The 89,126-nt window shown below is 67.4% G+C and carries 81 protein-coding genes, 1 pseudogene and 1 other annotated feature; of the genes and pseudogenes, 41 read left to right on the forward strand and 41 right to left on the reverse strand.

The annotated features are described in order from the left end of the window. The 7 genes and pseudogenes from purU to Q8S30_RS16450 form a co-directional block, all read right to left on the reverse strand. A pseudogene (gene purU / locus Q8S30_RS16420) lies at positions 1–447 on the reverse strand (formyltetrahydrofolate deformylase); the annotation flags it as partial. Between the two features lie 76 nt (positions 448–523). Further along, complete coding sequence (gene glnT / locus Q8S30_RS16425; RefSeq protein ID WP_305667107.1) at positions 524–1,828, reverse strand: type III glutamate--ammonia ligase; 1,305 nt, start codon at positions 1,826–1,828, stop codon at positions 524–526. Positions 1,829–1,899: 71 nt separating this feature from the next. Beyond that, entirely contained in the window at positions 1,900–3,228 is a 1,329-nt protein-coding gene (locus tag Q8S30_RS16430) for an FMN-binding glutamate synthase family protein (protein ID WP_305667108.1), read from the reverse strand. Between the two features lie 15 nt (positions 3,229–3,243). Continuing rightward, entirely contained in the window at positions 3,244–3,933 is a 690-nt protein-coding gene (locus Q8S30_RS16435) for a GXGXG domain-containing protein (protein ID WP_305667109.1), read from the reverse strand. 2 nt (positions 3,934–3,935) lie between these two features. Continuing rightward, positions 3,936–4,829, reverse strand: a complete 894-nt coding sequence (locus Q8S30_RS16440) for a glutamine amidotransferase family protein (RefSeq protein ID WP_305667110.1) — start codon at positions 4,827–4,829, stop codon at positions 3,936–3,938. A gap of 92 nt (positions 4,830–4,921) precedes the next feature. Continuing rightward, a complete protein-coding gene (locus Q8S30_RS16445; RefSeq protein WP_305667111.1) occupies positions 4,922–5,575 on the reverse strand; it encodes an XRE family transcriptional regulator in 654 nt (217 codons plus the stop codon). Between the two features lie 311 nt (positions 5,576–5,886). Further along, a complete protein-coding gene (locus Q8S30_RS16450; RefSeq protein WP_305667112.1) occupies positions 5,887–6,888 on the reverse strand; it encodes a GlxA family transcriptional regulator in 1,002 nt (333 codons plus the stop codon). Positions 6,889–6,979: 91 nt separating this feature from the next. Here Q8S30_RS16450 and Q8S30_RS16455 point away from each other — a divergent pair, with 91 nt between their 5' ends. From Q8S30_RS16455 to Q8S30_RS16470, 4 genes are all read left to right on the forward strand, one after another. Then, complete coding sequence (locus tag Q8S30_RS16455) at positions 6,980–8,227, forward strand: sarcosine oxidase subunit beta family protein (protein WP_305667113.1); 1,248 nt, start codon at positions 6,980–6,982, stop codon at positions 8,225–8,227. A gap of 81 nt (positions 8,228–8,308) precedes the next feature. Beyond that, positions 8,309–8,572, forward strand: coding sequence for a sarcosine oxidase subunit delta (locus Q8S30_RS16460; RefSeq protein WP_305667114.1), 264 nt, complete (start codon positions 8,309–8,311; stop codon positions 8,570–8,572). Continuing rightward, positions 8,569–11,481: a sarcosine oxidase subunit alpha family protein gene (locus Q8S30_RS16465; protein WP_305667115.1), complete on the forward strand. Its 2,913-nt coding sequence runs from the start codon at positions 8,569–8,571 to the stop codon at positions 11,479–11,481. Before Q8S30_RS16460 ends, Q8S30_RS16465 begins: the two co-directional genes overlap by 4 nt. Beyond that, positions 11,474–12,010: a sarcosine oxidase subunit gamma family protein gene (locus tag Q8S30_RS16470; protein ID WP_305667116.1), complete on the forward strand. Its 537-nt coding sequence runs from the start codon at positions 11,474–11,476 to the stop codon at positions 12,008–12,010. Before Q8S30_RS16465 ends, Q8S30_RS16470 begins: the two co-directional genes overlap by 8 nt. Here Q8S30_RS16470 and Q8S30_RS16475 read toward each other — a convergent pair. The 10 genes from Q8S30_RS16475 to Q8S30_RS16520 all read right to left on the reverse strand — a co-directional run bounded on the left by Q8S30_RS16475 (position 12,007) and on the right by Q8S30_RS16520 (position 23,793). Continuing rightward, on the reverse strand, positions 12,007–14,379 hold the full coding sequence (locus tag Q8S30_RS16475; RefSeq protein ID WP_305667117.1) for a DUF1989 domain-containing protein: 2,373 nt from the start codon (positions 14,377–14,379) through the stop codon (positions 12,007–12,009). The two genes, Q8S30_RS16470 and Q8S30_RS16475, sit on opposite strands and share 4 nt — an antisense overlap. A 203-nt stretch (positions 14,380–14,582) precedes the next feature. Continuing rightward, complete coding sequence (locus Q8S30_RS16480; RefSeq protein WP_305667118.1) at positions 14,583–14,750, reverse strand: hypothetical protein; 168 nt, start codon at positions 14,748–14,750, stop codon at positions 14,583–14,585. Positions 14,751–14,777: 27 nt separating this feature from the next. Next, positions 14,778–16,115: an ammonium transporter gene (locus tag Q8S30_RS16485; protein ID WP_305667119.1), complete on the reverse strand. Its 1,338-nt coding sequence runs from the start codon at positions 16,113–16,115 to the stop codon at positions 14,778–14,780. Between the two features lie 244 nt (positions 16,116–16,359). Next, on the reverse strand, positions 16,360–17,313 hold the full coding sequence (locus tag Q8S30_RS16490) for a LysR family transcriptional regulator (protein ID WP_305667120.1): 954 nt from the start codon (positions 17,311–17,313) through the stop codon (positions 16,360–16,362). A gap of 37 nt (positions 17,314–17,350) precedes the next feature. Next, positions 17,351–18,022, reverse strand: a complete 672-nt coding sequence (locus tag Q8S30_RS16495) for a DUF1028 domain-containing protein (RefSeq protein WP_305667121.1) — start codon at positions 18,020–18,022, stop codon at positions 17,351–17,353. 213 nt (positions 18,023–18,235) lie between these two features. Then, positions 18,236–18,649: a RidA family protein gene (locus Q8S30_RS16500; protein ID WP_305667122.1), complete on the reverse strand. Its 414-nt coding sequence runs from the start codon at positions 18,647–18,649 to the stop codon at positions 18,236–18,238. Between the two features lie 20 nt (positions 18,650–18,669). Further along, on the reverse strand, positions 18,670–19,179 hold the full coding sequence (locus tag Q8S30_RS16505) for a flavin reductase family protein (RefSeq protein WP_305667123.1): 510 nt from the start codon (positions 19,177–19,179) through the stop codon (positions 18,670–18,672). Further along, a complete protein-coding gene (locus tag Q8S30_RS16510; protein ID WP_305667124.1) occupies positions 19,176–20,333 on the reverse strand; it encodes an aromatic ring-hydroxylating dioxygenase subunit alpha in 1,158 nt (385 codons plus the stop codon). Before Q8S30_RS16510 ends, Q8S30_RS16505 begins: the two co-directional genes overlap by 4 nt. 39 nt (positions 20,334–20,372) lie before the next feature. Continuing rightward, on the reverse strand, positions 20,373–21,905 hold the full coding sequence (locus tag Q8S30_RS16515) for a 4-hydroxyphenylacetate 3-hydroxylase family protein (protein ID WP_305667125.1): 1,533 nt from the start codon (positions 21,903–21,905) through the stop codon (positions 20,373–20,375). A 511-nt stretch (positions 21,906–22,416) separates the two neighbouring features. Then, positions 22,417–23,793, reverse strand: coding sequence for an aspartate aminotransferase family protein (locus Q8S30_RS16520; RefSeq protein ID WP_305667126.1), 1,377 nt, complete (start codon positions 23,791–23,793; stop codon positions 22,417–22,419). Between the two features lie 176 nt (positions 23,794–23,969). Between Q8S30_RS16520 and Q8S30_RS16525 the strand changes: the two genes are divergently transcribed. Next, positions 23,970–25,037, forward strand: a complete 1,068-nt coding sequence (locus Q8S30_RS16525; RefSeq protein ID WP_305667127.1) for an aldose epimerase family protein — start codon at positions 23,970–23,972, stop codon at positions 25,035–25,037. Positions 25,038–25,163: 126 nt separating this feature from the next. Here Q8S30_RS16525 and Q8S30_RS16530 read toward each other — a convergent pair whose 3' ends face one another. The 10 genes from Q8S30_RS16530 to chvE all read right to left on the reverse strand — a co-directional run bounded on the left by Q8S30_RS16530 (position 25,164) and on the right by chvE (position 36,518). Continuing rightward, a complete protein-coding gene (locus tag Q8S30_RS16530; RefSeq protein ID WP_305667128.1) occupies positions 25,164–26,021 on the reverse strand; it encodes an SMP-30/gluconolactonase/LRE family protein in 858 nt (285 codons plus the stop codon). Then, complete coding sequence (locus tag Q8S30_RS16535; protein WP_305667129.1) at positions 26,018–26,623, reverse strand: 2-dehydro-3-deoxy-6-phosphogalactonate aldolase; 606 nt, start codon at positions 26,621–26,623, stop codon at positions 26,018–26,020. The genes Q8S30_RS16530 and Q8S30_RS16535 overlap by 4 nt, the downstream gene beginning before the upstream one ends. Further along, positions 26,620–27,513 (reverse strand): 2-dehydro-3-deoxygalactonokinase, encoded by an 894-nt coding sequence (locus Q8S30_RS16540; protein WP_305667186.1) that lies wholly within the window; start codon positions 27,511–27,513, stop codon positions 26,620–26,622. Before Q8S30_RS16540 ends, Q8S30_RS16535 begins: the two co-directional genes overlap by 4 nt. A gap of 14 nt (positions 27,514–27,527) precedes the next feature. Beyond that, entirely contained in the window at positions 27,528–29,048 is a 1,521-nt protein-coding gene (locus tag Q8S30_RS16545) for an aldehyde dehydrogenase (NADP(+)) (protein ID WP_305667130.1), read from the reverse strand. Positions 29,049–29,102: 54 nt separating this feature from the next. Next, positions 29,103–30,848, reverse strand: coding sequence for an L-arabinonate dehydratase (araD, locus tag Q8S30_RS16550; RefSeq protein WP_305667131.1), 1,746 nt, complete (start codon positions 30,846–30,848; stop codon positions 29,103–29,105). Next, complete coding sequence (locus tag Q8S30_RS16555; protein ID WP_305667132.1) at positions 30,845–31,621, reverse strand: SDR family NAD(P)-dependent oxidoreductase; 777 nt, start codon at positions 31,619–31,621, stop codon at positions 30,845–30,847. The genes araD and Q8S30_RS16555 overlap by 4 nt, the downstream gene beginning before the upstream one ends. Continuing rightward, positions 31,618–32,601: an AraD1 family protein gene (araD1, locus tag Q8S30_RS16560; RefSeq protein ID WP_305667133.1), complete on the reverse strand. Its 984-nt coding sequence runs from the start codon at positions 32,599–32,601 to the stop codon at positions 31,618–31,620. Before araD1 ends, Q8S30_RS16555 begins: the two co-directional genes overlap by 4 nt. Before the next feature lie 3 nt (positions 32,602–32,604). Further along, entirely contained in the window at positions 32,605–33,795 is a 1,191-nt protein-coding gene (gene mmsB, locus Q8S30_RS16565) for a multiple monosaccharide ABC transporter permease (protein WP_305667134.1), read from the reverse strand. 15 nt (positions 33,796–33,810) lie between these two features. Further along, the gene (mmsA, locus tag Q8S30_RS16570) at positions 33,811–35,331 is read right to left on the reverse strand and encodes a multiple monosaccharide ABC transporter ATP-binding protein (protein ID WP_305667135.1); all 1,521 of its coding nucleotides are present in this window, start codon (positions 35,329–35,331) and stop codon (positions 33,811–33,813) included. A gap of 122 nt (positions 35,332–35,453) precedes the next feature. After that, positions 35,454–36,518, reverse strand: a complete 1,065-nt coding sequence (chvE, locus tag Q8S30_RS16575; RefSeq protein WP_305667136.1) for a multiple monosaccharide ABC transporter substrate-binding protein — start codon at positions 36,516–36,518, stop codon at positions 35,454–35,456. 152 nt (positions 36,519–36,670) lie between these two features. Here chvE and Q8S30_RS16580 point away from each other — a divergent pair, with 152 nt between their 5' ends. Then, positions 36,671–37,606 carry a LysR substrate-binding domain-containing protein gene (locus Q8S30_RS16580; protein ID WP_305667137.1) on the forward strand — a complete coding sequence of 312 codons (936 nt, stop codon included), beginning with the start codon at positions 36,671–36,673 and terminating at the stop codon, positions 37,604–37,606. Positions 37,607–37,609: 3 nt separating this feature from the next. Here the strand turns inward: Q8S30_RS16580 and cbbR are convergent, their stop codons facing one another. Then, the gene (cbbR, locus tag Q8S30_RS16585; protein ID WP_305667138.1) at positions 37,610–38,545 is read right to left on the reverse strand and encodes a LysR family regulator CbbR; all 936 of its coding nucleotides are present in this window, start codon (positions 38,543–38,545) and stop codon (positions 37,610–37,612) included. An 82-nt stretch (positions 38,546–38,627) separates the two neighbouring features. On the opposite strand from cbbR, the gene Q8S30_RS16590 reads away from it, so the two are divergent. The 14 genes from Q8S30_RS16590 (at position 38,628) to Q8S30_RS16655 (ending at position 52,417) form a co-directional block, all read left to right on the forward strand. Further along, on the forward strand, positions 38,628–39,680 hold the full coding sequence (locus Q8S30_RS16590) for a class 1 fructose-bisphosphatase (protein WP_305667139.1): 1,053 nt from the start codon (positions 38,628–38,630) through the stop codon (positions 39,678–39,680). A 4-nt stretch (positions 39,681–39,684) separates the two neighbouring features. Beyond that, entirely contained in the window at positions 39,685–40,557 is an 873-nt protein-coding gene (locus Q8S30_RS16595; protein ID WP_305667140.1) for a phosphoribulokinase, read from the forward strand. A gap of 11 nt (positions 40,558–40,568) precedes the next feature. Then, positions 40,569–42,548, forward strand: coding sequence for a transketolase (gene tkt / locus Q8S30_RS16600; RefSeq protein WP_305667141.1), 1,980 nt, complete (start codon positions 40,569–40,571; stop codon positions 42,546–42,548). Between the two features lie 86 nt (positions 42,549–42,634). Next, positions 42,635–43,714, forward strand: coding sequence for a class II fructose-bisphosphate aldolase (fba, locus tag Q8S30_RS16605; RefSeq protein ID WP_305667142.1), 1,080 nt, complete (start codon positions 42,635–42,637; stop codon positions 43,712–43,714). A gap of 14 nt (positions 43,715–43,728) precedes the next feature. Next, the gene (locus Q8S30_RS16610; RefSeq protein WP_305667143.1) at positions 43,729–45,186 is read left to right on the forward strand and encodes a form I ribulose bisphosphate carboxylase large subunit; all 1,458 of its coding nucleotides are present in this window, start codon (positions 43,729–43,731) and stop codon (positions 45,184–45,186) included. A 12-nt stretch (positions 45,187–45,198) separates the two neighbouring features. Further along, on the forward strand, positions 45,199–45,585 hold the full coding sequence (locus tag Q8S30_RS16615; RefSeq protein ID WP_305667144.1) for a ribulose bisphosphate carboxylase small subunit: 387 nt from the start codon (positions 45,199–45,201) through the stop codon (positions 45,583–45,585). Positions 45,586–45,641: 56 nt separating this feature from the next. Continuing rightward, on the forward strand, positions 45,642–46,568 hold the full coding sequence (gene cbbX, locus Q8S30_RS16620; protein ID WP_305667145.1) for a CbbX protein: 927 nt from the start codon (positions 45,642–45,644) through the stop codon (positions 46,566–46,568). Continuing rightward, positions 46,565–47,254, forward strand: a complete 690-nt coding sequence (rpe, locus tag Q8S30_RS16625; RefSeq protein ID WP_305667146.1) for a ribulose-phosphate 3-epimerase — start codon at positions 46,565–46,567, stop codon at positions 47,252–47,254. Before cbbX ends, rpe begins: the two co-directional genes overlap by 4 nt. Beyond that, positions 47,251–47,946: an HAD-IA family hydrolase gene (locus Q8S30_RS16630; RefSeq protein ID WP_305667147.1), complete on the forward strand. Its 696-nt coding sequence runs from the start codon at positions 47,251–47,253 to the stop codon at positions 47,944–47,946. Before rpe ends, Q8S30_RS16630 begins: the two co-directional genes overlap by 4 nt. 8 nt (positions 47,947–47,954) lie before the next feature. After that, positions 47,955–48,617 (forward strand): phosphoglycolate phosphatase, encoded by a 663-nt coding sequence (gene gph / locus Q8S30_RS16635; protein WP_305667148.1) that lies wholly within the window; start codon positions 47,955–47,957, stop codon positions 48,615–48,617. Positions 48,618–48,787: 170 nt separating this feature from the next. Continuing rightward, entirely contained in the window at positions 48,788–50,905 is a 2,118-nt protein-coding gene (locus tag Q8S30_RS16640; RefSeq protein ID WP_305667149.1) for a catalase, read from the forward strand. A 158-nt stretch (positions 50,906–51,063) separates the two neighbouring features. Beyond that, positions 51,064–51,231, forward strand: coding sequence for a hypothetical protein (locus Q8S30_RS16645; protein WP_305667150.1), 168 nt, complete (start codon positions 51,064–51,066; stop codon positions 51,229–51,231). Positions 51,232–51,240: 9 nt separating this feature from the next. Next, complete coding sequence (locus Q8S30_RS16650; RefSeq protein ID WP_305667151.1) at positions 51,241–51,471, forward strand: hypothetical protein; 231 nt, start codon at positions 51,241–51,243, stop codon at positions 51,469–51,471. Between the two features lie 79 nt (positions 51,472–51,550). After that, entirely contained in the window at positions 51,551–52,417 is an 867-nt protein-coding gene (locus Q8S30_RS16655) for a DUF1989 domain-containing protein (protein WP_305667152.1), read from the forward strand. A 4-nt stretch (positions 52,418–52,421) separates the two neighbouring features. Here Q8S30_RS16655 and Q8S30_RS16660 read toward each other — a convergent pair whose 3' ends face one another. After that, on the reverse strand, positions 52,422–53,402 hold the full coding sequence (locus tag Q8S30_RS16660; protein WP_305667153.1) for an aldo/keto reductase: 981 nt from the start codon (positions 53,400–53,402) through the stop codon (positions 52,422–52,424). 321 nt (positions 53,403–53,723) lie between these two features. Continuing rightward, a complete protein-coding gene (gene glyA, locus Q8S30_RS16665; RefSeq protein ID WP_305667154.1) occupies positions 53,724–55,052 on the reverse strand; it encodes a serine hydroxymethyltransferase in 1,329 nt (442 codons plus the stop codon). A gap of 106 nt (positions 55,053–55,158) precedes the next feature. Between glyA and Q8S30_RS16670 the strand changes: the two genes are divergently transcribed. Then, positions 55,159–56,055 (forward strand): LysR family transcriptional regulator, encoded by an 897-nt coding sequence (locus Q8S30_RS16670; RefSeq protein ID WP_305667155.1) that lies wholly within the window; start codon positions 55,159–55,161, stop codon positions 56,053–56,055. A 72-nt stretch (positions 56,056–56,127) separates the two neighbouring features. Here Q8S30_RS16670 and Q8S30_RS16675 read toward each other — a convergent pair whose 3' ends face one another. The 5 genes from Q8S30_RS16675 to Q8S30_RS16695 all read right to left on the reverse strand — a co-directional run bounded on the left by Q8S30_RS16675 (position 56,128) and on the right by Q8S30_RS16695 (position 62,245). Then, a complete protein-coding gene (locus Q8S30_RS16675; protein ID WP_305667156.1) occupies positions 56,128–56,982 on the reverse strand; it encodes a universal stress protein in 855 nt (284 codons plus the stop codon). Between the two features lie 13 nt (positions 56,983–56,995). Further along, positions 56,996–58,486 carry a SulP family inorganic anion transporter gene (locus Q8S30_RS16680; RefSeq protein WP_305667157.1) on the reverse strand — a complete coding sequence of 497 codons (1,491 nt, stop codon included), beginning with the start codon at positions 58,484–58,486 and terminating at the stop codon, positions 56,996–56,998. Between the two features lie 65 nt (positions 58,487–58,551). Continuing rightward, positions 58,552–58,607, reverse strand: a sequence feature (sul1 is cis-regulatory element that is thought to sense ions involved in sulfur or methionine metabolism; They are found in Alphaproteobacteria). Between the two features lie 151 nt (positions 58,608–58,758). Beyond that, positions 58,759–60,132 (reverse strand): aspartate aminotransferase family protein, encoded by a 1,374-nt coding sequence (locus Q8S30_RS16685; RefSeq protein ID WP_305667158.1) that lies wholly within the window; start codon positions 60,130–60,132, stop codon positions 58,759–58,761. Positions 60,133–60,150: 18 nt separating this feature from the next. Next, the gene (locus tag Q8S30_RS16690) at positions 60,151–61,647 is read right to left on the reverse strand and encodes an NAD-dependent succinate-semialdehyde dehydrogenase (RefSeq protein ID WP_305667159.1); all 1,497 of its coding nucleotides are present in this window, start codon (positions 61,645–61,647) and stop codon (positions 60,151–60,153) included. A 121-nt stretch (positions 61,648–61,768) separates the two neighbouring features. Next, positions 61,769–62,245: an Lrp/AsnC family transcriptional regulator gene (locus tag Q8S30_RS16695; RefSeq protein WP_305667187.1), complete on the reverse strand. Its 477-nt coding sequence runs from the start codon at positions 62,243–62,245 to the stop codon at positions 61,769–61,771. 86 nt (positions 62,246–62,331) lie between these two features. Here Q8S30_RS16695 and Q8S30_RS16700 point away from each other — a divergent pair, with 86 nt between their 5' ends. From Q8S30_RS16700 to Q8S30_RS16750, 11 genes are all read left to right on the forward strand, one after another. Continuing rightward, complete coding sequence (locus Q8S30_RS16700; protein WP_305667160.1) at positions 62,332–63,717, forward strand: PLP-dependent aminotransferase family protein; 1,386 nt, start codon at positions 62,332–62,334, stop codon at positions 63,715–63,717. 153 nt (positions 63,718–63,870) lie between these two features. Then, the gene (ehuA, locus tag Q8S30_RS16705) at positions 63,871–64,656 is read left to right on the forward strand and encodes an ectoine/hydroxyectoine ABC transporter ATP-binding protein EhuA (protein ID WP_305667161.1); all 786 of its coding nucleotides are present in this window, start codon (positions 63,871–63,873) and stop codon (positions 64,654–64,656) included. 62 nt (positions 64,657–64,718) lie between these two features. After that, positions 64,719–65,552: an ectoine/hydroxyectoine ABC transporter substrate-binding protein EhuB gene (gene ehuB, locus Q8S30_RS16710; RefSeq protein ID WP_305667162.1), complete on the forward strand. Its 834-nt coding sequence runs from the start codon at positions 64,719–64,721 to the stop codon at positions 65,550–65,552. Positions 65,553–65,623: 71 nt separating this feature from the next. Then, positions 65,624–66,283, forward strand: coding sequence for an ectoine/hydroxyectoine ABC transporter permease subunit EhuC (gene ehuC / locus Q8S30_RS16715; RefSeq protein ID WP_305667163.1), 660 nt, complete (start codon positions 65,624–65,626; stop codon positions 66,281–66,283). Then, a complete protein-coding gene (gene ehuD / locus Q8S30_RS16720; RefSeq protein ID WP_305667164.1) occupies positions 66,280–66,942 on the forward strand; it encodes an ectoine/hydroxyectoine ABC transporter permease subunit EhuD in 663 nt (220 codons plus the stop codon). Before ehuC ends, ehuD begins: the two co-directional genes overlap by 4 nt. Beyond that, entirely contained in the window at positions 66,939–67,703 is a 765-nt protein-coding gene (gene eutA, locus Q8S30_RS16725; protein ID WP_305667165.1) for an ectoine utilization protein EutA, read from the forward strand. The genes ehuD and eutA overlap by 4 nt, the downstream gene beginning before the upstream one ends. Then, positions 67,700–68,707, forward strand: coding sequence for a hydroxyectoine utilization dehydratase EutB (gene eutB, locus Q8S30_RS16730; protein ID WP_305667166.1), 1,008 nt, complete (start codon positions 67,700–67,702; stop codon positions 68,705–68,707). The genes eutA and eutB overlap by 4 nt, the downstream gene beginning before the upstream one ends. After that, on the forward strand, positions 68,704–69,690 hold the full coding sequence (eutC, locus tag Q8S30_RS16735; RefSeq protein WP_305667167.1) for an ectoine utilization protein EutC: 987 nt from the start codon (positions 68,704–68,706) through the stop codon (positions 69,688–69,690). The genes eutB and eutC overlap by 4 nt, the downstream gene beginning before the upstream one ends. A gap of 43 nt (positions 69,691–69,733) precedes the next feature. Continuing rightward, a complete protein-coding gene (doeA, locus tag Q8S30_RS16740) occupies positions 69,734–70,915 on the forward strand; it encodes an ectoine hydrolase DoeA (protein WP_305667168.1) in 1,182 nt (393 codons plus the stop codon). 4 nt (positions 70,916–70,919) lie between these two features. Beyond that, on the forward strand, positions 70,920–71,933 hold the full coding sequence (doeB, locus tag Q8S30_RS16745; protein ID WP_305667169.1) for a N(2)-acetyl-L-2,4-diaminobutanoate deacetylase DoeB: 1,014 nt from the start codon (positions 70,920–70,922) through the stop codon (positions 71,931–71,933). Then, positions 71,930–72,808, forward strand: a complete 879-nt coding sequence (locus Q8S30_RS16750; RefSeq protein ID WP_305667170.1) for a DMT family transporter — start codon at positions 71,930–71,932, stop codon at positions 72,806–72,808. Before doeB ends, Q8S30_RS16750 begins: the two co-directional genes overlap by 4 nt. 1 nt (position 72,809) lies before the next feature. On the opposite strand, the gene Q8S30_RS16755 is transcribed toward Q8S30_RS16750, so the two are convergent. Both Q8S30_RS16755 and Q8S30_RS16760 read right to left on the reverse strand, forming a co-directional pair. Continuing rightward, the gene (locus Q8S30_RS16755; RefSeq protein ID WP_305667171.1) at positions 72,810–74,384 is read right to left on the reverse strand and encodes a GTPase; all 1,575 of its coding nucleotides are present in this window, start codon (positions 74,382–74,384) and stop codon (positions 72,810–72,812) included. Next, a complete protein-coding gene (locus Q8S30_RS16760) occupies positions 74,371–75,468 on the reverse strand; it encodes a GTPase domain-containing protein (protein ID WP_305667172.1) in 1,098 nt (365 codons plus the stop codon). Before Q8S30_RS16760 ends, Q8S30_RS16755 begins: the two co-directional genes overlap by 14 nt. A 430-nt stretch (positions 75,469–75,898) precedes the next feature. Between Q8S30_RS16760 and Q8S30_RS16765 the strand changes: the two genes are divergently transcribed. The 5 genes from Q8S30_RS16765 to Q8S30_RS16785 all read left to right on the forward strand — a co-directional run bounded on the left by Q8S30_RS16765 (position 75,899) and on the right by Q8S30_RS16785 (position 80,465). Beyond that, positions 75,899–76,714, forward strand: coding sequence for a cyclase family protein (locus Q8S30_RS16765; protein ID WP_305667173.1), 816 nt, complete (start codon positions 75,899–75,901; stop codon positions 76,712–76,714). Between the two features lie 67 nt (positions 76,715–76,781). Further along, a complete protein-coding gene (locus Q8S30_RS16770) occupies positions 76,782–78,017 on the forward strand; it encodes a putative DNA modification/repair radical SAM protein (RefSeq protein WP_305667174.1) in 1,236 nt (411 codons plus the stop codon). Next, positions 78,017–79,432, forward strand: a complete 1,416-nt coding sequence (locus tag Q8S30_RS16775; protein WP_305667175.1) for a UdgX family uracil-DNA binding protein — start codon at positions 78,017–78,019, stop codon at positions 79,430–79,432. Before Q8S30_RS16770 ends, Q8S30_RS16775 begins: the two co-directional genes overlap by 1 nt. A gap of 158 nt (positions 79,433–79,590) precedes the next feature. Next, the gene (locus Q8S30_RS16780; RefSeq protein ID WP_305667176.1) at positions 79,591–79,899 is read left to right on the forward strand and encodes a hypothetical protein; all 309 of its coding nucleotides are present in this window, start codon (positions 79,591–79,593) and stop codon (positions 79,897–79,899) included. A 122-nt stretch (positions 79,900–80,021) separates the two neighbouring features. Next, complete coding sequence (locus Q8S30_RS16785) at positions 80,022–80,465, forward strand: hypothetical protein (protein ID WP_305667177.1); 444 nt, start codon at positions 80,022–80,024, stop codon at positions 80,463–80,465. 3 nt (positions 80,466–80,468) lie between these two features. On the opposite strand, the gene Q8S30_RS16790 is transcribed toward Q8S30_RS16785, so the two are convergent. Next, positions 80,469–81,137, reverse strand: a complete 669-nt coding sequence (locus tag Q8S30_RS16790) for a DUF1523 family protein (RefSeq protein ID WP_305667178.1) — start codon at positions 81,135–81,137, stop codon at positions 80,469–80,471. A gap of 11 nt (positions 81,138–81,148) precedes the next feature. Continuing rightward, complete coding sequence (locus Q8S30_RS16795) at positions 81,149–81,427, reverse strand: hypothetical protein (RefSeq protein ID WP_305667179.1); 279 nt, start codon at positions 81,425–81,427, stop codon at positions 81,149–81,151. A gap of 112 nt (positions 81,428–81,539) precedes the next feature. On the opposite strand from Q8S30_RS16795, the gene Q8S30_RS16800 reads away from it, so the two are divergent. From Q8S30_RS16800 to Q8S30_RS16815, 4 genes are all read left to right on the forward strand, one after another. Next, positions 81,540–82,817, forward strand: a complete 1,278-nt coding sequence (locus Q8S30_RS16800; RefSeq protein WP_305667180.1) for an acetylornithine deacetylase/succinyl-diaminopimelate desuccinylase family protein — start codon at positions 81,540–81,542, stop codon at positions 82,815–82,817. Positions 82,818–83,013: 196 nt separating this feature from the next. Continuing rightward, positions 83,014–83,589: a hypothetical protein gene (locus Q8S30_RS16805; protein WP_305667181.1), complete on the forward strand. Its 576-nt coding sequence runs from the start codon at positions 83,014–83,016 to the stop codon at positions 83,587–83,589. Between the two features lie 162 nt (positions 83,590–83,751). Continuing rightward, positions 83,752–85,224 (forward strand): ABC transporter substrate-binding protein, encoded by a 1,473-nt coding sequence (locus tag Q8S30_RS16810; RefSeq protein ID WP_305667182.1) that lies wholly within the window; start codon positions 83,752–83,754, stop codon positions 85,222–85,224. Between the two features lie 106 nt (positions 85,225–85,330). Beyond that, the gene (locus Q8S30_RS16815) at positions 85,331–85,672 is read left to right on the forward strand and encodes a cupin domain-containing protein (protein WP_305667183.1); all 342 of its coding nucleotides are present in this window, start codon (positions 85,331–85,333) and stop codon (positions 85,670–85,672) included. 78 nt (positions 85,673–85,750) lie between these two features. Here the strand turns inward: Q8S30_RS16815 and Q8S30_RS16820 are convergent, their stop codons facing one another. Together Q8S30_RS16820 and Q8S30_RS16825 are read right to left on the reverse strand one after the other, a co-directional pair. Continuing rightward, positions 85,751–86,623: a L,D-transpeptidase gene (locus Q8S30_RS16820; protein ID WP_305667184.1), complete on the reverse strand. Its 873-nt coding sequence runs from the start codon at positions 86,621–86,623 to the stop codon at positions 85,751–85,753. A 180-nt stretch (positions 86,624–86,803) separates the two neighbouring features. Continuing rightward, a complete protein-coding gene (locus tag Q8S30_RS16825; protein ID WP_305667185.1) occupies positions 86,804–88,972 on the reverse strand; it encodes an esterase-like activity of phytase family protein in 2,169 nt (722 codons plus the stop codon). Positions 88,973–89,126: the final 154 nt, after the last annotated feature.

Raw genomic sequence — 89,126 nt, forward strand, 5'->3', positions numbered from 1 at the left:
GGCCTCGGGCTTGTTCTCCTTCGTCACCTTGATCAGGTGGAAGGGGATGTCGTGGTTCACGACCACCTTCTGATAGGTCAGATGGTTCGACACCACGCCCACGATCTCGATCGGCAGCGCGCCGATGCGCCAGCGGTAGAGGAGGTCATTCAGGCAATGGCCGAAGTTGGAGACCATCAGCAGCACCTTCACCCGGTGGGCGGCGTCGTGGATCGCCCAGTCCATCCCGAAGGGCTCGGCGATGGCGGCGAAGGCGTCCGTCAAAGAGACAAGCGACGCCCCCGTTTCCGGCGCGAAGGTCACGCGCATGAAGAACTGCCCGGTGCCCATGTCGTCGAACTGGGCGGAATCGGTGATGTTGCAGCCCTGATCGGCGAGGAAGCCCGAGATCGCCGCGACGATCCCGCGGGTGGAGAGGCAAGTGACGGTCAGAACGTAATGCGGCACGCGCATCCTCCATGAACATGGGAAACGGGGCGGCGGCCCCAAGGCCACCGCGAGAGCCGGGCTGATCCGGCGCGGCCTAGATATCCAGCGTGGTGTCGTGTTCCCAAGGCGTGAACTGCGCCGTGTAGGTGTTCCACTCGGCGTGCTTCAGCTTCAGGTAGGCCGCCGAGAACTCCGTCCCCAAGGCCGCCTGCAGCTCCGGATCCTCCTCATAGGCGCGCAGCGCGTCCAAGAGGTTCAGCGGCAGCTTCGGCGCATCGGTGACGGTATGCCCCTCGCGGTACATGTCGATGTCATGGTGCCGCCCCGGATCGGCCTTGCTGCGCATCCCGCCAAGCCCCGCCGCCAGGATGATCGCCTGCAGCAGATACGGGTTCACCGCGCCATCGGGCAGGCGCAACTCGAACCGCCCCGGCCCCGGCACGCGCACCATATGGGTGCGGTTGTTGCCGGTCCAGGTCACCGTGTTCGGCGCCCAGGTCGCCCCCGAAACCGTCCGCGGCGCGTTGATGCGCTTGTAGCTGTTCACCGTCGGGTTGGTGATCGCCGCCAGTGCCGAGGCGTGCTTCATGATCCCGCCGAGAAACGTCCGCCCCTCGGCCGAGAGCCCAAACGGCATCTCCTTGTCGGCAAAGGCATTGCGCCCGTCCGTGTCCCAGACAGAGATATGGGCGTGGCAGCCATTCCCGGTCAGCCCCTTGAACGGCTTGGGCATGAAGGTCGCCCGCAGCCCGTGCTTTTCGGCCACCGACTTCACCATGAACTTGAAGAAGCTGTGCCGGTCCGCCGTCACCAGCACATCATCGTATTCCCAGTTCATCTCGAACTGGCCATTCGCGTCCTCATGGTCGTTCTGGTACGGCTTCCAGCCCAGATCGAGCATGTAGCCGCAGATTTCCGCGATCACGTCATAGCGGCGCATCAGCGATTGCTGGTCGTAGCAGGGCTTTTCCGCGGTATCCATGCCGTCGGAAATCTCCTTCCCGTCCGGCGAGATGAGGAAGAACTCGGGCTCGATCCCGGTCTTGACGCTCAGCCCCATCTCGGCCGCCTCGGCCACCAGCCGTTTGAGCACATTGCGCGGTGCCTGCGCGACCGGCGCCCCCTCCATATAGAGGTCGGCGGCGACCCAGGCGACCTCGGGCTTCCAGGGCAGCTGCGTGGCCGAGGCGGGATCGGGCATCGCGAACAGGTCGGGATGCGCGGGGGTCAGGTCCAGCCAGGTCGCAAACCCGGCAAAGCCCGCGCCATCGGCCTGCATGTCGGCAATCGCCGGCGTCGGCACCAGTTTCGCCCGCTGCCCACCGAAGAGGTCGGTGTAAGAGATCATGAAATACTTGACGCCGCGTTCCGCGGCCCATGTGGCCAGATCGGTTGTCATCGCTGTTCCCTGTCGTTTTTTTGTTTGTCAAAGAAGAACGGCCGCGCCGGTTGGGGGCGCGGCCGTTGCCGTCAGAAGCCAGTCTTGCCGGGGATCCAGCTGGTCCCTGCCAGCGGCACCCCGGCCATGGCCGAGGCTTCGATGGTCAGCGCCACCAGATCCTCGGGCTCGAGGTTGTGGACATGGCTCTTGCCGCAGGCCCGCGCGATGGTCTGCGCCTCCAGCGTCATCACCTTGAGGTAATTGGCCAGCCGCCGCCCGGCCAGAACCGGGTCCAGCCGGCTTGCCAGCTCGGGGTCCTGCGTGGTGATGCCGGCGGGGTCGCGCCCCTCGTGCCAGTCGTCATAAGATCCGGCGGTGGTGCCCAGCGCCTGATACTCCGCCTCCCATTTCGGATCGTTGTCGCCCAGCGCCACCAGCGCCGCGGTGCCGATCGACACGGCGTCCGCGCCCAGCGCCAGCGCCTTGGCGACATCGGCGCCATTGCGGATACCGCCCGACACCACAAGCTGCACCTTCCGGTGCATCCCCAGGTCCTGCAGCGCCTGCACGGCGGGGCGGATGCAGGCCAGCGTCGGCATCCCCACATGTTCGATGAACACTTCTTGCGTGGCGGCGGTGCCGCCCTGCATCCCGTCCAGCACCACCACATCAGCCCCGGCCTTCACCGCCAGCGCCGTGTCGTAATAGGGCCGCGCGCCGCCGACCTTGATGTAGATCGGCTTCTCCCACCCGGTGATCTCGCGCAGCTCCAGGATCTTGATCTCAAGATCATCGGGACCGGTCCAGTCCGGGTGCCGGCAGGCCGACCGCTGGTCGATGCCCTTGGGCAGGGTGCGCATCTCTGCCACGCGGTCGGAAATCTTCTGCCCCAGCAGCATCCCGCCACCGCCCGGCTTGGCACCCTGCCCGATCACGATCTCGATGGCATCGGCCCGGCGCAGGTCGCGCGGGTTCATCCCGTAACGGCTGGGAAGATACTGATAGACCAGCGTTTCCGAATGGCCGCGCTCCTCCTCCGTCATCCCGCCATCGCCGGTGGTGGTCGAGGTGCCGGCCAGCGTCGCCCCGCGCCCCAGCGCCTCTTTCGCCGGGCCAGAGAGGGAGCCAAAGGACATCCCCGCAATGGTGATCGGGATCTTCAGCGTGATCGGCTTCTTGGCAAAGCGCGTGCCCAGCACCACCTCGGTGCTGCACTTCTCGCGGTAGCCCTCCAGCGGATAGCGGCTCATCGAGGCGCCAAGGAACAGAAGGTCGTCGAAATGCGGCACCTTGCGCTTGGTGCCGCCGCCGCGGATGTCATAGATCCCCGTGGCCGCCGCGCGGCGGATCTCCGACATCGTGTAATCATCGAAGGTCGCCGATTTGCGCGGGGTCGTCGGATGGTTGTTCTGGCTCATCTGGTGGCTCCCCGCTCAATACGCGTCGGCATTGTCGATGTTGAAATTGTAGAGCGTGCGGGCAGAGCCATAGCGGGTGAACTCCTCGGGGCGCGCGTCGGTGATCCCGGCTTCGGCCAGCAGCCCCTCCAGCAGCTCCAGATGCTCCGGCCGCATCTCCTTGGCGATGCAATCGGCGCCGAGGCTCTTCACCGCGCCGCGCACGAACAGCCGCGCCTCGTAGAGCGAATCGCCCAGTGCCTCGCCCGCGTCCCCCAGCACCACAAGGTTGCCCGACTGCGCCATGAAGGCCGACATATGGCCGATATTGCCGCGCACCACGATGTTGATGCCCTTCATCGAGATGCCGCAGCGAGAGGCCGCATTGCCCTCGATCACCAGAAGCCCGCCGCGCCCGGTGGCGCCCGCATATTGGCTGGCATCGCCCTTGATGACGACGGTCCCGCTCATCATGTTCTCGGCGACCCCGGGCCCGGCAGAGCCATGGACGGTGATGCTGGCCTGCTCGTTCATGCCGCCGCAGTAATAGCCGACCGATCCCTTCACCTCGACCGTCACCGGGGCAGACACGCCCACCGCAACGGCATGGGCACCCTTGGGGTTGATCACCTCGAACTCGGTATCGTTATGGCCGGGGGCGGCGGCATCGTGCAGCGCCTGATTGAGCTCGCGCAGCGGGGTTGTGGCAAGGTCGATGACCGGCATTCTCAATGCTCCCAGAAATAGACGGTTGCAGGCTCGGGCTCCCAGACGCGGGCGGTCTCGATCCCGGGCAGGTTGGCCAGCGCGCGGTATTCGCTGCCGAAGGCGACATATTGGTCGGTCTCGGCCATCACCGCGGGCTTGCAGGCAATGGGATCGCGCAGCACGCCAAAGCCGGATTTGGTGCCGACAACGAAGGTGAAGAAGCCGTCGAGATCATCGAGCGCGCCGTCCAGCGCCTCGCCCAGATTCTTGCCCTCGGCCATCTCGGCGGTCAGGTAGGCGGCGGCGACCTCGGTGTCATTCTCGGTCTCGAAAGTCATGCCCTTCTGCCGCAGCACCCGGCGGAGGCCGTTATGGTTGGACAGCGAGCCATTGTGCACAAGGCACTGGTCCGCCCCGGTGGAAAACGGATGCGCGCCCATCGTGGTGACGGCGCTTTCGGTGGCCATGCGGGTATGGCCGATGCCGTGGCTGCCGGTCATCTTGGCAATCTCGAACCGGGCGATCACGTCCTTGGGCAGGCCGACCTCCTTGAAGATCTCCACCGCCTCGCCGACGCCCATCACCCGGATGCCGGACATGCCCGCCAGCGCCGCGCGCACAGCAGGCACCTTGCCGGCATCGAGCGTGATCACCGCATGGGTGCTCTTCACCGCCACCGCCGCGCTGCCGCCCGAAGCCTCGGCCAGCGCCGCTTCCAGCCCCGGGAACACCGCCTCCGGCTCGGGTGATTGCACGGTGATCTTGGCCTTGCCCTCGGCCGGGGTGCCGTAGATCGCGATCCCCGCGCTGTCCGGCCCGCGGTCGGTCATGGTGACCAGCATCCCGGACAGAAGCGCGCCCAGCTGCGGCTCCAGATCCCTGTCCTTCAGAAACAGCCCGACAATCCCGCACATGGCATGACCCTCCTTCGCGTGGTGAGTCCAGCCGTAGCATGCCGCAACCGCAGCATCAATCCTGAAGAATAAATATTTCTCTTAAGGCAACCTCAGCGCCGCTCCGTCGCCTGCGGATAGCTGATGATCGACAGGTAGCGCGCCGGCAGGCTCACCAGCTCTTCGGGCCCATGCGGGGCATCGGCGTCGAAGAACAGGCTGTCCCCCGGCTGCATGTGAAACAGCTTGTCGCCATGCCGGTAAACCACCTCACCCTCGAGCATGTAGAGGAACTCCATCCCCTCATGCTGGAAGGTCGGGAACACATCGGCATCGTCCGAGAGGGTAATCAAATACGGCTCCACCACCACGCCTGACGAGTTGTTGTCGATATGCCCCAGCAGGTTGTACTGGTGCCCGGCGCGCGTGCCGCGCCGCTCCAGCTCCACCCCTTCCCCCGCCTTCACGAACATCGCGTTGCGCGGCTCCTCGAAGCCGCGGAAGAAGGCGGTCATCGGCACGCCCAGCCCCTTCGACAGCGCCTGCAGGGTGCTGAGGGAGGGCGAGATATTGCCGTTCTCGATCTTCGACAGCATCCCCAGCGACAGGCCGGTGGCGCTGGCAAGGTCGGTCACGGTGATGCCCAGCTTCTTGCGGAAGGTCCGCACCTCATGCCCGATCGCCAGCTCCAGCCGGTTCTCGCGCGGCTCGCGCAGCGCATGGGGGTCCTGGTTCAGCGGCGCGGCGCGCTTGGGGTCCATGTCCATGCTGGCATCCTCTGCGATGCGCCGGTGTGGCGCCATCCCCCATGAGTAAAGGAAACGCCCCTCTAAGGAAAGATACGCGCGCGCGAACTCTATTACCCCCTCCAACTCCCATCAAATTGGCGAAGGCCATCGCCTTCGCCACGCGCTGCCCTCGCCTCTTGCACCGGACGGGCCCCCAGAGGGCCCGGCCAGCGCCCGCCAGGTCGGGCGCTGCCCTCACACGGTCTCTAGCGGCCAGCGGCTCCGGTCGACATGCCCCGCACGGGCGGGGTCGAGGCAGTGCCTCGCCCTTTCCCGCCCGAGCCACCGGCTCACACCCCCCGCACCTCCGCCCGCATCTCCCCCAGCCCGCGCACCTCCGCCCGCATCGCCCCCGGCGTCCGCCCGAACCGCCCCCGCCACGCCCTTGAAAAATGGCTCGCGCTCGAAAACCCCGTCGCAAAGGCAATCTCGGCCAGCGACATCGGGCTCTGCACCAGCAACCGCTGCGCATGGTCCAGCCGCATCCGCAGATACTGCGCCCGAAAGCTCACCCCCAGTTGCGCGGCGAACAGCCGGTCCAGATGCCGCGGGCTCACCCCCGCCAGCCGCGCCAGCGCCTCGCGCCCCAAGGGCTGCTCGGTCGCCGCTTCCATCTGCCCCAGCACCGCCAGCAGCCCCGGATGATGCGTGCCATACCGCTGTGCCAACGCGCCCCGCTGCGGCCCCGCCCCGCCCGCCACCTCGGCATGCAGGAACCAGTCGCTCACCCGCCGCGCAAACCCCGCGCCCATCCGCTCGGCGATCAGCGCATGCATCATGTCCAAGGGCGCCACCCCGCCGCCACAGGTGATCCGCGGCCCGTCCAACACAAAGCGCGCCTGCTCGGGCCGCAGATGCGGCATCGCCTCGACCAGCGCCGGCGCGTGCTCCCAATGGATCGTGAACGCCTGCCGCTCCAGCAGCCCCGCCGCCGCCAGCAACCAGGCCCCGCCCGAGATGCCCCCCAGCCGCACCCCGGCCCGGCCCAGCATCCGCAGACAGGCCGCCACCTCGGGCCAGTCCCACTCCGCCGGCCCACCCCCGGCGCAAACGAACACCGTATGCAGCCCCGCCGCCCGCTCCGGCAAAGCCTCCGCCGGGATCTCGGCCCCCGACGAGGCCACCCCCCGCCCCCCCGGCGCAAAGGCCCGCACCCGGTAGATCTCGCGCCCCGCCAACTGGTTCGCCGCGCGCAAGGGCTCGGTGGCCGAGGCATAGGACATCAGCGCAAAGCCCGGGATCAGCACGAAGCCGATCTCCTGCACCCCGCTCTGGTCCCGATCCTTGCTCATGTCCCATGGATGACACAACAAGTCCCATTTCTGCAATCCCGCGCCGCAGCTGCAGCGCAAACAGGACGCATCCGCAGCGAAGGACCGCCCTATGCGCTATTCCGCCCTGTCCGTGCTTCTGAACGGCCTCACCGGCAAGGCACCCGCCCCCGCCTGGCGCAGCCCCGCGCCCAAAGCCGAGTATGACGTGGTCATCGTCGGGGGGGGCGGTCACGGCCTCGCCACCGCCTATTACCTCGCCAAGGAGTTCGGCATCACCAATGTCGCGGTGCTGGAAAAGGGCTATGTCGGCTCGGGCAATATCGGCCGCAACACCACCATCATCCGATCCAACTACCTGCTGCCCGGCAACAACCCGTTCTACGAGCTGTCGATGAAGCTGTGGGAGGGGCTGGAGCAGGATTTCAACTTCAACGCCATGGTCAGCCAGCGCGGCGTCGTCAACCTCATCCATTCCGACGCGCAGCGCGATGCCTATCGCCGCCGCGGCAACGCCATGCGCCTGCACGGCGTCGATGCCGAGATTCTGGACCGCGAGGCGGTGCGCAAGATCCTGCCCTTCCTCGATTTCGACAATGCCCGCTTCCCGATCAAGGGCGCAATCCGCCAACGCCGCGGCGGCACCGTGCGCCATGATGCCGTCGCCTGGGGCTATGCCCGCGGCGCGAGCGCGCGCGGCGTGGACATCATCCCGCATTGCGAGGTCACCGCGATCCGGCAGCACAACGGCAGCGTGACCGAGGTCGAAACCTCCCGCGGCACCATCCGCTGCAAGCGTCTGGCGCTGGCCACCGCCGGCCATTCCGGCATCACCGCCGCCATGGTCGGCATCACCCTGCCGATCGAGACCCATGCGCTGCAGGCCTATGTGTCGGAGGGGCTCAAGCCCTTCATCGACACCGTCGTCACCTTCGGCGCGGGGCATTTCTACCTCTCGCAATCCGACAAGGGCGGCCTCGTCTTCGGCGGCGATATCGAGGGCTACAACAGCTACGCCCAGCGCGGCAACCTCGCCAATATCGAGCATGTGGCCGAGGCGGGGGTGGCGATGATCCCCGCGCTGTCCCGCGTGCGGGTGCTGCGAGCCTGGGCCGGGGTGATGGACATGTCGATGGACGGCTCGCCGATCATCGACAAGACCCACCTGCCCAACCTCTACCTCAATGCCGGCTGGTGCTATGGCGGCTTCAAGGCCACCCCCGCCTCGGGCCTGTGCTTCGCGCATCTGATTGCCAAGGATGCCCCGCATGAGGTGGCGCGGGCCTTCCGGCTGGACCGCTTCGCGCGGGGCTATCTGATTGATGAGAAGGGTCAAGGGGCCCAACCCAACCTGCACTGACCAAGCCCCTGCCCCTAAAAGTCATATGTATGGTTTCTGTATAGGTTCCATACGGTTTCTGTATCCCGATCCGAGGACGAAATGGCCAGCCTGATCCCCTGCCCGCATTGCGGCCCGCGCCCCAAGGAAGAGTTCACAGTCCGCGGCGCCGCCCTGCCCCGTCCGGCGCCCAATGCGCCCGTGGCGGAGTGGCAAGCCCATGTTTATCTTCGGGAAAATCCGCGCGGAGACTATGCCGAGCACTGGCACCACTCCGGCGGCTGCCGCCGCTGGCTGGTGGTGAACCGCAACACCGCCACCCATGCCGTGCATTCGGTGACCGACGCGGCCGGAGAACGCCCATGACCAGCCACCGCCTCCCCACCGGCGGCCGCCTCGACCGCTCGCGCCGCGTCGAATTTTCTTTTGATGGCAAGCAGTTGGCCGGCCACCCCGGCGACACGCTCGCCTCGGCCCTGCTCGCAAACGGCCAGCGCCTCATGGCCCGCAGCTTCAAATACCACCGCCCCCGCGGGGTTGTGACGGCAGGTTCCGCCGAACCCAACGCCCTGATGACCATCGGCCGCGAAGGCCGCACCGAACCCAACACCCGCGCGACGATGGTGGAGCTTTATCAAGGGCTTGAGGCACACAGCCAGAACCGCTGGCCCAGCCTCGACCACGATATCGGCGCACTGAACGGCCTCCTCTCCCGCTTCCTCGGTGCCGGTTTCTACTACAAGACCTTCATGTGGCCCGCCTCCTTCTGGGAGAAAGTCTACGAGCCGATCATCCGCCGCGCCGCCGGCCTCGGCCGCGCCACCACCCTGCAAGACCCTGATAGATATGAGAAAACCTGGGCGCATTGCGACCTTCTGGTCATCGGCGCCGGCGCCGCAGGCCTCGCCGCCGCGCTGACCGCCGCCCGCGCGGGGGCCTCGGTGGTGCTGGCCGATGAGGGGATGGAGCTTGGCGGCGGGCTGCTGTCCGATCCCGCGGCGTGGCCGCAACTCACGGAAATCCTTGCAGAACTTGCCACGCTCAACGTGCGCCTGCTGCCGCGCACCACCGTCTTCGGCTGGTATGACGGCAACGTCTTCGGCGCGGTGGAGCGGGTGCAGAAGCACCTCGCCGCCCCCTCCCCCGACGCCCCCGTCGAACGCCTCTGGCGCATCGCCGCGCGGCAGGCGGTGCTGGCGACCGGCGCCGAGGAACGCCCGCAGGTCTTCGCCGGCAACGATATCCCGGGCATCATGACCGCCTCCGCCACCGCCAGCTACCTGCACCGCCAGGCCGTCGCCCCCGGCCAGCGCACCACGATCCTGACCCAGGGCCCCGCTGGCTTCGCGCTCGCCGCGCAGATGGAGGCACTTGGGCTAGAGGTTGCGGCGCTGGTCAGCCTCGGCGATGGCCCAAGCTGGCAAGGAAAAGCCCCGCTGATCCGCGGCATTCCGGGCAAGGCCATCGGCGGCAAGTCCTTGAAAGCCCTGCAGATCGAGGGCGGCGCGCGGATCGAGGCCGATGCCATCGCCATGTCCGGCGGCTTCAGCCCGGTGATCCACCTCGCCTGCCACCGCGGCACCCGGCCGGTCTGGTCCGATGCGCGGCAAGCCTTCCTTGCGCCCGTCGAACAGGAGGGCCTGCTCATCGCCGGTGCCGCCGCGGGCCTGTCGGGCCACGCCGCCTGCCTCGGTGACGGTGCCGCCCGCGCCACGGCGGCCCTTGCCCGGATCGGCCTACGCGCGACCCCAGCCTTCGGCCCCGCGCCGGAAGACACGATCGCGCAGCCCCCGCTTGGCGCGCTCGGCAAGACCAAGGGCAAGAAGTTCGTGGATTATCAGAACGATGTCCACGCCAGGGACCTGATCCTCGCCGCTGCCGAGGGCTATGCCGATGCCGAGCTTGCCAAGCGCTACACCACCAGCGGCATGGCGACCGATCAGGGCAAGCTCGGCAACATCAACGCCGCCGCCATCCTCGCCAAGGCCCGCGGCACCACCATTGCCGAGGTCGGCCTGACCACGTTCCGCCCCTTCTACACCCCCGTCAGCTTCGGCGCCCTCGCCGGCACCTCACGCGGGCATGACTTCCAGCCCGTCCGCCGCTCGCCCCTGCATGGCTGGGCCGAGAGCCTTGGGGCAGAGTTCGTGGAAACCGGGCTCTGGTATCGCTCCGCCTGGTTCCCGCGGGCAGGCGAGACCGGCTGGCGGCAATCGGTGGACCGCGAGGTGCTGACCGTCCGCCGCGCCGCCGGGCTCTGCGATGTCTCCACCTTGGGCAAGATCGAGATCTTCGGGGCCGATGCCGCGGAGTTCCTTAATCGCATATATTCCAATGGCTTCGCCAAGCTGCCGGTGGGCCGCGCCCGCTATGGGCTGATGCTGCGCGAGGACGGGTTCATCTATGACGATGGCACCACCAGCCGTCTGGGAGAGGACCATTTCTACATGACCACCACCACCGCGCTGGCTGCGGGGGTGATGACGCATCTGGAATTCTGCGCGCAGGCGCTTTGGCCGGATCTAGATGTGCGGCTGGCCTCGGCCACCGACCAATGGGCGCAGATGGCCGTGGCGGGGCCGATGGCGCGGCAGATCCTGCAGCGGATCGTGGATACCGACCTGTCGAACGAAGCCTTCCCCTTCATGGCCGCGCGCGAGGTGCCGCTGAAGTGCGGAATCACCGGGCGGCTGTTCCGCATCTCGTTCTCGGGCGAGCTGGCCTATGAGCTGGCGGTGCCGGCCGGGTATGGCGAGGCGGTGGCCGCGGCGATCATGACGGCCGGCGCGCCCGAAGGCATCTGCGCCTACGGCTCCGAGGCGCTGGCGGTGCTGCGGATCGAGAAGGGTCATGTGACCCATGCCGAGATCAACGGCACGGTGGTGCCCGCCGATCTGGGGATGGGCAAGATGGTCTCCACCGTGAAGCCCGACTTCATCGGCAAGCATCTGCTGGACCGCGAGGGGCTGACCGATCCCGCCCGCCCCCAACTCGTAGGCGTAGTGCCACTGGACCCTGCAATGCCGCTGCGCACCGGCTCGCATGTGCTGGCGAAGGGGGCGGAGGCAACGCTGGAAAACGATCAGGGCTACCTCACCTCGTCCGCCCATTCGCCGCATCTGGGCCATTCCATCGCCCTCGCGCTGGTCGCGGGCGGCAGCCAGCGGCATGGCGAGGAGGTGGTGGTCTGGGACGGGCTGAACGACGCCGCCATCCCCGCGCGCCTGACCTCTCCGGTCTTCATCGACCCAAAGAACGAGAAGCTTCATGCCTGACACCGTGCTGATCGCCCGCCCCGCCCTTGCCTCTGCTGCCACCGGCCATTTCGGCGCGCCGGGCACGGGGGTGACCCTCGCCGCCCTGCCGGAGGACCGGCTGTGGCAGGCCCTCGCCCGCCCCGGCACCGATCCGGCGCCGATGCTGGCCTATGGCGCTGGCCGCTGCCCGCTGCGCAGCATCGGCCCCGGACAGTGGCTGATCGTGGGTGTGGGCACCGGCACGCTGGCCGAGGCTCAGGCGGCGCTAGCCCCGACCTTCGCGCTGTCGGACCAGACGCACGGCCGGATGCGGGTGTCGCTGTCCGGTCCCCGTGCGGCGGACCTGCTGGCCAAGGGCACGGCGGTGAACCTTGCGCTGCTGCCGGAGGGCGGCGCGGCGCAGACGCTGTTCGGGCATATCGGCATCACCCTTGCGCGCACCGGTCCCGAGGCGTTCGAGCTGGCGGTGCTGCGTGGTTTCGCGCTGTCGCTGTGGGACGAGCTGATCCTGCTGGGGCGCGAATACGGGATCGAGGCGCGGGCCTAAGCCAGCCCCCGCGGCCGCAGCTTGCCGGGGTCGTAATGCGACAGCGTCACCACCTCGGCCGGGATGCGCTTCATCTGGCCATCCAGCTTGCCGACCTCCAGCGCCGTGCCCGGCGCGGCGTGCAAAGGCTCGATCCGCGCCAGCGCGATCTGCTTGCCAAGCACGGGCGAGAAGGTGGCCGAGGTCACCACCCCCACCTGCGCCCGGCGGAGGAACACGCCGTCGCCATGCGCCACCGCATCGCGCCCGCCGATGTCGAGCCCCGCCAGCAGATGCCGCGGATGCGCCTTGCGCTCCACCAGCACCTCACGCCCGACAAAGGCGTCAGGCTTGCCCTTCAGCGGCACGGTGAAACCTATACCAGCCTCGAACGGGTCGGTCTGGTCGGTGAATTCGTGATGGGCGAAGATCAGCCCCGCCTCGATCCGCACCATATCGAGCGCAGCGAGGCCCATCGGGATCAGGCCATGCGGCGCCCCCGCCTCCATCACCGCCGCCAGCACCGCACCGGCATCGCGCGGATGGCAGAAAACCTCATACCCCAGCTCGCCGGTATAGCCGGTGCGCGACACCACCAGCGGAATCCCCTCGAACCCGCCGATGCGGCCGACGGTGAAGCGGAACCAGTCGAGATCGGCCACCGGGGTGCGGGTCGGCCCGGTCCAGACCAGATCCTTCAGCACCTCGCGGGCGGCAGGCCCCTGCACGGCGATGTTGTGCAACTGGTCGGTGGAGGAGCGGACCCAGGCGCGATAGCCCATCTTCTGCGCCTGCTCGCGCAGCCAGATCCCGCTGGCATCGTCGCCGCCGATCCAGCGGAAGGCCATGTCGCCCATGCGGAACAGGGTGCCATCATCGACCATGCCGCCATGGTCATAGCACATGGCGGAATAGACCACCTGCCCCACCGCCAGCTTGCGCACATCGCGGGTCAGGCACCATTGCAGCAACGCCTCGGCATCGGGGCCCGTCACCTCGAACTTGCGCAGGGGGGAGAGGTCCATGACCACCGCCTTTTCGCGGCAGGCCCAGTATTCGGCCAGCTTGCCCGCCCGCGTCTCATTCGGCAGCCAGTAGCCGCGATATTCGACATGCTCCTTCACATGCGGGGCAAGGCCCGCGTGAAAGCCGGTTTCTTTGGTCAGCTCGGGCACTGCATCGGGGGTCATTCTGGTGGCTACCGCTCTGCTGAAGCTCTCACGCCCCGAAAAGGTGCGGATGTGGATGTCGGTCAGATCCCAGCCATTCGCCGGGTCGATGTCGTCGGGGCAGGAGGAGGAGACGCAGACAAGATCGGTCAGCGCCCGCATCAGCACATAGTCGCCGGGGCGCGACCAGGGCTCGTCGAAATAGAGCTGGTTCAGGTGATCGACGCCGGTGTTGTAGAAGAAGTTCAGCGCCTCCCACCCCTTGCGGGGGGCCACGCCGAACGGGTCCAGCACCCGGTTGAAATTGTCGGTGCAATTGGCATGGCCGGGGTAGCCGGCATCGTCGTAATAGCGCGAATTGCAGGCGGTGGCGAAGGCGTCGTGGCGGCCGACCGTGTCACGCACCACCTCGACCAGCGGCTGGAAGTCGCGGTCGAAGGCCTTGGCGGGCAGGCCGGGGGTCGGGTAGCTGCGGCCGAGCAGCGTGCGGGTGATGGTCGCGTCCAGCGCATGTTCGATGCCGCGGTCGAGCTTGCGGGCGTCGAAGGCCTGAAAGTCGGTGCATTGGCGGCCATCGACGTCGATCACCTGGATCCAGTCGCCGGCCTTCACCTCATAGGCGACGGCGGTGGCGGCGCGGATGCGGATATCCGTCAGCGGGTCGGCCAGCGGGTCCGGCAGGCGCTGCGCGTAGCGCAGGCGGGCGGAGCCGCGGCGGATCTGCAAGTGGATGGGGGTCGATGTCTCCTGCGCCTCGGGCAGCATCGCAGCTCCGGGGGCGACAGCGATCAGCGTGCCTTCCAGCGTGGCGGTGAAGCTGGCCTGCGCGCCGGCGGCGCCGCCTTGGCCGAAGAGGCGCAGCGCACGGGCGCGGCCCGGGTCCACCCCCAGCCGCAGGAGAGCCGCCAGCGCACGGCGGGCGCTGTTCTCGAGCCCCGCCTGCCCGGCTGCGAGGATGCCGCGGAGGCCGGGGGCGTCGCAGTCACAGCTGGCGCCAAGGCCAGCGGCTTCGAACCGGCCCGCAGCATCCACGAAGGACAGCTCGCAAGGCTGGCCGCCCTCGGCATCCGTTACCGTGATCTGGTCGCCAGCCGCCACGCGCAGCAGCACCGACCCGCCGCCGGGCACGCGGTAGCGCTCTGTCCCCGGCGGCAGGGCCGGGGTGCCACGGTTGAACACGCGGCTTGGGGCAGGCGCCAGAAGGGAGGGCGATGAGGTCATGGCAAGGCTCTGGTGGGCGTGACCGCGGGGCGGGCCAGCATGAGCCGAGCAGACATCAATCGGCCTGCTAAGTAAAGGGCGAGACGCATTACCAAGAAACTAATTTTCCTATGGATGCGCAGCGCACCCCAACGAAAAGGCCGCGCCCATTGCGGGGCGCGGCCGGTGCGGCTGGTCCGGGGGAAGATCGGACAGGACGCGTCTTAGCCGTGGCGCTTGGCAGCGTGGGTCTCGTGCCAGGCCATCCGGTAGATGGTGAAGGCGCAGACCGCGACGCCGACCACGATCAGCAGGCCGATGACCGCGGGCTTGTCGGCGAAGGTGTAGTATACCTCCGCGCCTTCCCAGCCGTCGATGGGTGCAGTGTTCATGTCATCACTCCAATGCTTGAGAAGGGATCACTCGGCCGGGGAAACCGGCGAGAGTTCGAAGGCAGGCACAGCGGCTTCGGGATAGGCCTTGGCCGGGATCTCGACCCGGTCGAGACCGGCAAGCTCCACGCCCTGACCGACCCGCAGCAGGCCGAACATCTTGAGCAGGTAAGACAGCCCGAAGCCCGGCACGAAGCCCAGAACCACGAAGACCGCGGCGCTCATGATCTGGCCCATCAGGTTGATCTGCGGGCCTTCGATATTGGCGTAACCCGAGGCGAAGATGCCGGCCATGATCAGGCCATAGACGCCTGTAACCCCGTGGACCGCAACCGCGCCCACCGCATCGTCGATCTTCAGCTTCATCACCAGATAGTCGTTGACCTTCGGCGCGATGATGCCGCCAAGGAACGAGATCAGGAAGGCGAGGCCCGGGTAGTAGACGTCCAGCGCGGGGGCAGAGGAGATGACCCCGACCAGCGCGCCCGACATCATCCAGAACGGATCGCGCGTCATCAGGTAAGCGCCGATCATGCCACCCGCCACGCCCATCAGCGTGTTGAAGGCAAAGGCCGACAGCGTCACCGGGGTGTTGTAGATCGTCAGCCAGCCATCGGCGGTGTAGATGATGCAGCCGCCCAGGAAGCCGAAGAAGCCCATGACGATCAGCATCAGCCCGATCAGCGACATCGGCATGTTGTGGCCCGGGATCTCATTCAGGCTGCCATCGGCATTGTAGCGGCCCATGCGCGGCCCGAGGTTGATGAGAACCCCCAGCGTGAAGAAGCCGGCGACGGTATGCACGCAGCCCGCGGCGCCCACGTCATGCAGGCCCCAGGTGGTGGTCAGCCAGCCCGACGGATGCCAGCCCCAGGATGCGCCGAGGATCCACACCACGCTGCCAAGGCAGACGGCCAGGATCGTGAACCCCGACATGCGGATCCGCTCGATCACCGAGCCCGACATGATCGAGGCGGTGGTGGCAGCGAAGAGGGTGAAGGCGGCGTAGAAGATGCCCGAGGCCTGGTCGGTCAGGTTCGGCCCCATATTCGCCGACCAGGGCAGGCCAGCAGAGCTGCCTTCGGCAATGGTCAGACCGGCCGGGAAAGCGAGGTAGATCCACCAGCCGACATAGTAGAAGGTCGGCACGATGAACGCGAAAGCGAGCAGGTTCTTGATGCCCGAGGCCAGCGCGTTCTTGGAGCGCGAGGCCCCCATCTCATAGGCGAGGAAGCCTGCGTGGATCGCAAGCATCAGGGCGGTGCACCACCAGTAGAAGATTTCCGAGTTCATCGTGTTGACGGTGCCGAGGGCCGCTTCCAGCGCGGCGATCTTGGCCTCTATGTCCGGCGTGGTTTCATTCATCTGTCAGCGCTTTCCCTGTTGGAGAGATGGACCCGACTTCGCGGTTATTGTGAGAGGAACTTTCCTCACAGTAATAATGTCTGCCAACAGGGAATTTTGGCGACGCAGCATTTTAGCCCCGCCGCATCTCGGTTTCGGCGCGGGCTTGGACAGTGAGGCCAATTTTCGCGCAGGTTTTGGGCGGTTCACGTTTGGCGACCCAGCGGCGCGCCCCAGCATTCGGGATCCCGAATCTGTCGCCCGGTCAGACGTCGCGGCGGATTCTGTCGAGCGCGAGGTTCAGCCCCGGCGTCGCGCCCGGCGTCACATGCTGGCGGGCATGGTCGACGAAGGTGCGCACCGTCAGCGCCGCCCCGGCCCCGCCCACAAGGATCAGCCCCAGCCGCATCGGCCGCGCCGGCCCGGTCAGCGGCACATAGCGCAGGCGGCGGCCGTCAGGGGCACGGTCGGAGATCGGACGGATATTGGCCAGCGAATAGCCAAAGCCATTGCCGACAAGGCTGCGCATCACCGCAATATCGCGCGTACGCTCGGCAATCACCGGCTGCAGGCCAAGCGCAGTGAAGAAGGACAAGAAGTAATCGCTGCTGAAGGGCAGATCCAGCAGCACCATCGGATGGGGCGCCAGCTCTGCCGCCGAGACCGCCTCCAGATGCGCCAGCGGATGCGTCTCGGCCATCACCGCATAGGGCGGCAGGCGGACCAACTCCACAAACTCCAGATCCGGCGGGATCTGCAGGTCATAACTGAGCGCCACATCCAGCGCGCCGCGGCGCAGCCCGTCATAGATCGCGGCCTGATCCTGCTCGAACTGCCGGAACTCCACCGCCGGAAAGCGCTCGACGAAGCTGCGGCGCAGCTGCGGCAGCACGATCTGGGCGAAGGTGACGAGGCAACCGACCGAGAGCGGGCCGCCGACAGTCCCGGTGATCTCACGCGCAAGGTCGGCCATCCGCGCCGCCTCGGCCAGCACCGCTTGTGCCTGCGCCATGAAGCGCCGCCCGCCCGGGGTCAGCGACAGGCCCTGCGCGTGGCGGCGCACGAAAAGCGGCAGGCCGAACTCCGCCTCCAGCTGCGCGATGGCGGCAGATATCGAGGGGGAGGAGACGTTGATACGCTCGGCCGCCAGCGCGATCGACCCGGCCTCGCCGACCGCGACGAGATATTCCAGCTGGCGAAGGGTGAAGCGCAGGGGCATGGCCCGAGGCTAGGCGCGAGGGCGCATGCAGGCCAGCCTATTCATCGCCCGGCACGCCGTAGGAGGGCGCGGCCGAGGGGTTCTCGGCGCGGGCGACATAGGCGTCCATCTGCGGGCGATAGACCTGCCAGGCCTCGGCCAGCGCCGCGATGGGGCAGGTTTCGGTCCAGTCTACCCGCAGATCCACCAGCGGCCAGGACAGGCGGTCCGCGATCTTCAGCCCCGCCGAATGCACCGGCCCCGCCTCGCCCCCCGCCGCGAGCCCGGCCAGCAGGGCGGCCATCAGCCGGTCGCCGAGGGGGCCGTCTGCGGCAAGGAAGGCATCGACCAGCACCTGCGGCACCAAGGCATCCGCCAGCAGATTGCCGCCCGCCGCGACGCCCGGCCCAGTAGCATGGCCCCAGAGGCCAAGCGCGCGCGGCCCGGAATGCACCGCTGCCCGGCCGGACGGATCGACTGCGAGCAACTGGCGATAGTCGAGGAAGGGGGTGCCCTGCAGCGCCACGAGTGCCTCCGGCGCGCTGTGCCCCGCTGCCATCAGGTCCAGCAGTTTCGGGCCAAGCGCCGGGTCGGTGACGTTCTGGCTGGCGACCGCGCCCACCCCGGCCCGCACATGCGCACAGCGGGCGGCCACGGCGGGGGAGGAGGAGGAGATGGCGATGCCGAACTGGCCGGTACGCTCGCAGCGGGCGACGAGGGAGAAGGTCATACGAGGCTTTCCAGGTCTGGCTCTGTGGGTCTGGCGGCCGGGGGCGCTGCCCCCGGACCCCCGGGATATTTAGGCAAAGAAGAGGGGGAAAGTTCAGAGATTTCAACTGCGGCCGGGTCAGGCCGGCGCTGCGGTACAGGCTGGGAAGCCGATGACCGCCAAAGGAGAGGGCACCCCGTGGCCGGAGAGATCCGCGGCGGGGTGCCGGACCCTTCAATCCGGGATCATCGCGGTCGCGTCGATCTCGACCAGCCAGCCGGGGCGGGCAAGGGCCGTGACGACGACGCCGGTGGAGACCGGATGCACGCCGAGGATGTATTCGCCCATCGTGCGATAGACCGCCTCACGGTGGCGCACATCGGTGAGATAGACCACGACCTTGCACAGATGCTCCATCTGCCCCCCCGCCTCCTCGATCAGCTGGCGGATGTTCTGCATCACCTTGTGGGTCTGCTCCACCGGGTCATGGCTGCCGATATCGGCGGCGCTGTCGAGATCCTGCGGGCATTGGCCGCGCAGGAAGATCATCGTGCCGCGTGCCACCACCGCCTGGCAGAGGTCATTGTCGAGCTTCTGTTCGGGATAGGTCTCGCGGGTGTTGAACTTGCGGATGCGGGTATGGGCCATGATGCTCTCGGGCTGGGGGGTCAGGCGGCGTCGAGCCGCATCGGGGCGCCATAGGCGCGCCCGGAATAGAGGAGCGGCAGGCCGGTGCCCGCCAGCGCGACCGTCTCGGCGGCGCCGAGCAGCACGTGATGGCTGCCGACGCGGGTGGCGGTGATCAGCCGGCAGTCGAAGGCGGCCAACGCGCCCTGCAGGCGGGGCGCGCCGGAGGGCATCGCCGACCAGTCGGCACAGGCGAAGCGGTCGCCATCCGCGCGGGGCAGGCGACCGGCGAAGGTGTCGGCCACCGCCTGCTGATCGGCCGCCAGCAGGTTCACCGCGAAGCAGCCATTGCCGAATATCGCGGTGGCGGCGGGCGAGAGGTGATGGACGCAGACCAGCAGCGTCGGCGCCTGCCCCTCGGCCGAAACGGAGGACATGGCAGAGACGGTGACGCCCGCGCGCCCGGCGGCGCCGGCCGTGGTGACGACGGTCACGGTGGCGGCGGCGCGGGACATCGCCTCGAGGAAGGTCTCGCGCAGCGGGGTGGTCATGGGGCACCTGCAGGGGTGGTTTCGGGGGCGATGCGACTGGCAATGTATTGCGCGAACTCGAAATTCGGCCGCTCCAGATGCGAGAGGTGCCCCGGCGCGCCCATTGCCGAGCAGATGCCGCGATAGACCTTTTCGACGCAGCCCTTGTCCTCGACATTCACCTCATCCAGCAGGGTCTTCAGCCGCGCGAAATGCTCTTCCGCCTTGGGATCCGCGCCGAACTCGGGGGCAAGCCCGCCGCCGAACAGCACGTTCACATGGCCGGGCCCGTCGGGCGTCAGGCACAGGTACCAGAAATAGCCGGGCGAGAGGGTGATCAGCAGCGAGGGGTAGATCGAGATCAACCAGGTGGTGCGGCGGTCATCCCCTTCCAGCGTCGTGTTGGTCGGGTGGGCCAGCGTCAGGTCCAGCGCGTCATTCTTGATGATGAAATGGTAGTTGAAGGCCGGGTCGCCCTCGGGGCAGGTCATCTTCAGCAGGTCGACGGTATGGCCGATGGTGTCGGCATGGCAGACCGGCAGGTGGTAGCTTTCCATGAAATTCTCGGCCAGCACCTTCCAGTTGGTCGCCCAACGGAACTCCTCGCGGAACGCCTCGATGTAGTTCTCCATGTGGAACTTGCCGACGAGGGCCTCGACGCCCTGAAGCCGTTCGGCGGGCTCGGGGGCACCCGGGTTCAGCGTCACCATGATCCAGCCCAGCCAGTCCTCGCAGCGGACCTGGGGCAGGCGGACATCGGATTTGCAGAACCCCTCGTTCAGCGCCATCGCCGGGGCGCCGCGCAGGGTGCCGTCGAGGTTGTAGGTCCAGGCATGATAGGGGCAGACGATGGCGCGGGTGGTGCCGCGCCCCTCCAGCAGCGTCGACATCCGGTGGCGGCAGACGTTGGACATGGCGCGCAGCACGCCGTCACGGTCACGCAGCACGATGATCGGCTCGCCGGCGATCTGCATCGTCAGGTAATCGCCCGGATTGGGCAATGCATCGGCGCGGCCAGCGCAGAGCCAGTCGGCGGCGAAGATCTGGCGCATCTCCTGCGCCAGAAACTCGGGCGAGGTATAGACCGATTTGGGCATGGCGCGCGCGGCCCCGAACGGGACCGAGACATTGGCGTGCAGCTCTTGCGCGGGGGTCAGGGTTTCGTGCCGCGTCATGCCTATGCTCCTACTCTGCAGCCTTGCGACCGGATACCATCATTCTGCGGCCCTGCGGCCGCTGGTCCGCTCCAGTTCCATCGAGAACCACTTGGACACGGTGCTGTCGCCGCGCGTCAGGGTTTTTTCGCCCATCACCCGGTCCGACAGGCCGGCTGCCTCTTTCACGAACGCCAGCGGGCCGTCCCAGTCGAAATTGCGATAAACTGCGGCAAGATGTGCAAAGGGCGGCGATTGGGCAAACAGCTGAAAGGTCAGGCGGTGGCCGGCGTAATCCGAGTTCAGCATGTCGCGGGCGAAGGCGAGAAGCTTGCGGCGGTCATCGGCGACCCATTCGTCATTGATGGTGTAGTACTTGTCCATCCAGGGTTTGGTTTCCGGGTGGCGGAAGCTGGCGGCATCGGGCGTGACGCAGATCTGGCCGCCACACAGTTCCCTTGCGATATGCATCATCTCGTGCAGCTGCGAGCAGGCGAGGACGCGGCCGGTGTAAAGCAGCGACTGGTTCGGCATCATCAGCCCGGCCGGGGATCGTTCGCCAAGGGCGATGGCGGCGGTCAGGTGGGCGTTGATCCCTTCCCGGTAAACCGCCAGCTGGCTTAGCTTTTCCTGAACCGCCTGCTGCTTGTCGAGCCCGGTCTGGCGGGCGTTGAACAGGGCGGCGCCGATCATCATGTCGGCCAGTTTCAGGTTGCGCTGCACGAAGGCGAAGGCGGAATAGCGGTGCAGGGTGGCGCGGATGAACATCGCCGCCTTGGTGTGGCGGTAGAAGAGCACATTCTCCCAGGGGATCAGCACATCGTCGAAGATGACGATGGTATCGACCTCGTCGAAGCGGTTCGAGAGCGGATAATCCTCGGTCGGGGCGCGGCCGGCAAAGCCGGTGCGGCAGATGAACTTCAGCCCCGGGCTGCCAAGATCGCAAATGAATCCAACGGCATAGTCCGACAGCGTGTCATTGCCCCAATTGGCGATGGTCGGCTTGGTGAAGGCCTGGTTGGCATAGGCGGCGGCGGTTTCGTACTTGGCGCCGCGCACCACGATGCCGGCATCGGTTTCGCGCACCACATGCAGCAGCATGTCGGGGTCCTGATCCTGCGGCGCCTTGGACCTGTCGCCCTTGGGATCGGTATTGGCGGACACGTGAAACGGGTCTGTTTTCAAGACCTTGCCGATATGGGTTTCAATGTTGCGCGCAAATTGCGGATCGATCTCGGCCAGCACGTCCTGCCCGTCGAACAGCGACCACATCTCGCCCACCGTCTCATCGCCGACGCGGGTGACGATGCCGCCCACGTCTTCCAGCACGGCATCGGTGGCGCGGCGCTTGGCCCACCAATCGGCTTGCGTATAGGGAAGCGCATTGCCTATCGCATTGATTTCGCCGTCTTTCGTGACAGTCATCACCTCGCGCGTGGCCGGGTCATGGGCCATGTCATAGATGCGGGCGCGGATATCGACCAGCGGCTTGAACATCGGATGCAAGGCCACATCGGCGACCTTCTCGCCGTTCACGTAGACAAGGCGGCCATCGCGGATCGAGTCAATGTACTCTGCGCCGGTGCGGATCATGCGGGGGCTCCTTGAGGGGATTCATCGGAGCCAGACTGCGGCAGCGCGGCGTAGGCGCAAAGCAGTCATTTCCGCAGCACGGGTTAGGCTGAGCCTAATCAGGGGCGGTGTGGCGGGATATGGAAACCATACAGAACCCATATGTATGTCATACATACGATTTGCCGCATGGTTCGGGCAGGTTCGGGCGGGATCAGGCGAGGCACGGCCTCGCCCCGCCCGTGCGGAACCGTTCCCCCAGAGCCGCTGGCATCATGAGACCGAATGAGGCCAGCGCCCGACCTGGCGGGCGAGAAGCGTCCGCCGAGGGGTGATGAGCGAACAGAAATCCTCCAGTGGAGGATTTCCGCGAAGAACGCCCGGCCCGTGGCCGGGCCGGGAGGGCGGGCGCTGGCCGGGGGCTTTGGGCCCCCGTCCGGTGCAAGATGAGTTGGCGGTGAGTGGCGAAGGCGATGGCCTTCGCCAAGGAGACGGGGGCAAGCAGGCGGGCAAGCGCCCTCCCCCAAGGGACTCACCCCTGCGCGGCCAGCCATTCGGCGGTGCGGTCCAGCGCGCGGCCCATCTTCTCGACGATCTGGTCGATATCCGCCTCGGTCACGATCAGCGGCGGGCACAGCGCCAGCGTGTCGCCGACGGCGCGGAAGATCAGCCCTTCGGCATGGCCGAAGACTGCCGCCTGCGCGCCGACGCGGCCGATGGGGGTGAAGGGGGCCTTGGTCGCCTTGTCGGCCACCAGTTCGATCCCGGCGATGAGGCCGGCGCCGCGCACCTCGCCCACCAGCGGGTGATCCGCATATTGGCGCAGCCCCGCCTGCAGGCGGGGGCCAAGACGGTTCGCGGCGTTCATCAGATCCCGCTCTTCCAGGATCGCGATATTCTCCAGCGCCACGGCGGCGGCGACCGGGTGGCCCGAGGCGGTGTAGCCATGGCCGAAGGTGCCAATCTTGTGGCTGTTATCGGCGATGGCGTTGTAGATCTCCTCGGTGAACAGCACCGCCGCCAGCGGCATGTAGCTGGAGGTGATCTGCTTCGACACAGTCATGATGTCGGGCGTGAACCCATAGGTCTCGCACCCGAAACGCTCCCCAGTGCGGCCGAAACCGTTGATGACCTCATCCGAGACCATCAGGATATCATGCTTGCGGCAGATCGCCTCCACTCCCGGCCAGTAACCCTCGGGCGGCACCATGACCCCGCCCGCGCCCATCAGCGGCTCACCGATGAAGGCGGCGATGGTGTCGGCGCCCTCGCGCTCGATCACCGCTTCCAGCTCGGCCAGCAGGCGGGCGGTGAACTCGGCTTCCGTCTCGCCCTCCAGCCCGAAGCGGTAGAAATGCGGGCAGGTCAGATGCACGACCGGGATTGCCGGCAGGTCGAAATCGCGGTGGTTGTTGGGCAGGCCGGTCAGGCTGCCCGAGGCGATGGTGATGCCGTGATACCCCTTGGTGCGGGCCAGGAACTTCTTCTTGGCGGGCCGGCCAAGGGCGTTGTTCATGTACCAGACCAGCTTGACCACGGTGTCATTCGCCTCGGACCCCGAATTGGTGTAGAACACCCGGGTCAGCGGTTCCGGCGAGATCTCCACCAGCTTCTCGGCCAGCCGGATCGAGGGCTCATGCGCCTTGGCGGCGAAGATGTGGTAATAGGGCAGAAGGTTCATCTGCTTGTAGGCCGCATCGGCAAGGCGCTTTTCGCCAAAGCCCACGGCCACCGACCACAGCCCCGCCAGCCCTTCGATATACTTGTTGCCAGCCGTGTCCCAGACATGGATCCCCTCGCCGCGGGCGATGATGATCGGGCCGTTCTCCTCCAATGCGCGGGCATCGGTATAGGGGTGAAGGCTGGTGGCGATATCGGCGGCGGCAAGCGAGTTCGAGAGCTGGGTCATGTGGCGCGTCCTTGTGTCCTGCGGGGATCCGTCTTGGATAGCAGGGCAAATGCCCCGGGCGCCATGCCGTTTTGCGACACCAGGCCGAAGGAATGCGCACTTTTGTGCCCCGGTGGTTGACGGCGCCGCGCGGCGCGGCTCTGGTCTGGGGCGATTGCGGGCGAAGGGCAGGGCAGATGACAGCAGTGACGAACCGGATTTTCGGGCATCTGGACGGCGCCCCGGTGCCCGAGGTGGTGCTGGCGGCAGGGCCTTTGCGCGCCCGGCTGATCGGTTTTGGCGCGCGGCTGGTGGCGCTGGAGGTGCCGGACCGGGAGGGCGCGCTGGCCGATGTGGTGCTGGGGTTCGACGGGCTGGAGGGGTATCTCGCCTCCGACGCCTATCTGGGCGCCACCTGCGGGCGGGTGGCCAACCGCATCGCCGGGGGCCGGTTCCGGCTGAACGGCACCGAGCATCAGGTCGATTGCAACGAGCGGGGCAATCACCTGCATGGCGGCAGCGAAGGGTTCGACCGCAAGCTGTGGCAGATCGAGGATCAGACGGCCACGTCCGTCACCTTCACCGCCGAGTCGGCCGATGGCGAGATGGGCTATCCCGGGCGCTGCATGATGCGCACGACCTACCGGCTGAGCGCCACCGCGCTGTCGGTGGTGATGGAGGCGCAGAGCGACCGGCCGACGGTGATGAACATGGCGCATCATTCCTACTTCAACATGGCCGGCATTGGCATAAGTGAAGGTACGGGCACGGTGCTTGACCAGCGCCTGACGGTCCCCGCCGCCTTCTACACTCCGGTCGGCCCCGGGCTGCTGACGACGGGAGAGATCCTGTCGGTCGAGGGCACCCCGTTCGACCTGCGCCACGGCCCCCGCATTGGCGAGGTGGTAGCGGCGATGGCCGAGGCCGGGGTGGCCCCGCATGGCCCCGATCACAACTACTGCCTTCCGCAAGGCGGCGGGCGTGGCAGCGGCGGGTTGCATCTGGCGGCGGTGATGGAAGATCCCGCCTCGGGCCGGCGGATGGAGGTGGCGACGACCGAGCCGGGCCTGCAGGTCTATGTCGGTGGGATGCTGCCCGATGGCACCCCCGCCAAGGGCGGCACCACGCTCGCGCGCCATGCCGGCATCGCGCTGGAATCGCAGGCCTTCCCGGGCGCCGCCAGCCACGCGCATTTCCCGAACTGCCGCCTGATGCCCGGCGAGACCTACCGCCACGAAACCCGCTTCACCTTCTCGGCAAGCTGATCCGCCCCTCGCAAAGGGCGCGGCTCCTTTCCCTTTGCCTTGGAGAAATATCCTCGGGGGGCGCGGGGGGCAGAAGGCCCCCCGCTTCTTTTAGCAAATGGGGCGGGGCAGAAGGCCCCGGCGGCGTCAATCCAGCACCACCGCCGGCTCCGCCCGCCCTGTCGCCACATCCGGCTCGGACAGCACCATCCCCGAATGCGGAAAAGCCTCCCGCCGCGGGGCATCGAGCCCTTCCAGCGCCGAGGTCACGAACAGCGTGCGCAGGCCCGCCCCGCCGAAGGCTGGGCAGGTATTGTGCGGCGCGCCGGTGTCCACCGCGCGCAGGAAGGTGCCATCGGGCGCATAGGCCGCGACCTTGCCCGCGCCCCAGAGCGCGACCCAGAGGGTGCCGTCGGCGTCGATCACCGCGCCATCTGGGTTCAGCCCCTCAGGTTCGAGGTCCAGGAACAGCTCCGGCTCCGCCTCCGGCCAGCCGTCACCGTCCAGCGCCACGCGGTAGATCTTGCTCTCGTCGGTATCGGCGTAATGCGCGAAGTCCCTCCCGAAGCAGATCGCATTGGGGATGGTCAGGCCGTCGAAGAGCTGGCGCAGCTCGCCCTCATAGTAACGGTAGATCGCCCCCTGCCCCTTTTCGGCCTCCAGCCCCATGGTCGAGGCCCAGAACCCACCCCAGGGATCGGCGCGACCGTCATTGGAGCGGGTTTCGGGATTGTCCGCCTCCATCGCCACCAGATCGGTGCGCTCGCCGGTGGGCAGGTCGAAGCGGAAGAGGGCGGTTTCCGAGGCGATCAGCAGCGTGTCGTGGTCCACCCATCCCGCGGCCGAACACCGCTCTGTCATCTGCCAGGCCAGCGCGCCATTGGCGTCCTGACTCAGCAACCGGCGGCCGAGGATGTCGAACCAGAACAGCTGGCCGCGTTCGGGGTGCCACAGCGCGCCCTCGCCCAGTTCGCAGGGACGCGAGTCATAGACCAGCGAGCTCATGCCAGGCCCGCGTCATAGGCGGCGACCAGATCGGCGGCGCGGGCGGCGATGTCGGCGGCGCTGCGGCCGGGGGCATAGAGCGCGGTGCCGATGCCGAAGCCGCTGGCCCCGGCGCGGCGCCAGTCGGCAAAGTTCTGCGGGCCGACGCCGCCCACCGCGAAGACCTCGGTCCCGGCGGGCAGCACGGCGCGGATCGCGGCCAGCCCCTCGGTGCCCATCAGGAAGGACGGGAAGATCTTCAGCCCGTCCGCCCCCGCCGCCAGCGCGGCAAAGCATTCGGTGGGGGTCAGCACGCCCGGCCAGCTTTGCATCCCGGCGCGCTTGGTGGCGGCGATCACCGCCGCATCGGCATTGGGCGAGACGATCAACTCGCCGCCCGCCGCCTTCACCGCGTGGACGTCTGCCGGCGTCAACACGGTGCCCGCGCCAATCAGCGCCTCGGCCCCGAAGGCCTGCGCCATTGCGGCGATGGACTGCAGCGGGTCCGGCGAGTTCAGCGGCACCTCGATCCGGGTGATGCCGGCGGCGATCAGCGCCTCGGTCACCGGCAGCGCCTCGGCGGGGGTAATCCCGCGCAGGATGGCGATCAGCTTGCGGCTCATGGTGTCTCTCCGGCTTGCGCCAGCGTCAGGCCGGCAAGGGTCATCTGTTCGGCGGGCAGGAGTTCGGCCTGCACGCCTTGGGCAGCCAAAGCAGCGGCATAGGCATGGGCGATGCCATCGGCGGCGACGATCACCACCCGCTGGCCCAGCCAGTAGGGCCGCGCGGCGGCAAGCTCGGCCCCGATCAGCAGGCCCGACAGCCGGGCGCGCGCGGTTTCGGGCGCAAGGTCCGCCAGCAGCGCCTCGGCCCGCAGGCCGAAAAGCCGCGCCGAAACCCGGGCGGGCGAGGTGATGGCATCGGCCACCGCCTCGGCAAAGGCGGCATCGTCCCAGCCGGACGCGCCGACCGAATGGCGCAGCACCGACTGGCCGGCCAGCAGCGCGAACATCTCGCCGGTCAGGAAGGTCTGGAAGCTGACCACCTCACCCGCGCTCAGATGCGCCCATTTGGTATGGGTGCCGGGCAGGCAGACGATGCCGTCGAAATCCGGCAACGTCGCCAGCACCCCGGCGATCTGGGTCTCCTCGCCGCGCATCACATCGGCGGCGGGTTTGCGCTGCGACAGGCCGGGCACGAAGCGCAGGGCCAGCCGCGGATCGGCGGCAACCGGCATCAGCGCGCCGGGGGCGACGGGCGCGCAGGGCACCGGACGATAGGGCGCCTCGGCCCACCCCTGCCGCGCCCCGACCATGCCGCAGGCGATGACCGGCATCGGCCCGGTCGTCAGCCAGGGCTCGATCAGCCGCAGCAGGGCCGGCTGAAACCCCTCGGGGCTCAGCCGGCCCATGCCGTCTTCGGAACTGGCGGCGGCGAGCACGCGGCCCCCCGCCATGGCCCAGACCCGCAGTTGCGAGGTGCCCCAGTCGACAGCGATCCAGTCAGGCGTCACGGTCATGGCCGCCCTTACCCCCGCAAATCTTCCGGCAGCAGGGCTTCGGGCAGGTTCTGGAAGCAGACCGGGCGCATGAAGCGGCGGATGGACATTGTGCCGACGCTGGTGGCGCCGAAGTTGGTGCTGGCGGGGTACGGGCCGCCATGGACCATCGAGTCGGCCACTTCCACGCCGGTCGGGAAGCCGTTGACCAGCACGCGGCCGGCCTTTTGCTCCAGCACCGGCAGCAGGCGGCGGGCGAGGTCGATATCGCCGTCCTCCATGTGGATCGTGGCGGTCAGCTGGCCTTCGAAGCCCTTGGCCAAGGTCTCCATCTCTTCCGCGCCAGAGACGCGGACGACGAGGCCGAGGGGGCCGAAGACCTCCTCACCAAGCGCATGGTCCTGCAGGTAGCTGGCGGCATCGGTCTCGTAGAGGTTCGGGGCGGCGGTGCGGCCCTCGCTGGTGGTCGCCAGCACCGGCTGCACGGCGTTGCGGGTATCGAAGCGCGCCTTGCCGTCCTGATAGGCCTTGGCGATGCCGTCCGTCAGCATCACTTGAGGAGCCACCTTTTCCAGCGCCTCGGCGGCGGCCTTGACGAAGGCATCCCCGGCGGGGCCGGCTTCCACGACCGCAATGCCGGGATTGGTGCAGAACTGCCCCGCGCCCATGGTCAGCGATCCGGCCCAGCCAGCGCCGATGGCGGCGCCGCGGGCGGCGGCGGCTTCGGGCAGGATGAACATCGGGTTGACGCTGCCAAGCTCGCCGAAGAACGGGATCGGCTCGGGCCGCTGCGCGCAGAGATCGAACAGTGCGCGCCCGCCGCCGAGGCTGCCGGTGAATCCGACGGCGCGGATCTGCGGGTGTTGCACCAGCGAGGTGCCGACATCGCGCTTGCCGCCCTGGATCAGGCTGAAGACGCCATTGGGCATGCCGCAGGACTCGATGGCGGCCAGCACCGCCTCGGCCACGATCTCGCCCGTGCCGGGATGCGCCGAATGGCCCTTCACGACAACCGGGCAGCCGGCGGCGAGCGCGGCGGCGGTGTCGCCCCCGGCGGTGGAGAAGGCGAGCGGGAAGTTGGAGGCGCCGAAGACCGCGACCGGGCCGATGGGCAGCTGCATCATCCGCAACTCGGGCCGCGGCGGGGTGCGGTCGGGCAGGGCCTTGTCATGGCGGCGGTCGAGATAGTCGCCCTTCAGGATATGCTCGGCGAAGAGCCGCAGCTGGCCGGTGGTCCGCCCGCGCTCGCCGTTCAGGCGCGCCTCGGGCAGGCCGGTCTCCTGCGTGCCGATCTGGGTGATGGCGGCGGCGCGCGCCTCGATCTCATCGGCGATGGCGTTGAGGAACTTGGCGCGGTCGGCGCGGGAGGTCGCGGCATAGGCCGGGAAGGCCGCAGCCGCCGCCTCGCAGGCCTGATCGACCAGATCCGGCGTGCCGATGGCAAACTCATGCGCCGGGCCAGAGGCCGGCTCCGACCGGAAGGTCGCCGCGCCGGCGACCCACTCGCCAGCGATCAGGTGCTTGCCGTGGGGGGTGAAGTCCTGTGTCATCGGGCATTCCTTCTTGGTTTTCAGAAAATCGCCGCAGGGGAGGTGCGGCGGGTCTTAATGGCTGTCGCGGCCCACCGGGGCGCCGCGGCACCCTTTCAGGAAATCGAGGTCGGCGCCAGTATCGGCGCCCTCGACATGGGCATCATGCAGCCAGGCATAGCCGCTTGCGGGCGGCGCGGTGCGCGGGGACCAACCCGCCAGACGCGCGGCAAGTTCCGCATCGGAAATGTCGAGATGCAGGCGCCGGTTCGGCACGTCGAGCTCGATCATGTCGCCATCCTGCACCACCGCAAGCGGGCCACCGGCTGCCGCCTCGGGCGAGGTGTGCAGCACGACGGTGCCGTAGGCGGTGCCCGACATCCGCGCATCAGAGATGCGGACCATATCGGTGATGCCCTTGCGCAGCACCTTGGGCGGCAGGCCCATATTGCCGACCTCGGCCATGCCGGGATAACCCTTGGGGCCGCAGTTCTTCAGCACCATCACGCAGGTCTCGTCGATATCCAGCGCCTCATCCTCGATGCGGGCCTTGTAGTCGTCGATGTCCTCGAACACAACCGCGCGGCCCCGGTGGGTCAGCAGAGCGGGGGTTGCCGCCGAGGGTTTGAGGACCGCACCCTTGGGGGCAAGGTTGCCGCGCACCACCACCACGCCGCCCGACTGGGTCAGCGCCTTGTCGGTCGGCAGGATCACATCCTCGTTGTGGTTGATGACGTCCTTGACCTGATCCCACATCGTCTCGCCGCTGACGGTGAGGGCGTCCTTGTGCAGCAGGCCCGCCTCTCCCAGCCGCTTGATGACGACGGGCAGGCCGCCGGCATAGAAGAACTCTTCCATCAGGTATTTGCCCGAGGGCATCAGGTTCACGATGGTTGGCACATCGCGGCCGCAGCGGTCCCAGTCGTCCAGCGTCAGGTCGATGCCGACGCGGCCGGCGATGGCGAGCATGTGGATCACGGCGTTGGTCGAGCCACCGATGGCGCCATTGGTACGGATCGCGTTCTCGAACGCCTCTTTCTTGAGGATGTCCGAAGGCTTCAGGTCATCCTTGACCATCTGCACGATGCGCCGCCCGGTCAGCTGCGCCATCACGCGGCGACGGCTGTCCACGGCGGGGATCGCGGCATTGCCCGACAGCGCCATGCCAAGCGCCTCGGCCATGGAGGCCATGGTGCTGGCGGTGCCCATGGTGTTGCAGGACCCCGGGCTGCGGCTCATCGAGGCCTCGGCCTCGAGGAAGTCGGCCTGGCTCATCTCGCCGGCCTTTACGGCTTCGGAGAATTTCCAAAGGTGGGTGCCGGACCCGACGCGTTCCCCGCGGAAATAGCCGTTCAGCATCGGCCCGCCGGTGACGACGATAGAGGGCAGGTCGGTCGAGGCGGCGGCCATCAGCAGCGAGGGTGTGGTCTTGTCGCAACCCACCATCAGCACGCAACCATCCATCGGCTGGCCGCGCATCGCCTCTTCCACCGCCATGGCCGCAAGGTTGCGGAACATCATCGCGGTGGGGCGGAAGCCGCTTTCGCTGGCCGAAAAGACCGGCACTTCGACCGGGAAGCCGCCAGCCTCGTAGATGCCGTGCTTCACCCGTTCGGCCAGATCGCGCAGATGGGCGTTGCAGGGGGTCAGTTCCGACCAGGTGTTGAGGATGCCGATCACCGGGCGCCCGTCGAACAGGTCATGGGGCAGGCCCTGGTTCTTCATCCAGCCGCGGTGATAGATCTGGTCGCGGCCGGTGCCGCCGAACCATTCCTGCGAGCGCAGCTTGCGCGGCCAAGGCGCGGGAGTGAACTTGGTCATACCCAACCTCCGTCAACGATGAAGTTCTGTGCCGAGCACATGGCCGAGGCATCGGATGCCAGGAAAAGGGCCATCTGCGCGATATGCTCCGGCAGCACCGGGCCGGCGAGGCATTGGCTGCGGGCGATCAGTTCCTTGGCGGCGTCATCGACCCAGAGCCGAAGCTGCTTGTCGGTCATCACCCAGCCGGGGACGAGGGTGTTGACGCGGATGCCGTCGCGGCCAAGGTCGCGGGCGAGGCCGCGGGTCATGCCGTGAACGGCCGCCTTGCTGGCCGCATAGACCGGGTAGCCGCCCGTCGCCATCATCCAGCCGACCGATCCGAAGTTGACGATGGACCCGCCGCCGGCGCCGCGCATCATCGGGGCCACGGCCTGCGCGGCAAACATCTGGTGGCGCAGGTTGACGGCGATATGGCTGTCGAAGCCTTCCTCGGTCAGCCCTTCGAGCGAGTGGCGCTTGTCATTGGCGGCGTTGTTCAGAAGCGCGGTGATCGGGCCATGCGCCTCGGCAAAGGCGCGGATCGCGCCCTGATACTGCGCGGTGCGGGTGATGTCGCAGCTGGTGAAATGCGCGCGGTGCCCCTCGGCGGTCAGCGCGGCGGCCAGCGCCTCGCCCTCGGCCACGGCGATGTCCACGAAGCAGGTGATGGCGCCCTGCCGGGCAAAGGCCGTGGTCAGCGACGCGCCGATGCCGCTGGCCCCGCCCGAGATCAGCACGGTGCGCCCCGAAAGGTCGGGATAGGTGGCAAGCTGGGTCGCGGGCTCGGTCATAGCATCCTCACGGTTACTGGGGCCGTCTCGGCCGGCTCTGCGGCCAGCGGGTTCGCCAGCGGCAGGCCGAACGCGGCGGCCGAGATTTCAAACACGTCGCCCGGCTCTGTCGTGAAGCCATCGGCGAAGGACAGGGTGGCGGTGCCGAACATATGCACATGCAGATCGCCGGGGCGGCGGAAGCAGGCATATTTGAAGTGGTGGTGTTCGAGGTTGGCGATAGTGTGGCTCATATTCGCCTCGCCCGACAGGAAGGGTTTCTCCCACGCCACCGCGCCACCGCGCAGGATGCGGCTTGTGCCGCGGATATCGGCGGGCAGCGCCCCCAGCAGCAGCTCGGGGCCAAAGGCGGCGGGGCGCAGCTTGGAATGGGCAAGGAACAGGTAGTTGATCCGTTCCGTCACATGGTCGGAAAACTCGTTGGCCAGCGAGAAGCCGACGCGGTGCGGCGTGCCATCTGGGCCGATGACGTAGAAGCCGGCAATCTCGGGCTCTTCCCCGCCATCCAGCGCGAAGCCGGGGGAGGTGAGGGGCTGGCCGGGGGCCACGGCCTCGGTGCCCGGGCCCTTGTAGAACCATTCGGGCTGCACGCCGACCTCGCCATCCGCCGGCTTGCCGCCCTCCAGCCCCATGCGGAACATCTTCATGCTGTCGGTGACCGGTGCCGGGCCGCCGGTCGCCGCCGCATGCATCGCATCGCGGGCCGAGGCGGAGCCGGTATGGGTCAGGCCAGTGCCGGTCAGATACATGCGGGCGGGTTCGGGGTGGCGCATCGGCAGGTCCAGCTTGCGGCCCGCGGCCAGCGCGGCCAGATCCACCGCCTCGCCCTGCCCCGCCGCCGCCAGCAGCTCCGCCAGCGGGCGGCCCTCGCTGATGGCGGCATGGGCCAGGTCGTAAACGCTGGCCGCACCGGGCAGCAGATGGGCGATCTCACCCTCGCGGAGGATGACACCCCCGCCGATCAGTTGCGAAAGATGCATGGGTCAGCCCTGCTTGGATTTGTTGTAAACGTCAAAGATCACCGCGGCGAGAAGCACCAGCCCCTTGATGACCTGCTGATAGTCGATGCCGACCCCGAGGATCGACATGCCGTTGTTCATCACCCCCATGATGAAGGCGCCGATCACCGCGCCGACGATCTTGCCCGACCCGCCCGACATCGAAGCGCCGCCGATGAAGACCGCCGCGATCACGTCAAGCTCAAACGACACGCCGGCCTTGGGCGTGGCGGTGTTGAGGCGGGCCGCGAAGATCAGCCCGGCCAGCGCCGCCAGCAGACCCATGTTGCAGAAGGTCAGGAAGGTCAGCCATTCGGTGCGGATGCCCGACAGCTTGGCAGCCTTTTCGTTGCCGCCGATGGCGTAGATCCGCCGGCCAAGCGTGGTGGAGGTGGTGAGGAAGGTATAGGCCGAGATCAGCACCGCCATCGTTATCAGCACGTTGGGCAGGCCGCGATAGGTGGCCAGCAGCCAGGAGATATAGGCCAGCGCAAGCGCGATCACCCCGTTGCGCACCGCGAAGGCGATGAAGGGTTCATCCTCGATCCCGTAGCGCATCTGCCGGGCGCGGGCGCGGAAGGCAAAGACAACGATGGCGGTGGCGGCGGCGAGGCCCAGAACGAAGGCGGTGATGTTGGGTTTGTCGGGCCCGAAGATATCGGGGACAAAGCCGGTGGACAGCAGCTGGAAACCCTTGGGGAAGGGCCCGACCGACTGGCCGTTCAGCAGCCACAGAGTCATCCCGCGGAAGACCAGCATCCCCGCCAGCGTGACGATGAAGGAGGGGATGCGCCAATAGGCGATCCAGTAACCCTGAGCGGCGCCGATGATGGTGCCGACGATCAGGCAGGCCAGCAGCACGACCGGCGTCGGCCAGCCCCAGTTCACGATCATCACCGCCGCCAGCGCGCCGATAAAGCCTGCGACCGATCCGACCGACAGGTCGATATGCCCGGCGACGATGACCAGCAGCATCCCGAGGGCCATGATGATGATGTAGCTGTTCTGCAAGAACAGGTTGGTCAGGTTGACGGGCTTCATCAGCGTGCCGTCGGTCATCACCTGGAAGAACAGCATGATCGCCACCAATGCGATCAGGATGCCGTATTCGCGCAGGTGGCCCTTCAGGTAATGTCCCAGTGCGGGACGTGCGGCCTCGGTTCCGGTCTGTGCCATTGTCTTGCTCCTCCCTCAGCCCTTCACGATCATCGACATGATCTTTTCCTGGCTCGCATCGCCCTTGGCGAGCTCGCCCACGAAGGCGCCTTCATTCATGACGTAGATGCGGTCGCACATGCCCAGAAGTTCGGGCATTTCCGACGAGATCACGATGACCCCGCGGCCCTGTGCGGCCAGATCGTTGATGATCCCGTAGATTTCGAACTTGGCGCCGACATCGATGCCGCGGGTCGGCTCGTCGAGGATCAGCACCGCGGGGTCGGTGAACAGCCATTTCGACAGCACCACCTTCTGCTGGTTGCCGCCCGACAGGTTCATCACCTTCTGGAACACGCTTGGCGTGCGGATCTTCAGCGCGGTGCGATAGTCCTCTGCCACCTTGCGCTCGGCCCCCGGGTCAACGACGCCGTAGGTAGAAACCTTGTGCATCGCTGACAGCGTGGTGTTGCGCAGGATGGTTTCGGGCAGCACGAGGCCAAGGCCCTTGCGGTCCTCGGTCACATAGGCCAGCCCGGCGGCGATGGCGGTGGGGACGGTTGAGGTATCGACAGCCTTGCCGCGCAGGCGCACCTCGCCCGAGATGTTGCGGCCATAGCTGCGCCCGAAGATGCTCATCGCCAGTTCGGTGCGGCCCGATCCCATCAGCCCGGCAATCCCCACCACCTCGCCTGCGCGCACATTCAGCGAGACGTTGCGGATCATCTGGCGTTCGGCATGTTCGGGGTGCCAGACGTTCCAGCCCTCCACCTCCATCAGCATCTCGCCGATGGCGACGTCGCGCGGCGGGTAGCGATGCGCCATGTCGCGGCCGACCATGTCGCGGATGATCCGCGCCTCGGAAATCTCTTCGGTCTTGCAGTCGATGGTGGACACGGTGGCACCATCGCGGATGATCGTCACCCGGTCGGCGACATGGCGGATCTCGTTGAGCTTGTGCGAGATCAGGATGCAGGCGATGCCCTGCGCGCGAAACTCGATCAGCAGGTCCAGCAGCTTCTGGCTGTCATTCTCCTGCAAGCTGGCGGTCGGCTCGTCGAGGATCAGCAGCCGCACTTCCTTGGACAGCGCCTTGGCGATTTCCACCAGCTGCTGCTTGCCGACGCCCAGCTTGTCCACCGGCGTGGTCGGCGCTTCGGACAGGCCCACCTTCTTCAGCAGGGCAGAGGTGCGGGTATAGGTCTCGGGCCAGTTGATGACGCCGCCGCTGGCATTCTCGTTGCCCAGAAATATGTTCTCGGCAATCGACAGCAGCGGCACCAGCGCCAGTTCCTGGTGGATGATGATGATGCCGCGGGCTTCGCTTTCGGCGATGCCGCGGAAGGCCATCGCCTCGCCTTCGTAGAAGATCTCGCCCTCGTAGCTGCCATGCGGGTAGACGCCCGACAGCACCTTCATCAGGGTGGATTTGCCGGCGCCATTCTCGCCGCAGATCGCATGGATCTCGCCGGGCAGCACGGTCAGGTTGACGTTGTCGAGCGCCTTCACACCGGGGAAGGTCTTGGTGATGCCGCGCATCTCGAGGATCGGGGTCATGATGGTCCTTGCTGGCTGGCAAAGCCTGCCGGGCGGCTGCGGCCCGCGGGCGCTGCCTGCCTCTGGCAGGGCGCCCCGCCGGAAGATCCGGCAGGGCGGTTCTGGCAAAGCGGCCGGTTACATCACTTCAGCTGGTCTTCGGTGTAATAGCCCGAGTCGATCAGCACAGCCTGGTAGTTGCTGGCATCCACCGGCAGCGGCTCCAGCAGGTAGGACGGCACAACCTTGACGCCGTTGTCATAGGTGGTGGTGTCGTTGATCTCGGGCTCGGTGCCCTGCAGCAGCGCATCGACCATGCTCACGGTGACGCGGGCCAGTTCGCGGGTATCCTTGAAGATCGAGGAGTACTGCTCGCCAGCGATCATCGACTTGACCGATTGCACTTCGGCATCCTGGCCGCTGACGATCGGCATCGGCAGATCGCCCGAACCGTAGCCGACGCCTTTCAGCGAGGACAGGATCCCGATCGACAGCCCGTCATAGGGCGAGAGCACGCCCTGAACCTGCTTGTCGGTGTAATGGGCCGACAGAAGGTTATCCATCCGCGACTGCGCAACCGCACCGTCCCAACGCAGGGTGCCGACGGTTTCCATGCCGGTCTGGCCCGACCCGATGACGATGTCACCGGAGTCGATCATCGGCTGCAGCACCGACATCGCGCCGTTGTAGAAGAAGTAAGCGTTGTTGTCGTCGGGCGAGCCGCCGAACAGTTCCACATTCAGCGGCTTGGCGTCGGGGAAGCGTTCCTGCATCCCTTCGACCAGGCTGGTGGCCTGCAGAACGCCGACCTTGAAGTTGTCGAAGGTGGCGTAATAGTCGACATTGCCGCTGTCGCGGATCAGGCGGTCATAGGCCACGACCTTGATGTCCGAAGCGGCAGCGTTTTCCAGCGCGTTCGACAGCGTGGTGCCGTCGATGGCGGCGATGACCAGAACGTTCACGCCCTTTGTGATCATGTTCTCGATCTGCGCGAGCTGGTTCGGGATGTCATCCTCGGCATATTGCAGGTCGGTCGCATAACCCGCGGCCTCGAACTGCCGCACCATATTGTTGCCGTCGTCGATCCAGCGCGCCGAAGATTTCGTCGGCATGGCGATGCCGACCGTGCCCTTGTCCTGCGCAGCGGCGGACATCGCAAAGGACGAAACACCCACGGCAAGCGCGGCCGCAAAAAGCGTGATTTTCATAGCTCTCTCCCTGTTCGGGCGCGGCAGCCTCCCCGGCGCGGCACCCGTTCCACCTGCGGGCCCGAATCGAGCCCTGCACCTCGTTCTAGGCGGGCTATACATACCATTCAAATTACATTATCGAAGCCGGACATGTCATTCTTGGTATGCCAATGTCCACCGAGAGCTTCCTGAACCTCAAGACCGCGCAGCTGCGGCTAATCGCGGCGGTGGCCGATCACGGGCAGTTGCAGCTTGCCGCGGCGGAGCTGGCGATGACCCAGCCCGCCGCCTCACGGATGCTGGCCGAGATCGAAAAGACCGTGCAGGCGCCACTGTTCCAGCGCGGCCCGCGCGGCATGGTGCCCACCCTGATCGGCCGGGTGCTGGCCCGCCGCGCCCGCGCCATGCTGCAGGAAATGCGCGACATGGCCCGCGAGGTCGAAGAGCTGCGCGAGGGGCGCGGGGGCCTTGTGCGGGTCGGCGCGGTGACGGGCCCGGCGCTTGGCTATCTGGTGCCAGCGATCCGGCAGGTGAAGGCCACCTCGCCCGAGGTCGAGATTTCGGTGGAGGTCGCGCCCTCGGTGCAGTTGCTGCGCGAGCTGGCGGCGGGGCATCTGGATTTTGCGCTGGCCCGGCTGCTGCCCGAGTTCGACAGCAAGGAGTTCGACCTGCTGCCGGCACGGGATGAGATCGTGGCGCTGCTCGTGCGGCGCGATCACCCGTTGTCGCGCGCCCCGCGGGTCAGCCTGCCGGAGCTGGCGCAATATGAATGGGTCATGCAGGAGCGCGGCGCGCCGATCCGGCAGGCGATGGAGGATGCCTTTGGCCAGGATGGCCGGCCCCTGCCGCGCAACATCGTCAACTCCTCCTCCCTGCTGCTGATGATCGCGCTGCTATCGCAGACCAACGCCATCGCCCCGATGGCCGAGGAGGTGGCGGCGTTGGTGATGGAAGAGCCGGTGGGCGCCGGCTTCGCGGTTCTGGCGCTGGACCGGCAGATCCGGGTCTCGCCCTATTTCCTGCTGTCCACTCGTGGCCGGGTGCTGTCGCCAGTGGCCAACCGGCTGCGGGTGCTGGTGCAGGCAGAGCTGTCGGGGCGCGGCTGACGGCTACGGCTCGGCGGGCCAGCGCGGCAGGAAGCTGCCCTCCATGCGCAATATCTCCTCGCGCAGCCGTGCCGCAGCAGCCCCCAGCGGAACCGCGGCGGGGTGAACCAGAAACCACTGCCGTTCAATTGGAAGCCCCGGCGCGGGCAGCAGCGCCAGCCGCCCGGCCTGCAGTTCGTCCATCACCGTGTGCAGCGACAGGAAAGCGATGCCCAGCCCGGCAATCGCCGCCTGCTTGATGGTCTCGTTCGATTCCATCTCGACCATCTCCACCACCTGGCCCTCGCCCAGCCGGTCCAGGTAGCGCGACATCAGGATGCGGGTGCCCGACCCCTCTTCGCGCGCCAGAAACACCTGCGACAAGATTGCTGCCACATCGGGCACCGCCGCGCCCATCAGCGGATGATCCGGCGGCGCGACCAGGGCATGGGGATGCGGGCCGAGCCCCTCCGCCTCGACCAGCGGCACCCGGGGCGGGCGGCCCATGATCGCGAGGTCCAGCGCCTGCCGGTCGAGCCCCGCCATGATCTGCTCGCGGTTGCCGACCTTCAGCACGATTCGAATGCCGGGGCACAGGTCGGTCAGCTGCCGCACCAGCCGCGGCGCGAAATACTTGGCGGTAGAGACGACGCCCAGCGTCACCCGCCCCGCCTGCCCTGCGGCAAGTGCGTCAATCCGCGCACCGGCCTGCGACAAGACAACGTCGATCCGCCGCGCCGCCTCCAGCACCTCGGCGCCCTCGGCGGTCAGCGGCAGGCCGCTGGTTGCGCCGCGCTGCAGCATGGGGCGGCCAAAGGCGATCTCCAGATGCTTGATCTGGCTGTGGATTGCCGGTGGCGTCAGCCCAAGCTGCGCCGCAGCGGCGGTCAGTGACCCGGTCTCGGCCACGGCCACCAGCGCCCGCAGCTGTTTCAGCGTCACGGCATCAAGGCGGATCACTTCAATATTCCTGAAGACATCTTCATAACTATTAAATTTCATGAAACCGCGATTCCCGCAAGTGTCACCCCAAGGCACACGCATGGGAGGAGACATCGTGGACAGCCAAGGCACGGCCCTTGCGGCCGCTGGCACCCCGGTTCTTGCGGGGGTGCCCCAGCATCTGACCGACGTGATGGACCGGCTCGCCACCGTCACGGCCGGCATCGCCCGCCGCATCGCCCGCGGCGGCATCGACGAACATCTTGGCGGTCCCCATCTTGGCGGCATTGGCACCAATGCCGATGGCGACGGCCAGAAGGCGCTGGACGTGATCGCCGACGATGCCTTCTGTGCGGCCCTCGCCGGCACCGCGGTGCGCTTCTATGCGTCCGAGGAGCAGGAGGTGGCGGTGACGCTGAACCCCGCCGGCACGCTGGCACTGGCCATCGACCCGCTGGATGGCTCTTCGAACATCGACGCCAACGTGTCGATCGGCACCATCTTCGGCATCTACCCGGCCGAGGCGACGGCGGAGGCCAGCTTCCTGCGCCCCGGCAGCGACCTCATCGCCGCGGGCTACGCGATCTACGGCCCGCAATGCTGCCTGATCGCCAGCTTTGGCGCGGGCGTGCTGAAATGGGTGCTGGACCCCGACACCGCCGCCTGGGTGCTGGTGGGGCGCGGCCTGACCGTCACCCCGAGCTCCAGCGAGTTCGCCATCAACGCCTCGAACTACCGGCACTGGCCGGCGCCAGTGCGCGCTTATGTCGATGATTGCGTGGCAGGCGCCGACGGGCCGCGCGGGCAGAACTTCAACATGCGGTGGGTCGCCTCCTTGGTGGCCGAGACGCACCGCATCCTGACCCGCGGCGGGGTGTTCCTCTATCCGCGCGATGACCGCAAAGGCTATGCCCAGGGCCGGCTGCGGCTGGTCTATGAATGCGCGCCCATCGCCTTTGTCATCACCCAAGCCGGCGGCAGCGCCACCGATGGCGAACAGCCGATCCTGAGCCGGGTGCCCGCGCATCTGCATGACCGCACGCCCTTCGTCTTCGGCTCGTCCGAGAAGGTCGCCCGCATCACCGCCTACCATGACCTGCCCGAGCGGGAGAGCTCTGCGCTCTTCGGCAAGCGCGGCCTGTTCCGGAGCTGAGAGCATGAGCAAGAAACACCCCATCATCTCGGTCACCGGATCCTCCGGCGCGGGCACGACGACGGTAAAGAACACCTTCGACCAGATCTTCCGGCGCGAGGGCATCACCGCCGTGAGCATCGAGGGCGACGCCTTCCACCGCTTCAACCGCGCCGAGATGAAGGCGGAGCTGGACCGGCGTAGCGCCGATGGCCAACCCTCGTTCTCACACTTCTCCTATGAAGCGAATGAGCTGGAGGAGCTGGAGCGGGTGTTCCGGGACTATGGCGCCACCGGCACCGGCCGTACTCGGCATTACGTGCATGATGAGCTTGAAGCCGCCCGCTATGGCGTGCCGCCCGGCAACTTCACCGACTGGGCCCCGTTCGAGGATGGATCGGACCTGCTGTTCTACGAAGGCCTGCATGGCTGCGTGGTCAATGACACGGTCAACCTGCCGCGCCATGCCGACCTCAAGATCGGGGTGGTGCCAGTCATCAACCTCGAATGGACGCAGAAGATCCACCGTGACCGCGCCAGCCGCGGCTACACGACAGAGGCGGTGACCGACACCATCCTGCGCCGGATGCATGCCTATGTGCATTGCATCTGCCCGCAATTCACCGAGACCGACATCAACTTTCAACGCGTGCCGGTGGTCGATACCTCGAATCCGTTCATCGCGCGCTGGATCCCCACCGCCGATGAAAGCCTGGTGGTGATCCGGTTCAAGAGCCCGCGCGGGATCGACTTCCCCTACCTGACCGCGATGATCCACGGCTCTTGGATGAGCCGGGCCAATTCCATCGTGATCCCGGGCAACAAGCTCGACCTTGCCATGCAACTGATCCTCACCCCGCTGATCGAGCGGCTGGTGGCGGATGCGAAACGCGCCTGAAGGAGACGCCGATGAACGCCGAGATCCAGATCGCCGATGAACGGCTGATGGCGAACGCGCTGCGCGCCCTGACGATGGACGCGGTGCAGGCCGCGAACTCGGGGCATCCCGGGATGCCGATGGGCATGGCGGATGTGGCGGCGGTGCTGTTCAACCGCTTCATCACGCTCGACCCCGCCGCGCATCAATGGCCGGACCGCGACCGCTTCGTGCTGTCGGCCGGGCATGGCTCGATGCTGCTCTATGCGGTGAACCATCTGCTGGGCTACCCCGACATGGGCATGGACCAGATCCGCGCCTTTCGCCAGATGGGCAGCCGTACCGCCGGGCACCCGGAGTATGGCCACGCGCAGGGGGTCGAGGTCACGACCGGCCCGCTGGGGCAAGGCATCGCCACCGCCGTCGGCATGGCGCTGGCCGAACGGATGGGCGCGGCGCGGTTCCCGGGCCTTGTGGATCATTGGACATGGGTCATCGCCGGCGATGGCTGCCTGATGGAGGGGATAAGCCATGAAGCCATCGACATGGCCGGGCATCTGCGGCTGGGACGGCTGGTGGTGCTGTGGGACGACAACCGCATCACCATCGACGGCGGCACCGATCTGTCCACCTCCACCGATCAGATGGCCCGCTTCGCCGCCTCGGGCTGGCATGTTCTGTCCTGCGACGGGCATGACGCTGCCCAGATCGGGCAGGCTCTCACGGCGGCCCGGGCCGATCCACGGCCCAGCCTGATCGCCTGCCGCACGCTGATCGGCTGCGGCGCGCCGAACAAGCAGGGCGGGCATGACGTGCATGGCGCGCCGCTGGGGGCCGAGGAGATTGCCGCCACCCGCGCGCATCTGGGCTGGGATGCGCCGCCCTTCGAGATCCCCGCCGGCGTCTATGCCGCATGGGCCCGGATCGCCGCCCGCGGCGCGAAGGCCCAGGCGGAGTGGGAGGCGCGGCTTGCCGCCTCGCCGCAGCGCGCGGAGTTCGCCGCCGCGCTGGCCCGCGATCCGGCGCCTCTGGCCCCGGCGATGGCGGCCTACAAGGCGCAGCTTCTGGCCGACCGCCCCAAGGTCGCCACCCGCAAGGCCAGCGAGATGGCGCTTGGCGTGGTCAATGCCGCGCTGCCCTTCACCATCGGCGGCTCCGCCGACCTCACCGGCTCGAACCTCACCCGCAGCAAGGGGATGCGGCCGGTCACCCGCAACGATTACTCCGGCAGCTACCTGCACTACGGCATCCGCGAGCATGGCATGGCCGCGGCGATGAACGGCATCGTGCTGCACGGCCTCTTCCGCCCCTATGGCGGCACCTTCCTGGCCTTCGCCGATTACTGCCGCCCCGCGATCCGGCTCGCGGCGCTGATGGGGGTGCCGACCGTCTTCGTGATGACGCATGACTCCATCGGCCTGGGCGAGGACGGGCCGACCCACCAGCCGGTGGAGCATCTGGCGAGCCTGCGCGCCATCCCGAACCTGACGGTGATCCGCCCCTGCGACGCGGTGGAAACCGCCGAGGCCTGGGAGATGGCGATGGCAGCCACCGATGGCCCGGTATTGCTGGTGCTGTCGCGGCAGAACCTGCCGCTGCTGCGCGAGGCGGCGGAGGAAAACCTCACCGCCCAAGGCGCCTACCTGCTGCGCGACCCCGGCGCCCGCGACGTCACGCTGATCGCCACCGGGTCGGAGGTGGAGATTGCGGTGACCGCCGCCGAGGCGCTGGCCACGATGGGCATCGCCGCCACCGTCATCTCCGCCCCCTCCTTCGAGGCCTTCGCAAATCAGCCCGCTGCCGCCCGCGCCGCCCTCCTTGGCAGCGCCCCGCGCATCGGGATCGAGGCGGCGATCCGGCAGGGCTGGGACCTGTTCCTGCGCCCCGAGGATGGCTTTGTCGGCATGACCGGCTTTGGCGCCTCGGCCCCCGCCCCCGAACTCTACCGCCATTTCGGCATCACCCCCGAGGCCGTGGCCAGCCTCGCCAAGACCCTGACAGGGCCCGCCTGACGCTCTGACACACCACCCGATTTCCAGAACCGGCTTCGGCCGGGCCGCCCGAGCCATGCCGAACCCAGACCCGAACGGAGCCAGCCATGACGCTGATAACCCTCAGACAACTTCTCGATCACGCGGCAGAGCACGGCTATGGCGTGCCGGCCTTCAACATCAACAACATGGAACAGGGGCTGGCGATCCTGAAGGCCGCCGCGGCGGTGGATGCGCCGGTGATCCTGCAGGCCAGCCGCGGCGCCCGGTCCTATGCCGGCGACATCATGCTGCGCGCCATGGTCGAGGCGCTGGCCAAGATGCACCCGCGCGTCCCGATCTGCCTGCATCAGGACCACGGCAACAACGAGGCGACCTGCCTCTCGGCCATCCGCCACGGCTTTACCAGCGTGATGATGGATGGCTCGCTTCTGGCCGACATGAAGACCCCCGCCCCCTATGACTACAATGTCGACATCACCGCCCGCGTCGCCGATGCCGCCCATTGGGTCGGCGCCAGTGTCGAGGGCGAGCTGGGGGTTCTGGGCAGCTTGGAAACGGGCGAGGCAGCGGCCGAGGATGGCTCGGGCGCCGAGGGCAAGCTTGACCACAGCCAATTGCTGACCGATCCCGATCAGGCGGTGGATTTCGTGCTGCGCACCAAGGTGGATGCCCTCGCCATCGCCTGCGGCACCAGCCACGGCGCCTACAAGTTCACCCGCGCCCCCGATGGCGAGATCCTGGCGATGCATGTGATCGAGGCGATCCATGCCCGCCTGCCCGGCACGCATCTGGTGATGCACGGCTCCTCCAGCGTGCCGCAATACCTGCAGGACCTCATCAACGACAATGGCGGCGAGATGCCCCAGACCTGGGGCGTGCCGGTGGACGAGATCGAGCGCGGCATCCGCATGGGCGTGCGCAAGGTCAATATCGATACCGATTGCCGGATGGCGATGACCGGCCAGTTCCGCCGCATCGCCACCAAGACCCCCCGCGAATTCGACCCGCGCAAGTTCCTGATCCCGGCGATGGCCGAGCTGGAAGTGCTGGTCAAGGACCGTTTCGAGCGTTTCGGCACCGCCGGCCACGCCTCGAAGATCACCGTCATCCCGATGGATGACATGGCGAAACGCTATGCGTCGGGCGCGCTTGACCCGGCGGTTTCCACCGCGAAAGCGGCCTGACAGGGGAGGCTTCGATGAACACGCAGACAGAGATCAAGGGCAAGGACCGCTACAAGGCGGGCGTGCTGAAATACGCGCAGATGGGCTATTGGGATGGCGACTACCAGCCCAAGGACACCGACCTGCTGGCGCTGTTCCGCATCACCCCGCAAGAAGGTGTCGATGCGATCGAAGCGGCCGCGGCCGTGGCGGGCGAAAGCTCCACCGCGACCTGGACGGTGGTCTGGACCGACCGGCTGACCGCCTGCGATCAGTACCGCGCCAAGGCCTACAAGGTGGAACCCGTGCCGGGCACTCCGGGCCAGTTCTTCTGCTATGTCGCCTATGACCTGATCCTGTTCGAGGAAGGCTCCATCGCCAACCTGACCGCCAGCATCATCGGCAATGTCTTTAGCTTCAAGCCGCTGAAGGCCGCGCGGCTGGAGGACATGCGCCTGCCCGTCGCCTATATCAAGACCTTCAAGGGCCCGCCCACCGGCATCGTGGTGGAACGCGAGCGGCTGGACAAGTTCGGCAAGCCGCTACTGGGGGCCACGACCAAGCCCAAGCTGGGCCTGTCGGGCAAGAACTATGGGCGCGTGGTCTATGAAGGGCTGCGCGGCGGGCTCGACTTCATGAAGGATGACGAGAACATCAACTCGCAGCCCTTCATGCATTGGCGCGACCGCTTCCTTTATGTGATGGAGGCGGTGAACCTCGCTTCGGCCCAGACCGGCGAGGTGAAGGGCCATTACCTCAACATCACCGCCGGCACGATGGAAGAGATGTACCGGCGGGCGGAGTTCGCCAAGCAGCTTGGCTCGTGCATCGTGATGGTGGACCTGATCATCGGCTGGACCGCTATCCAGTCGATCAGCGAATGGTGCCGGCAGAATGACATGATCCTGCACATGCACCGCGCCGGCCATGGCACCTACACGCGGCAGAAGAACCACGGCATCAGCTTCCGCGTCATCGCCAAATGGCTGCGGCTGGCAGGGGTGGACCATCTGCATACCGGCACCGCCGTCGGCAAGCTGGAGGGCGACCCGATGACCGTGCAGGGCTATTACAACGTCTGCCGCGAGACCAAGAACGAGGTCGATCTGCAGCGCGGGATCTTCTTCGAACAGGACTGGGGCGACATGAAGAAGGTGATGCCGGTCGCGTCCGGCGGCATCCATGCCGGGCAGATGCACCAGCTGCTCAGCCTCTTTGGCGACGATGTGGTGCTGCAGTTCGGCGGCGGCACCATCGGCCACCCGATGGGCATCCAGGCCGGCGCCACCGCCAACCGCGTCGCACTGGAAGCGATGGTGCTGGCCCGCAACGAAGGCCGCAACATCGACGTGGAAGGCCCCGAGATCCTGCGCGCCGCCGCCAAGTGGTGCAAGCCGCTGGAAGCTGCCCTCGATACCTGGGGCAACATCACCTTCAACTACACCTCCACCGACACGTCGGACTTCGTGCCGACGGCCTCGGTCGCCATGTAAGGGAACAGGCACATGCGTATCACCCAAGGCTGCTTTTCCTACCTGCCCGACCTGACGGATGAGCAGATCACCGCGCAGGTCGATTACTGCCTGTCGCGTGGCTGGGCCGTCGGGGTCGAGCACACCGACGACCCCCATCCGCGCAACACTTTCTGGCAGATGTGGGGCCATCCGATGTTCGACCTGAAGGACGCCAAGGGCGTGATGATCGAGCGCGAGGCCTGCCGCACGGCCAATCCCGGGCATTACATCCGGCTGAACGCCTTCGACAGCACGCGGGGGTTCGAGACGGTCACGATGAGCTTCATCGTCACCCGGCCCCAGGTGGAACCGAAGATCAGCATGACCCGTACCGAAGTGGACGGGCGGCAGATCCGCTACACCCACACCGTGGGCTAAGCACGCGCCGGGGGCGCTCAGCCCCCGGCCCCTCCGCAATGAAGGAGACCACCTCCATGGACGCCGCCCCCGACACAACCCTGCCCAAGACCGTGGACCTGCGCGCCGAATACGAAAGCTCCGGCGCGCGCGAGGTGCTGGAGGAGCTGGACGCCGACCTGATCGGGCTGGAGCCGGTGAAGCAACGCATCCGCGAAACCGCCGCGCTGCTGCTGGTCGAACGGGCGCGCAAGTCGCTCGGCCTCGCCCATGACACGCCTACATTGCACATGAGCTTCACCGGCAACCCCGGCACCGGCAAGACCACCGTGGCGCTGAAGATGGCCGGGCTGTTGCGCCGCCTTGGCTATGTGCGCAAGGGCCATCTGGTCAGCGTCACCCGCGACGATCTGGTCGGGCAATATATCGGCCATACCGCGCCCAAGACCCGCGACGTGCTGAAACGCGCGATGGGGGGCGTGCTGTTCATCGACGAGGCCTACTACCTCTACCGCCCCGACAATGAACGCGACTACGGGCAGGAGGCCATCGAGATCCTGCTGCAGGTGATGGAGAATATGCGCGACGATCTGGTGGTGATCCTGGCGGGCTATGCCGACCGGATGGACACGTTCTTTTCCGCCAATCCCGGTTTCCGCTCTCGCATCGCCCATCATATCGACTTTCCGGATTATTCGAATGGTGAACTGAACCAGATCGCCGATCACATGCTTTCGGTGCAGAACTACACGCTTAGCCCCGAGGCCGAGGTGGCGCTGGCCGAATATATCGACCTGCGCCGCGGCCAGCCGCATTTCGCCAATGCCCGCTCGATCCGCAATGCGCTGGACAGGGCGCGCTTGCGGCAGGCGAACCGGCTGTTCCTGGCCGATGCCGGACCGCTGGATGCCACGGCGCTGTCGCGGATCGAGGCCGAGGATATCCGCGCCAGCCGGGTGTTTTCCGGCGGGCTGGATTCAGACCGCAAGGAGGCCGCCGCATGAGTTTCGACCGCCGCATCAAGATCGCCCCGTCGATCCTCTCCGCCGATTTCGCCAATTTCGGTGCCGAGTGCCGGGCCATCGAGGCTGAGGGTGCTGATTGGGTGCATGTCGACGTGATGGACGGGCATTTCGTGCCGAACATTACCTTCGGGCCCGCCACCTGCGCAGCGATCCGGCCGCATATCAAGGGCGTCATGGATGTGCATCTGATGATCGCGCCTGTCGATCCATATATCGAGGCCTTCGCCGCCGCCGGTGCCGATGTCATTACCGCGCATGTCGAGGCTGGGCCGCACATTCACAGAACGCTGCAAGCCATTCGGAACACAGGGAAAAAGGCCGGTCTGGCCATCAATCCCGGCACTGGCCTCGACGGCGTGGAAAACCTCCTCGACATGCTCGACCTCGTCTGCGTGATGACCGTCAACCCAGGCTTCGGCGGGCAATCCTTCATCGCCTCGCAGGTCGACAAGGTCCGCCGCTTGCGGGCGCTGATCGGGGATCGGCCGATCCATATCGAGATCGACGGCGGGGTGACTCCGGTGACGGCTCCGCTGGTGGCGGCGGCAGGCGCGGATGTGCTGGTCGCGGGCTCTGCGGTGTTCAAGGGCGGCTCGGTCAGCGACCCCGCGCCCTACGGCGCCAATATCCGCGCCATCCGGGCGGCGGCGGAAGCGGCGCTATGATCCGCGCGCTGATCTTCGACGTCGACGGCACCCTCGCGGAAACCGAGGATCTGCACCGCCGCGCCTTCAATGACAGCTTCCGCGCCGCCGGGCTTGGCTGGCACTGGTCCCGCGCCGACTACACCAAACTTCTCACCACCACGGGCGGCAAGGAGCGCATCACCCGCTATCTGCACGGCCTCGACCTCGACCCCGCCGGCTTCCCCGTCGCCGCCCTGCACGCTGCCAAGACCGAGCGCTATGGCGCGCTGATCGCGGGCGGCGAACTGACCCTCCGACCCGGCATTGCCGCGCTGCTGGCCGAGGCGCGGCGCGTCGGGCTGCGGCTCGCCTGCGCCACCACCACCAGCGCGCCGAATGTCGAGGCGCTGTGCCGCGCCTGCTTCGGCAAGCCGGCGACCGAGGTGTTCGAGGTGATCGCGGCGGGCGATATCGTCGCCGCCAAGAAGCCCGCGCCCGACATCTACCGCCACGCCCTCGCCGAGCTGAACCTCGGCCCCGAACAGGCCGTCGCCTTCGAGGACAGCGCCAATGGCTTGCGCGCCGCGCGTGCGGCGGGGCTTGCCTGTGTCATCTCCCCCGGTGTCTATACGCTGCATGAGGACTTCCCGGGCGCGCTGGCGGTTCTCGACTGTTTTTCCGAACTGGGCGGTATCGCGGGGCTTGCCGCGCTGCTGGCGCCGGCGCAGTAGGATTGCCAATGGCCACGCTGATTTTCGACCTTGATGGCACGCTGATCGACTCGGCGCCTGATATCCACGCCGCCTCCAACACCGTGCTGGTGGAGGATGGGCTGGCCCCGATGACTCTGCCCGAGGTGCGCAGCTTCATCGGCCGCGGCGTGCCGCATCTGGTGGCCTGCCTGCTGACCGCTGCCGGGCAAGACCCCGCCGGCCCGCGCCATGCACGGCTGGTGGCCCGGTTCACCGACATCTACGAAGAGGCGGTCGGCCTGACCGTGCCCTATCCGGGCGTCGTGGCCGCTTTGGAAGCATTGGCCGCCGAGGGCCACCGCCTCGGCATCTGCACCAACAAGCCGCTGGTCCCCGCGCAGGCCGTGCTACGGCATCTGCGGCTGGACCGGTTCTTTGCCGTGGTGAAAGGCGGCGACAGCCACCCGCTGAAGAAGCCCGACCCCGCGCCGCTGCTGGCAACGCTGGCAGCGCTCGGCGGCCCCGCGCTCTATATCGGTGACAGCGAGGTCGATGCCGAATGCGCCCACCGCGCCGGGCTGACCTTCCTGCTGTTCACCGAAGGCTACCGCAAGGCGCCAGTGGACAGCCTGCCCCATGCGGCCGCCTTCTCGGACTTCGCAGAGCTTCCCGCGCTGGTCGCCCATAGCTTGGCCGAAGTCACCGGCTGACCTCCGCCACCCTGTCCCGCGTCACGGAACTTTGCCCGCCCTGCGCGCTTGTCCCGGAGTTCACGGACAGATCACCACGCCATGCCACAGCCGTGAAGCACCCGCCTCACGGCCAGCCGGTGCCTGTCCAGTCCCCGCACGCGCCTCCCGCGCCCAGCCAGGAGCCTGACATGCCCACCGATCCCAAACCGCTCTACCCCGCCACCGCCGATACCCAGACCAGCCATGATGTAGTGGACCGGCCGCTCAACCCCGGCGAGGGCGGCGAGACCCATCAGCACCCCGATGCCGGCGGCCCGGTCCTGACCACCCAGCAGGGCGCGCCGGTGGCCGACAACCAGAACACCCTGCGCGGCGGCACCCGTGGCCCGGCGCTGCTGGAGGATTTCCACTTCCGCGAGAAGATCTTCCATTTCGATCATGAGCGTATCCCGGAGCGCGTCGTCCACGCCCGCGGCTATGGCGCCCACGGCTATTTCGAAACGCTGGAAGCGATCCCGGAACTGACCGCGGCCAACCTCTTCCAGGAAGCTGGCCAGATCACCCCCGCCTTCGTGCGCTTCTCGACCGTGGCCGGCAACAAGGGCTCGCCCGATCTGGCGCGCGACGTGCGCGGCTTTGCGGTGAAGCTGTATACCCAGGAAGGCAACTGGGACATCGTCGGCAACAACATCCCCGTCTTCTTCATCCAGGACGCGATCAAGTTCCCCGACCTGATCCATGCCGCCAAGGACGAGCCGGATCGCGGCTTCCCGCAGGCGCAGACGGCGCATGACAACTTCTGGGATTTCATCTCCCTCATGCCGGAATCGATGCACATGGTCATGTGGATCATGTCCGACCGCACCATCCCGCGGTCGTTCCGGTTCATGGAGGGTTTCGGCGTTCACACCTTCCGCATGATCAATGCGCAAGGCGAGGGCACCTTCGTCAAGTTCCACTGGCGCCCCAAGCTGGGGATGCAGTCGGTGCTGTGGGACGAGGCGCTGAAGATCAACGGCGCCGACCCCGATTTCCACCGCCGCGACCTGTGGGACGCGATCCAGTCCGGCGACTTCCCGGAATGGGAGCTGGGGCTGCAGATCTTCGACGATGCCTTTGCCGATGCCTTCCCCTTCGACGTGCTCGACCCCACCAAGATCATCCCCGAAGAGGATGTGCCGCTGCGCATCGTCGGCCGGCTGGTGCTGGACCGGATGGTGGACAACTTCTTTGCGGAAACCGAGCAGGTGGCCTTCTGCACGCAGAACATCGTGCCGGGGATCGACTTCACCAATGACCCGCTGCTGCAGGGCCGGAACTTCAGCTATCTGGATACCCAGATCAAACGCCTTGGCGGGCCGAACTTCACCCATATCCCGATCAACGCGCCCCGCTGCCCGTTCCACCACTTCCAGCAAGACGGCCATATGGCGATGCAGGCCCCCAAGGGTCGCGCCAACTATGAACCGAACAGCTGGGCGCAAGGCGGCCCCCGCGCCGACCCGAAACGCGGCCATGTCAGCTTCCCCGAGGAGCTGTCGGGCGAGAAGCGAAAGGTCCGCCCCGAGAGCTTCGCCGACCACTACAGCCAGGCGCGGCAGTTCTACATCAGCCAGACCCCGCTGGAGCAGACCCATATCGCCGACGCGCTGATCTTCGAGCTGTCGAAGGTGCAGGCGCCGGAGATCCGCGAGCGGGCGGTGTCGCACCTGCCGAACATCGACGTGGGGCTGGCGCAGACTGTCGCAGATGGCCTTGGCCTGAAGGCGGTGCCGAAGGCGCATAAACCGGCCAAGGCGCCGATCGAGACAATGCCCTCGGACGCGCTGTCGATCCTGAAGAACGCCCCCGCCACGTTCAAGGGCCGCAAGATGGGCATCGTGATGACCGATGGCATCGACGCGGGCCTGCTCAAGGCGGTCATGGAAGCTGTCATGGCAGCCGGCGGCGTGGTGGAGCTGATCGCGCCCAAGGTTGGCGGCGTGGTCGCGGCGGACGGGACGGAAATCCCGGCGCAGCAGAAGATCAACGGCGCGCCCTCGGTCGTTTATGACGCGGTGGTGGTGCTGGCGTCCGAGGCGGGCGCGGCAGAGCTCGCCGCCCTGCATCCGGCGCGCTGCTTTGCCGCCGATGCCTTCGCCCATGCCAAGTTCATCGGTCTTGGCGGCGCTGCCGGAATGCTGTTCGACGCGGCCGGCGTCACCGCCCGCGATGGCGGCATGATGGATCTGGCCAAACCGGCGGATGCGAAAGCCTTCGTCGCCGCCTGCACCGATCTGCGCTTCTGGGAGCGTGTGGCGGTCTGACAACGGCGGGCGGCCTTCGGGCCGCCCGTCTTGCTGAGTCGCGCCGCCCGCCCTTGCTGCATTGCAGCATGGTCATGGCGAGGTTGCAGCATTTGGCCTACTCCCTGCCGGCAAAGGGCTTATCTGCACTGCAACCGCAAATGTCAGGAACCCCCGCCATGACCCCTTCCATCCCGCAGACCCCCATTCTCCCGATCATCCCGCCCACTCTGGCCGAAGCCGCCAAGGCCACCCCGGCCTATTTCACACCCGAACCCGCTGGCCACGTCAGCCTGCGCGAGCTGTCGGCACTCGAGCAGATGTATGGCTATTACGAAGCGGCCTGACCCTGCCCGATGCCACTGCTGATCCTCGGCTTCGTTGCCTTCTTCGTGCTGGCCTGGTGGTGGCGCCGCAGCCGCACCCTGACGCGTAACTGCGTCTGGCGCGAGGATCGCCGCCGCGCCGCGCCGGGGACCAGCTTCCACCATTGCCTGACCTGCGGCGCCGAACTGGCGCTGCCACTGGGGCAAGAGCCGCGCCATTGCCTGCGAAATCCGCAAGCTGCGCCTCCGCCGCAGGAATAGCCGCGCCCGCCCCACAACCGGGCTTCCGCTGCGCCACCTCCCGCGCCATGCTGCGCAGCGAACCCCGCAGCGAGGCGCCATGAAGACCAACGCTCCCGAAACCAACGCCCCCGCCGATGCCGAGGCCCGCCGCGCGCTGGCGCCGGTGATCTGCTATCCGGTCGACACCCTGCCCCAGCCGCCGATGGAGCTCTACCGCGCCGCGCGGCTCACGCTGCAGCCGGTGGCCGAGGTCATCGCGCCGCCCCGCGATGCAACCTGCTTCCACGTCCCCGCCGGGCATTTCTTCCGCATCCATTCGACGGAAGGCCCTCAGGTCGGCGACCTGAACCTGTGGAACGCCAATGACCTGACGGAGCGGTTCTATTCCGGCAAGACCCGCGCCCTGCATGGCACGCACCTCTCCACCGGCGACCGGCTGTGGTCCAGCTTCCCCGCCATGCGCCCGCTGGCGACGATCACCCATGACACGCTGGACTGGTACGGGTTCGACGCCTTCGGCGGCGCCGTGCATGACGTGATCGGCACCCGCTGTGACCCCTATACACATGCGCTGCTGACAGATGGCGGGCAGTATCACCACTGCTGCCATTCCAACCTCACCCGCGCTTTGGCCGCGGAAACCGGGCTGCCACTGGCAGAGGCGGAACGGCATGTGCATGACGTGCTCAACGTCTTCATGTGTACCGGCTTCACCCGAGACACCGGGCAGTATTTCATGAAGGCCAGCCCGGTGCGCCCCGGCGACTACCTTGAGTTCATTGCCGAAATCGACCTTCTGGGCGCGCTCTCCGCCTGCCCCGGCGGCGACTGCTCGGCCGAGCACTCCAGCGACACCGCCGCCTGCTATCCGCTGCGGGTAGAGGTGCTGCGCCCCGGGCCCGGCGCGCTGGACGGCTGGTCCCCCGCGGCTGCCAGCCGGTATGACCGCAGCCACGGGGTGTAGGCGCTCAGCAATACCGCTCGACCCCGCGGATCTGATCGTCGGAATAGCGGTCGCCATGGGCAAAGCCGGGCGGCAGCAGCCGGTCGATCTGGGCCATATCCTCGGGCGTCAACTCCAGCTGCGCCGCGCCCGCCAGTTCGCGCAGATGCGCGGCGCTGCGGGTGCCGGGGATCGGGATCAGATGCGGCCCCTGCGCCAGCACCCAAGCCAGCGCCAGCTGCGCCGTCAGCACGCCCCGCGCACGGGCAAAGGCTCGGAACCCGTCGATGATCGCGGTATTGGCGCTGAAATTCGGCTCCACGAAGCGCGGATTGTTGGCGCGGAACCCGTCCTGCACCTGGTCCAGCGTCAGGGCGGTATCCCCCATCATGCCCCGCGCGACCGGCGAGAAGGGCACGAAGGCCACCCCCAGCTCAGCACAGGCGCGGATCAGCCCCAGCTCCGGCTGCCGCGTCCACAGCGAGTATTCATTCTGCACCGCGCGGCAGGGATGCACGGCATGGGCGCGGCGCAGGGTGGCGGGCGCCACCTCCGACAGGCCATAGCCGCCGATCTTGCCCTCGTCGATCAGCCGGGCCAGCGTGCCGACCACATCCTCCAGCGGCACCCGGGTATCGCGGCGGTGGATGTAGAACAGCTCCACATGCTCGCGCCCCAGCCGCTTCAGCGAGCCTTCCAGCTCGGTGCGCAGATGCGCCTCGGAATTGTCAAAGCTGCGCGGGGTGCCGTTGACGATGCCGGCCTTCGTGGCGATCACCATGTCGGGCCGGCGGCTCGCCAGCCAGCGGCCGATCACGGTTTCCGATACGCCCATGCCGTAGATGTTCGAGGTGTCGAGGAAGTCGATCCCCGCCCCCAGCGCGGCATCGAGGCAGGCAAAGCTCTCCGCCTCGGTCGTGGGGCCAAAGGCCCCGGCAAAGGACATGCAGCCAAGGCCGATGGCCGACACCATCGGGCCACCGGCACCAAGTTCGCGTTTCTGCATAGGGATCTCCATTCAGGGGCGAGCCATCTGACAGGAGCGGATCGAGAGGGTCAAGCGGGGACTGGCGATCTGTGCCCGCTAGGTTCGGGCGGAAAAGGGCGAGGCACTGCCTCGCCCCGCCCGTGCGTGACCTGTCGTCCGGAGCCGCTGGCAGCGCGAAACCGTATGAGGACAGCGCCCGACCTGGCGGGCGAGAAGCGCCCGCCAGGTCGGGCGGGCGCTGGCCGGGCCCTTTGGGGGCCCGACCGGGCGAGTTGATATGGCGCGGCGTGGCGAAGGCGATGGCCTTCGCCAAGGAAGGCGTTGCAGCCAAGCGGCGGCTCACCCCGCCTGCCGAATATAATGCAGCCGGTCGAACCCCGCCCGCAACGCCGCCGTCCGCGGCGCCAGCGCTTCCGGCGCATTCGACCGCAGCGCCTCGGCAATCAGCGCCGCAAGCTGCGGGGCATCCGCCTCGGTCACGCCCCAGCGCACCAGTTCGGGCGTGCCGATCCTGAGCCCGTTCAGATCCCCCGCCACCTCGGCAATCGGCAAGCCGATGCCGCAAGCCAGAAATCCGGCGCGGCGCAGGGTCTTGGAGGCCGCCTGCCCGCCGCCGAAGGCCGCCGCCTCCACCGCGAACTGGTGCGAACGGGTGAAGCCGCGGTCGGCCGCAAAGATCGTCAGCCCCTGATCGGCCAGCGCCGCGGCCAGCGCGCGCGCCACCGCCACCATCTTGTCCGCATAGGCCCGCCCATGCTCGCGCCAGTCCAGCAGCGTCAGCGCCAGCGCCGCGGATTTGCCGGCGTCGAAATTCGCGGTCATGCCGGGATAGGCGATGGCATCGAGCCGCTCCGCAATTCCCGCGTCATTGGTCACGATCAACCCGCCAGCGGGCCCGCCAAGGCTCTTGTAGGTGCTCATCGTCATCAGATGTGCGCCTTCCGTCAAGGGGTTGGCCCAGGTGCCCCCTGCGATGATCCCGCATTGATGGGCGGCGTCGAACAGCACCTTGGCGCCGACCTCATCGGCAATCGCCCGGATCTCGCGCACCGGATGCGGGAAGAGGTTGAGGCTGCCGCCGATGGTGATGATCTTCGGGCGCACCTTTTGCGCCAACTCCCGCAGCGCCGCCACATCCACCGAATAGCCATCGGCATCGACAGGGGCCGGGTGGCTGACGAGGCCGTAGAGGCCAGCGCAACCCGCGGCGTGGTGGGTGACGTGGCCGCCAACGGCGGGGGGCGGCGCGATGATGGCGTCGCCGGGCTTCGCCAAAGCCATGAAGCCGTAGAGGTTCGCCAGCGCGCCCGAGCCGACGCGGATTTCGGCATGGCTGGCGCCGAAGATCTCGGCGGCGAGCTCGGCGGCGATGACCTCGATCTCCTCGATTGCCTCCAGCCCCATCTCATACTTGTCACCCGGATAACCCAGCGACGGGCGGCTGCCGAGGCCGCGGGCCAGCGCCGCTTCTGCCATTGGATTCATGGTGTTGGTGGCGGGGTTGAGGTTGAAGCAGTCGCGTTCGTGGATCTGCGCATTGGCCTGAATCAGCGCCTCGATCCGGTCCGCCACCGCATCTGACGCAGCGGTCGCCGTCTGCCCGGCAAGGCGCTGGATGAAGGTTTCGCACTCGGCGGGCACCCAGGGGCGGGGGGCGAGGTGGGGCATGGCGGGGTCTCCGGGACTGGGTTCGGGCGGAGGATGCGGCAACGGGACTGGACGCGGCAACCGAGATTTGCAAGAAACTAGGCTTAGAAAATCTGAGGCTCAGCCCATGTCCGTCGCCCCGCCCCGCCCCAAAGGCCCGCCCGCCACTGCCCTGCGCGCCTTCGAGGCTGCGGCCCGGCTCGGGGGCTTCGCCGCCGCGGCGGAGGAGCTGTGCGTGACCGCCGGCGCCGTCAGCGCCCATGTCAAGGCGCTGGAGGATGACCTTGGCGCGCCGCTGTTCGACCGGCAGGCGCGGGGGGTGCAGCTGACGCCGCTGGGGGCGCGGGTCCTGCCGGACCTGTCGGCGGCCTTCGACCGGCTGGGGATGGCGGTGCAGATCCTGCGGGCCGAGGCGGGGCCGCGGCAGGTGCATATCGCCACGCTGCCCGCCATCGCGCAGCTGTGGCTGAGCCCGCGGCTGCCGGCGATCCGCGCGGCACTGCCCGGCGTCACCATCTCGATCACCGCGCTGGAGCGGCCGCCGAACCTGAAGCGCGCGCCCTATGACCTGAGCCTGTTCTTCCGCGCGCCGGACCTTGGCCGGCAGGTGGCGGCGGATGTGATCTTCCCGGTCTGCGCGCCGCAGGTGGCCGAGGCTCTGCGCCGTCCCGAGGATCTGGCAAGCGTGCCCTGCCTGACCGACACCGCCTGGGCGCAGGATTGGGAGATCTGGGCGGGACAGGTGATGCCGGGGGCGGCGTTCACGCCGAAGGGGCCGGTCTTCTCACTCTACGCGCTGGCGGTGGAAGAGGCGGTGAACGGCGCCGGAGTGCTGATCGGGCATGAGGCGCTGGTGGCGGGGCATCTTACCTCTGGCGCACTGGTGGCGCCGTTCGGGATACGGCTGGCGCTGCCAAGGGCGCTGATGCTGTGGTCGGCGCGGACGCTTTCCCCGCGCAGCCCGGCGGCGCGGGTGGCTGGGATGCTGGCAGCGCCGGTGCAGGAGATCGGGCGGCAGTTGTAGCCCCCGCGCCCCCTTCCCATTCGTTCTGGTCCAAATATCCCGGGGGTCCGGGGGCAGAGCCCCCGGCTTGGATCAGCGGTAGAGCACCAGCGGGATCTTCACCGCCTGGATCATGGCGGTGGTGGTCGATCCGATGATCAGGTTGCGGATACGGCTGTGGCCATAGGCGCCCATCACCAGAAGGTCGAAGCCGTCCTCGGCGATCTTGGCTTTCAGCGCCGCTTCCGGCTCGCCGGAGGCGAACTCTGCCGTGGTTTTCAGGCCGACGGTACGCAGCGCCAGTTGCGCCTCTTCCATCTTGGTCCGCATTGCCGTGGTTTCCTCACCGGCATGGACCAGCGTCACCGACATGTCGCGGAAGACGGCGCTGTCCACCATGCGGGCGATGGCCTTTTGCGTGCTGGCGCTGGCGTCGAAGGCGACCAGCACCTTGGTCACCGGCTTGAAGCTGCGCGAGGCGACGAAGACCGGCACCTTGGAGCTGCGCACGATCCGCTCGAGGTTGGAGCCGAGATGGTCCGAGGCGAAGCCAGAGGCCTCGCCGCGCTTGCCGATCACGATGGCGCGGATCTCGGGTTCCAGTTCCGACACCGCTTCGAGAATATCCCCCTGACGCAGACGCTGGGTGACGGGGCCGGCGCCATCGGCCTCGATGATCATCTTGGCATCATCAAGGATCGCGCGGCCCTTGGCTTGGGCCAGCTTGGCGTTTTGCGCGTCCTGCGCGGCCAGTTGCTCCAGCAGCGCCGACCGGGCGCCCAGCTTCAGCGCGCCGGACAGGTCGCTGCCCGCCGTGCCTTCGCGGCGGCCAAGGACGTGCAGGATATCGACCGAGGCCGACAGGCGGCCCGCAATCCAGGCGGTGTAGTGGCAGACGCTGTGCGAATAGGCAGAGCCGTCCACCAAGGCGAGTATCTTGTTGGTCATCGTTCTTCCCTCCTCAATGCGCCATCAGCTTGTCCATCGCGCCCGGCTTGTCATGGATGGCAAGCTTGTCGACGATGGTTTCCGTGGCGGCATTCATGCCGGTGATGCTGACCTCCGCGCCCTCGCGGCGGAACTTCAGCACGGCCATGTCCAGCGCCTGAACGGAGCTGATGTCCCAGATATGCGCCTGACTGACATCCAGAGTCACGCGTTCCAGCGATTCCTTGAAATCGAAGGCGGCCATGAAGTCCTCGGCCGAGCCGTAGAAGAGCTGGCCCTCGACGGTGTAGATGCGCTCGCGCCCGTCTTCCGACAGCACCGATGTCACGCGGAACAGCTGCGCGATCTTGCCGGCGAAGAAGATGCCCGACAGCAGCACGCCGACCAGCACGCCGATGGCGAGGTTGTGGGTGTAGACCACGGTGGCGACGGTGGCGAGCATCACGATGGAGGACGACCGCGGATGGGTCTTCAGCGCCTTGATCGAGGACCAGCTGAAGGTGCCGATGCTGACCATGATCATGATCGCCACCAGCGCGGCCATCGGGATCCGGCTGACAAGATCGCCAAGCGCCACCACCATGAACAGCAGCACGACCCCGGCGGCGAAGCACGACAACCGCCCGCGGCCGCCGGATTTCACGTTGATGATCGACTGGCCGATCATGGCGCAGCCGGCCATGCCGCCGATGAAGCCGGTGGCGGTGTTGGCAAGGCCCTGGCCGATGCATTCCTGATTGCGGTTCGATTTCGTGTCGGTCAGGTCATCGACGATGGTCTGCGTCATCAGGCTTTCCAGCAGGCCGACGATGGCGACGGCAACGGCATAGGGGAAGATGATCGCCAGCGTCTCGAAGTTCAGCGGGATCTGCGGGATCAGGAACACCGGCAGGCTGTCAGGCAGCGCGCCAAGGTCGCCGACGGTGCGCACGTCCCAGCCAAAGGCAAAGGTCAGCGCCGTCAGCACCACGATGGTGACCAGCGGCGAGGGGATCGCCGTGGTCAGGCGCGGGAAGAGATAGATGATCGCCAGACCTGCGGCCACGAGCACATAGGTCAGCCAGGTGACAAGGGCCGGGTCAAGCTCTGGCAGCTGCGCGATGAAGATCAGGATCGCCAGCGCGTTGACGAAGCCGGTCATCACCGATTTCGAGACATAGCGCATGACGAAGCCCAGCTTCAGCAGGCCCATGCCGATCTGCAGAAGGCCGGCCAGAACCGTGGCGGCCAGAAGGTATTGCAGCCCGTGATCCTTGACGAGGGTGATCATCAGAACCGCCGTCGCGGCGGTCGCGGCAGAGATCATGCCGGGGCGGCCGCCCGCAATGGCGGTGATCACGGCGATGGAGAAGCTGGCATAAAGGCCAACCTTGGGGTCGACGCCGGCGATGATCGAGAAGGCAATCGCCTCGGGGATCAGCGCCAGCGCCACGACGAGGCCTGCCAGCAGGTCGCCCTTGATATTGCCAAGCCATTCCTGGCGATAGGAGGAGAGTGAAAACATATGGGATCCAATATGCCGGCGCCGCGCGGGCTGTCCGGCGTGACCAGCCCGGGGGAGCTGGAACGGATTGTCCGGCGGATCGGCGGCCGGAAGAGCCACCCGGGGTCGCACCGGGTCCTTGCACTTGCAGCGTGATTACCCAGAAGCGGGGGCATGTGGCAACCCATCAAGGGCATATTTGCAGGGCAAAGCGGCCCTGCTGCCTCGATGTGCAACGCAAAACGCCCGCCGGAGGGCGGGCGTGATGCAGATGCGGCATGGCGGGAACGGGCTTAGCCGAGGACGGCCTTCACCGCACTGGCGGTGGCGGCGATCACGGTTTCCGCCTCGGCCTCGGTCAGGCAGAGCGGCGGCGCGAAGCCGAGGATGTCGCCCTGCGGCATGGCGCGGCCGATCACCCCACGCTCCAGCAGCGCGGCCGACACGGCGGGGCCGATCTTGCGGGCGGGGTCGAAGAAGCGGCGGTCATCCTTGTCCTCGACAAACTCCACCGCCGCCATCAGCCCGTCGCCGCGCACCTCCCCAACGTTCTTGTGCCCGGCCAGCGCATCGGCCAGCCCGGCGCGGAACATCGCGCCGGTCACGCGGGCATTGTCCACCAGCCCCAGATCGTCGATCAGCTTGAGGTTGGCGACGCCCGCCGCCGCGCAGATCGGGTGCGCCGAATAGGTCCAGCCATGGCCGATGGGGCCGAACTCGTCCGATCCCTGCACCAGCACCTGCCACATCCTGTCCGACACAATGGAGCCCGACAGCGGCGCATAGGCCGAGGTGAGGCCCTTGGCGATGGTGATGAGGTCGGGGGTCATCCCGTAATGGTCCGACCCGAACATGGTGCCGAGCCGGCCAAAGCCGGTGACGACCTCATCCGCGACCAGCAGTATATCGTATTTGGTCAGCACCGCCTGAATCGCCGCCCAATAGCCGGCGGGCGGCGGCACGATGCCCCCGGTGCCGAGGATAGGCTCGCCGATGAAGGCCGCGATGGTGTCGGGCCCCTCGGCCAGGATCATCTCTTCCAGCTTGGCGGCGCAATGGGCGCTGAACTGCTCCTCGGTCTGGCTGCGGTCTTCGCGGCGGAAGTAATAGGGGGCCTCGGTATGCAGGATCGGCGCGCGGGGCAGGTCGAAATGCGCGTGGAACAGGGCAAGGCCGGTCAGGCTGCCGGTCATCACGCCCGAGCCGTGATAGCCGCGCCAGCGCGAGATGATCTTCTTCTTCTCGGGCCGGCCGAGGATGTTGTTGTAATACCAGATCAGCTTGATGTTGGTCTCGTTCGCGTCCGACCCCGACAGCCCGAAATACACCCGGCTCATATGCGCGGGCGCGCGTTCGATGATCATCCGGGCCAGCGTGATGCTGGCTTCGGTGCCGTGGCCGACATAGGCGTGGTAATAGGCCAGCTCATGCGCCTGTTTGGAGATCGCCTCGGCAATCTCTGTCCGGCCATAGCCGACATTGACGCAATAGAGCCCGGCAAAGGCATCAAGGCTGCGCTTGCCGGCCTTGTCAGTGATGTAGACGCCCTCGCCTCCCGCCATCACCCGCGCCCCCGTCTCGCCGCGGGCATGGGCGCCCATATGGGTGGAGGGGTGGAAGAAATGGTCGCGGTCCCAGGCGGTCAGGTCATTGTCACGGTCAAGCATGGTGGTCCTTTCCCGCCCTCAGGCGGCGGTGTCGATGCAGAGGTATTTGAGTTCGGTGAAGGCCTCGAGCCCGTGGCGGCTGCCCTCGCGGCCAAGGCCGGATTGCTTCCAGCCGCCGAAGGGCACAGGGCCGCCGGTGATCTTGACGCGGTTGATGGCGACCATCCCGAAGTCGAGCGCGCGGGCCAGGCGCTGCTGGCGGGCGCCGCTTTCGGTGAGGACATAGGCGACGAGGCCGTAGTCGGTGGCATTGGCGCGGAGGATGACCTCGGCCTCGGTGTCGAAGGGCAGGACGGCGGCGACGGGGCCGAAGGTTTCTTCGGTCAGGATCTCGGCGCCTTCGGGGATGTCGGCCAGCAGGGTCGGGGCGTAGAACAGCGGCCCGGCCGGGTGGATCTTGCCGCCGGTGACCAGTCGCGCACCCTTGGCCAGCGCGTCGGTGACCTGCGCCGCGACCTTGGCGACGGCGCGTGCATGCATCAGCGGGCCGATCTCTGTCGCCGGATCGGTGCCGGGGCCGACGCGCAGGGCGTTGACGCGGGCGGCCAAGCGGTCGAGGAAGGCGGGATAGATGGCGCGCTGCACAAAGATGCGGTTGGCGGCGAGGCAATCCTGGCCCGAGGTGGCGAATTTCGCGTCCATCGCAATGTCCACCGCCCGGTCCAGATCGGCATCGTCGAAGACGATCAGCGGGGCATGGCCGCCAAGCTCCATCACCAGCCGTTTCATCGTGGGGGCGCATTGCGCCGCGATCATCCGGCCGATGCCGGTGGAGCCGGTGAAGGACAGGCCCCGGATGCGCGGATCGGCGCAGAACGTGCCGACGATGGTGGCGGCATCGCCGGTGACGACGTTGAACACGCCCGCGGGCACCCCGGCGCGTTCCGCGAGTTCGGCCAGCGCGAGGGCCGAAAGCGGGGTTTCGGACGCCGGATGCACGACGCAGCTGCATCCCGCTGCCAGCGCGGCGGCCGCCTTGCGGGTGATCATCGCGGCGGGGAAGTTCCACGGCGTGACCAGCGCCACCGGGCCAAGCGCCTCGCGCCGCACCACCATTTCGGCGCCTTGCAGATGGCTGGTGACGGTTTCCGTGTTCACCCGCTGCGCCTCGCCCGCGAACCAGTCGAGGAACGAGGCGGCATAGTCGATCTCGCCCCGGCTTTCGGCCAGCGGCTTGCCCTGCTCCAGCGTCATCAGCAGCGCCAGATCCTCGCGCGCGGCCAGCATCAACTCGCCCCAGCGGCGCAGGATCGCGGCGCGGTCTTGCGGCAGGCGGTCCCGCCAGGGGGCGAAGGCGGCTTGGGCGGCGGTAATGGCGGCTTCGGTCTCAGGGGCTCCGAGCGCGGCGACATGGGCGAGGGTGTCGCCGGTCGCCGGGTCGGTCACCGCGAAGGTTTCAGCCCCCGCGGCGGCGGTCCAGCGGCCGCCGACATAGGCAAGCTCGCGCAGCAGGGCGCGGTCGGTCAGGCGGGGCGGGGCCGGGTGATCGGCGGGGCGGGCGCGGAGGGCGGTCATCGGCGGCGTCCTTTGGCTGGAGTTGCCCAAGGATGGCCGGGATGCGCAGGTGAGAGGGACCAAACTGCCCGCCCCGGACAGCAATCCGGTCCAGAGGTGCGGCGATGTGTAGAGAGTCTCTCTACCCGCCCGCCAGCAGGGTCACCGGCAGCACGGTTTCCTCCTTCACCGGGCGGGTGACGATATAGGTGAAATATCGGTCGATGCCGATCTCCTCCGCCAGCATCCGGTCCACCAGCCGCTGATAGGCGTCGATGTCGCGGGTCATCACCTTCAGGAAGTAATCGACGCCGCCGCCGACCGACCAGCAGGCCACCACCTCGGGCAGCGCGGCGATGGCCTTCTCGAAGCGGTCGAAGTCCGCCTGGCGATGCGCGGCGAGCGTCACCTCCATGATGACGGAGGTGACAGGCGCGATCTTCCGCGGTGCGATGCGGGCGTGATAGCCCGTGATGATGCCCGCCTTCTCCAGCTTGCGCAGCCGCAGCCAGCAGGGCGTGGGCGACAGGCCGACGCGTTCGGCCAGCGCCAGCTTGGTGATTCGCCCCTCGCGCTGCACGGCGTCGAGGATGCGCAGGTCGATGGGGTCGAGCTTCAATGGGGTCATGGCGGTCCGCTGCCGGTTGCGGACGGGGCCGCAGGTTTCCATTGCAAAATGACATGAGATTGATCAGCTATGCAATCATGACAAACTGGTTGCCCGATCCCGCCGCGCTGACCCGCCCCGCCTATCTGTCGCTGGCCGAGCATATCGCCCGCGCCATCGAGGCGGGCACCCTGCCCGCGGGCGCGCGGCTTCCGCCGCATCGGCGGCTGGCGGATGACCTCGGCCTGTCGGTGCAGACGGTCAGCCGGGCCTATGAGGATCTGATCCGCCGCGACCTGATTGCCGGCGAGATCGGCCGCGGCACTTTCGTGCGCCAGAAAGGCGGCGAGGCGCGGCAGCCCTATCTGCCCGAACGCAGCGGCGAGCTGATCGACCTGTCGATCCTGAAGCCGGTCTGCGACACGCTGCATCTGGACAAGATCCGCGCCGCCTTCACCTGGCTGGGCGAGACGCTGCCGGCGTCTTCGGCGCTGTCGTTCCGGCCGAACATGGTGATGCCGCGGCACCGGGCGGTCGCGGCGGGATGGCTGGCCGAGGTGGGGATCGAGGTGCCGGCGCACAACATCTCCATCACCAATGGCGCGAGTTCGGCGATCACCGCGGCGCTGATGGGGGTGGCGCCGGTCGGGTCCACCATCGCCGCCGAGGCGCTGACGCATCATACGCTGATGCCGCTCTGCGGCTATCTGGGCCTGCATCTGGAAGGCGTGGCGATGGACCGCGACGGGATGTTGCCCGCCGCACTGGATGAGGCGGCGCGGCGCACGGGGTTGCGGGCGGTGTTCCTGCAGCCCAACGTTATCAACCCCTTGGGCGTGCAGATGCCCGCGGACCGGCGGGCGGAGCTGGTGGCGGTGGCGCGGCGGCATGACCTGGCGATCATCGAGAATGACATCCTGAACCGCATGGTCGAGGATGCACCGCCGACGCTGGCGGCACTGGCGCCGGAGCGGGTGCTGTATATCCACGGCTTCACCAAGATCACCGTGCCGGCGCTGCGCGTGGCCTATCTGGCCGCGCCCGACCGCTTTGCAACGGCGGTGGCGAACCGGCATCTTGTGTCCAGCTGGATGGCGACGCCGCCGATTGTGGAAATCCTCAGCCATTGGCTGACGGATGGCACCGCGGCAGAGCTGATCGCCTGGCAGCGGCTGCGGCTGGCAGAGCGGCACGCACTGGCGGAGCAGGTGCTGGCGGGGCGCATCTCCAGCACGCATCCGCAGGCGCTGCACCTGTGGCTGCGCCTGCCGGAGGGCCGGGCCGAGGAGGAGTTCGTGGCCGAGGCGCGGCTGCGCGGCGTGGCCGTGGCGGCGGGCAGCGCCTTTCGCGCCACCGACCGCGGCAAGCGCGATTCGGTGCGGATCGCGCTTGGCTCCACCGATCTGGAAGAGCTGCGGCAGGGACTTTCTATCGTGGGGTCGATGCTGGAAGAGGGCGCCGAGGCGCCTTTGCCCGGCATCTAGGCGCGGATGCCGCCGATCCGGGCGGCGCGCGAACTGACGGGCAATCCAAATTGTCATGAGATTATTTTATAAATTGACATGATTTGATGCGGAGTCAATCGTGCCCCGATCCGAAGGCGCCCGCAGGTGTGCCAGAGACATCGAGGGACCAGCGTGGCTGAACCGATCATCCGCTTCGACAATATCCGCAAGAGCTTTGGCACGCTGACCGTGCTGGACGGGCTGTCCTTCGACGTGATGCCGGGCGAAAAGCTGGCGCTGATCGGGCCATCGGGGTCGGGCAAGACCACGATCCTGCGCATCCTGATGACGCTGGAGAACATCTCGGGCGGGCATATCGAGGTCTGCGGCGAGCAGCTTTACCACATGCAGAAGGCGGGGCGAGAGGTGCCGGCGGATGAGGCGCATCTGCACAAGATGCGCCGCCACATCGGCATGGTGTTCCAGCACTTCAACCTGTTCCCGCATAAATGCGTGCTCGACAACATCACCCTCGCCCCGATCCTGACCAAGGGAGAGCCGCGGGCCGAAGCTGAAAAGCGCGGCATGGCGCTGCTGGACATGGTCGGGCTGGCCGACAAGGCGCGGGCCATGCCCTCGCAACTGTCGGGCGGGCAAAAGCAGCGGGTGGCGATTGCCCGGGCGCTGGCCCTGCAACCGCGGATCATGCTGTTCGACGAGGTCACCTCGGCCCTTGACCCCGAACTGGTGGAGGAGGTGCTGGCGGTGATGAAGCGCCTCGCCGATGAGACCGACATGACCATGCTGCTGGTCACGCATGAGATGGGCTTTGCCCATGAATTTGCCGACCGGGTGCTGTTCTTCGACCGTGGCCACATCATCGAGCAGGGCCCGCCGGACCGCATCTTCACGAGCCCCACCCACGAGCGCACGCAAACCTTCCTGCGCAAGATCATCGCGGCAGGCCACCGGGTCTGACCCCGGCCCGCCGCACAAGACGCCGCATGAGACGGCACATCCATCAACAGCGAGGACATCCCATGACCTATCGCCTTTCCGCCCTGCTGAGCGCCTCGGCCCTTGGCCTTCTGGTCGCCCTGCCCGTGCAGGCCGACACGCTGGACGATCTGAAGGAACAGGGCTTCGCCCGCATCGCCATTGCCAACGAGCCGCCCTTTACCGCCGTGGCCGCCGATGGCTCGGTCTCTGGCGCGGCGCCCGATGTGGCACGCGAAGTGTTCAAGCGCCTTGGCGTGCCGGAAGTCGTCGCCTCGATCAGCGAATATGGCGCGATGATCCCGGGCCTGCAGGCCCGCCGCCATGACGCGATCACTGCCGGGCTGTTCATGAAGCCCGAACGCTGTGCCGCCGTCGCCTATTCCGAACCGGTTCTGTGCGATGCCGAGGCCTTCCTGCTGCCCGCCGGCAACCCCAAGGGCTTTGCCTCCTATGAGGATATCGCCGCCGATCCCGAGGCGACCATCGGCGCACCCGGGGGCGGCACCGAAGAGAAGCTGGCGCTGGAAGCCGGCGTGCCGCGGGACCGCGTCATCGTGGTGCCGGACGGGCAATCGGGGCTGAAGATGCTGCAGGACGGGCGGCTCGACGTCTATTCGCTGCCGGTGCTGTCGATCTCTGACCTGATCGCCAAGTCGGGCGATGACAGCGTGGAAATGTTCGCCCCAGTCGTGGGCGCGCCGGTCTATTGCGACGGCGCCGCCTTCCGCAAAGGCGACGAGGCGCTGCGCGATGCCTTCGACGTGGAACTGGCGGCGATGAAGGCATCGGGCGAGTTCGCGGCGATCATCGAGCCCTATGGCTTCTCGGCGGCGGCAGCGATGTCGACCTCGCGCGCCGAGCTTTGCGGCGAGTGACGGATCTTCCCGCGCGGGCTGGGTGGCCTGCGCGGGATCTTTAACGGGATAGGCGGCAGGATAAGCAGCGGATGGGCGACTGGTCGGGATATATCGGGCTGATCTTGCAAGGCGCGCTGGTGACGGCGAAGCTGACGGTGATGGGCACGGCGCTGGCGCTGGTGATGGCCTTCACCGCCGGGCTGGCGCGGCTGGCGCCCTTCGCCCCGCTGCGCTGGCTGGCGCGGGCCTATGTGGAGTTCTTCCGCGGCACCTCGATCTTCGTGCAGCTGTTCTGGGTGTATTTCGTGCTGCCCTTCGCGGGCGTCAGCCTCAGCCCGTTGCAGGCCGGGGTGATGGCGCTTGGCCTGAATGTCGGCGCCTACGGGGCCGAGGTGGTGCGCGGCGCGGTGCTGTCGGTGCCGCGCGACCAGTATGAGGCGTGTATCGCCGTCAACCTGAGCCGGTTCCAGCGGATGCGCCATGTGATCTTGCCCCAGGCGCTGCCGCTGATGCTGCCGACCTTCTGCAACAACGCGATCGAGCTCTTGAAGGGCACGGCGGTCGTGTCGCTGATCTCGCTGTCGGACATGACCTTTCAGGCGCAGGTGGTGCGGGCGCAGACCGGATCGACGCTGATCCCCTTTGCCACCATCCTTGTGCTCTACTTCGCCATGTCGCTGCTGATCGCGGGCGGGATGCGCTGGCTGGAACGCCGCGTGACCCGCGGGCTCGATGGGGTGCGGCCATGAGCTGGGACTGGGCCTTCGTCTGGCAGATCATGCCGACCCTGCTGCAGGGGCTGAAGATCACGCTGCTGGTCACGGTTCTGGGCGCCATCGTCGCCGCGGTGCTGGGGCTGGTCTTCGCGGTGGCGCGGCGGTCCAGCATCAAGCCGCTGGCGCGGGGCACCTCGTTTCTGGTGCAGTTCATCCGCGGCACGCCGCTGCTGGTGCAGCTTTACGTGATCTTCTACGTGCTGCCCGATATCGGCATCCGCCTGCCGGCGCTGGTGGCGGGGGTGATCGGCATCGGCCTGCATTACGCCACCTATGCCGCCGAAGTCTATCGCGGCGGGATCGAGGCGGTGCCGCGCGGGCAATGGGAGGCGGCGCGGGCGACCAACCTGACCCTGCGCCAGACATGGGTGCATGTGGTGCTGCCGCAGGCGGTGCCGCCGATGATCCCGGCGCTGGCGAACTACCTGATCGCCATGTTCAAGGAAACGCCGCTGCTGTCGGCAATCACCGTGCTGGAGTTGATGAATCAGGCGAAATCGGTGGCGAACAGCAGCTACCGCTACATCGAGCCGATGACGATGGTTGGCGTGTTCTTCCTGGTGATAAGCCTGATTTCGGTGGCGCTGATCAGCCTGCTGGAAGCGCGTTATGGACGAAAGGCAAGCCGATGACCCAGATCCTGACTGCCGGGCGCGCGCCGCGGCTTGACCCGCGCCCCATGCCGCACCGCATCGGGCTGATCACGCTGGCGACCGATCACAGCATCGAGCCGGATTTCGCGCGGGTGCTGACGCCCGCCGGGGTTGCCGTGCATGTGAACCGCATCCCCTATGCCAACCCGGTGACGCCCGTCACGCTGGCGGCGATGGAGCCGGGGCTGACGGCGGCGGCAGAGCTGATCCTGCCGGGCGAGGCGCTGGATGCGCTGGTCTTCGGCTGCACCTCCGCCTCTGTGGTGATCGGGGATGCGAACGTGGAACGGGCGGTGCAGGCGGCGAAACCGGGGGTGCCCGTTGTCACCCCGATTGCCGCGGCGATTGCCGGGCTGCGGGCGATGTCGGCGCGGCGAATCTCGGTGCTGACGCCCTACACTATGGAAACCTCCACCCCGATGGCCCGGCATTTCGAGGCGCAGGGCTTTGCGCTGGACCGCTTCACCTGCCTCGAGCTGGAAGATGACCGCGAGATGGCCCGGATCGCGCTGGATGAGCTGGTGGAATTCGCCCGCGCCGCCGTGGCCCCGGGCTCCGAGGCGTTGTTCGTGTCCTGCACCGCGGTGCGCGCTGCCGGGATCATAGGCCAGTTGGAGGCGGCGACGGGGGTGCCGGTGCTCAGCTCCAACCACGCCTCGGCCTGGAATGTGCTGCGGATCTGCGGGATTGCGGGCGGCGGGCCGGGGCATCTGATGACCCTGCCGATGGGCACAGAATGACCGCCTTGCCCCGGTTCCCGGCAGTGGTGACGCTGGACCAGATCCGCGCCGCGGCGGCGCGGATCGCCCCGCATCTGCGCCGCACGCCGATGGAAGTGGATGCGCATCTGTCGGCGCTGCTGGGGGTGCCGGTCTGGCTGAAGCTGGAGCATCTGCAGGCGACCGGCGCGTTCAAGCTGCGCGGCGCGACCAATGCGCTGCTGACGCTGCCGCCCGAGGCGCTGGCGCGCGGGGTCGTCACCGCCTCCACCGGCAATCACGGGCGGGCGCTGGCCCATGCGGCGCGGGCGCAGGGGGTGCGCGCGGTGGTGTGCCTGTCGCGGCTGGTGCCGGCCAACAAGATCGCCGCGATCCGCGATCTGGGGGCCGAGGTGCGGATCGTCGGCGACAGCCAGGATCAGGCGATGCTGGAGGTCGCCCGCGCGGTGGCCCAGGAAGGGCTGGCCGAGGTGCCGCCCTTTGACGATGCCGCCGTGATCGCGGGGCAAGGCACGCTGGGGCTGGAGATTGCGCGGGATCTGCCCGATGTGACGACGGTGCTGGTGCCACTGTCGGGCGGCGGACTTGCGGCAGGGGTTGCGACTGCCGTGAAGGGCCTGCGCCCCGATGTGCGCGTGATCGGTCTGACGATGGACCGCGGCGCGGCAATGGCGGCGAGCCTTGCCAAGGGGCATCCGGTGGAGGTGGCCGAGGAGGCAAGCCTTGCGGATTCGCTCGGCGGCGGCATCGGGCTGCAGAACCGCCTGACGTTTGGAATGTGCCGGGCGCTGCTCGACGATGTGGTGCTGCTGACCGAGGCGGAAATCGCCGCCGGGATGCGCCATGCCTATCGCCACACCCGCGCGGTGATCGAGGGCGGGGCGGCGGTGGGCATCAGTGCGATCCTTGCCGGGAAGATCACCGCAACGGGCCCGGTGGCGGTGATCCTGTCGGGCGGCAATGTCGATATGGACCTGCACCTGCGGGTGATGAACGGGGCCGATGACGTGGGGCCACAAGCATGAGAGACCCCATCACCCTGCTGACCGAGGCCGATCTGCGCGCGCTGGTGCCGCTGGACATGGAGGCGGTGGGCTGCATCGAGGCCGCCTTCGCCGCGCTGGCGACGCAGGCAGTGGCGATGCCGCCCATCCTGCGGCTGGATATTCCCGAGCATCGCGGCGAGGTCGATGTGAAGACCGCCTATGTGCCGGGGCTCGACAGTTTCGCCATCAAGATCAGCCCCGGCTTCTTTGGCAATCCGGCGCTTGGGCTGCCCTCCACCAATGGCATGATGGTGGTGCTGTCGGCCCGCACGGGCCTAGTGCAGGCGCTGCTGCTGGACAATGGCTACCTGACCGATGTGCGCACCGCCGCGGCGGGCGCAGTCGCGGCGCGGCATCTGGCGCGGGCGGATGCGCGCACCGCGGCCGTGCTTGGCGCGGGGATGCAGGCGGAGATGCAGCTGCGCGCGCTGGCGCTGGTGCGGCCGCTGACCAGCGCGCGTATCTGGGCGCGAGACGGCGCCAAGGCGGCGGCTCTGGCGGCGCGGCTGGAGCTTGGCTTCCCGGTGACGGCTGCCGGATCGGTCGAGGATGCGGTGACGGGCGCCGATGTGATCGTGACGACGACGCCGGCGACCGCGCCGATCCTGCCCTCGGCCCTCGTGACCCCCGGCCAGCACATCACCGCAATGGGCTCCGACGCCGGGCACAAGAACGAGATTGACCCGGCGCTGATCGCCCGCGCCCGCTATGTCGCCGACCGGGTGACACAGACAGAGCTGCTGGGGGAGTTGCACCATGCCATCGCCGCCGGCCTCGCACAGGTGGGGGCGGGCCACGCCGAGCTGGGGCAGGTGGTGGCGGGGCTGGTGCCGGGGCGCGAGAGCGACGCCCAGATCACCCTCGCCGACCTCACCGGCACCGGCATTCAGGATACCGCCATTGCAGCATTGGCGCTGACCCGCGCCCGTGCTGCCGGGGCGGGGCAGAGTTTCAGCGTTTGAGTTTTTACGTTTGACCGGGCCGCTTGCCCTAAAGGAGACGAAGATGAGTGAGGTTGCGTTGAAGTTCGACCGGGCGGAATATGCCGCGCGGCTGGACAAGACCCGCGCGGCTATGGCGGCCAAGGGGGTCGATCTGCTGGTCGTCACCGACCCGTCCAACATGAACTGGCTGACGGGCTATGACGGCTGGTCCTTCTACGTGCATCAATGCGTGGTGGTGCCGCCGACGGGTGAGCCGGTCTGGTATGGCCGCGGGCAGGATGCCAATGGCGCCAAGCTGACGGCCTACCTTCAGCCCGACAGCATCATCGGCTATCCCGACCACTACGTGCAAAGCACCGAACGCCACCCGATGGACCTGCTGAGCCAGATCCTGACGGATCGCGGCTGGGGCAAGCTGCGCATCGGGGTGGAGATGGACAATTACTGGTTCACCGCCGCCGCCTTTGCCGCCCTGATGAAGGGCGTGCCGAATGCGAAGTTCAGCGACTGCACGGCGCTGGTGAACTGGCAGCGCGCGGTGAAGTCGCCGCAGGAAATCGCTTATATGCGCAACGCCGCCCGCATCGTCGAAGGCATGCACGCCCGCATCTTCGACAAGGTCGAGGTGGGCATGCGCAAATGCGATCTGGTGGCGGAAATCTACGATGCCGGCACCCGCGGCGTGGACGGGATCGGCGGCGATTACCCCGCCATCGTGCCGCTGCTGCCCTCGGGCCGCGATGCCTCTGCCCCGCATCTGACATGGGATGACAAGCCCATGCAAAGCGGCATGGGCACGTTCTTTGAAATCGCCGGCTGCTACAACCGCTACCATGTGCCGCTGTCGCGCACCGTGTTCCTTGGCAAGCCGACGCAGGCCTTCCTCGATGCCGAAAAGGCGACGCTGGAGGGGATGGAGGCCGGGCTTGCCGCCGCCAAGCCGGGGAATACCTGCGAGGATATCGCCAATGGCTTCTTTGCCGTGCTGGCGAAATACGGGATCCTCAAGGACAACCGCACCGGCTATGGCATCGGGCTCAGCTATCCGCCCGACTGGGGCGAACGCACCATGAGCCTGCGGCTGGGCGACAAGACGGTGCTCCAGCCGGGGATGACCTTCCACTTCATGACCGGCCTGTGGCTGGAAGACATGGGGCTGGAGATCACCGAAAGCATCCTGATCACCGAAACCGGGGTCGAATGCTTTGCCAATGTGCCGCGCAAGCTGTTCGTGAAGGACTGATCCGATGCTGCAGCAGATGGTGCGCCCGTCGCCAATTTCGGCGACGGTGGATTTCGATGCGGAGGGGATGAGCCATGGCTTCCTCCGCCTGCCCTACAGCCGCGACGATGCGGCCTGGGGATCGGTGATGATCCCGCTGACGGTGGTGCGCAACGGCGAGGGGCCGACCGCGCTGCTGACGGGGGGCAATCATGGCGATGAATATGAGGGGCCGATCGCGCTCTTCGATCTCGCGCACAGCCTGCGGCCCGAGGAGGTGACGGGCCGGGTCATCATCATCCCGGCGATGAACCAGCCGGCCTTCGGCGCGGGCACCCGCACCTCGCCCATCGACCGGGGCAACCTGAACCGCAGCTTTCCGGGCCGCCCCGATGGCACGGTGACCGAGAAGATCGCCGACTATTTCCAGCGCGTGCTGCTGCCGATGGCCGATGTGGTGCTGGATTTCCACTCGGGCGGCAAGACGCTGGATTTCCTGCCCTTCTGCGCGGCGCATGTGCTGGCCGACAAGATGCAGCAGGACCGCGCCTTCGATCTGGTGCGGGCCTTTGGCGCGCCCTACAGTGTCAAGATGCTGGAGATTGACGCCGTGGGCATGTACGACACCGCCGCTGAAGAGATGGGCAAACTGTTCGTGACGACAGAGCTTGGCGGGGGTGGCACCGCCGGGGCGCGCACCGCCGACATCGCCATCCGCGGGGCGCGCAACCTGCTGATCGCGGCCAAGGTGATGCGGGGCGAGGTGGCGCCGCAGCCGACCCAATGGCTCGACATGCCCGATGCCGATTGCTTCACCTTTGCCGAGGATGCGGGGCTGATCCAGTTCCTTGCCGATCTGGGTGACCGGGTCGAGGCGGGCCAGCCGATTGCCCGGATCTGGCCGACAGGGCGGACCGGCCTTGCCCCGCGAGAGCTGCACACACGGCGCGCGGGCCTCTTCACGGCGCGGCATTTCCCGGGGCTAGTGAAGCCGGGCGATTGCGTGGCCGTGGTCGCGGTGGAGATCGCCGAAGCATGACCCGGCTTCCGCCCGCCGACATTGCCCGCGCGGTGCTGGTGGCGCTGATCTGGGGGATGGGCTTTGTCGTCGCCAAGGGCGCGACCGAGCATTTCCCGCCGATCCTGCTGCAGGCCTTCCGTTTCGCGGTGACGGCGACGGTGATGGCGATGTTCCTGCGCAGACCGGGGCGGGGCAACCTGCCCTGGCTGCTGGCGGTGTCGCTGATCGGCGCCACCATCCAGTACAGCCTGACCTTCAGCGGCGTGCATCGGCTGTCGGCCGGCATCGCCGCGCTGGTGATCCAGCTGGAGGTGCCGTTCCTCGTGCTGCTCGGCGCGCTGCTGCTGGGAGAGCGGCCGAAGCCCCGGCACTGGGTCGGCATCGCGCTGGCCTTTGCCGGGGTGGCCTTCATCGCCGGGAATATCCGCTTTGGCGGGGCCTGGGCGGCGCTGTTGATGATGATGGGCGGCGCGTTTTCCTGGGCGCTTGGTCAGGTGATGATCCGCAAGCTGCGCGGGATCAGCGGGCGGGAAATCACGGCCTGGGTCGCAGTGCTGGCAACGCCGCAGCTGTTCCTGGCCTCGCTGCTGTTCGAAACCGGGCAGGGCGCCGCGATTGCCGGGGCCGGGCCGGATGTCTGGGCGGCGGTGGCCTATCTGGGGCTGATCATGACGGCGCTTGGCTATTACCTGTGGAACTCGCTGCTGGTGCGGCATGAGGTGGGGCGGGTCGCGCCCTTCTTGCTGTTGCTGCCGGTGTTCTCGGTCCTGGGCGGGGTGCTGTTTCTGGGCGAGGTTCTGTCGCCCGCGCAACTGATCGGCGGCGCGCTGGTGCTGTCGGGCGTGGGGCTGATGCTGATCGAACGGAAGCAGCCGGAGAGCGTGGCGGCCTGAGCTACTCGGGCTTGTCGTCCGGCTCGGCCGGGCGCCCCTGCGAGAACGCCCGCCGCGCGAGCCTACTCCCGAAGCGGCCGGCGCCCTGCAGGAAGCCGCGCCCGCTCCGCGCCGCCTCGGCCATCGAGCGGCTGCCCTTCCCCGCCGCCATCCGCCGCCGATTGCGCTGGACCAGCAGCGCATGGCCAAGTCCCGCCTCCATATCGGTCCGCAGCGGCTCTATGTTCCACTCGGGGCTCACTGCGCAAACGGGCAGCGGCCTCAGGCCCCCCATATCGCCCGCGATGGCGGCGACGGCCCCGGCAAAGACCTGCTGCACCTCGGCTGGCAGGCGGTTTTCCGGGTAGGGCCAGCCCGGTGCCAACTGGTCGATGCAGCTCGCCACCGCGATGATCTCGGGCCGCCGCCGCGCCGGTTCGGCGGCAAAACTCGCCTCGAACCGCTGCAGCAGCGCCAGATCGGCGGCGCGGCCGGGGCGGTTGGCGCGCAGCACCCAGACGATCAGGTCCGCCTCGCGCAGCTCCGCCAGCAGCGTGGCAAGGCTATCTGCCGACCCGTCGATCCCGCGGCTGTCGATCCAGTGGCAGGGCACGTCGCCGATGGCCGCCTCGTAGGTCACCAGCCCAGGCGTCGTCGGCGCCATGTCCGTCTCGGCCCGGTCATCCCCCAGCAGCGCGTTGATCAGCGTCGATTTTCCGGCGCTGATCTGGCCCACAAACACCACCCGCAGCGGGGTATCCGCCTCGGCCATGCGGGCCATGTCGGCATCGGTCTGCTCCAGCTCTATCGCCAGCAGCTCGGCATCCGAGAAGCGCAGGCGGCCCGAATACAGCTCCACCGCCGAATAGGCGACCTCCTCCAGCAAGATCGCCTGCAGCACCCCCATCATCTGGTCGCTCAGCCAGTCGGAATTGCCGCCCGACACGATCAGCTCCACCTCGCGCGCAATGCCCACCGCCGGATTCAAAAGCACGCGCAGCGCCCGGTAGCCATAGCGCCCTGCCGTCCACAGGCCGGACAGGTTGCCCCGGTTGCGCCACAGCCATTGCAGCGTCTGCAAGGACACGGTGTCGGCAAAGGGCACATGCGCGCGCAGCCGGGCGCGGTAGCGCGTCACGCTGCGCTCGATCAGCAGCAGCGCCTCGGGCAGGGTAAAGTCGAGCGCGGTGCGGCTGCCGAACCCCTTCGCCACCTCATCGACAATGCCAAGCGCAAGGTCCGGCAGTTCCTCCCACGGCTGCGCGGTGGCGGTCGTCGCCTCGATCTTGCGGCGGGCGCGGTCGAAGGCGGCGGCCTCTTGCGGCAGCCAGTCGGGATTGGCGCTGACCGCCATCTCGGCCGCCAGATCGCCCACCGTCACCGGCGCGCGGCGGCGGCGACGCGCAACCCACCGCAGCAGCGTGACGGTCCCGCCGAAAAGGGCCGCGACGCCGACGAAATGCAGGAGATACCCTTTCTCGCCCAGCCACAGGAAGCCGAGAAGGCTGGTCACGGCAATCGGCAGCGCCACGCTGGCGATCACCAGCAGCCGGTCCCATCGCAGCAGCGCGCCGCGGATCCGGTCAGCTAGGGTCATGGCGGCCCTGCGCCAGCGCGCCCTTGTAGAGCGTGCGGATGGTCTGCGGCGTGACCGCCTGCCCCTCGCTGACAGAGTGCAGATAGGCGGCAGCGGCGCGGCCAAGCGCATAGGTGGCGGCAAAGCTGAGGGTGCCGGCCGCCGCCGCCCCCACCGTCTGGCCAAAGACCGGGATCAGCTTGGCCAATTGCCGCAGGCCGTAGCTGGCGCCAAAGCGCAGTGCGGCGCCCGTGCCAAGCGCGGCGGCAAACTCATAAAACCGCGCCCGCGTCCATTCCACGCCGTACCGCGCCGCCAGCGCCCGCAGCATCGCCGCCTGCACCCCCGGCACCGCGACGGCCCCCACAACCGGGGCGACATCGGCCGTGCCAGCGGCGCCCGCATACCACAGTACCTCGGCCCGGTTCGTGGCCCATCGCGCCGGCTCGCCGGCCCGGTATTCCTCGCGCGCGAGGGCCAGCGCGACCTCGGGCATCATCTCGTCCAGCAATGCGGTGAGCGGCTGTACGGCTTCGGCCGGGATCGGGTCCACGGCAGGCAAGGACAGCTCCACCTGCTTCAGCGGCGCACCTGCGGCCTTGTCGAACAGCGCCTGCGTGCGGCTGCGGGCCCGGAAGCGTTCCTGCGCATCCCCCAGAAGGTCCGCGCCGGTATGCACCACCAACGCCCGCAGCTTGCCCTGCCGGCGGCGCAGCGTCGCCAGCACATCGGCCACCTCGCCCTGCACCGGGTCATCGAGGCGCGCCACCACGACGATCACATGCGAGGCCTTCTTGCACAGCGCCAGATCCTCGGCCGGATCATAGCCTGCCTCGCCCAGACCGCGCGTGTCGAGGAAGCGCATCAGGGGAAGGTCCTGCGGGAAGTCGAACTGCATCGAGGCGCGGGTGCAGGGCGCAAAGCCATTGCCCACCACCACCTCGGGCAGGCCGGTCAGCGCCCGCACCAGCGTCGACTTGCCCGCGCCGGTCTTGCCCAGCAGCCAGATCACCGGCAGCGGCCGCTCGGTCAACTCGGGCGGCAACTCTGTGGGCGCAGAGGAGGGCGAGAGCTTCTGCCACAGGCGTTCGAACCGATGTCTCAACAGATACCTCCGGGGCGGGCAACAGGGCCCAACGCCAGTATGCGCCCCCCCGTTCCAGCCGCAAGCGGGATTGGGGTAGCGGGCAGGTGTGTTTCCACGAGCTGACGGCTTGGCGCATTGGCCTGTAAAAGGTGCTGCCCAGAATTTCGGCCAGGCACATGCGTGCCCACCTGGGCGGATCCATCAGAATTTGGCACCGTCCGGGATGGCGGCACCCCCTTGCCCTGCGGCTTGCGCCTCCGGGCACCAAATCCGCAAAGTGCAGCGCAAAACGTAGGACTGGTTACTGCTCTATCCTGCCAAACCGCCGCAACGCCCACACCGCAGGCACTGCCTGCGGGTTTCGCCCCCCTGCGGTGAAAAATCTTGACCGGCACGGCAGCGCAAGCGTGAAGTCAGCACATTGCCAACACCCAAGGGGAGCCGCGCCATGTGCAATGCCTGTCTGATCGAGAATGTAAAATCCTCCATGCTCTCGCGCCGGTCGCTGTTCACCGGCGCGGCGGCGGTCACGGCGGCCAGCGTCGCCTCGGGCCTTCTGTCGGCCCGCCCCGCGCTGGCGCAGGCGACGGGCAAGGTGGTGGACCTGACCCACACCTATGACAGCGACTTCCCCACCTTCGACGGCAAGCCCGGCATCCTCTACGACGTGGACAAGACCTTCGCCGCCGATGGCTACAACCTGTTCAAGCTGACGATCTTTGAACACACCGGCACCCATATCGACACGCCGCTGCATTTCTCCGAAGGCGGCACCTCGGTCGATGCGCTGCCGGTGGAGAATCTCGTCTGCCCTCTGTGCATCATCGACATCACGGCCAAGGCGGCGGAAGACGCGAATGCCACGGTCGAGGCCGAGGATATCGAGGCCTGGATCAGCGCCAATGGCGAGATCCCGGCGGGGGCCTGCATTGCCATGCATTCAGGCTGGGGCGCGAAGGCCCCGGACGCCTCCTGGCGCAACACGCCCGATGGCGCGCTGGCCTTCCCGGGGTTTGGCAAATCCGCGACCGACCTGTTGATGGAAACCGGCGCCGGATCGATCGGGGTTGACACCATGTCGCTCGACCCCGGAAATTCGGCCGATTTCGCGGTGCACTATTCGTGGCTGCCCTCGGGCCGCTTCGGGATCGAGGGGCTGGCCAATCTGGACCAGTTGCCCGCGACCGGCGCCACGGTGTTCATCGGCGCGCCCAAGCATCGCGGCGGCACCGGCGGGCCGGCGCGGGTGATGGCGATGCTCTGACGCACTCGTGACGGCGGGCCAAGCGACGGTTCTTGCCCCCTGCGGGGCAAGAACGTAAACAGAACATATGTCCAAACTCTCCCTCGACAGCAAGCTCGCCATCCTCTCCGACGCCGCCCGCTATGACGCCTCCTGCGCGTCGAGCGGCACCACGCGGCGCGATTCAAAGGATGGCAAGGGGCTCGGCTCCACCGAAGGCTCCGGCATCTGCCACGCCTATGCGCCGGACGGGCGCTGCATCAGCCTGCTCAAGATCCTGATGACGAATTTCTGCATCTACGACTGCGCCTATTGCGTGAACCGCGTCTCCTCCAACACGCCCCGCGCCCGCTTCAGCGTCGAGGAGGTCGTCAGCCTGACCATCGAGTTCTACCGCCGCAACTACATCGAGGGGCTGTTCCTTTCCTCGGGCATCATCCGCTCCCCCGATGCGACCATGGAAGACATGGTCCGCATCGCCCGCACCCTGCGCGAGAAGCATCAGTTCCGCGGCTATATCCACCTCAAGACCATCCCCGATGCGGCGCCAGAGCTGATCGAGCAGGCGGGGCTTTATGCCGACCGGCTGTCGATGAATGTGGAACTGCCGACCGATGCCAGCGTGCAGGCCTATGCGCCGGAGAAGAACCCCGCCACCATCCGCCGCGCGATGGGCGAGTTCCGCACCCGCAAGGAGGCGAGCACGGATCGGAGCCATACCGGCAAGCGCCCGCCGCGCTTCGCCCCCGCCGGGCAATCGACGCAGATGATCGTCGGGGCGGACCTGTCGACCGATGCCACGATCCTTGGCACCGCCACCCGGCTTTATGGCGATTACCGGCTGAAGCGGGTCTATTACTCCGCCTTCTCGCCGATCCCCGATGCCGCCGCCGCGCTGCCGCTGATCCGCCCGCCGCTGCAGCGCGAACACCGGCTCTATCAGGCCGACTGGCTGCTGCGCTTCTACGGCTTCGACCTGGCCGAGATCACCGGCGCGCGGGCCGATGGCAATCTGGACCTCGAGATCGACCCCAAGCTGGCCTGGGCCTTGGCGAACCGGCAGCACTTCCCGCTCGACGTGAACCGGGCGCCGCGCGAGATGCTGCTGCGGGTTCCGGGCTTCGGCACCAAGACCGTGGGGCGCATCCTTGCCACGCGGACCCACCGCACGCTCCGCCATGACGATCTGGCCCGCATGGGCGCCGCGATGAAGAAGGCCCGCGCCTTCATCACCCTGACCGACTGGACCCCGGGCGCCCTGACCGACTCGGCCAATCTGCGCGCCCGCTTCGCGCCGCCGCCCGAACAACTCTCACTGTTCTGATGCAGGCGGTGACCCTGCCCACCATCGGCACCGACACCGCCTGGCGCAATGCCGCGCGGGCGCTGCTGGCCGCGCGCACCCCGCCCGAGGACGTGCTGTGGCATTTCGGCGAGGCGGCACCGCAGCTCTTCGACGCGGCACCGATTGCCCCCACCGATGCGCCCCCGATCAAGGTGCCCGCCAGCTTCGTCGCGCTCGCCGATACCGTCGTCTGGCACAGCGACCCCGAGCGCTTTGCCCGGCTCTACGCCCTGCTCTGGCGGCTGCCGCACACTCCCGGCCTGATGACAGACCGCGGCGATCCGGGCCTCGCGCGGCTCAGGGCGTTGGAAAAGAACGTGCAGCGCTGCAAGCACAAGATGAAGGCCTTCGTCCGCTTCCGCGACATCGGCCCGCCGGACCTTCCCCGCCGCCGCTTCGCCGCATGGTTCGAGCCGACGCATCATACCGTCGAACCCACCGCCCCGTTCTTCGCCGGCCGCTTTGCCGACATGGACTGGATGATCGCCACCCCGGACGTTACCGCCCGCTTCGAGAATGGCGCGCTGAGCTTCGCCGCCGGCCTCCCCCGCCCCGACCTGCCGGAGGATGCGACAGAGGAGCTGTGGGGCACCTATTTCTGCAACATCTTCAACCCTGCGCGGGTGAAGATTTCCGCCATGACCTCGGAAATGCCGCGCAAATACTGGAAGAACCTGCCCGAGGCGAAACATATCCACGGGCTGCTGGCGGGGGCAGAGGCGCGCGTGCGCGAGATGCAGGACAAGGGCCCGAGCCTGCCCCCGGCGCGGGCGGCGAAGATCCTGCAGCAACTCCACGCGCCCGCCCTGGCGCAGACGCTGGACGAGCTGCGCGCGCGGGCGGAGGCGGAGAACCGCACTCCCTTGCCGAACCGCGGCCGCATCGTGCTTGGCGAGGGTCCAGCAGATGCCCGGCTGATGATCGTCGGCGAACAGCCCGGCGACGTGGAGGACCAGCAAGGCCGCCCCCTCGTCGGCCCTGCCGGGCAGCTCTTCGACCGGGTGGCGCAGGAAGCCGGCCTCGACCGCGCCACAGCCTATGTCACCAACGCCGTCAAACGCTTCGGCTTCACCCAACGCGGCAAGCGCCGCATCCACCAGGCGCCCGAGCGCAGCGATATCGAACACGCCCGCTGGTGGATCGATAGCGAGATCCGCATCGTGCAGCCGGCGCTGATCCTCGCCATGGGCGCGACGGCGGCGAAGATGCTCACCGGCAACGGCACAGGCATCCTCGCGCGCCGCAGCCGGATCGAGGACACGCCCGCCGGCCCGGTCTTCCTGACAGTCCATCCCAGCTACCTGCTGCGCCTGCCCGACCCCGCGCAGGCACAAGACGCAACCGCGCGCTTCCGCGAAGACCTTGCCGCCGTCCGCGCCCTGATGGCCGCCTGACCTGGCACCAACCCGCCGAAACCGCCGCCTCGCCCGGCAAGGTCTCGCGCATCGGGCGCACCGCCGCCCGCCATGTTTTGCGATATGGTCCTCTCGGTGTTACCCACACCCTCTAGAAGCTCCGACAGGGAGCCCTCCGGCAACAAGGAACCCGCGGCATGGATAGTGACAAAACGCCCAAGACCCTGCCCGAACCCCAGGATGACGCGCCCGAGCTGCGCTTCCTGACCGAGCCCGATGCCCGCTTCCTGATCTCGCACCTCGCCAGCATCGACCACGTCACCGTGCGCGTGCTCGGCGAGCATCCCGATGCCGGCCCAGAAGTGACCGCCTTCCTGCGCGCCTCGGGCTATGAGGTGCGGCAAGAAACGTTGGGGCGGATGGTCCCGCCGCCGCTGACCCGTTTCGCGCTGCGCTATCAGGGCAAGACGGCCACGCTGACCGTGGCGCCCGCCGTCCCGTCCTGAACAATCTGGCGCATTCTGGCGGCGGCGCAGCACAAAGATTGCCGCAAGCGCAGGCGCAGCTTAAGACATCGCCCGTAGCGAATGAGGATGCGGCGATTCTGCCGCGCGGCAGGTGGTCAGGGATGGCGTCAACCGGAGAAGGCACCGCAGGATCGGCCTGTGCGCCCGTGTCAGGCGCCGATCACGCACCCGCCACGCCCTCCGCCAACACCGTCTTTCTCAACCGTCCCGTCTCACTCGACCGGATCGACGCGATGACCCGCCGCGCCATCGAAACCCTGCTGGATGGCCCCGGCGGCTGGCGCCCGCTGGCGCGCAATCTGGTGGCAGCCTGGCCCGATGCCCCGCCGCTGGAGCTGATCTTTGCCATCGTCAGCGCCGCCGAGGCCATCGAGACGATGTTCGCGCCCGGCAGCCCGGCGCTTGCCGGGGCCGAGGCTGGCTACAGGGTGGCAGCCTTGCTGGGGGTCGATCTCTTCGCGATGCAAAGCCTCGGCCTGCCGCATCAGGCGGCCGCGGATTTCACTGCCTATTGGAACGCCGATCCGTGGTTTCGGCTGGTCTGAGCCTCAGCCGCCGAGGCTGCGCAGCCAGGCCTTGAAGCGGCCCCAGCTGGTGCGCGCCCCGCGCCGCGCATCGCCCGCGCGGTCCCCCGCATCGTCCCAGGCATCGCCGGCATTGCCGAACATCGGGTCCAGCGTCCGCTCGCGGAACTGCATCCACATCCGGCGCAGCATGATCCCCGCCACCAGCAGCAGCGTCAGGATCACGATATTGGCCCAGGGGATGATCCGCTCGTCCGGCCCATCCGCCAACCGCACCGAGACCGCGTTGGGGAAGATCGTGAAGAACTCGTTGCGCCAGCCATAATGCGTGACCACGACCCAGCGCGGTTCGGCCGAGGTCGAGCGCAGGTCCGATGCCTCGGTCTGCAGGTTGTAGCTGTCGAACTTGAAATAGGGCGGCCAGATCCAGCCGGTATCCTCGTTCCGGTAAACCATCGGGCGGCCATTGGTGCGGATCGACTCGATGAACTTCACATCCCGCGTCACCTGCGCGGGGGTGGTGGCGGTCCCGGCATCGGGCGAGGCCCAGAAGATCGAGTTCTCGCCAAAGTCGATCCGCCGCGTATCGGTATCGGTGATGCGCACGATGTCATGCTGCGGCAGCACGTAATGCAGGAAGCCAAAGACCGTCAGCACGATCAGGGTGTAGAAGGTCCACTTGACGTATTTCATGCCCACGCGCCTTACGAATAATTGTTCAGCCAGATCAGCAGCACGACCACCACCGCCGGCACGATATAGACCAGCCCGATCAGGCGCCGCCGCAGGCCCCGCTCATAGTCGAGCATTCCCGCCTTGATATAGGCATCCCGGTCGCCCGGCGCAGCCCCCTCGGCCGCCTGTTCATCCCACCGCTTTTCCAGCGCCTCGCGGCGGACAGAGCGGGAATAGACCGAGATCAGCCAATAGACCACGGTCAGCACCACGAAGCCGATCGCGGCAAGGCGCAGGAAGGCGATCATCCGGGAACTCCATCAAGTCCCCCGCCTTATGCCGCAATCGCCCCCGCCCGTCATCCGCTTTCCACTGGCGTTTGCCATTGCCGCCGCCGATCCGCGCTACTAGCCTTCCCCCATGACCCATCCTCTCACCGCCCCGCTCAAAGCCGAGATCGCGCGCCGCGAGGCCGATCTGATCGCCCTCACGCAAGACCTGATCCGCATCCCGACGCTGAACCCGCCGGGCCGCAACTACCGGCAGATCTGCGACTATCTGGCCGCGCGGCTGGAATCCTCGGGCTTCACCTGCCACCTGCTGCGCGCGGAAGGCGCCCCCGGCGACAGCGAGACCTATCCGCGCTGGAACCTCGTCGCCCGCCGGATAGGGCCCCGCCCCGGCGACTGCGTGCATTTCAACGGTCACCATGACGTGGTCGAGGTCGGCCATGGCTGGACCCGCGATCCCTTCGGCGGGGAACTTGACGGCGGCCGCATCTACGGCCGCGGCGCCTGCGACATGAAGGGCGGCATCGCCGCCAGCATCATCGCCGCCGAAGCCTTCCTGGCGCTTTGCCCCGACTTCGCCGGCACCCTCGAAATCTCGGCCACCGCCGACGAGGAATCGGGCGGCTTCGGCGGCGTCGCCTGGCTGGCGCAGAACGGCTGGTTCGACAACGTCCAGCACGTGCTGATCCCCGAACCCCTGCACAAGGACCGCATCTGCCTTGGCCATCGCGGCGTCTGGTGGGCCGAGGTGGAAACCCGCGGCCGCATCGCCCATGGCTCCATGCCCTTCCTTGGCGACTCTGCCATCCGCCACATGGGCGCGGTGCTGGAGGAGATCGAGCGCACGCTCTACCCGCTCCTTGCCGGCAAGCGCACCGCCATGCCGGTGATCCCCGAAGGCGCCCGGCAATCCACGCTCAACATCAACTCCATCCATGGCGGCGAGCCGGAGCCCGAGCCCGGCTATACCGGCCTGCCCGCCCCCTGCGTCGCCGACCGCTGCCGCATCATCCTCGACCGCCGCTTCCTGATCGAGGAGGAGGTGGGCGAGGTGAAGGCCGAGGTGACCGCGCTGCTGGAACGGGTCAAGGCCACCCGCCCCAGCTTCGAATATGAGGTCCGCGACCTCTTCGAAGTGCAGCCCAGCATGACCGACAAGGGCGCCCCCGTGGTCCAGGCCACCGCCCGCGCCATCGCCTCGGTGCTGGGGGCCAAGGCCGCCTATGTCGTCTCGCCCGGCACCTATGACCAGAAGCATATCGACCGCATCGGCCGCCTGAAGAACTGCATCGCCTACGGTCCGGGCGTGCTCGACCTCGCCCACCAGCCCGACGAGTGGATCGGCGTGCAGGACATGATGGACAGCGCTGCGGTGATGGGGCTGGTGCTGGCGGAGTTGCTGGGGTGAGGGCAGATTATCAGTAGATGGGGGAGCGATGTCTGGCATTAACCCGGTTCTGGATCACGAGATTTCTCGCTGGATCATTACCACCACTACGCAACTTCAAGGTCGCTCAAGATTTTGCGCGCAGAATGCTATAAGGTTCTTGCGGTGGGCCGATGATATATATGAGAGATCTCACGTCGTCTCAGCATTCTGCGCCATGCACGCGACGGAGGAAGCGGTTGCAGCATTTATTTCAGCAGCCAAAGCACATGGCCCAAAAACTCACGCGAAACAGGTAAACTTGCACGACCACACCAGCAAGGCGCTCGTGTCAATCTACGCGCAACGCTTGACCATCCTCATTGCGCAGGGAGACCTCGCCATAAGCTGGAACCCCAAGAACAACGCCTTAGCCTACCGTATAATGCTGGACCATGAGTACCGTTATGGGGACCTTCACCTAAGTGTGTTTCGTACGCAAAAAGGCCCCGACGGCACCAAAGATGGATACGCTGAAATCGGCAACTTGCCTTCTGTTGATGAGCTTCTGGAGGAAGCAAAACGAGTCGCCGACATCAGAAACAAACTCCTCTACGCCTCGAATACAGGTATCCCAACTGGATTTATTAACGTGGATGATGCGCTCGACCGCGAAGCAAAGTTGTCACTTGGCCTAATATGGGCCGCTATTGACCTTCACATGCACCCCAAACAAGATGCGTCTTTCTTAAATCAGATTCTGAAGGACATGGCATCTTTTAGCAGCGTCAGCAAAAAAATCCTCCCCAATTAGTACCGAATGGGATACTTCGCAAAGCAGAGTATCGGCCACGAATTTCGAGCCACGTCAACGCACCCCCACCAACACCCTTGATCCGCAGCCCCCCGCAGTAGAACATCCCCGCCAAGCCCGACCCGGGCCGCCGTGATGCACGAACGAAAGGAACTGCCCTTCATGTCCCGCGCCCTGCCCTCCCTCCTCGTCCTTGCGCTCAGCGCCGGTGCGGCGCTTGCTGCGCCGCCCGATAGCCTCACCCTCGGCATGGTGCTGGAGCCGCCGAACCTCGACCCCACCGCAGGCGCGGCGGCGGCGATTGATGAGGTGGTCTATGCCAACCTCTTCGAGGGCCTCACCCGCTTCGGCCCCGATGGCACGATCCTGCCCGCTCTGGCCACAAGCTGGGACGTGGAGGGCGACGGCAAGGTCTGGACCTTCCATCTGGCGCAAGGCGTGACCTTCCATGACGGCACCACCTTCGACGCCGAAGACGTCGCCTTCAGCCTCGAGCGTGCCCGCGCCGAAGACAGCGCCAATGCGCAGAAGGCGCTCTTCGCCTCCATCGAAACGGTGGAAGTGCTGGACCCGGCCACGGTGCGCGTCACCCTCACGGCCCCCAACGCCGCCTTCGACTTCAACATGGCCTGGGGCGATGCGGTGATCCTGGCGCCGGAAACCGCGGATGCCGCGGCGACCGCGCCGGTTGGCACCGGACCGTTCAAGCTGGCCGAATGGGTGCAGGGCGACCATGTCCGGCTCGAGCCTTATGAGGGCTACTGGGGCGAGAAACCGGCGCTGACCAGCGCCACCTTCCGCTTCATCTCGGACCCGACCGCCGCCTTCGCCGCGATGATGGCCGGCGATATCGACGCCTTCCCGAACTTCCCCGCGCCCGAGACGCTCGCCCAGCTTGGCGCCGACCCGCGCTTCAAGGTGATCGTCGGCAGCACCGAGGGCGAAACGATCCTGGCGATGAACAATGCCACCGCGCCCTTGGACAACCCCTTGGTCCGCGAGGCCATCGCCCATGCGGTCAACCGGCAGGACGTGATCGACGGCGCGATGTTCGGCTATGGCACCCCCATCGGCACCCATTTTGCGCCGCACAATCCCGACTATGTCGACCTGATCGACCAGTCGGAATATGACCCCGAAAAGGCCCGCCAGCTTCTGGCCGAGGCAGGTGCCGAGGGGCTGACCCTCCGCCTCGCCCTGCCGCCGCCCACCTATGCCCGCCGCGGCGGCGAGATCATCGCGGCGCAGCTGCGCGAGGTCGGGATCGAGACCGAGGTCAGCAACCTCGAATGGGCGCAATGGCTGGAACAGGTGTTCAAGGGCCGTGACTTCGACCTGACCATCATCAGCCATGTCGAACCGATGGACATCAACATCTACGCCCGGCCGGATTACTATTTCAGCTATGCCAAGCCCGAGTTCGTGGCGATCATGGACCAGCTGGCGCTGACCACCGATGCCGCCGCAAGGTCGGACCTGCTGAAGCAGGCGCAGACCATGATCGCCGAGGATCACGTCAACGCCTACCTGTTCCAGCTCGCCAAGACCGGCGTCGCCGATGCCCGGATCGAGGGGCTGTGGCAGAACGCGCCGACCCCCGCCAATGACCTGACGGCGGTGCGCTGGACGGAATGACAGACGGGGCGGGCCACCTGCGCCCGCCCCAAAATCGTATGTATACCTCCCATATCGTTTCTGCATGCTTTCCATATGCTTTCCACATGCCCTCCCGGAGCCCCGAATGACCCACTTCCTGCGCCTCGACCGTGCCACCGTCACGCCCGAGGTGGACCGTCCAGACCCCTCGCTGGTGATCGCCGGCGACCCCGTCCACACCACCTGGCTGCATGAGGAACGCGGCACCCTCTATGCCGGAATGTGGCAAACTACGCCCGGAACCTGGAAGGTGGATTACTCGGAATGGGAATATGTCCACATCCTCTCCGGCACCTCGATCCTGACGGAAGAGGGCGGTGCGGCGCACACGCTGAACGCTGGCGACAGCTTCCTGATCCGTCCCGGTTTCAAGGGCACCTGGGAATGTGTGGAAACCACACTGAAAGATTTCGTCATCCTGGAATGAGGACAACCCCTTGAGGCGCAACGGAAAAGGGCCGCCCCATCCGGGCGGCCCTTCTGTCTGTCAGCGTGTCGATGCCGCTCAGTTCGAGGCAACGATCCCCTGGGATTCCAGCGCATCGGTGCTGCCAAGGCTGTTCTCGCCACTGATCCCCGATTGCGCCACGAAGGGCTCCCACGGGGTGATCCCGGCGCGGATCTGGTCCTGCACCTCGATGGGCAGCGAGTCGATGCGGACCATCAGCCCGCTCGGCCCCTCGACCATCTCGCCTTCCTGCGCGGTGGATTCCTCCACAGAGCGTACCTTCACCGGCGCCCCCAGGTCGACACGCTCGTAGAGGTCCAGAATGTCCTGATTAAACAACCGGATACAGCCCGCCGACGTCGCCCGCCCGATGGTGGAGGAGTTGTTGGTGCCGTGGATCCGGTAATAGGTATCCTTGCCCCCGCGATAGAGGTACAGCGCCCGCGCACCCAGCGGGTTGTCGAGCCCGCCCGGCAGGCCGCCTGCATAGGGGCCGTACACGTCGGGATCGCGGCGGATCATGTTCGCCGTCGGCGTCCAGCCCGGCCAGTCCGCCTTGCGGCTGATCACGGCCGACCCAGTGAAGCCCCGGCCCTCGCGGCCGACAGCGATACCATAGCGGGTGGCAAGCCCGCCCTCTTCCACATAATACAGCACCCGCGCATGCGGATCGACGACGATGGTTCCCGGCTGTTCAGATCCGTAATAGGAGACGGTCTGGCGGGCATTGCCCCCGGTCAGATAGCCCGGATCCACGGCAGGGATCAGGTATTCATCATCCTGAACCGACTGATACATCGCAACCACTTCGGGCGGCGGACCAGAGGGCGCAACGACAGCCGGGCCAGAGCCGCCGCCACAGGCAGCCAGCGCAAGCAGGGACATTACGGCAAGGGCGGAACGAAGGCGGGCAGCGGGCAGCAGGATCACGCGCGGTTTCCTTTCAGATCGTCAAGCGTTCCCGGCATGCAGCAGGCTCCCCCGAACCCATCCCGGCAACCGCCCTATCAGCGCATCCCCCTTCGCCCCGTCAACCCCTTACGGCGCGCGCCCCATGAAAAAGGCCTCCGCGCGATGCACGGAGGCCTCCACCAAGCTGTGATCAGCCGGTCAGTTCATGGTGCCGATCGACCAGAACAGCGTTTCGCCCGAATGGTCGTCGACGCCGTCATTGTCAGTCACCACCCACCCGGTGCCGGCTGCGTCGATGGCAAAGCCTTCGACCTTGTCCAGCACGAAGCCGTTCAGCGCCTTCAGGTCGGGGATCAGGTCGCGCACCTCTTCCTTGGTCACCACCGGCAGCGTCTCGCCCAGCTTGGCCGGGACCAGATCGGCCAGCGCCACGCGGAAGATCTTCTTCACCACCGCCGCGTCGCCCACCAGGTTGTCGCGCTCGACGATATAGGCCCAGTCACCATGGACGGTCATCTCCGACAGACCCATCCAGCCTTCGCCCTTCGGCTCCAGCGGGTAGGTGACAGCGCCCCATTCCTCGGTCTCGAGGTTATAGGCCACCAGTTTCACCTGGCCCTTGGCGTCATCGGCCCATTCGCGCTGCACCGGCATCCACAGCACGTCGCCGATCTTGGCGATGCCCTCAAAACCGAAGCGCGTCTCATGTGCCAGCAATTCGGCCGGCAGCGCGATCTCTTTCTTGATCTCGCCCTTGGCGTTCACGCTGTAGATCGCATGAGGAACCAGACGGTCGCTGCGCCCTTCCGAGGCAACCCAGAACCCGCCATCGCCATCGAGGGTGATGCCCTCAAGGTCAAGCTTCTGCGCGGCATCGCCGCCACGGGTGACGATGGTTTTTGCCACGATCCGCGCCGGTTGCGTGGTCGCGTCGATCTCGTAGATCGCCGGCGCGGCGCCATAGACGCTGTCCGACACGGCATAGAGCTTGGCGGGGGTTTCGGCGTCGGCCACCATGCCCGACAGCGCACCCCAGCCGATCAGCTCTTCCGAGCCTTCCGAGGTGATCATCGGGTAGGAGGCAGCGCCCTCGGCCACCTCGTAGACCATCACATGGGCGCGGGCGAGGCCGTCTTCGACCAGGTCCACCTCGTTGGCAGTGGCCAGCAGGCCGCGCTCCGGGATCGCCACCATGCCTTCGGGGCTGACGCCCGAAGCGATCAGCTGCACCAGAACCGGGTTGGCCAGGTCGGTGATGTCATAGGCGCCGATCATCGAGGACCGTTCGGCCGCAACGAACAGCATCGGGGTGCCGTCGAACTCGGCAAACTCGATCGATTCCAGCTCCACGCCCTTGGATTTGGAGCGGTGCTCGGGGTAGTGGCCGGTCGCCACGATGGCGCGCTCCAGCTTGCCGGCATCTTCGTACACGACGGTGCCGTCACGGTTGAAGATCGTCCAGCTACGCGAGCCGCCTTCATAGTCGCCTTCGTTGGCGGTGGCGAAATGGGTGTCGTCGATCCACTTGACGCCATCGGGCTCGCGCAGGACGCCTTCCTTGCTGCCGGTAAAGTCCAGCTTGCCGTCGGACTTGGTGTCGATCCCGTCCAGGTCGACGGTGCCTGCCGCGAAGTGGCTGGCAATCGCGCCATCGGCGCCGATCACGACGATATGGTTGTTTTCCTGCATGGTCAGGACGATGTCACCCGCCGCGTTCACGTCGAGGAATTCCGGCTCCGGGTCTTCCGCGGCGATCTCGGCAATGCCGGTCACGTCGATATTCTGCAGCCCGGCGCAATCGGCCGCGCCGTCCACGATGGCGATCTTGACCACGAAGCCAGCCGGCATCTGCGGAAGCGCGCCGTCATTCAGGTCTTCATCGCGCTCGTTCTCGATGGCGATGGCGACGAAGGAGCCGTCCTCGGCCTTGGCGACCGAATCCGGCTGTCCGCCGATCTCGCATTCCGCCACGATCTCCTTCGTGGCCAGATCGACCGTCACCAGCTTGCCCGAGGGCGCGGTGTAGCTTTCCGAGGTGTTGACGCCGACAAAGGCCTTGCCGCCGATGATCTGCGCGGTGGTCGGCTCGCCGCCCACATCGACATTGCCAAGCGGCTTCGGCGCCGCCGGATCGGTGATGTCCACCAGACCGATCACGCCAAGCGGGCTGTCGGTATAGACCAGCATCATGCCGTCTTCCGAAGCCGAGATGATCTCGGCCGAGGTGACGCGGGCGGTGTCTTCGCCTTCCGCCATGTTCAGCGGGGTGGGGAAGGATGCGGTGCGGGCGAAGTGCGTCTCTGCCAACGCCGGGAAGGCGGTCGCAAGCGCCAGAACAGAGGTAAGGGCGGAAAGCCGGATCGGCATGGAAAGTCCTCCGAGGAATGATGGGGGAGCTTTCGCGCCGCGGCGTAACGGTTTTGTGATGCCGCTGCGAACCTTCGGTGACGCCCGGGCCGCCCGCCTTTGCCTTTTCCAAATATCCTCGGGGGGTGGGGGGGGGCCCACGCCCCCCCCCCCC

The sequence above is a fragment of the Frigidibacter sp. genome (assembly GCF_030695035.1).
GTDB lineage: Bacteria > Pseudomonadota > Alphaproteobacteria > Rhodobacterales > Rhodobacteraceae > Frigidibacter.

Bases quoted from the DNA above. Each gene is read 5' to 3' on its own strand.
- glnT (WP_305667107.1), bottom strand. From the start codon at position 1,828: ATGACAACCGATCTGGCCACATGGGCCGCGGAACGCGGCGTCAAGTAT.
- Q8S30_RS16430 (WP_305667108.1), bottom strand. From the start codon at position 3,228: ATGAGCCAGAACAACCATCCGACGACCCCGCGCAAATCGGCGACCTTC.
- Q8S30_RS16435 (WP_305667109.1), bottom strand. From the start codon at position 3,933: ATGCCGGTCATCGACCTTGCCACAACCCCGCTGCGCGAGCTCAATCAG.
- Q8S30_RS16440 (WP_305667110.1), bottom strand. From the start codon at position 4,829: ATGTGCGGGATTGTCGGGCTGTTTCTGAAGGACAGGGATCTGGAGCCG.
- Q8S30_RS16445 (WP_305667111.1), bottom strand. From the start codon at position 5,575: ATGGACATGGACCCCAAGCGCGCCGCGCCGCTGAACCAGGACCCCCAT.
- Q8S30_RS16450 (WP_305667112.1), bottom strand. From the start codon at position 6,888: ATGAGCAAGGATCGGGACCAGAGCGGGGTGCAGGAGATCGGCTTCGTG.
- Q8S30_RS16455 (WP_305667113.1), top strand. From the start codon at position 6,980: ATGCGCTATTCCGCCCTGTCCGTGCTTCTGAACGGCCTCACCGGCAAG.
- Q8S30_RS16460 (WP_305667114.1), top strand. From the start codon at position 8,309: ATGGCCAGCCTGATCCCCTGCCCGCATTGCGGCCCGCGCCCCAAGGAA.
- Q8S30_RS16465 (WP_305667115.1), top strand. From the start codon at position 8,569: ATGACCAGCCACCGCCTCCCCACCGGCGGCCGCCTCGACCGCTCGCGC.
- Q8S30_RS16470 (WP_305667116.1), top strand. From the start codon at position 11,474: ATGCCTGACACCGTGCTGATCGCCCGCCCCGCCCTTGCCTCTGCTGCC.
- Q8S30_RS16475 (WP_305667117.1), bottom strand. From the start codon at position 14,379: ATGACCTCATCGCCCTCCCTTCTGGCGCCTGCCCCAAGCCGCGTGTTC.
- Q8S30_RS16480 (WP_305667118.1), bottom strand. From the start codon at position 14,750: ATGAACACTGCACCCATCGACGGCTGGGAAGGCGCGGAGGTATACTAC.
- Q8S30_RS16485 (WP_305667119.1), bottom strand. From the start codon at position 16,115: ATGAATGAAACCACGCCGGACATAGAGGCCAAGATCGCCGCGCTGGAA.
- Q8S30_RS16490 (WP_305667120.1), bottom strand. From the start codon at position 17,313: ATGCCCCTGCGCTTCACCCTTCGCCAGCTGGAATATCTCGTCGCGGTC.
- Q8S30_RS16495 (WP_305667121.1), bottom strand. From the start codon at position 18,022: ATGACCTTCTCCCTCGTCGCCCGCTGCGAGCGTACCGGCCAGTTCGGC.
- Q8S30_RS16500 (WP_305667122.1), bottom strand. From the start codon at position 18,649: ATGGCCCATACCCGCATCCGCAAGTTCAACACCCGCGAGACCTATCCC.
- Q8S30_RS16505 (WP_305667123.1), bottom strand. From the start codon at position 19,179: ATGACCACCCCGCTGCGCGAGACCTTCCTCGAGGCGATGTCCCGCGCC.
- Q8S30_RS16510 (WP_305667124.1), bottom strand. From the start codon at position 20,333: ATGACGCGGCACGAAACCCTGACCCCCGCGCAAGAGCTGCACGCCAAT.
- Q8S30_RS16515 (WP_305667125.1), bottom strand. From the start codon at position 21,905: ATGATCCGCACCGGCGCAGAGTACATTGACTCGATCCGCGATGGCCGC.
- Q8S30_RS16520 (WP_305667126.1), bottom strand. From the start codon at position 23,793: ATGACCCAGCTCTCGAACTCGCTTGCCGCCGCCGATATCGCCACCAGC.
- Q8S30_RS16525 (WP_305667127.1), top strand. From the start codon at position 23,970: ATGACAGCAGTGACGAACCGGATTTTCGGGCATCTGGACGGCGCCCCG.
- Q8S30_RS16530 (WP_305667128.1), bottom strand. From the start codon at position 26,021: ATGAGCTCGCTGGTCTATGACTCGCGTCCCTGCGAACTGGGCGAGGGC.
- Q8S30_RS16535 (WP_305667129.1), bottom strand. From the start codon at position 26,623: ATGAGCCGCAAGCTGATCGCCATCCTGCGCGGGATTACCCCCGCCGAG.
- Q8S30_RS16545 (WP_305667130.1), bottom strand. From the start codon at position 29,048: ATGACACAGGACTTCACCCCCCACGGCAAGCACCTGATCGCTGGCGAG.
- araD (WP_305667131.1), bottom strand. From the start codon at position 30,848: ATGACCAAGTTCACTCCCGCGCCTTGGCCGCGCAAGCTGCGCTCGCAG.
- Q8S30_RS16555 (WP_305667132.1), bottom strand. From the start codon at position 31,621: ATGACCGAGCCCGCGACCCAGCTTGCCACCTATCCCGACCTTTCGGGG.
- araD1 (WP_305667133.1), bottom strand. From the start codon at position 32,601: ATGCATCTTTCGCAACTGATCGGCGGGGGTGTCATCCTCCGCGAGGGT.
- mmsB (WP_305667134.1), bottom strand. From the start codon at position 33,795: ATGGCACAGACCGGAACCGAGGCCGCACGTCCCGCACTGGGACATTAC.
- mmsA (WP_305667135.1), bottom strand. From the start codon at position 35,331: ATGACCCCGATCCTCGAGATGCGCGGCATCACCAAGACCTTCCCCGGT.
- chvE (WP_305667136.1), bottom strand. From the start codon at position 36,518: ATGAAAATCACGCTTTTTGCGGCCGCGCTTGCCGTGGGTGTTTCGTCC.
- Q8S30_RS16580 (WP_305667137.1), top strand. From the start codon at position 36,671: ATGTCCACCGAGAGCTTCCTGAACCTCAAGACCGCGCAGCTGCGGCTA.
- Q8S30_RS16590 (WP_305667139.1), top strand. From the start codon at position 38,628: ATGGGAGGAGACATCGTGGACAGCCAAGGCACGGCCCTTGCGGCCGCT.
- Q8S30_RS16595 (WP_305667140.1), top strand. From the start codon at position 39,685: ATGAGCAAGAAACACCCCATCATCTCGGTCACCGGATCCTCCGGCGCG.
- tkt (WP_305667141.1), top strand. From the start codon at position 40,569: ATGAACGCCGAGATCCAGATCGCCGATGAACGGCTGATGGCGAACGCG.
- fba (WP_305667142.1), top strand. From the start codon at position 42,635: ATGACGCTGATAACCCTCAGACAACTTCTCGATCACGCGGCAGAGCAC.
- Q8S30_RS16610 (WP_305667143.1), top strand. From the start codon at position 43,729: ATGAACACGCAGACAGAGATCAAGGGCAAGGACCGCTACAAGGCGGGC.
- Q8S30_RS16615 (WP_305667144.1), top strand. From the start codon at position 45,199: ATGCGTATCACCCAAGGCTGCTTTTCCTACCTGCCCGACCTGACGGAT.
- cbbX (WP_305667145.1), top strand. From the start codon at position 45,642: ATGGACGCCGCCCCCGACACAACCCTGCCCAAGACCGTGGACCTGCGC.
- rpe (WP_305667146.1), top strand. From the start codon at position 46,565: ATGAGTTTCGACCGCCGCATCAAGATCGCCCCGTCGATCCTCTCCGCC.
- Q8S30_RS16630 (WP_305667147.1), top strand. From the start codon at position 47,251: ATGATCCGCGCGCTGATCTTCGACGTCGACGGCACCCTCGCGGAAACC.
- gph (WP_305667148.1), top strand. From the start codon at position 47,955: ATGGCCACGCTGATTTTCGACCTTGATGGCACGCTGATCGACTCGGCG.
- Q8S30_RS16640 (WP_305667149.1), top strand. From the start codon at position 48,788: ATGCCCACCGATCCCAAACCGCTCTACCCCGCCACCGCCGATACCCAG.
- Q8S30_RS16645 (WP_305667150.1), top strand. From the start codon at position 51,064: ATGACCCCTTCCATCCCGCAGACCCCCATTCTCCCGATCATCCCGCCC.
- Q8S30_RS16650 (WP_305667151.1), top strand. From the start codon at position 51,241: ATGCCACTGCTGATCCTCGGCTTCGTTGCCTTCTTCGTGCTGGCCTGG.
- Q8S30_RS16655 (WP_305667152.1), top strand. From the start codon at position 51,551: ATGAAGACCAACGCTCCCGAAACCAACGCCCCCGCCGATGCCGAGGCC.
- Q8S30_RS16660 (WP_305667153.1), bottom strand. From the start codon at position 53,402: ATGCAGAAACGCGAACTTGGTGCCGGTGGCCCGATGGTGTCGGCCATC.
- glyA (WP_305667154.1), bottom strand. From the start codon at position 55,052: ATGCCCCACCTCGCCCCCCGCCCCTGGGTGCCCGCCGAGTGCGAAACC.
- Q8S30_RS16670 (WP_305667155.1), top strand. From the start codon at position 55,159: ATGTCCGTCGCCCCGCCCCGCCCCAAAGGCCCGCCCGCCACTGCCCTG.
- Q8S30_RS16675 (WP_305667156.1), bottom strand. From the start codon at position 56,982: ATGACCAACAAGATACTCGCCTTGGTGGACGGCTCTGCCTATTCGCAC.
- Q8S30_RS16680 (WP_305667157.1), bottom strand. From the start codon at position 58,486: ATGTTTTCACTCTCCTCCTATCGCCAGGAATGGCTTGGCAATATCAAG.
- Q8S30_RS16685 (WP_305667158.1), bottom strand. From the start codon at position 60,132: ATGCTTGACCGTGACAATGACCTGACCGCCTGGGACCGCGACCATTTC.
- Q8S30_RS16690 (WP_305667159.1), bottom strand. From the start codon at position 61,647: ATGACCGCCCTCCGCGCCCGCCCCGCCGATCACCCGGCCCCGCCCCGC.
- Q8S30_RS16700 (WP_305667160.1), top strand. From the start codon at position 62,332: ATGACAAACTGGTTGCCCGATCCCGCCGCGCTGACCCGCCCCGCCTAT.
- ehuB (WP_305667162.1), top strand. From the start codon at position 64,719: ATGACCTATCGCCTTTCCGCCCTGCTGAGCGCCTCGGCCCTTGGCCTT.
- ehuC (WP_305667163.1), top strand. From the start codon at position 65,624: ATGGGCGACTGGTCGGGATATATCGGGCTGATCTTGCAAGGCGCGCTG.
- ehuD (WP_305667164.1), top strand. From the start codon at position 66,280: ATGAGCTGGGACTGGGCCTTCGTCTGGCAGATCATGCCGACCCTGCTG.
- eutA (WP_305667165.1), top strand. From the start codon at position 66,939: ATGACCCAGATCCTGACTGCCGGGCGCGCGCCGCGGCTTGACCCGCGC.
- eutB (WP_305667166.1), top strand. From the start codon at position 67,700: ATGACCGCCTTGCCCCGGTTCCCGGCAGTGGTGACGCTGGACCAGATC.
- eutC (WP_305667167.1), top strand. From the start codon at position 68,704: ATGAGAGACCCCATCACCCTGCTGACCGAGGCCGATCTGCGCGCGCTG.
- doeA (WP_305667168.1), top strand. From the start codon at position 69,734: ATGAGTGAGGTTGCGTTGAAGTTCGACCGGGCGGAATATGCCGCGCGG.
- doeB (WP_305667169.1), top strand. From the start codon at position 70,920: ATGCTGCAGCAGATGGTGCGCCCGTCGCCAATTTCGGCGACGGTGGAT.
- Q8S30_RS16750 (WP_305667170.1), top strand. From the start codon at position 71,930: ATGACCCGGCTTCCGCCCGCCGACATTGCCCGCGCGGTGCTGGTGGCG.
- Q8S30_RS16755 (WP_305667171.1), bottom strand. From the start codon at position 74,384: ATGACCCTAGCTGACCGGATCCGCGGCGCGCTGCTGCGATGGGACCGG.
- Q8S30_RS16765 (WP_305667173.1), top strand. From the start codon at position 75,899: ATGTGCAATGCCTGTCTGATCGAGAATGTAAAATCCTCCATGCTCTCG.
- Q8S30_RS16770 (WP_305667174.1), top strand. From the start codon at position 76,782: ATGTCCAAACTCTCCCTCGACAGCAAGCTCGCCATCCTCTCCGACGCC.
- Q8S30_RS16775 (WP_305667175.1), top strand. From the start codon at position 78,017: ATGCAGGCGGTGACCCTGCCCACCATCGGCACCGACACCGCCTGGCGC.
- Q8S30_RS16780 (WP_305667176.1), top strand. From the start codon at position 79,591: ATGGATAGTGACAAAACGCCCAAGACCCTGCCCGAACCCCAGGATGAC.
- Q8S30_RS16785 (WP_305667177.1), top strand. From the start codon at position 80,022: ATGGCGTCAACCGGAGAAGGCACCGCAGGATCGGCCTGTGCGCCCGTG.
- Q8S30_RS16790 (WP_305667178.1), bottom strand. From the start codon at position 81,137: ATGAAATACGTCAAGTGGACCTTCTACACCCTGATCGTGCTGACGGTC.
- Q8S30_RS16795 (WP_305667179.1), bottom strand. From the start codon at position 81,427: ATGATCGCCTTCCTGCGCCTTGCCGCGATCGGCTTCGTGGTGCTGACC.
- Q8S30_RS16800 (WP_305667180.1), top strand. From the start codon at position 81,540: ATGACCCATCCTCTCACCGCCCCGCTCAAAGCCGAGATCGCGCGCCGC.
- Q8S30_RS16805 (WP_305667181.1), top strand. From the start codon at position 83,014: ATGCACGCGACGGAGGAAGCGGTTGCAGCATTTATTTCAGCAGCCAAA.
- Q8S30_RS16810 (WP_305667182.1), top strand. From the start codon at position 83,752: ATGTCCCGCGCCCTGCCCTCCCTCCTCGTCCTTGCGCTCAGCGCCGGT.
- Q8S30_RS16815 (WP_305667183.1), top strand. From the start codon at position 85,331: ATGACCCACTTCCTGCGCCTCGACCGTGCCACCGTCACGCCCGAGGTG.
- Q8S30_RS16825 (WP_305667185.1), bottom strand. From the start codon at position 88,972: ATGCCGATCCGGCTTTCCGCCCTTACCTCTGTTCTGGCGCTTGCGACC.